Annotated in this window: 121 protein-coding genes, 6 tRNA genes, 4 pseudogenes and 2 riboswitches; of the genes and pseudogenes, 86 read left to right on the forward strand and 45 right to left on the reverse strand. The window is 44.8% G+C overall.

The window, feature by feature from the left end; translation table 11 throughout:
• Positions 1–213 precede the first annotated feature (213 nt).
• Together SB752_RS09695 and SB752_RS09700 are read right to left on the reverse strand one after the other, a co-directional pair.
• Positions 214–597 (reverse strand): hypothetical protein, encoded by a 384-nt coding sequence (locus SB752_RS09695; RefSeq protein WP_410715471.1) that lies wholly within the window; start codon positions 595–597, stop codon positions 214–216.
• A gap of 78 nt (positions 598–675) precedes the next feature.
• On the reverse strand, positions 676–1,083 hold the full coding sequence (locus SB752_RS09700; protein WP_410715472.1) for a hypothetical protein: 408 nt from the start codon (positions 1,081–1,083) through the stop codon (positions 676–678).
• Positions 1,084–1,925: 842 nt separating this feature from the next.
• Here SB752_RS09700 and ltrA point away from each other — a divergent pair.
• Positions 1,926–3,733 (forward strand): annotated as a pseudogene (ltrA, locus tag SB752_RS09705) (group II intron reverse transcriptase/maturase).
• Between the two features lie 237 nt (positions 3,734–3,970).
• On the opposite strand, the gene SB752_RS09710 reads toward ltrA, so the two are convergent.
• Positions 3,971–4,348: a hypothetical protein gene (locus tag SB752_RS09710; RefSeq protein WP_410715473.1), complete on the reverse strand. Its 378-nt coding sequence runs from the start codon at positions 4,346–4,348 to the stop codon at positions 3,971–3,973.
• A 475-nt stretch (positions 4,349–4,823) separates the two neighbouring features.
• Here SB752_RS09710 and SB752_RS09715 point away from each other — a divergent pair, with 475 nt between their 5' ends.
• Genes SB752_RS09715 through SB752_RS09725 form a run of 3 tightly spaced genes read left to right on the forward strand, consistent with a single transcriptional unit; the run spans position 4,824 to position 6,645 of the window.
• Positions 4,824–5,729 (forward strand): hypothetical protein, encoded by a 906-nt coding sequence (locus SB752_RS09715; protein ID WP_410715474.1) that lies wholly within the window; start codon positions 4,824–4,826, stop codon positions 5,727–5,729.
• 20 nt (positions 5,730–5,749) lie between these two features.
• Positions 5,750–6,466 (forward strand): Rha family transcriptional regulator, encoded by a 717-nt coding sequence (locus SB752_RS09720; RefSeq protein ID WP_410715475.1) that lies wholly within the window; start codon positions 5,750–5,752, stop codon positions 6,464–6,466.
• Positions 6,467–6,480: 14 nt separating this feature from the next.
• Entirely contained in the window at positions 6,481–6,645 is a 165-nt protein-coding gene (locus SB752_RS09725) for a hypothetical protein (RefSeq protein ID WP_410715476.1), read from the forward strand.
• A gap of 122 nt (positions 6,646–6,767) precedes the next feature.
• Here SB752_RS09725 and SB752_RS09730 read toward each other — a convergent pair whose 3' ends face one another.
• The 4 genes from SB752_RS09730 to SB752_RS09745 form a co-directional block, all read right to left on the reverse strand.
• The gene (locus SB752_RS09730; protein WP_410715477.1) at positions 6,768–6,986 is read right to left on the reverse strand and encodes a hypothetical protein; all 219 of its coding nucleotides are present in this window, start codon (positions 6,984–6,986) and stop codon (positions 6,768–6,770) included.
• Between the two features lie 369 nt (positions 6,987–7,355).
• Positions 7,356–7,745, reverse strand: coding sequence for a hypothetical protein (locus tag SB752_RS09735; RefSeq protein WP_410715478.1), 390 nt, complete (start codon positions 7,743–7,745; stop codon positions 7,356–7,358).
• Positions 7,746–8,591: 846 nt separating this feature from the next.
• Positions 8,592–8,915, reverse strand: coding sequence for a hypothetical protein (locus SB752_RS09740; protein WP_410715479.1), 324 nt, complete (start codon positions 8,913–8,915; stop codon positions 8,592–8,594).
• A gap of 83 nt (positions 8,916–8,998) precedes the next feature.
• The gene (locus SB752_RS09745) at positions 8,999–9,358 is read right to left on the reverse strand and encodes a hypothetical protein (protein WP_410715480.1); all 360 of its coding nucleotides are present in this window, start codon (positions 9,356–9,358) and stop codon (positions 8,999–9,001) included.
• Between the two features lie 138 nt (positions 9,359–9,496).
• Between SB752_RS09745 and SB752_RS09750 the strand changes: the two genes are divergently transcribed.
• The 4 genes from SB752_RS09750 (at position 9,497) to SB752_RS09765 (ending at position 12,171) form a co-directional block, all read left to right on the forward strand.
• Complete coding sequence (locus SB752_RS09750; protein ID WP_410715481.1) at positions 9,497–9,892, forward strand: DUF5071 domain-containing protein; 396 nt, start codon at positions 9,497–9,499, stop codon at positions 9,890–9,892.
• Between the two features lie 427 nt (positions 9,893–10,319).
• Positions 10,320–10,964, forward strand: a complete 645-nt coding sequence (locus SB752_RS09755; RefSeq protein WP_410715482.1) for a hypothetical protein — start codon at positions 10,320–10,322, stop codon at positions 10,962–10,964.
• A 157-nt stretch (positions 10,965–11,121) separates the two neighbouring features.
• A complete protein-coding gene (locus SB752_RS09760) occupies positions 11,122–11,256 on the forward strand; it encodes a hypothetical protein (RefSeq protein ID WP_410715483.1) in 135 nt (44 codons plus the stop codon).
• A gap of 270 nt (positions 11,257–11,526) precedes the next feature.
• On the forward strand, positions 11,527–12,171 hold the full coding sequence (locus SB752_RS09765; protein WP_410715787.1) for a glycoside hydrolase domain-containing protein: 645 nt from the start codon (positions 11,527–11,529) through the stop codon (positions 12,169–12,171).
• Positions 12,172–12,403: 232 nt separating this feature from the next.
• Here SB752_RS09765 and SB752_RS09770 read toward each other — a convergent pair whose 3' ends face one another.
• Entirely contained in the window at positions 12,404–13,000 is a 597-nt protein-coding gene (locus SB752_RS09770; protein WP_410715484.1) for a YiiX/YebB-like N1pC/P60 family cysteine hydrolase, read from the reverse strand.
• A 472-nt stretch (positions 13,001–13,472) separates the two neighbouring features.
• Between SB752_RS09770 and SB752_RS09775 the strand changes: the two genes are divergently transcribed.
• Positions 13,473–13,994 (forward strand): hypothetical protein, encoded by a 522-nt coding sequence (locus SB752_RS09775; RefSeq protein WP_410715485.1) that lies wholly within the window; start codon positions 13,473–13,475, stop codon positions 13,992–13,994.
• A gap of 289 nt (positions 13,995–14,283) precedes the next feature.
• Positions 14,284–14,526: a LexA family transcriptional regulator gene (locus SB752_RS09780; RefSeq protein ID WP_410715486.1), complete on the forward strand. Its 243-nt coding sequence runs from the start codon at positions 14,284–14,286 to the stop codon at positions 14,524–14,526.
• A 235-nt stretch (positions 14,527–14,761) separates the two neighbouring features.
• Here the strand turns inward: SB752_RS09780 and SB752_RS09785 are convergent, their stop codons facing one another.
• A complete protein-coding gene (locus SB752_RS09785) occupies positions 14,762–15,091 on the reverse strand; it encodes a hypothetical protein (protein ID WP_410715487.1) in 330 nt (109 codons plus the stop codon).
• Positions 15,092–15,562: 471 nt separating this feature from the next.
• Between SB752_RS09785 and SB752_RS09790 the strand changes: the two genes are divergently transcribed.
• Both SB752_RS09790 and SB752_RS09795 read left to right on the forward strand, forming a co-directional pair.
• On the forward strand, positions 15,563–16,006 hold the full coding sequence (locus SB752_RS09790; RefSeq protein ID WP_410715488.1) for a hypothetical protein: 444 nt from the start codon (positions 15,563–15,565) through the stop codon (positions 16,004–16,006).
• Between the two features lie 113 nt (positions 16,007–16,119).
• Positions 16,120–16,494, forward strand: a complete 375-nt coding sequence (locus tag SB752_RS09795) for a helix-turn-helix domain-containing protein (RefSeq protein ID WP_410715489.1) — start codon at positions 16,120–16,122, stop codon at positions 16,492–16,494.
• A gap of 354 nt (positions 16,495–16,848) precedes the next feature.
• Here SB752_RS09795 and SB752_RS09800 read toward each other — a convergent pair whose 3' ends face one another.
• From SB752_RS09800 to aepX, 4 genes are read right to left on the reverse strand one after another with little or no spacing between them, the layout of a single operon-like run.
• On the reverse strand, positions 16,849–17,631 hold the full coding sequence (locus SB752_RS09800; protein ID WP_410715490.1) for a YheC/YheD family protein: 783 nt from the start codon (positions 17,629–17,631) through the stop codon (positions 16,849–16,851).
• A 17-nt stretch (positions 17,632–17,648) separates the two neighbouring features.
• Positions 17,649–18,758, reverse strand: a complete 1,110-nt coding sequence (locus tag SB752_RS09805; RefSeq protein WP_410715491.1) for a 2-aminoethylphosphonate aminotransferase — start codon at positions 18,756–18,758, stop codon at positions 17,649–17,651.
• Complete coding sequence (aepY, locus tag SB752_RS09810; RefSeq protein WP_410715492.1) at positions 18,755–19,915, reverse strand: phosphonopyruvate decarboxylase; 1,161 nt, start codon at positions 19,913–19,915, stop codon at positions 18,755–18,757. The genes SB752_RS09805 and aepY overlap by 4 nt, the downstream gene beginning before the upstream one ends.
• Positions 19,909–20,811, reverse strand: coding sequence for a phosphoenolpyruvate mutase (gene aepX, locus SB752_RS09815; protein ID WP_410715493.1), 903 nt, complete (start codon positions 20,809–20,811; stop codon positions 19,909–19,911). The genes aepY and aepX overlap by 7 nt, the downstream gene beginning before the upstream one ends.
• Before the next feature lie 276 nt (positions 20,812–21,087).
• On the opposite strand from aepX, the gene SB752_RS09820 reads away from it, so the two are divergent.
• Together SB752_RS09820 and SB752_RS09825 are read left to right on the forward strand one after the other, a co-directional pair.
• A complete protein-coding gene (locus tag SB752_RS09820; protein ID WP_410715494.1) occupies positions 21,088–22,401 on the forward strand; it encodes an insecticidal delta-endotoxin Cry8Ea1 family protein in 1,314 nt (437 codons plus the stop codon).
• Between the two features lie 788 nt (positions 22,402–23,189).
• Positions 23,190–23,654, forward strand: coding sequence for a hypothetical protein (locus tag SB752_RS09825; RefSeq protein WP_410715495.1), 465 nt, complete (start codon positions 23,190–23,192; stop codon positions 23,652–23,654).
• Positions 23,655–23,739: 85 nt separating this feature from the next.
• On the opposite strand, the gene SB752_RS09830 is transcribed toward SB752_RS09825, so the two are convergent.
• The gene (locus SB752_RS09830; protein WP_410715496.1) at positions 23,740–24,039 is read right to left on the reverse strand and encodes a hypothetical protein; all 300 of its coding nucleotides are present in this window, start codon (positions 24,037–24,039) and stop codon (positions 23,740–23,742) included.
• Positions 24,040–24,555: 516 nt separating this feature from the next.
• Between SB752_RS09830 and SB752_RS09835 the strand changes: the two genes are divergently transcribed.
• From SB752_RS09835 to SB752_RS09850, 4 genes are all read left to right on the forward strand, one after another.
• Positions 24,556–24,735 carry a hypothetical protein gene (locus tag SB752_RS09835; RefSeq protein ID WP_410715497.1) on the forward strand — a complete coding sequence of 60 codons (180 nt, stop codon included), beginning with the start codon at positions 24,556–24,558 and terminating at the stop codon, positions 24,733–24,735.
• 47 nt (positions 24,736–24,782) lie between these two features.
• On the forward strand, positions 24,783–25,223 hold the full coding sequence (locus tag SB752_RS09840) for a nuclear transport factor 2 family protein (protein ID WP_410715498.1): 441 nt from the start codon (positions 24,783–24,785) through the stop codon (positions 25,221–25,223).
• 184 nt (positions 25,224–25,407) lie between these two features.
• Entirely contained in the window at positions 25,408–25,863 is a 456-nt protein-coding gene (locus SB752_RS09845) for a macro domain-containing protein (RefSeq protein ID WP_410715499.1), read from the forward strand.
• Positions 25,864–26,157: 294 nt separating this feature from the next.
• Positions 26,158–26,742 (forward strand): hypothetical protein, encoded by a 585-nt coding sequence (locus SB752_RS09850; RefSeq protein WP_410715500.1) that lies wholly within the window; start codon positions 26,158–26,160, stop codon positions 26,740–26,742.
• Between the two features lie 28 nt (positions 26,743–26,770).
• Here the strand turns inward: SB752_RS09850 and SB752_RS09855 are convergent, their stop codons facing one another.
• Complete coding sequence (locus SB752_RS09855; RefSeq protein ID WP_410715501.1) at positions 26,771–27,178, reverse strand: DUF6173 family protein; 408 nt, start codon at positions 27,176–27,178, stop codon at positions 26,771–26,773.
• Positions 27,179–27,495: 317 nt separating this feature from the next.
• On the opposite strand from SB752_RS09855, the gene SB752_RS09860 reads away from it, so the two are divergent.
• From SB752_RS09860 to SB752_RS09870, 3 genes are all read left to right on the forward strand, one after another.
• A complete protein-coding gene (locus SB752_RS09860; protein ID WP_486304117.1) occupies positions 27,496–27,942 on the forward strand; it encodes a DUF3885 domain-containing protein in 447 nt (148 codons plus the stop codon).
• Between the two features lie 117 nt (positions 27,943–28,059).
• Complete coding sequence (locus SB752_RS09865; RefSeq protein WP_410715502.1) at positions 28,060–28,278, forward strand: hypothetical protein; 219 nt, start codon at positions 28,060–28,062, stop codon at positions 28,276–28,278.
• 42 nt (positions 28,279–28,320) lie between these two features.
• A complete protein-coding gene (locus SB752_RS09870) occupies positions 28,321–28,743 on the forward strand; it encodes an HD domain-containing protein (RefSeq protein ID WP_410715503.1) in 423 nt (140 codons plus the stop codon).
• A 166-nt stretch (positions 28,744–28,909) separates the two neighbouring features.
• Here the strand turns inward: SB752_RS09870 and SB752_RS09875 are convergent, their stop codons facing one another.
• Both SB752_RS09875 and SB752_RS09880 read right to left on the reverse strand, forming a co-directional pair.
• The gene (locus SB752_RS09875) at positions 28,910–30,367 is read right to left on the reverse strand and encodes a flavin monoamine oxidase family protein (protein WP_410715504.1); all 1,458 of its coding nucleotides are present in this window, start codon (positions 30,365–30,367) and stop codon (positions 28,910–28,912) included.
• Between the two features lie 1,025 nt (positions 30,368–31,392).
• Positions 31,393–31,623: pseudogene (locus SB752_RS09880) on the reverse strand (recombinase family protein); the annotation flags it as partial.
• Between the two features lie 211 nt (positions 31,624–31,834).
• On the opposite strand from SB752_RS09880, the gene arsR reads away from it, so the two are divergent.
• From arsR to SB752_RS09920, 8 genes are all read left to right on the forward strand, one after another.
• Positions 31,835–32,149 (forward strand): arsenical resistance operon transcriptional regulator ArsR, encoded by a 315-nt coding sequence (gene arsR, locus SB752_RS09885; RefSeq protein ID WP_410715505.1) that lies wholly within the window; start codon positions 31,835–31,837, stop codon positions 32,147–32,149.
• Positions 32,150–32,208: 59 nt separating this feature from the next.
• On the forward strand, positions 32,209–32,649 hold the full coding sequence (locus SB752_RS09890) for an ArsI/CadI family heavy metal resistance metalloenzyme (RefSeq protein WP_410715506.1): 441 nt from the start codon (positions 32,209–32,211) through the stop codon (positions 32,647–32,649).
• A gap of 19 nt (positions 32,650–32,668) precedes the next feature.
• A complete protein-coding gene (gene arsB, locus SB752_RS09895; protein WP_410715507.1) occupies positions 32,669–33,712 on the forward strand; it encodes an ACR3 family arsenite efflux transporter in 1,044 nt (347 codons plus the stop codon).
• Positions 33,713–33,732: 20 nt separating this feature from the next.
• On the forward strand, positions 33,733–34,137 hold the full coding sequence (arsC, locus tag SB752_RS09900; RefSeq protein WP_410715508.1) for an arsenate reductase (thioredoxin): 405 nt from the start codon (positions 33,733–33,735) through the stop codon (positions 34,135–34,137).
• 208 nt (positions 34,138–34,345) lie between these two features.
• Positions 34,346–34,822: a GNAT family N-acetyltransferase gene (locus tag SB752_RS09905; RefSeq protein WP_410715509.1), complete on the forward strand. Its 477-nt coding sequence runs from the start codon at positions 34,346–34,348 to the stop codon at positions 34,820–34,822.
• A 13-nt stretch (positions 34,823–34,835) separates the two neighbouring features.
• The gene (locus SB752_RS09910) at positions 34,836–34,991 is read left to right on the forward strand and encodes a hypothetical protein (protein WP_410715510.1); all 156 of its coding nucleotides are present in this window, start codon (positions 34,836–34,838) and stop codon (positions 34,989–34,991) included.
• Positions 34,992–35,021: 30 nt separating this feature from the next.
• Positions 35,022–35,207: a hypothetical protein gene (locus tag SB752_RS09915; RefSeq protein ID WP_410715511.1), complete on the forward strand. Its 186-nt coding sequence runs from the start codon at positions 35,022–35,024 to the stop codon at positions 35,205–35,207.
• A gap of 259 nt (positions 35,208–35,466) precedes the next feature.
• Positions 35,467–36,336 (forward strand): nuclease-related domain-containing protein, encoded by an 870-nt coding sequence (locus SB752_RS09920; RefSeq protein WP_410715512.1) that lies wholly within the window; start codon positions 35,467–35,469, stop codon positions 36,334–36,336.
• Here SB752_RS09920 and SB752_RS09925 read toward each other — a convergent pair.
• Together SB752_RS09925 and SB752_RS09930 are read right to left on the reverse strand one after the other, a co-directional pair.
• On the reverse strand, positions 36,317–36,661 hold the full coding sequence (locus tag SB752_RS09925; protein ID WP_410715513.1) for a YkgJ family cysteine cluster protein: 345 nt from the start codon (positions 36,659–36,661) through the stop codon (positions 36,317–36,319). The genes SB752_RS09920 and SB752_RS09925 overlap by 20 nt on opposite strands.
• Before the next feature lie 242 nt (positions 36,662–36,903).
• On the reverse strand, positions 36,904–39,786 hold the full coding sequence (locus SB752_RS09930) for a phycobilisome rod-core linker polypeptide (protein WP_410715514.1): 2,883 nt from the start codon (positions 39,784–39,786) through the stop codon (positions 36,904–36,906).
• 257 nt (positions 39,787–40,043) lie between these two features.
• On the opposite strand from SB752_RS09930, the gene SB752_RS09935 reads away from it, so the two are divergent.
• The 5 genes from SB752_RS09935 to SB752_RS09955 all read left to right on the forward strand — a co-directional run bounded on the left by SB752_RS09935 (position 40,044) and on the right by SB752_RS09955 (position 45,010).
• Positions 40,044–40,226 carry a hypothetical protein gene (locus SB752_RS09935; protein ID WP_103110529.1) on the forward strand — a complete coding sequence of 61 codons (183 nt, stop codon included), beginning with the start codon at positions 40,044–40,046 and terminating at the stop codon, positions 40,224–40,226.
• Positions 40,227–40,349: 123 nt separating this feature from the next.
• On the forward strand, positions 40,350–40,802 hold the full coding sequence (locus SB752_RS09940) for a MarR family winged helix-turn-helix transcriptional regulator (RefSeq protein ID WP_410715515.1): 453 nt from the start codon (positions 40,350–40,352) through the stop codon (positions 40,800–40,802).
• An 87-nt stretch (positions 40,803–40,889) separates the two neighbouring features.
• Positions 40,890–42,308, forward strand: a complete 1,419-nt coding sequence (locus SB752_RS09945) for an alpha/beta hydrolase family protein (RefSeq protein WP_410715516.1) — start codon at positions 40,890–40,892, stop codon at positions 42,306–42,308.
• Between the two features lie 170 nt (positions 42,309–42,478).
• Complete coding sequence (gene spoIIP, locus SB752_RS09950) at positions 42,479–44,233, forward strand: stage II sporulation protein P (protein ID WP_410715517.1); 1,755 nt, start codon at positions 42,479–42,481, stop codon at positions 44,231–44,233.
• A 351-nt stretch (positions 44,234–44,584) separates the two neighbouring features.
• Positions 44,585–45,010: a DUF2935 domain-containing protein gene (locus tag SB752_RS09955; protein ID WP_410715518.1), complete on the forward strand. Its 426-nt coding sequence runs from the start codon at positions 44,585–44,587 to the stop codon at positions 45,008–45,010.
• Positions 45,011–45,125: 115 nt separating this feature from the next.
• On the opposite strand, the gene SB752_RS09960 is transcribed toward SB752_RS09955, so the two are convergent.
• The 6 genes from SB752_RS09960 to SB752_RS09985 all read right to left on the reverse strand — a co-directional run bounded on the left by SB752_RS09960 (position 45,126) and on the right by SB752_RS09985 (position 48,668).
• Entirely contained in the window at positions 45,126–45,713 is a 588-nt protein-coding gene (locus tag SB752_RS09960; protein WP_410715519.1) for a DUF421 domain-containing protein, read from the reverse strand.
• A 140-nt stretch (positions 45,714–45,853) separates the two neighbouring features.
• A complete protein-coding gene (locus SB752_RS09965) occupies positions 45,854–46,267 on the reverse strand; it encodes a hypothetical protein (RefSeq protein WP_410715520.1) in 414 nt (137 codons plus the stop codon).
• Positions 46,268–46,334: 67 nt separating this feature from the next.
• The gene (locus tag SB752_RS09970) at positions 46,335–47,009 is read right to left on the reverse strand and encodes an O-methyltransferase (protein ID WP_410715521.1); all 675 of its coding nucleotides are present in this window, start codon (positions 47,007–47,009) and stop codon (positions 46,335–46,337) included.
• Positions 47,010–47,096: 87 nt separating this feature from the next.
• Positions 47,097–47,624, reverse strand: a complete 528-nt coding sequence (locus tag SB752_RS09975; protein ID WP_410715522.1) for a tetratricopeptide repeat protein — start codon at positions 47,622–47,624, stop codon at positions 47,097–47,099.
• Between the two features lie 119 nt (positions 47,625–47,743).
• Positions 47,744–47,914, reverse strand: a complete 171-nt coding sequence (locus SB752_RS09980; RefSeq protein WP_103110522.1) for an asparagine synthase — start codon at positions 47,912–47,914, stop codon at positions 47,744–47,746.
• Between the two features lie 94 nt (positions 47,915–48,008).
• Positions 48,009–48,668, reverse strand: coding sequence for a CPBP family intramembrane glutamic endopeptidase (locus SB752_RS09985; RefSeq protein WP_410715523.1), 660 nt, complete (start codon positions 48,666–48,668; stop codon positions 48,009–48,011).
• Between the two features lie 371 nt (positions 48,669–49,039).
• On the opposite strand from SB752_RS09985, the gene SB752_RS09990 reads away from it, so the two are divergent.
• The gene (locus tag SB752_RS09990) at positions 49,040–49,531 is read left to right on the forward strand and encodes a M20/M25/M40 family metallo-hydrolase (RefSeq protein ID WP_410715524.1); all 492 of its coding nucleotides are present in this window, start codon (positions 49,040–49,042) and stop codon (positions 49,529–49,531) included.
• Positions 49,532–49,728: 197 nt separating this feature from the next.
• On the opposite strand, the gene SB752_RS09995 is transcribed toward SB752_RS09990, so the two are convergent.
• A complete protein-coding gene (locus SB752_RS09995) occupies positions 49,729–50,580 on the reverse strand; it encodes a nucleotidyltransferase domain-containing protein (RefSeq protein ID WP_410715525.1) in 852 nt (283 codons plus the stop codon).
• Positions 50,581–50,945: 365 nt separating this feature from the next.
• Here SB752_RS09995 and SB752_RS10000 point away from each other — a divergent pair, with 365 nt between their 5' ends.
• From SB752_RS10000 to SB752_RS10030, 7 genes are all read left to right on the forward strand, one after another.
• Positions 50,946–52,556, forward strand: a complete 1,611-nt coding sequence (locus SB752_RS10000) for an ABC transporter substrate-binding protein (protein WP_410715526.1) — start codon at positions 50,946–50,948, stop codon at positions 52,554–52,556.
• A gap of 120 nt (positions 52,557–52,676) precedes the next feature.
• The gene (locus tag SB752_RS10005) at positions 52,677–53,597 is read left to right on the forward strand and encodes an ABC transporter permease (protein ID WP_410715527.1); all 921 of its coding nucleotides are present in this window, start codon (positions 52,677–52,679) and stop codon (positions 53,595–53,597) included.
• A 15-nt stretch (positions 53,598–53,612) separates the two neighbouring features.
• Entirely contained in the window at positions 53,613–54,518 is a 906-nt protein-coding gene (locus SB752_RS10010) for an ABC transporter permease (RefSeq protein WP_410715528.1), read from the forward strand.
• Between the two features lie 11 nt (positions 54,519–54,529).
• Positions 54,530–55,525, forward strand: coding sequence for an ABC transporter ATP-binding protein (locus SB752_RS10015; protein WP_410715529.1), 996 nt, complete (start codon positions 54,530–54,532; stop codon positions 55,523–55,525).
• Positions 55,526–55,530: 5 nt separating this feature from the next.
• A complete protein-coding gene (locus SB752_RS10020) occupies positions 55,531–56,502 on the forward strand; it encodes an ABC transporter ATP-binding protein (protein ID WP_410715530.1) in 972 nt (323 codons plus the stop codon).
• 475 nt (positions 56,503–56,977) lie between these two features.
• Positions 56,978–59,035, forward strand: a complete 2,058-nt coding sequence (locus SB752_RS10025; RefSeq protein WP_410715531.1) for an endonuclease MutS2 — start codon at positions 56,978–56,980, stop codon at positions 59,033–59,035.
• Between the two features lie 22 nt (positions 59,036–59,057).
• A complete protein-coding gene (locus SB752_RS10030) occupies positions 59,058–59,201 on the forward strand; it encodes an alpha/beta fold hydrolase (RefSeq protein ID WP_410715532.1) in 144 nt (47 codons plus the stop codon).
• 69 nt (positions 59,202–59,270) lie between these two features.
• Here the strand turns inward: SB752_RS10030 and SB752_RS10035 are convergent, their stop codons facing one another.
• Both SB752_RS10035 and murB read right to left on the reverse strand, forming a co-directional pair.
• Positions 59,271–59,630: a HesB/IscA family protein gene (locus SB752_RS10035; protein ID WP_410715533.1), complete on the reverse strand. Its 360-nt coding sequence runs from the start codon at positions 59,628–59,630 to the stop codon at positions 59,271–59,273.
• A gap of 28 nt (positions 59,631–59,658) precedes the next feature.
• A complete protein-coding gene (gene murB / locus SB752_RS10040; RefSeq protein WP_410715534.1) occupies positions 59,659–60,558 on the reverse strand; it encodes a UDP-N-acetylmuramate dehydrogenase in 900 nt (299 codons plus the stop codon).
• A gap of 266 nt (positions 60,559–60,824) precedes the next feature.
• Between murB and SB752_RS10045 the strand changes: the two genes are divergently transcribed.
• The gene (locus SB752_RS10045; protein ID WP_410715535.1) at positions 60,825–61,466 is read left to right on the forward strand and encodes a helix-turn-helix transcriptional regulator; all 642 of its coding nucleotides are present in this window, start codon (positions 60,825–60,827) and stop codon (positions 61,464–61,466) included.
• Here the strand turns inward: SB752_RS10045 and SB752_RS10050 are convergent.
• Complete coding sequence (locus tag SB752_RS10050; RefSeq protein WP_410715536.1) at positions 61,463–61,906, reverse strand: hypothetical protein; 444 nt, start codon at positions 61,904–61,906, stop codon at positions 61,463–61,465. The two genes, SB752_RS10045 and SB752_RS10050, sit on opposite strands and share 4 nt — an antisense overlap.
• 255 nt (positions 61,907–62,161) lie before the next feature.
• Between SB752_RS10050 and SB752_RS10055 the strand changes: the two genes are divergently transcribed.
• The 5 genes from SB752_RS10055 (at position 62,162) to SB752_RS10075 (ending at position 67,479) form a co-directional block, all read left to right on the forward strand.
• A complete protein-coding gene (locus SB752_RS10055; RefSeq protein WP_410715537.1) occupies positions 62,162–63,631 on the forward strand; it encodes a protein adenylyltransferase SelO in 1,470 nt (489 codons plus the stop codon).
• 169 nt (positions 63,632–63,800) lie between these two features.
• On the forward strand, positions 63,801–64,592 hold the full coding sequence (locus tag SB752_RS10060) for a hypothetical protein (RefSeq protein WP_410715538.1): 792 nt from the start codon (positions 63,801–63,803) through the stop codon (positions 64,590–64,592).
• Positions 64,573–65,295, forward strand: a complete 723-nt coding sequence (locus tag SB752_RS10065) for a GntR family transcriptional regulator (RefSeq protein ID WP_410715539.1) — start codon at positions 64,573–64,575, stop codon at positions 65,293–65,295. Before SB752_RS10060 ends, SB752_RS10065 begins: the two co-directional genes overlap by 20 nt.
• Before the next feature lie 195 nt (positions 65,296–65,490).
• Positions 65,491–66,426 (forward strand): AEC family transporter, encoded by a 936-nt coding sequence (locus SB752_RS10070; RefSeq protein ID WP_410715540.1) that lies wholly within the window; start codon positions 65,491–65,493, stop codon positions 66,424–66,426.
• 333 nt (positions 66,427–66,759) lie between these two features.
• Positions 66,760–67,479 carry a YebC/PmpR family DNA-binding transcriptional regulator gene (locus tag SB752_RS10075; protein WP_410715541.1) on the forward strand — a complete coding sequence of 240 codons (720 nt, stop codon included), beginning with the start codon at positions 66,760–66,762 and terminating at the stop codon, positions 67,477–67,479.
• Between the two features lie 122 nt (positions 67,480–67,601).
• Here SB752_RS10075 and SB752_RS10080 read toward each other — a convergent pair whose 3' ends face one another.
• Positions 67,602–69,278: a sigma 54-interacting transcriptional regulator gene (locus SB752_RS10080; protein ID WP_410715542.1), complete on the reverse strand. Its 1,677-nt coding sequence runs from the start codon at positions 69,276–69,278 to the stop codon at positions 67,602–67,604.
• A gap of 333 nt (positions 69,279–69,611) precedes the next feature.
• Between SB752_RS10080 and fmdA the strand changes: the two genes are divergently transcribed.
• The 5 genes from fmdA to SB752_RS10105 all read left to right on the forward strand — a co-directional run bounded on the left by fmdA (position 69,612) and on the right by SB752_RS10105 (position 72,883).
• Positions 69,612–70,793: a formamidase gene (gene fmdA / locus SB752_RS10085; RefSeq protein ID WP_410715543.1), complete on the forward strand. Its 1,182-nt coding sequence runs from the start codon at positions 69,612–69,614 to the stop codon at positions 70,791–70,793.
• Positions 70,794–70,872: 79 nt separating this feature from the next.
• Entirely contained in the window at positions 70,873–71,184 is a 312-nt protein-coding gene (locus SB752_RS10090; RefSeq protein WP_410715544.1) for an FmdB family zinc ribbon protein, read from the forward strand.
• A 22-nt stretch (positions 71,185–71,206) separates the two neighbouring features.
• The gene (locus SB752_RS10095; protein WP_410715545.1) at positions 71,207–71,827 is read left to right on the forward strand and encodes an AmiS/UreI family transporter; all 621 of its coding nucleotides are present in this window, start codon (positions 71,207–71,209) and stop codon (positions 71,825–71,827) included.
• A 171-nt stretch (positions 71,828–71,998) separates the two neighbouring features.
• Positions 71,999–72,343, forward strand: coding sequence for an ArsR/SmtB family transcription factor (locus tag SB752_RS10100; RefSeq protein WP_410715546.1), 345 nt, complete (start codon positions 71,999–72,001; stop codon positions 72,341–72,343).
• Positions 72,344–72,367: 24 nt separating this feature from the next.
• Complete coding sequence (locus tag SB752_RS10105) at positions 72,368–72,883, forward strand: SRPBCC family protein (RefSeq protein WP_410715547.1); 516 nt, start codon at positions 72,368–72,370, stop codon at positions 72,881–72,883.
• A gap of 81 nt (positions 72,884–72,964) precedes the next feature.
• On the opposite strand, the gene SB752_RS10110 is transcribed toward SB752_RS10105, so the two are convergent.
• From SB752_RS10110 to SB752_RS10120, 3 genes are all read right to left on the reverse strand, one after another.
• Entirely contained in the window at positions 72,965–73,642 is a 678-nt protein-coding gene (locus SB752_RS10110; protein ID WP_410715548.1) for a hypothetical protein, read from the reverse strand.
• Between the two features lie 173 nt (positions 73,643–73,815).
• Positions 73,816–74,196, reverse strand: a complete 381-nt coding sequence (locus tag SB752_RS10115; protein ID WP_410715549.1) for a VOC family protein — start codon at positions 74,194–74,196, stop codon at positions 73,816–73,818.
• A 216-nt stretch (positions 74,197–74,412) separates the two neighbouring features.
• Positions 74,413–76,305, reverse strand: a complete 1,893-nt coding sequence (locus tag SB752_RS10120; protein ID WP_410715550.1) for a helix-turn-helix domain-containing protein — start codon at positions 76,303–76,305, stop codon at positions 74,413–74,415.
• 154 nt (positions 76,306–76,459) lie between these two features.
• Between SB752_RS10120 and SB752_RS10125 the strand changes: the two genes are divergently transcribed.
• Genes SB752_RS10125 through SB752_RS10150 form a run of 6 tightly spaced genes read left to right on the forward strand, consistent with a single transcriptional unit; the run spans position 76,460 to position 83,114 of the window.
• Positions 76,460–78,040, forward strand: coding sequence for an ABC transporter substrate-binding protein (locus SB752_RS10125; RefSeq protein WP_410715551.1), 1,581 nt, complete (start codon positions 76,460–76,462; stop codon positions 78,038–78,040).
• A 47-nt stretch (positions 78,041–78,087) separates the two neighbouring features.
• Positions 78,088–79,005 carry an ABC transporter permease gene (locus tag SB752_RS10130; RefSeq protein ID WP_410715552.1) on the forward strand — a complete coding sequence of 306 codons (918 nt, stop codon included), beginning with the start codon at positions 78,088–78,090 and terminating at the stop codon, positions 79,003–79,005.
• Between the two features lie 10 nt (positions 79,006–79,015).
• Complete coding sequence (locus SB752_RS10135; protein ID WP_410715553.1) at positions 79,016–79,927, forward strand: ABC transporter permease; 912 nt, start codon at positions 79,016–79,018, stop codon at positions 79,925–79,927.
• Between the two features lie 14 nt (positions 79,928–79,941).
• The gene (locus SB752_RS10140; protein ID WP_410715554.1) at positions 79,942–80,946 is read left to right on the forward strand and encodes an ABC transporter ATP-binding protein; all 1,005 of its coding nucleotides are present in this window, start codon (positions 79,942–79,944) and stop codon (positions 80,944–80,946) included.
• Complete coding sequence (locus SB752_RS10145; protein ID WP_410715555.1) at positions 80,936–81,904, forward strand: ABC transporter ATP-binding protein; 969 nt, start codon at positions 80,936–80,938, stop codon at positions 81,902–81,904. The genes SB752_RS10140 and SB752_RS10145 overlap by 11 nt, the downstream gene beginning before the upstream one ends.
• A gap of 28 nt (positions 81,905–81,932) precedes the next feature.
• Positions 81,933–83,114: a M24 family metallopeptidase gene (locus tag SB752_RS10150; RefSeq protein ID WP_410715556.1), complete on the forward strand. Its 1,182-nt coding sequence runs from the start codon at positions 81,933–81,935 to the stop codon at positions 83,112–83,114.
• Positions 83,115–83,254: 140 nt separating this feature from the next.
• Here SB752_RS10150 and SB752_RS10155 read toward each other — a convergent pair whose 3' ends face one another.
• Together SB752_RS10155 and SB752_RS10160 are read right to left on the reverse strand one after the other, a co-directional pair.
• On the reverse strand, positions 83,255–83,770 hold the full coding sequence (locus SB752_RS10155) for a GrpB family protein (protein WP_410715557.1): 516 nt from the start codon (positions 83,768–83,770) through the stop codon (positions 83,255–83,257).
• 78 nt (positions 83,771–83,848) lie between these two features.
• Positions 83,849–84,091, reverse strand: a complete 243-nt coding sequence (locus tag SB752_RS10160) for a hypothetical protein (RefSeq protein WP_410715558.1) — start codon at positions 84,089–84,091, stop codon at positions 83,849–83,851.
• 259 nt (positions 84,092–84,350) lie between these two features.
• Between SB752_RS10160 and SB752_RS10165 the strand changes: the two are divergent.
• The 4 genes and pseudogenes from SB752_RS10165 to SB752_RS10180 all read left to right on the forward strand — a co-directional run.
• Positions 84,351–84,560: pseudogene (locus SB752_RS10165) on the forward strand (SDR family NAD(P)-dependent oxidoreductase); the annotation flags it as partial.
• A 50-nt stretch (positions 84,561–84,610) separates the two neighbouring features.
• Positions 84,611–84,700: pseudogene (locus SB752_RS10170) on the forward strand (SDR family oxidoreductase); the annotation flags it as partial.
• A 164-nt stretch (positions 84,701–84,864) separates the two neighbouring features.
• Positions 84,865–85,596, forward strand: coding sequence for a MerR family transcriptional regulator (locus SB752_RS10175; RefSeq protein WP_410715559.1), 732 nt, complete (start codon positions 84,865–84,867; stop codon positions 85,594–85,596).
• A 105-nt stretch (positions 85,597–85,701) separates the two neighbouring features.
• On the forward strand, positions 85,702–86,634 hold the full coding sequence (locus tag SB752_RS10180) for a manganese-dependent inorganic pyrophosphatase (protein ID WP_410715560.1): 933 nt from the start codon (positions 85,702–85,704) through the stop codon (positions 86,632–86,634).
• 61 nt (positions 86,635–86,695) lie between these two features.
• Here SB752_RS10180 and SB752_RS10185 read toward each other — a convergent pair whose 3' ends face one another.
• Positions 86,696–86,869, reverse strand: coding sequence for a hypothetical protein (locus SB752_RS10185; RefSeq protein ID WP_164684823.1), 174 nt, complete (start codon positions 86,867–86,869; stop codon positions 86,696–86,698).
• Between the two features lie 320 nt (positions 86,870–87,189).
• On the opposite strand from SB752_RS10185, the gene SB752_RS10190 reads away from it, so the two are divergent.
• The 9 genes from SB752_RS10190 (at position 87,190) to SB752_RS10230 (ending at position 95,871) form a co-directional block, all read left to right on the forward strand.
• Positions 87,190–87,942, forward strand: a complete 753-nt coding sequence (locus tag SB752_RS10190) for an SAM-dependent methyltransferase (RefSeq protein WP_410715561.1) — start codon at positions 87,190–87,192, stop codon at positions 87,940–87,942.
• Positions 87,943–88,143: 201 nt separating this feature from the next.
• On the forward strand, positions 88,144–88,917 hold the full coding sequence (locus SB752_RS10195) for a MerR family transcriptional regulator (RefSeq protein WP_410715562.1): 774 nt from the start codon (positions 88,144–88,146) through the stop codon (positions 88,915–88,917).
• A gap of 142 nt (positions 88,918–89,059) precedes the next feature.
• Positions 89,060–89,947: an alpha/beta fold hydrolase gene (locus tag SB752_RS10200; protein WP_410715563.1), complete on the forward strand. Its 888-nt coding sequence runs from the start codon at positions 89,060–89,062 to the stop codon at positions 89,945–89,947.
• 246 nt (positions 89,948–90,193) lie between these two features.
• Positions 90,194–91,141, forward strand: a complete 948-nt coding sequence (locus tag SB752_RS10205) for an MBL fold metallo-hydrolase (RefSeq protein ID WP_410715564.1) — start codon at positions 90,194–90,196, stop codon at positions 91,139–91,141.
• A 113-nt stretch (positions 91,142–91,254) separates the two neighbouring features.
• A riboswitch (cobalamin riboswitch) is annotated at positions 91,255–91,404 on the forward strand.
• A 130-nt stretch (positions 91,405–91,534) separates the two neighbouring features.
• Entirely contained in the window at positions 91,535–92,530 is a 996-nt protein-coding gene (locus SB752_RS10210) for an ABC transporter substrate-binding protein (protein WP_410715565.1), read from the forward strand.
• A 1-nt stretch (position 92,531) separates the two neighbouring features.
• Complete coding sequence (locus tag SB752_RS10215; RefSeq protein WP_410715566.1) at positions 92,532–93,569, forward strand: FecCD family ABC transporter permease; 1,038 nt, start codon at positions 92,532–92,534, stop codon at positions 93,567–93,569.
• 3 nt (positions 93,570–93,572) lie between these two features.
• The gene (locus SB752_RS10220; RefSeq protein ID WP_410715567.1) at positions 93,573–94,355 is read left to right on the forward strand and encodes an ABC transporter ATP-binding protein; all 783 of its coding nucleotides are present in this window, start codon (positions 93,573–93,575) and stop codon (positions 94,353–94,355) included.
• Between the two features lie 13 nt (positions 94,356–94,368).
• Positions 94,369–94,935 (forward strand): bifunctional adenosylcobinamide kinase/adenosylcobinamide-phosphate guanylyltransferase, encoded by a 567-nt coding sequence (gene cobU / locus SB752_RS10225; RefSeq protein ID WP_410715568.1) that lies wholly within the window; start codon positions 94,369–94,371, stop codon positions 94,933–94,935.
• 279 nt (positions 94,936–95,214) lie between these two features.
• On the forward strand, positions 95,215–95,871 hold the full coding sequence (locus tag SB752_RS10230) for a YitT family protein (RefSeq protein WP_103107762.1): 657 nt from the start codon (positions 95,215–95,217) through the stop codon (positions 95,869–95,871).
• Positions 95,872–95,983: 112 nt separating this feature from the next.
• Here the strand turns inward: SB752_RS10230 and SB752_RS10235 are convergent, their stop codons facing one another.
• Positions 95,984–97,099 (reverse strand): N-acetylmuramoyl-L-alanine amidase family protein, encoded by a 1,116-nt coding sequence (locus SB752_RS10235; RefSeq protein WP_410715569.1) that lies wholly within the window; start codon positions 97,097–97,099, stop codon positions 95,984–95,986.
• 336 nt (positions 97,100–97,435) lie between these two features.
• On the opposite strand from SB752_RS10235, the gene SB752_RS10240 reads away from it, so the two are divergent.
• From SB752_RS10240 to SB752_RS10275, 8 genes are all read left to right on the forward strand, one after another.
• Entirely contained in the window at positions 97,436–97,918 is a 483-nt protein-coding gene (locus tag SB752_RS10240) for a hypothetical protein (protein WP_410715570.1), read from the forward strand.
• A gap of 26 nt (positions 97,919–97,944) precedes the next feature.
• Complete coding sequence (thiM, locus tag SB752_RS10245) at positions 97,945–98,754, forward strand: hydroxyethylthiazole kinase (protein ID WP_410715571.1); 810 nt, start codon at positions 97,945–97,947, stop codon at positions 98,752–98,754.
• Positions 98,755–99,684: 930 nt separating this feature from the next.
• Positions 99,685–99,777 (forward strand) — tRNA-Ser (locus tag SB752_RS10250).
• Positions 99,778–99,781: 4 nt separating this feature from the next.
• Positions 99,782–99,855: transfer RNA gene (locus tag SB752_RS10255), tRNA-Glu, on the forward strand.
• Positions 99,856–99,966: 111 nt separating this feature from the next.
• Positions 99,967–100,040, forward strand: a tRNA-Gly gene (locus SB752_RS10260).
• Positions 100,041–100,049: 9 nt separating this feature from the next.
• Positions 100,050–100,126 (forward strand) — tRNA-Met (locus SB752_RS10265).
• A gap of 19 nt (positions 100,127–100,145) precedes the next feature.
• Positions 100,146–100,221 (forward strand) — tRNA-His (locus SB752_RS10270).
• A gap of 28 nt (positions 100,222–100,249) precedes the next feature.
• Positions 100,250–100,334: transfer RNA gene (locus tag SB752_RS10275), tRNA-Leu, on the forward strand.
• A gap of 97 nt (positions 100,335–100,431) precedes the next feature.
• Here SB752_RS10275 and SB752_RS10280 read toward each other — a convergent pair.
• Both SB752_RS10280 and SB752_RS10285 read right to left on the reverse strand, forming a co-directional pair.
• Positions 100,432–100,914 carry a DinB family protein gene (locus SB752_RS10280; protein ID WP_410715790.1) on the reverse strand — a complete coding sequence of 161 codons (483 nt, stop codon included), beginning with the start codon at positions 100,912–100,914 and terminating at the stop codon, positions 100,432–100,434.
• Between the two features lie 168 nt (positions 100,915–101,082).
• On the reverse strand, positions 101,083–101,991 hold the full coding sequence (locus SB752_RS10285) for an EamA family transporter (protein ID WP_410715572.1): 909 nt from the start codon (positions 101,989–101,991) through the stop codon (positions 101,083–101,085).
• Positions 101,992–102,250: 259 nt separating this feature from the next.
• Between SB752_RS10285 and rarD the strand changes: the two genes are divergently transcribed.
• Positions 102,251–103,159 (forward strand): EamA family transporter RarD, encoded by a 909-nt coding sequence (gene rarD / locus SB752_RS10290; RefSeq protein ID WP_410715573.1) that lies wholly within the window; start codon positions 102,251–102,253, stop codon positions 103,157–103,159.
• 80 nt (positions 103,160–103,239) lie between these two features.
• On the opposite strand, the gene pdxK is transcribed toward rarD, so the two are convergent.
• Positions 103,240–104,058, reverse strand: coding sequence for a pyridoxine/pyridoxal/pyridoxamine kinase (gene pdxK, locus SB752_RS10295; RefSeq protein ID WP_410715574.1), 819 nt, complete (start codon positions 104,056–104,058; stop codon positions 103,240–103,242).
• 263 nt (positions 104,059–104,321) lie between these two features.
• Positions 104,322–104,492 carry a hypothetical protein gene (locus SB752_RS10300; RefSeq protein WP_410715575.1) on the reverse strand — a complete coding sequence of 57 codons (171 nt, stop codon included), beginning with the start codon at positions 104,490–104,492 and terminating at the stop codon, positions 104,322–104,324.
• 216 nt (positions 104,493–104,708) lie between these two features.
• Here SB752_RS10300 and SB752_RS10305 point away from each other — a divergent pair, with 216 nt between their 5' ends.
• From SB752_RS10305 to SB752_RS10315, 3 genes are read left to right on the forward strand one after another with little or no spacing between them, the layout of a single operon-like run.
• On the forward strand, positions 104,709–105,410 hold the full coding sequence (locus tag SB752_RS10305) for an ABC transporter ATP-binding protein (RefSeq protein WP_410715576.1): 702 nt from the start codon (positions 104,709–104,711) through the stop codon (positions 105,408–105,410).
• Positions 105,411–105,434: 24 nt separating this feature from the next.
• Positions 105,435–106,895, forward strand: coding sequence for an ABC transporter permease (locus SB752_RS10310; RefSeq protein ID WP_410715577.1), 1,461 nt, complete (start codon positions 105,435–105,437; stop codon positions 106,893–106,895).
• A gap of 22 nt (positions 106,896–106,917) precedes the next feature.
• Entirely contained in the window at positions 106,918–108,453 is a 1,536-nt protein-coding gene (locus SB752_RS10315) for an efflux RND transporter periplasmic adaptor subunit (RefSeq protein ID WP_410715578.1), read from the forward strand.
• A gap of 85 nt (positions 108,454–108,538) precedes the next feature.
• Here SB752_RS10315 and SB752_RS10320 read toward each other — a convergent pair whose 3' ends face one another.
• A complete protein-coding gene (locus SB752_RS10320; protein ID WP_410715579.1) occupies positions 108,539–109,213 on the reverse strand; it encodes a hypothetical protein in 675 nt (224 codons plus the stop codon).
• Between the two features lie 14 nt (positions 109,214–109,227).
• The gene (locus tag SB752_RS10325) at positions 109,228–109,998 is read right to left on the reverse strand and encodes a class I SAM-dependent methyltransferase (protein WP_410715580.1); all 771 of its coding nucleotides are present in this window, start codon (positions 109,996–109,998) and stop codon (positions 109,228–109,230) included.
• Between the two features lie 335 nt (positions 109,999–110,333).
• Between SB752_RS10325 and SB752_RS10330 the strand changes: the two genes are divergently transcribed.
• Together SB752_RS10330 and SB752_RS10335 are read left to right on the forward strand one after the other, a co-directional pair.
• Positions 110,334–110,522, forward strand: coding sequence for a hypothetical protein (locus SB752_RS10330; RefSeq protein ID WP_410715581.1), 189 nt, complete (start codon positions 110,334–110,336; stop codon positions 110,520–110,522).
• Positions 110,523–110,549: 27 nt separating this feature from the next.
• Positions 110,550–111,353, forward strand: a complete 804-nt coding sequence (locus tag SB752_RS10335; protein ID WP_410715582.1) for an EcsC family protein — start codon at positions 110,550–110,552, stop codon at positions 111,351–111,353.
• A gap of 11 nt (positions 111,354–111,364) precedes the next feature.
• Here SB752_RS10335 and SB752_RS10340 read toward each other — a convergent pair whose 3' ends face one another.
• Together SB752_RS10340 and SB752_RS10345 are read right to left on the reverse strand one after the other, a co-directional pair.
• The gene (locus SB752_RS10340) at positions 111,365–111,913 is read right to left on the reverse strand and encodes a GNAT family N-acetyltransferase (protein WP_410715583.1); all 549 of its coding nucleotides are present in this window, start codon (positions 111,911–111,913) and stop codon (positions 111,365–111,367) included.
• A gap of 96 nt (positions 111,914–112,009) precedes the next feature.
• Positions 112,010–112,453 (reverse strand): flavodoxin, encoded by a 444-nt coding sequence (locus SB752_RS10345; RefSeq protein ID WP_410715584.1) that lies wholly within the window; start codon positions 112,451–112,453, stop codon positions 112,010–112,012.
• A gap of 150 nt (positions 112,454–112,603) precedes the next feature.
• Positions 112,604–112,792: riboswitch (Lysine riboswitch) on the forward strand.
• Positions 112,793–112,874 lie beyond the last annotated feature (82 nt).

A 112,874-nucleotide genomic window follows, 5' to 3' on the forward strand; every position in this document is an offset into this window, starting at 1 on the left:
TAATAAAGAAAATTTAGCCTGGCAAGGCTATGCACAAAATGGTTGCCGAACTCTGCACTTTTTGCTTGCCAAATACAGTGACATACTACAACCTCCAAATAGTTGGATATAATTACCAAACTTTTTATGTAGATTGTAAACCAGAAGAAACGATCATTAAAGTGTTTTTGAAATGACTTAGTAACACAATGCTCAGTATGTGAAAGGGCTTTGCTAGGTTTTAGAAGGGTTAATAAGTTCGTCTCCAAAGCTACTTTCAGACATGATAAATCCGCCAAGATATCCAACAACCATAAATTCGAGTCTTTCTGTGAATAGATGGATCTTTTCGCTAGGGTAATTGTTGATCTGAAATTGGTCGTCTGGAGACAAGTGACACCACAATAGAGTCATAACTTTGCTATAAGTCATTACTATAGCTCTTGTTAAATCTCTATTTAATGGAGCATTTAAGTTCTCTTCGGTTAATGAAATGACACTGTTGTAAAAAATCCAGAAGTAATTTTCATCAAAAGTATTTAACTCACTCAATGAATAAACGAAAGAACCTTCACGACATTCGTAATTGGAGAAGATGATTTGCATATCGTTATTCATTAGCTTCCTCCATAAGACGATATTAGGGCTCAATTATAGCATGTGAAAAGCGGACTGCTTTACAAATTGTGTAATTAGTTAATCAACGGTTTCTTCATAACAGCTTACCCAAAACGGAATTTTCAGGTCAGCTATTTTTCTTAATAGCTCAGGTTCTAAAGCAAAATTACACTGATCTCTGTAGTAAACCGCAACATCTAGGTAAATGTCATCCGCGCCAGAACTTTTGATCGAGGCAATGTGCAGTGATAATTCGTTAACAATCCAATCAAGTTCAGCGTACACATCATTGCTTGTAGAGAGGGTTGGGGGAGGGTATAAAGAGGCACTACCGAAACTTGATGGTGTTCCTTTAAATGGTCCAGTTGTGGCCAATCCACCTACTTCTAATTTTCTTGATAAGAGTAAGCCAGTTTTTTCTTCAACAAGCAGGGGAGAAAATGTGGAGCCACTAAATTGAACTGCTGCTTCTAAACGTATAGTCAATTAATTCAACTCCATCTCGGATTAGGAAAGTTCTTTTTTACCATCTTACAACAAATGGAATTAAGTAGGCGGATTTAACAAAATGTGCGACACGTTCCTACACAGCGTAGTGGTGGTAAACGCCTTACGGTAAAAGTAGGCATTGATTCGTAAGAATCAAGAAGAACTATTACTCCGATTAGTCAAATGATAGGGTAACGCCTTGAAGGGCTATCACGATACCGAATGGCATGGATGTATGTAAGGACGGAAATGTCATAAGCTCGGCTTAAAGGTGGGAGAACCGACCGTAACTGGTCATGCTGACGAAAGACTTATAGAGGTATAAGTTGTCGGTCATACTGCTTGTGTCGAATAGATATGGTGAGAATGCTTACATATGCCCTAGTTAAGGTCACAAGCTGACGAACTATCGAATGTACGGGTCTAGATTAAAAACACATAGAAATGTGTGTCATGCTCACTGCATGGTTAGAGTGGATGAGTAAAATTATTGTGTATGAAAATCCATAATATGTTACAGGCATATTCTACCTAACAGGCCTATAGATAGCACCTAAGTCTATTCAATGATAGGAGTAACGGAACGTGGTAAACCACTAACGCAAAGAACTTACATTCAATGAAGCGGTGGCAAGGAAAAATCGTAAGATATAACTTGCCTTTACAGTGGTGAAAGTGATGGCGCAGTACCAATGAAGCGCGTAATGAGCGTGGAGGGATAGCCATTAGTCTAACAACAGTATGAGACAGCCATTTTCTTCAAATGATCTTATAAGGTTCTGGTGAGACTAAGAAAAGTTAACCCTCATATGTGCCGAGGTGACTGACTTATTAAGCCTTTGAAGAAGAAAAAGCTACGACATTCCGAATATTTTGATGCAATAGCAACATTTGACAGGTTGTATCAGCGGAGTGCAAATGGAAATAACTTCTACCATCTTGTTGAACTAATAAGCAATGAAAACAACATAAGACTAGCGTTTAGAAACATCAAACGTAATAAAGGAAGCGCGACAGCAGGTACAGATGGTCTAACCATCAATGATATTTCGAGCATGACAGTCGAAGAAGTGGTTGCAAAGATACAGGAGATGTTCGCTAAGTATAGTCCCAGGCCAGTCAGGCGAGTCTTCATTCCGAAACCAAATGGAGACAAAAGACCTCTCGGAATCCCGACAATTTGGGACAGAGTTTTCCAGCAATGTATCCTGCAAGTGTTAGACCCCATCATGGAGGCTAAATTTTACAATCACAGCTATGGCTTTAGAAGCAACAGAAGTACGCACCACGCACTATCAAGGATGATGTTTCTTATCAATAGAGTCGGGCTATATCAGTGTATTGACATAGACATCAAGGGATTCTTCGATAACGTGAATCATGGAAAACTTCTGAGGCAACTATGGTCATTGGGGATTAGAGACAAGAAATTATTAAAGATTGTTTCTCTGATCCTCAAAAGCGAAATACAAGGGGAAGGAGTCCCAACTAAAGGGACACCGCAAGGTGGAATACTATCACCTCTCCTATCCAATGTGGTGCTAAATGAACTTGATTGGTGGATTAGCAACCAATGGGAGACCTTCAACACCAAACGTAAATACAAAGGGAACAAGTATACTGCGTTAAAGAAAACGAACCTAAAAGAATGCTTTATCGTGAGATATGCTGATGACTTTAAAATCCTTTGTAGAACACGGTCTCAAGCAAAAAAATATATCATGCAATCAAGCAATTCCTTAGAGACAGACTTGACCTTAATATAAGCGAAGAGAAATCGAAAATTGTCAATCTCAAGAGGAAAAACAGTGAATTTCTTGGTTTCAGTATTAAAGCCAAAAGGAAGGGTTCCGCTCAGTTTGGGTATGTTGCACAATCCCATATGACAGACAAGGCAATCAAAAATGCCACGATGAAAATAAGAGATTGTATTGTGAAAATCCAAAAAAACCCATGTCGAGAGACCGTTCACAACTTTAATTCAACTGTCATAGGCATTCAAAATTACTACTGTCGTGCCACCAACATTACGAAAAATCTATCTGGGATTAGCTATAGTCTTCAGAAAGTCTTATACAATCGCTTGAATGAACACAGAACTCAAGCTATCGCAAGTGATATGTCCCCGGCAATGAAAGAGCGGTACAAAGGTTATCAGCCCAAATTATACAAAATACAGGACATGGTCTTCGTGCCAATACATGCCCAGAAACACAAGAAGTGCATGAACTTTACCCAAACAATCTGCAACTATACGGTAAAGGGAAGAGCCAAAATTCACGATAACCTTGCGGTCAACTCAGATTTGTTAGGACATATTATGAGAAGCTACATTCCATACAGAAGTATTGAGTATAACGATTATCGAATCAGTAGATTCGTAGCTCAGTACGGAAAATGTGCAATTAGCAAAGTTGAACTGAGTTATGATGATTGGCACTGTCACCATATTATCCCAGTAAAATATGGTGGTAGCGACCACTACAACAACCTGATGATACTACATAAAGAAATTCATAAACTCGTCCACCTAGTTGACCAAGCAAAGATTAAACAAGTCATTCACTCTTTTAAGCTGAGTAAGGAGCAAATTAAGAAAGTAAACGACTTACGAATCAAAGCGCATATGGAAATTGTAGCAGTCTGATAGCATTCACTTAGTTCAATAGCAAATGGAGTTATGTCTCATGTGAGTTAGATGGAAAGCCGTATGCGGGGAAACTCGCACGTACGGTTTGGAGCAGGGGAAAAGGTAGAGATAAACTCAAAACCTTACCTATTGCTATAGTTATTAAGACAAGACTCACACAAGCTCAAAAGAAAAAGCCACCCTGATTTCGAGTGGTCAGTAGTGGAGGTAAGATTCCTTGTGCTTTCTTCTTAGTTACTCCAAGCCTAAGATTTTAGCTGCTTCGAGTTTGGATCTTACAAAATCTTCTACAGTATCCTTATAGTCTTTTTTATCAAGAATTAAATATACTTCTTTTATTATTTCAAGGGACCTACTCATGCTGATAATTTCTGCCGCCAGGATTCTCTCTTCTTTACTAAGATCATTTAACATCGCGGTGTACTTGCCGTCATACGCCTTAAGATTCTTCTTGTCTTCTTCGGTGTATGTTTCTATTGCCATGATTCTTTCATTTAGCAAATTGTAGTATTTCAACGAATCATCATACAATTCTTTGCGGATGGAAGAGTCATTGCCACATCCAGTTAGTAGTAATGATAAGAGCACGAAAAATAATAAAAACTGCTTCATTAGGAAGTGGACCTCACATATGTTTTTGGGAATATTATACAACTTTTTTGTGAATTACAGCAAGCTAGCCTGTTATTTTGCTGGATTTAGTGCCTCTTGTTGTAGATGTGACCCAGCGCTTTACAAAACGGTAATTTAGATACGTGGGATTTCCTTGACAATCAAAAGAAACAAATAAGCTCCCAGTAATGCGGTAATGAGTGCAAAAACTAGATATTTATCTCGAGTATGGATGATTTGATGGAGTGTTTTAAAAAAGCTTAGGAAGAAAAATAAGACTATAAAACATGCAAAATACAGCATCGAATCAACCTTTCTACTAAAGGATTGCCTAAATTATACCAATACATTGAAGGTTATACAAATTTACACATCACACGTTGTGATAACTGGTTGTAAAATTCTCGGTTTTTAGGCGAAACAGTCGTAATGACCTTTGTAAAAATTAACGTAAATTATTCCTTGAGGTGAGATGATGAACAAGATTCAAATAAATGCTGCTCTTGTACGGCTTAACGAAAAAGCAATGAAGTACGCTAAAACACTGCAATCAGAATGGGTAAACGACGCGCTCTTGTACGTAGATTACGCACGTAAAATCCAAAACACCTTTCATAAGCTGGCTACCTTTCAAACTTTACAAAAACACGGCGAGGAAGGAGTTTGGGAGGTCGTAGAAGAGCGGGGAGCCGACGAGGATATCAGAGAAATAGTTTCCCGGTGGATTGCTGAGGTGAAGGACCGGGAGTCATATAATCCGCTGAACTTCTTTGTTGCTCTTCGCTTGTATGAGAGAAAGCGTGATGAGATCAAACAAAAATATAATCAAATCCATCACGAACTGGGTAAGCTCCAGAGACAGTATGGCAAATTGGCTGATGAGACGGAGAAAAAGAAAGGAGTCTTCGCAGAGAGGATCCTTGAGGATATTAGCTTTAGGAATCAAGCAATCATCACCCTCAAAGAGACAACTGAACTAGAAGAGATGTCCTTTCGAGAGCAAATTGAGTTGTGGTTTACGACAAACCGTATGAGAAAATCTGACTTCCTTTCTTTGATCACGCTTGAGAAACGATTGCACTATTGGGATGGTGTACCAAATCAAACAAACCAAAAGATATCAGAACTTCCCGATGAATTGGATTTTATAGCATTTAGGGATGCTGTCTTTATGGATAAGGTCGAGCATGACCAAGATTGTTACTTTTTTGATCAGTTCCTACATGATGTGATGAAATTCATCGATGAGAACCCGGGTGCTATGTTCGGGGCGTTCCAAAAATCCTTTGGGGCTATTTCCACATATACGGCCCACACAGATGAGTTTGGACGAATAGCAAATTTGGAGCCAAATAAACCGAACCTTACAGTTGTTCATTAATTACAGAAGGGAGCGAAGGTATGGATAAGCTCACAATCATCAATCAGAATGGACATTTGCTAGTAGACAGTAGAGAAGTTGGGGAAATGGTGGAAAAGAGACATGACCATTTATTGAGGGATATCGACGGGTATGTTGCTATCCTTTCAAAATCCACTGCCCCCAATTTTGGGGTGAGTGATTTCTTCATCGAAAGCACCTATCAGGATACCACCGGACGCAAATTGAAATGCTACCTCCTTACCCGTAAAGGTTGCGAAATGGTTGCAAATAAGCTGACAGGAGAAAAAGGCGTTCTCTTCACGGCAGCTTACGTGACAAAGTTTGAGGAAATAGAGCAAACCATTCAAAATCCGTTTTCTAATCTCAGCCCAGAAGTAAAGGCGATTTTCTTCCTAGACCAGAAACAACAGGAGATTGAAAGCCGGGTCGAACGATTGGAAGTCAGCAAGACAGTCGATTACGGCCAACAGCTGGAGCTGACGAACTTGGGAAGAAAGCAGGTCATCTTAATATTGGAAGGCAAAGACGGCCCAGCCTATCGGGACAGGAGCCTGCGCGGGAAAGTGTTCTCGTCATTGTGGTCTGATTTCAAGGGATATTTCAACGTCGAATCATGCAAGAACACTCGAGTCCTTGATATGGACAAAGCAAAAGAGTACATCAGCAGCTGGAGGCCACAAGGTAAGCTCTTGAGAGAAATTGAAGATGCCAACCGGCAAATGTCGTTTTCATGAAAGGGGAGGTTATCGTGAATTGTACATTTTGTGATGAGAAGATCGTGGCGGACAAGCCTGAATGGATCCTAGTTAGTAAGAAGCCATCCGTTGAACACTTCTGCTGCCTGGGGTGCTTAGCAGGGCATGTAGATGAGCTGGCAATGGAGGAAGAAGAGAAAACTGGTTTGGTCAGTTGAAATCGGTGTGCTTAGTAGAGAAGGTAAGAAGTAGAATCATTTGAGGTAACGGCTGCTCCTCGTTAATCGGCAGAAGCCCGGGGTGGCAACCTGTCTTATCAATCAATAACAGCATACTTGATTTATTGAGGATAACGGCGTCCGTAGCTGCCAAACAGTTCGCGGACGCTACCATAAACCCGGACATGCATGTCTGGGAAAGCAAAAGCAACATGGCCATCTTCTAGTTGTAGGCGTTCGCTGTTTTGCTCAATGACAAACGGAATCTCCATTGCTTGTAGGGCGTCCTTGAGGTAGCTGACCTCAGACCAGGGCACAGAGTAATAGAAGGACTTTTCCATGATACCAACTCCTTTGTGGACATTACGCCACACAGAGCTGAAATACGAATAGGTGGGTACACATGCTCAATTATGTAAAACACTTCACTTTTCTATGAGCTTATCGAAAAGGAGAGCCGAAGCAATCAACGATAACAAGTAGGTAATTTGTTCATCATTACCATCAAAAAGTTTACTTACTGCCGCGAAGATGGGAAAAGAGATAAGAACAATTAACAGGGTTTTTGCAATACCAGGTGACATACTACAACCTCCAAATAGTTGGATATAATTACCAAACTGTTTATGAAGATTGTAAACCAGAAGAAACGATCATTAAAGTGTTTTTGAAATGAGTTAGTAACACAATGCTCATTGTGATAACTGGTATTAATCTTCTTCTGATAACTGCAGAAGTGCTTTGTGAAAAATTTCAACTTTTGTATGGGCTGTACCGAGCCAATGTGAACCATACTTCCAAGGACGATATTGGCCCTTACTGAGGTGATAATGATTTATCCAACCGATAACGTCTTGTGGGTTATCAATTCCAAGATAGTACAAAGGCTCGATGGCCTTTATTATCAATTGCTCTTCCAGGTGGGGCCGAAAATGAAGAACAGTAGACACAACCATAAAATATCCTTCTGCAGCGCTCTCACAAGAATAACTCGGAGTCCAGGATAAAATTTTATTTATAATTTCTTGATCAGACATCTTGGACGTGTTTGTTTCGAGAGAATAAATAATATCCATAATTTCATTGTAATTAGTGGACAACCTTCCACCCCCAGTTCAGATATTCACATAATAACCAATAAAAAGAATTTAGCAACACCTGAGTGCGGAAGGGGCAATTTAACAAATTGTGTAATTAGTCAAATGTAAGGAAGTCATCAAAAGTATCACCTTCAAGAGTAAAGAAAAGTTTATACCAGCCAAGTTTCTTGCCTTTAAACACAATCGGGATATAGGAGACCACATAATCAAATCCGTGTGAGATCGCTGCATAAGTTGAGTTTTCATCCCATTGGTCAATGAACAGAGCCACTTCTTTAAGGGAAATGGTTAAATCTTCGGGCTTAAAGTCATTGCCAAATAACGAGTGAAACCCCTCTTCATCTGCAATTTGGAAATTTCGAAAATAATACCAAAAACCATTGATCGATCTTGCTTCAACATCATGTTCGAGGCACCATTGTTTTAAAAATCCACTGTTCTAGAAATCACAACCTTTAGTAGTTTACCTATAATTCACCATAATAGTTATTGAAAAAAGCCCTTTAATAAAAGGGCCGGTAAATTCGATGAGTATCCGTGTCGAAAACAATATCAACTTTAATGTCAGGTGAGTATGTGATGATTTCGAAGTCAAAGAGCTTACAGAAGACATGGGGGAAATCACTTGTTTGTTCGCTATGTTCTAACGTAAATGCGAACATATTCTTCAATTCAAACATTCCGTGTTTCTTCCCATGAAGGATAATCTCATCAGTAAAATGACCTGTCACTTCAATCAGCATCTAATCATGACCGAGTGCTAATCAGTCGATATAGCAACAAATGGATAATTCCATTTTACAACAAGTTGAAGTTTACACAACGGTAATTTTGCATAGCAAAAAGCTAATCTAAGACTTCCCAACTTAGAACGTCATCAATGCACTCTCCATTGAATGAAATCAGATAGTGATATACAGCTACCTCAGTGCCATTGTGATGGATACTGGCATAAGACTGAACGTATTCATCCTCAAAAAGATAGTTGATGGTAAGTGATATCTTTTTCACACTGACTTCTAATGAGGCAGGATCAATTCCATCAAAGGCTTTTAAAAATGAATCAGGGTTATCAGTTTTCCAATTGTTAATGTAATTCCAAAATCCATCAATTGTTTGTTCAATGACTCGGTGAGTTTTAATAAACTGCTTCAATTCTTCTGTGTTCATAAGCCCTCCAGGGCGGGATTTTATGATTGGTATTTTAGCAAAAGATTCAAATTTTGCAAAACACACGCTTTGTTAAATGGGGCTTATAAAAGCCCCACGGTTACCTGATCCAAAATATGTTCTATTGTTCGCTGAATTTCCTCAATATCTCTTGATTCAAACTGTACTAAGGGCTTCTCCCAAGAATCAGTTTGTTTATCAGGGGCGTCGAACATCTCAATAAGCAGTAAGCGGAAGTTCCCTTTAGGATTAAAAGATGGGTACCACCCAAGGTCTAAGATACGATTTCGAGACTCGTTTTTAAGTTGCAAAATATCTTCACCAAAGTCCCAACAAAATTCGAAGTCTTCGGTCAGAAATTGGTCTGGATTGACTTCTCTAAAACTGTTCAGGGTTACGTTCCAGCCTGTCGGAATTCTTAAAGGAACAAGTTTTGGTTCCATGTATACCACCTCCAGCAGACAAATTATACCATCTACTCCAAGGGCTTAACACACCATTACTTGTGAATACAAGCGAATTCATCTTAGGGGAGAAATGGATAAAATAAGCTTATCGAGGAACGAAAGGGGAAATTTGGTATGGACAATTTAAAATCCCTAATGCCGAGGAACAAACACGATTTGGAGAATGTGAAGAGACTAAAGGAGTTAGATCCGGCGGATTTAAAGCCAATCTTACCCGAGCTATTAACATGGATCCAGGATATTAACTGGCCAGTTGCTGTTGAGATTGCGAAGATCTTAGTTACATGTGGAAGAGAAATCGTCCCTGAATTAAAAAAAGTAATGGAATCTAGTGACGATGATTGGAAGTTCGCATGTATTGGATGGGTTATAAAGGAGTTACCAAGGGAAATTGCCAAGGAATTGGAGACAGAATTAAAACGGATTGCTTTTCAGCCAAATTCAACAGAAAGAAACAGTGAGTTAGACGATACAGCCAAAGAAATTTTAATAGCACACGAGATGATTTAACTAAAGAGAAATTGAGTAGTTTAACTGTATCGAGTCTTCTTCTTAATAAGGATACCCAAGCATGCAACGAACGCATAGAAGCATCCCCATAAAACCCAAGCGTCAATGTTAACGATAAATGTATCCCAGCTGGTTGTTGTGAAGAGTAAAGGCAAAAAGAATGAAATAACAGCACCAAGGTACTTTTTCTTGAAAAGGTACGAACAAACCAATCCAATAAGAAATGCGAGTATTGGAATGTAGAGCAACACAAGTGCGAAAGGATTGAGATTGTCATTGAATAAGTACAGCAAAGTCATCACCTCGATTATTTATACGGTCATTTTAGGTGCTGAAATGAATTCACGAAAGTACCAAGATTTAATGGTACCTCATTTATGCTAGCTAGTCTTAAATTCAAGAATGAGTAAAGAACGGGGGCAGGAAGATGAAAGATAAACTAATCGAGAAGGTATGCGAAACCTGCCCAGCTACACAGTGGGGCAAAAAGTCGTTTTGCAGCGTCCATAATCTCCATGTCGGTAAGATCGAGACCTGCCCGGAGTGGGACAAGTATCTAATTGAAAACCAAGGATTACTGGAGCGGGGAGGTCAACTCGCCTTTATCAATCTGGAGCCGGCGCTGGAGGTTGTTCAAAAGGTAGAAGAAGAAATAAAGGATTACCATTGGATGGTGAAAGAGATTGATCGGCTGAGAAACGAGATACACAAGGCGATCACATCAAATCCCGCCATTCAACAAAAACTAGTGGCGACTTATGGGGATGCTGCAGGGATGCCCAGTGGAAAAGGGTTTCGTCTTTCTACGATCACAATTCCAGAAGAACGGTATGAAAAGCAAATCCTACGAATGAAAAGCCTTGAACACAAAGTGCGTCAGATTAATGAAATCGCTATCGGTCTTGGCGATAGCAAGCAGAGGACCGTCTTGGAATGCATGATGGATGGAATGCGTATGAATAGTATTGCACGACATGTAGGCATATCCCGAACACGGTTAAATGAGATCAAGCGGGAGATTGTAATCCGAATGGCAAGGGAGCTGTACAGGGACGAATTGTTAAGCTCCTGACAGGTTGACATATTTGACACATCTGATGTTTTTAACGGTTTTTGCAAATCGATTGAGTTACATATTATACTAAGTGCACGCACGATGAATAAGCCGCTCGGGTAAATATCCGGGCGGCTTTTGTATTGGTCTGACTAATTTGAAAGGAGGAAGAACATTGAGCCAATCGTTCTACAAGTCACGGCGCTGGAAGCGGAAACGAGCGACGCTGCTTAGGAGGAGCTTGTTCATCTTGACGCAGCCATTCCAAGATGATGGGCTTCACGGAATCAATGACTGGTTTCGGTTATGAAAGTTGGTACATAGGGATTTCAGTTGATTTCAAGGCTTTTCGTATGACTTGACGGGAATATCCGGTTTCGCGAGAAATTTGCCGAATAGGCTTCCCTAGCAGAATGTGTTGTTTCCTGATAAACTCATAATTAGCCATCTGAAGCATGTCCTTTCCTCCTATACCTTGATGTCTCGACAACATTCAAGATACAGGAAAGAGGTGCTCAGGTGGTCAATTTTTTTATGAGCGATATACCACTAGGTGGTCAATAATTAGATTAGCATTCACATCTTCCAGCGCGGTACAAATGACGTAGCGGGGGGAGCAGATAACGGCCAACGTGACGGAGCTGCGGTTTTCCAGGAAGCCAAGCTGATCGGCCAGCCAGAAGGTACAGCTATTTACTTTGCTGTAGACTATGACGCACAGCCAAAAGACTACGGAGCTATTGAGGCTTATCTGAGAGCGGCAGCTAAGGAGGTCCCTGGCTATCTGGTTGGAGTATATGGGTCATTTGCGATAGTGGAAGAAATGGCAAAGAGAGGAGCCTGCCAACGTTTTTGGCAGACATATGCTTGGAGTAAGGGGCAGTTGTCGAAAGCAGCAAATTTGTATCAGTTCAATAACAGTCAGACTCTTGCCGGGCATGCCGTAGATTTTAACGAGTCGTATAGCAGTGGGGGATGGTGGGGCACCAATCCACAACAAGTGGACAAACCTGTTAATAACTGTAAAGCTGGGTTAAGGCTGGAAGAGTGGGAATGTAAATCAGGCTTAAAGGCGATTGACGGCCTTGCTGCTAAAGGGCTGCTAAACAAGCCTGAGAAATGGAAACAGTGGCTAAAAGACGACCCAAAAGGCGTTCTTGAAGAACTGCCATGGTTGGTATTTACACCACTAGACCGTGCTACAGATAAAATACCACATCAATAGAGAAGCCCTCAAAATCATTTTCTATTCCCTCCAGCTGCAACTTAACTTATGATAGAAAAGCGAGGAACCTCCAAGTTACTCGCTCAAGTCGATTGCTCATGCAGTCGGCTTTTTTTGTTTGTCAAAGGCATTTAATAACGCATCGAGCCGTTGTGATTTTAAGGAAAAAGAAAACGGGACTCTCTAATAGAGTCCCCGTCTCAGGTTACACATTATTACCTAAATGTCCCTATTACCAACTACCAATCTTAGCTACTACTCTAGTATCGTCTAAATCTAAAATATCATAGGGCATAAACATTTGAACACTGTTTGGCCTCCGGTCATTAAAATTGACATCCGCTCCATAGTAAAAAGCTTGCCAAACTATTTTGGAGCAGTATGTAGGCGAGGCACCATTCAATTTATTAGTTAGACCATATGTTGCATCTGAGTATTCTTCTGCAAACTGGGTTGCCCACTCGCCAGCTTGTCTAGCTGCTCTACTACTGCTATAACGGACAACCTTAATATTTGATTTATACCTTTTGAAAAATTTCGAAATGGATATATCCTCGGGATTCTCACCATATCCTCCTATATGCACAACGGTATAATTATCCGTTACGATGGCAGCATGTCCGGTCAATCCAGCTGAAGAGGTCTGATTAGTCACCAGCATATCGCCTATTTTTACTTTTACACTTGTACCAGGATACGTGACCCCTGGGTCTACTTCTAGTGTAGTAAAATCAGCAGCAAAACTTGCTGGGGTACATAAAGCAAAGATCATTAAGAAGAGAAAGAGTATTCTGGAAAAATTTTTGTAAATAATTTTCAACACTTCCATTTTTTAACAATATACTATTTTTACCATAAATATTCACAATTTTCAATATTTTTCCTGTATAATACAAATAAACCGCTCGAAATATGGGAGAGTGAACAAAATGATTTTATTTAAGAGATTTAGTTTTTGGCTTATTTTTCTTAGCTTTTTAATTTGCTGTTTCGATTATTTCGGAAACGATGCCAAGCATATTTTGTTATTTGTAACGAATCCACTCTTTGATTACATCAGTTATGTTGAACCATTCCGTAGTTGGATAATTAAAGTAAGTCCAGATGCTGATAGTGTGATCCTTCCTACTGGATATTTGCTACACATGGTTATTTTCTTCTTGTTTGGATTGTTAATTGATACAATACTTTTGTTAAGAAAAAGAGCCATAAATACATGAGGCCCCAACAGCAAGCCGGTAATTCCTTATCATAGGAATTACCGGCTTTTTTCACCTTCAAAATCTCTTAGCTTGGGTTCTATGTTTGGCTTGCGTGGTTTGCTGGCGGTTACCTTTGGATTCGTTTCCGGGGAGGGCTTTTCTATTTTCTGGCATGACTGTATGATAGACAGAAAAGGCGGTGATTTGATGTTCATCAATACATTACAATATTCCTCACTGAATTTTAATGGTGGTGACAGACCTTCACCATTTGTTCTTGAGGGTGGAGATCGTGGGACCATCTCTTTCGATGCAGGTGAACGCGGCTTTCCTTTTAGCCTAGATATAGGAGAAAGGAGCATGCCACTTCTTTCTGATTTTGGCGAGAGAGGGCAAGTCATTCGTGCCGTTGGAGGTCCTGGTTGGGATCAAATGAAGATGGAAGATGGTCCAGGATATGCCAGCATGACAGCTTGCTGTGGACCTAGAGAAGGCAACGGTGTCTCTAACTTACTCGCATCGCCAGATGGATGGGGAAGCCCCATATTTGGGCCACCAGAAGGCGACAGCACAACTCTTTTGGTAGGACCTCCTGAAAATGACAAGCCTGAACTCCACTGAAAAGGTGGAGTTTTTTTCTATTTGCCCGTTCGCATTTTATTTGTACATAATTAGGAACGAACGTTCTTATTTAGGGGCAGACAAATTGGTAAAGGAACTGCAACGCGCAATTGACCAACAACAGCAAATCGAGATTATCTATCTTGGCAGCGAAGGCAGACAACTCAGCGCAAAATGCGACCCTTAAAGATCAACGGTGAGAGCTTGAAAGCATACTGCCTCACAAGAAGAGCTCTGAGGGTCTTTGCTATTGGTAATATTCTTGCGGTGCAGCCGGTGGTGATTCGACATGCTGTCTGATATCCAGCGAAAGGTACTCCGTATGATAGGCAACTACTCAGCTGGGCGTCGCAGGACACCTACAGTAGACGAATTGTGTATCAAGACAGGACGGGATCGAGGCGGGATTATGACCGTTTTGGAGGTCTTAGCACGTGAGGAATACATTGAGTGGCAGCGATCCGACCCGGACACAATGACAATTCTGGAAGCGTGGGAGAGAAAGGAGCCAGGTAAATGGCAAGCAAAATAGAAAACCCATTATCAATACGCTTTGTGCTGACGGAGCAGCGAGCCTTGTACTTGCATCTGAAAGAATAAGACAGTTCCTTATTATGTCATACGTTGAGCGAGACGATTTGGAATCATTTCATTACATAATCTGTGATTCAGCCCATGAGGATGCAATCACAGTGTCCTGGTGGAAGCCGGGAGAAGCACACAGCATGTGGGGTAAAAAACAAGCACCTGTTAGGTGCCTGAAAAAACTAGGGAACTAAATTGTCGGTAATATCATCGATAATCAAGAAATTATCGACAGATTGTATTACACTTTGACCTTCTTTAGCTAGTTTGTAAGCAACTTCTTTTAAGGTCAATCCATTTGGAAGAATAATTTCAATGAAACCATTATACTTCATGTTGTCATCTAAGGATGCAGGATTGTTACTTACAGAGTGACCAGATGCACGGCGCAAAAGTTCTGTTACCTGACAACCAAGGTCATTTAAGAGAACATCGTGGATTTCGTTCACGAGTTGTTCTGGGGGATGAATTGTTATTCTACCATTGGATGAAGGAAATAATCTGATATTCATTACCAACACCTCCCTTCTTTTACCATTATTCGATAACGAAGAGAACTTTTCCTTTTTAACATAGTTGATTGCAGGATGTGTAGGGAACAGGGACCACATTTGAGTGGGGTTGCCATCGAGCTTCTCCATCCCTGCTTCGTCTGCCTCTGCCTCTGTTTCGAATACTCCAATCCCATCCCGTGCGTGTAGAGTCTTGTTGCCGGTAAAGTCTTTATAACAGATCCTTTACCGGTCATATACAGTACAATTTTGGAAACCTCATGAGTAAGAGCATAAAAGATCTAACGAACGGATTTTCCCGTTGGTTGCTGAACGAAAAATTCCGTTAAGTGAGATGATTCAATGAGCTGTCTACGGGCTACTTTTTATGAAGTATGAAATTAGGGGAAGCTCCTACTGGTTTATTTTGACAATTAGATTCTAGTATGCGAAGATACCCGAATAGATAGAATTAAGAAGGAGAGAAGCAAAATGGACAATACGGTTTCTATAAAACTTCAGAGTATTGAAGGGAAAAATCCTCCTATTTGGGCAACTGGGGAACAGAACCATCGTTTTTGGTATTATGAAAATGAGCATGGAGAGCAGTGGGTCGCCAAACTTGACAAAGATACGCTTAGAATATCAGGTTTAGACATTGGCTGGAAAGAGATTGAGCTCACACTAGAACAGACAGAAGCTGAGAAAGAGCGAATTACAGAAAGATTACTGCTGCTTTCAGTCTCAGCAATTCCCAACTTTGGCGAGACTTTTGCCCGTTCATATATGGAGGCTGCTTCAACTCGTCAATACTCTGTTCAAAAGCTGCCTCTTTCTGAATGGATTCTTAATAACGGAGAAATGCTTTGGGTTGCCTCAGTTTTAACTGCCGCTATTCCGGAAATGAAATGGAAGAGAAGTGAAATTAATTCATAAGTGGCGTAGCGGAGCGAGATAATGAATGGGGAAGCTAGAATTGAATTGCGATAAGCGCACAAATGGTGCTTTTTCTTTAGAGTGTTAATGTAAGACAAAAACAGGTGAGGAAAATGAGACACAACTTTTTATCAGATAAACAAATTTCTGAGATGGAAGATCGTTTAAAATCTAAGCATAAGTTAATGATGATGGATGTAGATACACTGATTAAAGAGGTACATGCATATCGGGAATTATTAAAGGATGTCGAGAAGGAAAAGCATCAATCAGCTGAGAAGATACGTTTTGATCCTCCGGCCGTGGATGAAGAAATGTTAAAAGATTATCATGATGTTTTGACTCCAAAGGATATTCAATCGATATTAGGTATCGCTCATGTATCGACATATGAGTTATTGAACTCGGGTGAATTTCACGTTGTAAGGATCGGTCGCTCGTATAGGATATCAAAAACGGTTTTTCTCCGCTGGTTAAAGGGACAATGACGGTTAGAAAAGTGGTGCCGAAACTGGTGCCGAAACGTAAAAAAAGGCACAATGTGGGGCAAAAGATAACAAGCTTGCAAACTACTTAAATGCTGTAATATCAAGGTTTTTTCAGTTTTAACAAAGTACAACAAAAACAGTCTGGCGTCTTGACAGGGTGGGGGTCGCTGGTTCGAACCCAGTCCGGATCACCATAACAGCATGTGAAAAGCCCTTGATAATCAAGGGCTTTTTTGATACATACAGATGGATTTTTTAATTGTAACAGCATCTTGTTTTCGAAAGTGGTGGGATTCTGGTGGGAAAAACCTACTGGTGGGAGCCTAAAGGCCCATTTTCCGGTTGTATGCGTTTTTAAGCAGATGGGATTGCACCGATTGAATGAGACAGAAATTGAAATGTATCTTTATTATCCTGGTTAAATCTTTTGATTCTGCGAATCATTGTTCGATCGCCAAGCTTGTAGAAATGGGACATGGCCGGAAACCGGTTGGCTTCTATGATCCAGATATGCCCGGTGTTACTAATACCAGTATCCAAACCGTACGTCCTGTGCTTGGGGTACATTTTACGTAAGCAGGATGCCGTTCGTACGGCGATATTATTGAGCTTTACCAGTACCCCTTTTTTTCGACGGTTTGGAATCGTCGATCGCCGGATGGCGTTCGAAGCGTGGAGAGGGGTGCCATTGCTCCTCGTCAAATTCGTCACGATATATCCTTTACCTGCCAATTTCGCGACTTTTCCTGTGACTGTCCATTTGTTCGATCCTATTTTCCTTTGAACGATGACCCTGACATCAAACGGTCGTCGACTCACGGTTGCAAGCGGTACCCTGCGCTGGACAATGTATCTTCCGCGACCTACAATGCGCAAAGTCGATCGGTAGGCAGAAGTGATTCCTCGTACGATACTCTTTCTTCTTTCGTAATGAATAATATAACGGTCCTTACCTGAAGAATAAATCCGGATTACATTTCGCCCCCGACTCCCGTAATTAGGTTTTACGATGATATCTCCATATTTTTTCAGTAGCCTCCAGAATTGATTGATTCCAAAGGCAGCCGTCTCGGGCAAATGATGAGCTAAGTTTGGTGATCTCTTCATCAATCTGTATTTTCCCAATTTATTGCTCATCTATATTCATTCCCCACTTATTGAATGTATTTAATTCTTTTCAAGTATTCCGCTAACAATTTTAAAAAGTTCTCAATGTCCATATAGGTGATATCCCCGATATTGGCAACTCTGAAGCTATGATGATTCGCCAGTTTTCCCGGATAAATGGTATAACCGTTGCTGTACAAAAAGTCGTGCATTTCCATAAAATCATAGCCGCTGCAGATTGGATCCTTAATCGCGGTGATTAATTTTGCATGGGAATGTTCCGGTACAAGATATTCCAAACCCATCTCGTTACAGCCACTCACTAGTGTTTCCCAAGATCGGACATAGCGAGCATACCTGTTTTCTACGGTTTCGACTTCTAATTCACGGATGGCCTGTTGTAAGGCATAAAAGGTTTGAACGGGTGGTGTAAAGCGAGTTTGACGGTGAAGCGAATAGTAATCGTATTGGGAAAATAGGTGTAAATAATAATTTTTTGGCTTTATTTCTCGGGAAGCTTTCAGTTTTTCTGTACAAGCAATGACAAAGGAAATCCCCGGCATACCCTGAAGATTTTTATTGGAACTAGCGGCCAGATAAGAGATGTTCATGTCTTTCATGTGGATCGGTATGGCTGCATATGAGCTCATCGCGTCCACAATGAAATCCATACTATACTTCTTGCATAATCCTCCGATGGAGGCGATATCATTCAGCAGCCCTGTTGTTGTCTCATGATGAACAACAGCAAGATGGGAGCAGGCGAATGCAGACTGTTGAATCCATGTGTCCAGTTGTTGCAAATCGATCGGCTCAGTGAGTGAACTCTGAAATTCGATATATCGCAGGTTATAGGCATCGGCAATCTCGCACATGCGTTTTCCATAGGCACCATTATTGATAATCAAGATACCTTGATCGATAACTGAACTTAGAATGGATTCTACTGCAGCCGTCCCCGAACTCCCAAATAAAACGGTAACATACTGAGCAGGATCGGCAATGAATTGAGTCAGTTTTGTCGATACAAATTCAATTACATCTCCGAATTCTTGTTCGCGCGGACAAATATCGGGGACTACTTGTGCGTGTTTGACACTTGCCGTCGTAGTGGCAGGGCCCGGATTGAGTAAGATGTTTCGTTTTATGTTTTTCAATCTGAATCACACTCGAATGGGCCATAATTTTTTTGAAGATAGTGGCGAAGCCTTTCCTTCACTTCATACGGCTTGATGATGGGACGCCCGATTTGTTCCGATGACTTTCTGGATATGGGCAAATACAAAAAAGTTAGCTTTTTCTCGGTCTTCCACGCCAGTATCTGTTCTTTCAGTTCTTGCAGGGTGTGGACATGGATTGATCGTGCGTAGCCGCAAGAAGCTGCAATGTTGATGAAGTCCATGTTATCGGACACGGTTTTTTGTCCCCCTGTAGAATCATGGGCGTGGTTATCCAGCAAAATGTGAAGCATATTCGCAGGATGGTAATAGCCATTGGTTGCCAAGCTGCCCATGCGCATTAACGCCGAACCGTCCCCATCAATGACAACGATGTTCTTGTGGGGCTGTGACATCGCCAAGCCAAGACCAAGTGAACCGACACATCCCATGGAGCCCACCATATACAGATTGCATTCGGCATCCTCGATCTCATACAATTCCCTTCCTGTTATACCTGTCGTGGCCAATTGAATGGTATGTTCATCCCGCATCGCATGAATCACTGTCAACGCCTCATATCGGCTTGGATTCTCATCAGGATGGAGTTTTTGTCTTTTTTCAACATTTCGACTCGTTGTTCCTGACTGGTTTCGCAAGATTTCGTTATCGAGCGTTCCTTTTCTTACAACAAAAAAAAAGGAGCATTGATTGTGTATGGCTTCATTTGCACGATGAAGCTGTTCCCGGGCTTCACGGATATTGTCTGAGAGATATTCCCATTTAATTTTCATCAGCTCCAACATGTGCGTTGTAATCGTTCCCATCAGTTCATGCTGCGGCTCATCGGAAATGCGAGGCTCTCCTCGCAGGCTTACGAAACCAAGAATCGGAATGCGAAACGGATGATTCAGTGAGACAAGAGGGGAAACGGCATTGGAAAGACCGGAGTTTTGCATGAGTACCACAGATTTTTTTCCGCCCAAATAGGCTCCCGAAGCGATGGCTACTGCATCCCCTTCATTAGTTGCAGCGACATACTCGAGCTCATTGATCGCATAATTGATCAAACTTTTCAAAAAGGAACAGGGCACGCCGCTATAAAACGTAAAACCAAGGTTTTTTAGTTCCTCGCCCAATGCTTTTGTACTTAACATGGAGACTCCCCTGATTGAGCAACAGAGATCGGCAAGTAGTTTTTTTCAGCGTTCAGCAGTTCTTCGGCTCTTTGCAAGCGAAACACTTCATCCAGGGAAGCAATGTTTGGTTCAACATCAATCAGGCTTTGTTCCTTGAAAATCTGGCGTGTTACCTTTTCCATTGCAACGATGGATGCCCGCATGTTGTGGTTTGCCCAAATAATCAGGTTCACACCGAGTTTTTGAAAAAATGGCGTAGGAGTTGTATAATACTTGGTCGGTACAATGACTACAGGATGTCTGCTGGCCCATTCCTTCATGAACATTTCAATTTCCGTAGCATCCTTTCGATTACTGTGAATCAATATGGCGTCTGCTCCCGCCAAGCGATAGGCCTCCGAACGATTCAATGCTTCCTCCAGTCCCCATCCTGCAATGAGAGCTTCAACCCTGGCAATCACACTGAAATGATCGTCCCGTTGTATATCCTTCATCGCTTTGATTTTTCCGCAAAACTCGTCTGCATCTGCCAACGGTTGGGTCGTACTATTGATGAATGAGTTTGTTTTCGGGAATAATTTATCTTCAATGCATACACCGGCTATTCCTCGCTGCTCCAGTTTCATGACTAATCTTCTAGCGTTGTTGAAATTTCCGTATCCAGTATCGCCATCAACCAAAATCGGAATGGATGTCGCATCACTCATAAATTCCAACTGTTCAAGCACCTGAGTCCAGGAAAGTTCATTGTTGTCCCTTACTCCCATGGAGGCGGATATGGAAAGTCCACTTGCCCAAATTCCTTTGAAGCCAGCTTCCTCCACGATCGCTGCCGACAGTCCACTGTGAGCCTCCATCAGAAATTGTGTCTCTGGGGAGTTGAGTAGTTGGTGAAGCTGCTCGGTTTTTTTCATTAGCTCACCTCTCTGAATTTTGACAGGATAGTTAGTTATATGAAGCGATTGAGAAGTCGGACATGGGGGGATGCGTAATTATATTGGAATAGTAAATCTGACGGATTCACTGGGTGGGTGTCGCTGGTTCGAACCAAGTCCGGATCACCGTAACAGCATGTGTAAAGCCCTTGGTCATACCTGAAGAGGGAAACCCGGGATTTTTTGTATAATCGTTATCTTGCCCGGTCAAATAAAGGAGGAATAATTTAACATAAGGAGAACTACTATACATCCATGAAAGAGAGGGGAACAATTATTTTGATTCATGCTGATACTTGGAATAATAGAATTAAAAACATAACAGAGGGAGCCGCAAAAAAGATTCCGTATGTTGGAGCTATTGTTTCATTTGCTATTGGTCAGTTATGGCCAACGGATAAAGCGGATATTTTTAGTCTAATTAAGGATCAGGTAAAGGGTTTAGTAGATCAAGCGATATTAGACAAAGAAATGGAGGAACGGAAGCACGAGATTGAAGGTTTAGAAGATACGATGAAGCAATATGTGGATGCTGGTAATCATGAAAAGGGCGGCTTTATGACCTCCATGCTTACACAGCTAAATATCATGCATCATAAACTCACGGAGTCAACTAACTCCATTCATTTAATTCCCCTCACCATCACGATCGCCAATATACACCTAACACTTCTTAGAGAACGACTCAGTCACGGCAAAGAAATATATACCGAGGACAATACAACAGTATGGCAAAAGGATTTGACTAAGAGATATCAAGACTACCATAAGTTTTTCCTCGAGATTTACCCAAAATGGAAGGCATGGAGAGAAAGTAAAATCGAGATAAAATGGTATACAGACAAGAACCCTACTACAGTCCCTCCATTTTTTTATTGGGCAGCGCATGGGTATGCCAAAGATTCATTTGTAGAAAAAAAGATCCATTACCGCGATGATTTTAATAGTAACGAAGCCACTTTTCAAGGAGTTTGCCAAGCAATCAAAGAAAGCTGGATGAATGATGCGATTGCGAAAATTGCAGCAAGTATCGCAACAACTTTTACACTCCACCGTTACTTACCTGGACGTGAGGATGAACCAGCCATTGTAGATCCAAATCTTGAAACCATTTGGATGGGGCCATATAGTTTATCCATCCTTGGAAATGACAGTAAAGTTTCATATGCGATAAATGTAACAGACCAACCAGGTGAACTTAAGCAAGTGTACATACGTGAGTACAACTCAATTGACGGTATGCAACTCATTTATACAGATCATTCCGGAAATTTTGTTGGTAATCCAAAGGGTGGAGAGCCTCATTACTTACATGCAACACAGGATAAGTATGTTACAGGCATGAAGATGAGATTCTCTTCAGGAATTATATGTAGACTGGAAGTTTTATTTTCAGATGGCTCATCATCTGGAATGCTTGGAAATCGTAGAAATTGGAGCGGAACCGACGTGGATGCAGTTGTAGAGTCTAATTACAAGCTTGTCTGCGGAGCTTATAAGACGGGATCTGGACCATCTGGAACAACAGGAATTTCTGTCATAAAGTTAGGATTCAAATATAGTAACTAACGTCTTAATGATCGGAAGCTACAAGAAACCCCATATCAAATACAAAAACAGGACTACGTAAACCGTAAAGTCCTGTTTTTGTGCGATTAAAGCACAGTCTCCTTCTGAACTCCTCTCATTATCAGAGGAATCATCGACCCTTGTTACATTGAAAGTGAGTGGCAGGGCAAAGAATCAGTACTTGGTGTTGATTTTTGGGGTCAAGGCCAAGAAAAGATATTCAGTCTACTAAAAGATGATGGGATTCAAATAGAACGTATAGGCGGAAAGTGTACGATCTATTTTGAAGTTGTTGAACATGATTAAGATGGTGGTCAGGATGAGAAAGGATTACTTTTGACTAAGGATTTCCTTCAGTCTGTATTAGTGTCCGATCGAGAAACAGAAGTTGCTAATGGAATAAGGCTATTTTTAACGAAGCTATATAACAACTCCATAGAATATAAGCACAATGCTCCGATTTGGAAAGGTCTGCGGAAGATAATGCTGGTTGCGTTGCGCAGGGATACCTTGTGATTACACCTTCAGGGAGCCAACCAGGGGTTCCCTTTTCCTTTCCTGTGGTATGCAGGTAAAAGGCTATTTTCCAAAAAATGACGAAAATGCCACTCCCTCTTTCAGACAACTTTCTTTGCAAAACTCATATGTTATGGCAGGAGGTGGTCCGATTGGCTTATAGGTGCCTTTGTCGGGGAAGTAGATGCACGATTTTTTGCAGGTGTGGATGTCGGAGAAAAAGCAAGTCAGCAATAGCGAGAGCAAAAAACTTGTAATCACAGGAGGCCGGGATGCTCTTTCTGAACATGGTATTTCTCATTTTGTTAACAGCAAGCAGCATGCTTTATACCTTTAAAAATCGGTCTGAGCTGGCTTGCATGGATGGCATGATATTCGCAATGGTGCTTGGTGCCATGTCTAGTATCTCTCTCGGATTGAATATACAAGTGTATCTCGTAAACGACTTGGGGCTCGCCACAATCCTCGCTGTTTTAATAGGGATGGCCGTTGGGTTTGTTACAGGAAAATGGGTTTCTCTCACAGCATCCATTGAGGGAGTGATGGCAGGAATCATGGGCGGAATGATGTCACCCATGCTCGGGGCTATGTTAGCTCATCCTATGACCCTCATCTGGTTTCTAGACTTTGCTTATATTCTCGTTCTGATCCTGCTTGTTCATTTGGCAAAAGAGGCGAGGCAGGCATTTCTAGAAGAACAACTAGAAGCGGGGAAAAATAAAAGTGCTCCACACTGAAGCCTCCCATACTTCCCTATTATCTTTGCCCAGTTTTTCTCATGCAAAAGGGAGAGCACTCACTCTCCCTATAGGTCGTCCAGTCCTATTTCCTTTTAAAAAGACTCGTTCCTTGCAGTACACGATACGTTTTAAAGATTTCTTTGGCGATTTGTACATTTCCCACGACTGCACCCAAGTCTATGTCTGCTATGCTAGGAAGCTGAAACAATGAGGGTCTCCGCGGTCTTTTTTTTCTCTGAGTCTTCATCCATTCCTGATGATACTGCTCCAATGCTGCTGGCTCTCTTTTCAGCTGTCGTCTGGAGACGTTATTTTGCTTGAGCCATTGCATAAATTCTGGCGTGAAACGTTCCTGACTGGTGATTGGCTGTTGTTTTCTCAAAGACGTTCCTCCTTTCCCTTCATGATCCTAACGAGCAGAAGGAACTTGGGTTCTCCTTAACACAGACGCTAAAAGTATGATATGTCAATCGACCTACGTTTGCTTGTACGGTTGCCTACCAATGAAATGCAGGATGATGATCTATCCTGGGGGCTTGCCAGAAATAGAATCGGACACGTTAACTAGCTGTCGATATAAAAAATGGATGCTCCCCCAGCCTTAAAGACGCCTGTACGGTGTAGGCTCAGCGGGAATAAATGTCTTGGAAATCGTGTCTCCAAATCCAAATGTTTTCTTGATCTATGCTTCAGGTTTGACTGCGACCTTTGGTGATACCGTAACGCTTGACTTAAATCAATTTCAAGATAGTGATAGAGACGTCCTTTCTGGTAAGCTTGTGATCACGTTCGACGGTATGAATTGGGTTTCTAGTTTTGCCTGTGGAGAATGAGACGATATCCCCCCGTTAACCAGCCTGCATGCCCATGGTATAATTTGGTAAATAGGGGGTGCCTTATGAAACGATCTTTATACATACTCATTGTTCTGGCGATCCTAACGGGATGCAGAGAGTTCAAGGATACGAACGGAAATCTGGACTCTATACCGGACAGTGTCAAGAAAAGTATAGAGGAAGGGAACGTACCTCCAAAGTCTGAAACATCCGCACCGGGTGAAAATGCGGTCCGTGATTAACTGCGCCATTTATTGTAACTAGTTAATTTCAGCGAATGGGGGTTACCATGAAACGGTTTACGTTATCATTATTCGTTATGGTCTTAATCGCGGCATCAGTCGGATGTTCGCCGAAGGATGATCCAAAAGAGGCGCTGAATAGGTACTATACGAATGTAATGAACGCGAATTATGAAGATGCTTACGCTATTCTTTCGGAGGCAGATCGGAAGGTAAATAGTAAAGAGGACTTCGTGTTATTCATGAAGCTGAACGCTGAGCTCTACAAATTGAATGGTATCGAAATCAAGAATGATGAGATGGATAGCGATTCGCTTGTTTTTACCGTTGCAGAGAAGCTCCATAACAATAGGGAGGACAGGGACGAAAGCGTGACTTACAAGCGAGCGGTCGTTACAGAGAACGATGAGTGGAAGATTTTTGTCAACAAGAACTATGGCGAAGAGATCCCGGCCTTACAAAATAGTATGAATGTCCAACCTCGCTAATAACTGATTGAAATGAAAGAAGGCTGCAGGAGCCAAGTACTCTAAAAAAGTATTTGACTTCTACTGCCTTTCGTCAATCAAATCTGCTACAGTTATGTTTTTAGATATTGAATAAAAACGGTAGTCTCAACATGCCAAAGAGATCTAACAATTAACGAGCAGAAATTGAAAAGGAGGCCACGAAATGGCTGTAATCATAGTAAATGGTGATCTACTCAAAGCATCAGAAGACATTATCGGACATCAGGTAAATTGCAAAGGCGTTATGGGAAGTGGAGTAGCTAAGCTAATAAAGGAGAAGTATCCCGAAGCTTTCGAGTTTTACAAAGACAAATGCAACACTACAGCAGATAAACAAGAGTTGCTAGGCATGTGTCAGTTGGTTGAATGTACGAATGGAAAAACGGTTGCTAACCTATTTGGACAGCTTAAATATGGTCGTGGAAAAGAGCAATATACTGACTACTCGGCATTAGAAAGTGCACTGCTTGAACTAAAAAATAGGGCTATGAACATTAACTCAAGCATTGCTTTACCTTTTAATATTGGCTGTGGTTTAGCAAATGGCTCTTGGGATGTGGTCAGCAAAATGATTGAAGAGATCTATAGCGACTATGATGTTACTTTGTATAAGCTATAAAAAGCGGTGATATATATCAGATATCTGCTGGTACGTAGGAAAATGCACGGATAAAGGTCACGAGCGGTCATATTGGTTGGGCTGATGTGACTTAGCAATGGAGAAGAAGCACGTTAAAAGATTAAAAGATAAATTTGGAGTGAACCTTTCTAACAAGAAGGTCATTTGCCTAGGCATCCCTGATGTTTATCAGTATATGGATGAAGAACTGATTGAAGTGCTTAAAATCTAGAGGGTCTGAGTACATTGATGCTCCAGACTAAATATTTTTTATGCGAAAGAGGTGAGTTTTTTATGGTGAAATTTTCGTACATCCTAAATGGCGTTGGCTGGGCTGATTCTTTTCTGCAAATAGATGATAAGACGTGTTACTTTTCTCCTAGTTATTTAACTGAACCTCTCATTGATTTGGTAGAGGGGGTGTTGAGTCTCATATATGAAATAGTCCCAGGAGATGAAGTAAAACAAGAGGTCAGTTTTGATTGGAATTTCGAGCCGATTGGTTCAAATTGGTTGATTAGAAGAGTAGATAGGAATACATTACGGATAATAATCACTACCTATCAAGATATTGATAATAAAAGCATAGGAACTCCTATTATCGAGCTTGACGCAAATTGTGATTTTCACTTATTTTTAGCTGAATTAATTCATGCACTAGAATTACTTTTGATGAAATGCGGAATTGTAGGGTACAAAAGCACTTGGTATCATTATGACTTTCCCATTAGTACTTATCTGAAATTGAAGTATTTCTATATACATGGTAAAGAGTTTCCAGAAGAAAATATCACTGAGGATGGATACATAGAATATAGGAAAAGCAATTTAAGTCAAGAAATAGCTATGTTAAAAGATATTACACGTTTACTTAATTAGCTGTGTTGATTGAAAGAAAAAAGAGACGCTATCTCGCGTCTCCCTCTTGTTCTGCCGCCGCTTTAAACCCAATCCGCTTAGGAGGATTCGCTGGATCAGCTTTTTTTACAGCCATCAACAGAAAGCTGATTTGACTTACATGCTGAATCAACTCCATGGACGCCCCTCCTTCTGCCGATCCGAAGAATCGAATGAGGCTTGGATTATAATAGCCTATACCCTCTACACGCAAAGTAACGTTTTGTCCAAACGAAACGAGACGAATCCCGACTTCATGGTGTTCATCCAGACCATTCTCGAACTCAGCAATCATTTCAATCAATTGCTTGTGAAACCCGCTTGCGAGGTTGAGGTCAGCTTGTACTTCAAACACCGGCAGTTCCTTCGTATGAAGGATATTCGGGGAACTAGGTAGGTTGATTTCGTTAAGTGCCATAGCAATCCCCCCTTTCTCACAATTATAAGCTATCGGAATCCTTTGAAAAAGAGAATGAATAGAATGCAGAACCATTAAAACTGTAAAAAGTAATCAAGGAGACGATACTGGCCGATTTCCGCTGCCGACAAGGAAGTTAATGGAACAACAGAACCACTTTAGTTTAGGGGCAACGCAAAAAGGGATATAAGAAATGTAAATCGAAAATGGTACTTATTATCATGGGTATGAAATATTTGATTTGAGAGAGGAACAAGCGTATGGATGGAATGAACAGACTGAACAATTATATGGAGGCAAGCTTTCCAGAATGAAAGCTGGCGCCAGCACTTTTTTATCACTCTCCGATAGGGTTGCGGTTCGAAATTGGCGTGCCTTACCGGGGAATTGAACAGCCTAGTTACTTTCAAACGGTAAAGATGCGTTCCGTTTTTCTATTCGAAGAGATATTTGATGCGGCTGACGAGCTTTCAGGGATAAGCTCTCAAAGCTGCGTGTGGTGCAAACGAGATGAAATTGATTACAAAGTCATTTTGACAGCATTCGGATACCAAGACTTCCCCAATTTTAATCAGCCCTTTACTAGGGAAGACGTTTATTTTATCAATCCGCGATCCCATATCATTTATCATCTTTATGATGACAGAGGACTTGATGTAGTTTCAAACCATGTTTTTTCTATAAGTGGCCTGTACAGAAAGTATAATAGCTGGATTCTAGACTATGACAGACAACGAATTGACAACATGTTTAAAAGTGTTTGATAAAAAAGGCAGTATCAGATTGAAGGGAAGCATGTAAAAATGGCGATATGTGTTGAATTTGAGCGAGTGTCACTATGCGGTTCACTCGCTCTATATCGGTATGGAAATTGTGGACAGATGGATGGATTATTCGAATTAGACTACAACGATATCGAACTGCTGCTACAAGGTTCTTTTGAGGGTAGCAGTATTCGTATGGATCAGATTGTTCGTGTGAAGAAACGAGCCAGTGACGAAAGAGAGCATCAATTTTTAGCTCTGAAAGCTTTTACAAAGATATGGAGGCATTACAAGGAAACTGGTGAATTCCTAGCTCAGGGAGGATATTACGCCTGATCAGTATCAATCCTTCGAAATCTGTTCGAGAGGTGTGAACAAATGAATAGACTGGAGAAAGCCATTCTAATTGCGACACAGGCACACGCAGGGCAAGTAGACAAAGGCGGCAATCCTTATATCCTTCATCCGCTGAGGATCATGCTGCGGATGAATACAGAGGAGACGATGATCGCAGCTGTTTTGCACGATGTTCTCGAAGATACCAATGTTACGGCTGAAGACCTTTTACAAGCAGGGTTGTCTCGTGAGGTTGTAGCGGGTGTAGTTGCTTTAACCCGGCGAGAGGGTGAAACCTATATGGACTTTATCAAAAGAACAAAACAGGACCCGATAGCAAAATTGGTAAAATTGGCTGATCTAGAGGATAATTGCGATTTAACACGCCTCCCCAATCCAACGAAAGAGGACTTCGATAGGGTGGAGCGTTATAAACGGGCGATTAGTGAACTTCATTCATCCTAAAAAAAAGGAAGCTGGTAGCGAGGCAGATCCTTTTAGGAGTGACGCCAAGGCAATATCATGGATCTCTTTTGTCCGTGTTTAATCGAGGAGTTTACATTCGTCCACCATATTTTACCTGTTTGAGGTTTCATTACAATAGCTCACGAAAAATCCCTTAGGGTTGTATCTAAGGGATGCTGTTTATCTCACTCACTGCACGTACCGCTGACTGAATCGCCCCTTGAATCCACCCGTGATAATCAGAAGCATGCTCACCAGAGAAGTGGACTCTGCCCTCAGGTGTCTCAATATATGATCCGATTCCGGTTTCCTGTAAGGGTTTAAACATAGTGAAGGCGCCCGCCGCAAACGGATCGACGGCCCAGTTATGCACAACTCCCGTCACAAACGACTGATATACCACGTCCCCATGGATACTAGCCATGATTTTGAGAGCCGTTGTGATCTGTTCATCTTTGGACATGCTGATCCAGGGAAGGGCATCATCTTCCCACGTATAACTAACCAGGACAACTCCACCTGGGGCTCCAACATAATGACTAGGATAATAAGAGAGTCGAATGGGCAGGTCCGTAGTAGAGTTACCTCCATACAGGCCGTTATCTTCCCAGAAGCGGTAAGAAAATTGGATGCCGATTTTTGTGGAGGAAACGTAATGGAGCTGGCGAATAGCCGCCCATTTTTGATAGGAGAACAAGTGGTAGGGCTCCACTTTAACAAACTGTAAGAGAGTAAAAGGTAAGGTGACAATCGCAAAATCTGCCGTCACTTGGAAAGGCTCTGAAGTTAAAGTCTGCAAGCCAGAGACAGTCACATGCTCTCCATGCTGGCTGATTGTGGTCATTTTATGGTTAAAGTGAATATTCTCGCGTAGTTGAGGCAAAAAGGCAGAGGGCAATTTATCAAAACCACCAGAGATTTCAAAAAAGCGAGTCGAAGGAGAAAAGAGGATGAAGTCGCGCAAAATTTCCAGAAACGCAAGCTCGGGAAAGCCTTCGAAACCTGACATAACATTAATCATATTGACAGCTGCAGTGGACAAGGATGGACCCACAGGATTGTAACGCAAGAAAAGCTCCATGGAATACTTATCAAACTCTTCGGTAATGATGGGCCAATGTCTTTCGGGATCCAGGTTAATATAATCGAGGATCGGCTTGATTGCGAGCTGGGCCAATGCATCAGCTGTTTTACCTCGTTCATTCTGCGCTACCAAAAAGCCAAGAATATCAGGATTTTGTTCGTACATCCAACGACGTGTTTTTATTCCATTCACCTGGATCAGATCATTCGGTGTCTGGTTAATAAAATGATTGAGAGACAGGCGAAATTTCGAAATGTATTCCAAGGTTAGCTGGTGGGTGCTAGGAATTCGCATCGCTCCAGCCTCGAAGTATTGCCCATCATAAAATGGAGAACGCATAGTATAGACACGCCCGCCGACGCGATTGGAAGCTTCCAGTATTGTCACTTGATGTCCTGCTTCTTTCAGGAGTGAGCCTGCTACGAGTCCCGTCATACCAGCACCGACGATGACGATGCGTTTGGGAGAAGACGATATGGGTAACCCATTTCTGATTATGGAAATCATTGAAGCCTCAGAGAGCTTTGTTCTGTTTTGCATTTTGTTCACCTTGAGTGTTGGATTGATTATAAGATATTCATGGATGTGCCCAGAGGTGATATTTCTTGAGGAACTATCCTCGCCCCGTAATTGAGGTTAACTCAGCATTAACTTTAGATAGCAGACCAGAGGGAGAATTTTACTTATGATTAAGCTGCCCATTGTAAAAAAATCTTCTTATTCGTTGATGGAACGCCGTGTGCGATGAAAGTCGCCTGCCCGGTGTAGGCTCGAACGAAAACCCGACCATTTAAAAAAGGGATAAGTCGAGAATAGCGATACAACGCCTGCAATTGCAACAGTTGGACCTGAGAGCACCATTTCCAAGATCGTGATTCATTTTAATAAGGCTCTATCAAGTGAGTCATTCGACTACACGGATGTAACGCTGGTAATTAACAGCTTTAGGGCGATGGATGGCCAGTGGCCAGCCGCATGGAATGGAGACCAACATGCTCTTTCTATGGACTGGGACCGTTCTGATGTGAACAACCCGATTTTAACGGTCTATACGGATGTGACAGGCGAATTTACAGATATTCACATCTTTTTTACTAGCAATATAATAGACATCCATGGAAATCCAATCACGGAAACGACTCCTTAAAAATGCAGTCCATCAACAGCCCTCGGGATAAAACCCGGGGGTATTTTTACCCTATAACGTTCAGTGGACTGGTTGCGACTCCTAAAATCCGATTTGTCTGTCAAACCATGTACTCCATAATCAAGAAGATAGTGTAGTGAGTCAGCAGGATACAAGAGTAGCTCGTACATTCATCGGTATTGGATGAATTCAGTCGAAGATAAGCACGTATACTGGGGGTTTTGGGTTGCGCAGGACAACGGAGCCACAAAAGCCAGATGAGAGCGTAACAGGTATCCGTTCCCATCTCTGTAGGTGGAGTTTAATGAGTGGGGGTAAACCTGAGGATGCGAAGAAAGCAGGCAGACGGCAATCATCCGGCAAAAATGAGTTCGACCGATTTTCCACGGACGAGATGAAAGAATTCGTTTAGCTCCGCCATATCATTAGAGATACGATCTGAGCTAGCGCAAATAACCTTGGAGATCATACCGGATTGAATGTCCTTCACAAGTTGCGATAAACCTAGTCTTTCAGCATCAGTGCCAGACGTGCTGAATTCCATGTACATCTTATGCTCCGATTTTCCGACAAAGGGTAAGCACTTTTCGATTTGCTGCTGTATCTGGCTAAATTCATTCGATTCCGTTCTGACAAAAACAGCTACCATGAAATTCACCTCTAAAGATGGAGACTATCCAATCAATTTAACATAAACCGCTTTTTCTTAAAACCATATTTCATGCGAGAAGAAAATAAATCTGGCGAGAGAGCCCTTGAAAGTCAATAAATCAAAAAAATTGATTTAAAGATTGCACCACCTCGATAACTGTGCATATAATAAGAACATCAAAAAAAGTTGATGAATGAGGTTGCAATCAATGATCGATATCAAACAACAATTGGGGCAATATGAGAAGAAATTCAAAGCCCTCGCAGATCAAAAGCGATTAGAAATTATGTATGAGCTTTGCCAGAGAGGTAAAACATGCGTATGTGACCTCACAGAAATCTTTGATATGCCACAATCCAAGCTGTCCTACCATCTCAAGATTTTGCTGGACGCCAACCTGATTATCAAAGAAACAAAAGGTACATGGAGCTATTACGATTTGAATGATGACGAAGTGAACCATCTATTATCAGAAGAGCTTTGCTGTATCTTCAGAAAAACAGGGAAAGGGAGCTGCTGCTAATTTTTTTAAACCTTATATCAATTTTTTTTGATGAACAGAAAATAAAGGAGGACGAAGTAATGAAATATGCTCATGTGGGGATTAACGTAACCAATCTGGAAAAATCCGTTGAATTCTATGAGAAGGTATTCGGTGCACAGCCTGTAAAGGTAAAGGCAGATTATGCGAAGTTTCTGCTGGAAAATCCGGGACTTAACTTTACATTAAATGTCCGGGATGTCGTTCATGGAAATCAAGTGAACCACTTTGGATTCCAGGTTGCGAGTGCAGATGAAATCACAGCCCATAAGCAAAGACTGGAAAACGAAGGCTTCTTCGCACGTGATGAGATGGATACAACATGCTGCTATGCCGTTCAGGATAAATTTTGGGTCACGGACCCAGACGGAAATGAATGGGAGTTTTTTTACACAAAGGCTGACAGTGAGATCCGTAAAACAGAGTCCACATCCTGCTGTGTAGAGTCAAATACGGGAGCAAACAACGCTTCTTGCTGCTAGTCCAAAAAGGAGAACCTTCATGAAACAATTATCATTTTTAGATCGTTTCTTGACCCTGTGGATTTTCCTTGCGATGGCGATTGGAATTGCTATCGGTACGTTTGCCCCGGATTTGGCAAGTGGGTTGAACAGCATGCAAATAGGCACAACCTCTATCCCCCTTGCCATCGGCTTAATTCTGATGATGTATCCTCCTTTAGCAAAAGTACGCTACGAGGAGATGGGACGTGTTTTTAAGGACAAGAAGGTTTTGCTGCTGTCCCTGATTCAGAATTGGGTGATTGGCCCGGTATTGATGTTTGTATTGGCGATCATTTTCTTGCCAGATAAACCGGAATATATGGTTGGATTGATTATGATTGGCTTGGCACGATGCATTGCCATGGTGATTGTCTGGAACGACCTGGCAAAAGGGGACGCAGAATATGCGGCGGGTCTTGTTGCTTTCAATTCCGTATTTCAGATGCTGTTCTTTTCCGTCTATGCTTATGTATTTGTAACCATTATTCCAGAATGGCTCGGCATCCAGGGCGCAGTCATAAACATTACGATGGCAGAAGTGGCCAAATCGGTGTTTATCTACCTGGGGATTCCTTTTCTAGCAGGAATGCTGACTCGTCTGTTTCTCGTAAAAGCAAAAGGTAGACAGTGGTATGAGAAGGTGTTTATTCCAAAAATAAGCCCCGTTACACTGATTGCTTTACTCTTTACCATCATGGTGATGTTCTCCATAAAAGGAGAGAGCATCGCTCGTGTACCGTTAGATGTCGTCCGCATTGCGATTCCACTCCTTATTTACTTCGTATTGATGTTCTTTATTTCTTTCTTTATGGGGAAGAAAATCGGTGCCGCCTATCCGGTTACGACGACTCTTGCTTTTACAGCAGGAAGTAATAACTTTGAGCTAGCGATCGCTGTAGCCGTTGGTGTGTTTGGAATTCACTCGGGTGCCGCTTTTGCTGCTGTTATTGGCCCACTCGTTGAAGTTCCGGTAATGATTGCCTTGGTGCATGTAGCATTATGGTTCAAACGCAAGCATTTTGCTAACACTTCTCCCAATTAATCCGAAAAGGTGAGGCTTTCATGGAAAACAAAAAAACAATCTACTTCTTGTGCACAGGAAATTCTTGCCGTAGCCAAATGGCTGAAGCGTGGGGAAAGAAATACTTAGGTGACAAGTGGGATGTATTTTCAGCCGGGATTGAAGCTCATGGCGTCAACCCAAATGCCGTTCGCGCGATGCAGGAGGTGGGGATAGACATCTCTTCGCAAACATCAGACGTGATCGACCCAGCAATAGTAAACAAGGCCGATCTGGTCGTGACACTATGCAGCCATGCAGATACTGTTTGCCCGAACACGCCTCCGCACGTAAAACGCGTTCACTGGGGATTTGACGATCCTGCGGGCAAAGAGTGGTCCGAATTTCAACGAGTTCGTGATGAAGTTGGTGCACGTATTAAAGCCTTTATGGAAGCAGAAGATTAAGGATACGTGAACTCCATGTCCTAAACGAATTGAAAAATGGGAGTGTCCAAATGACAGTATTTGTAGGTAAATACTGAAAACGGACCCTCCTTTTTTATTTCGGATGAAGTCTTCGTTTACTCCGAGGTTAACATTTTGCCAAGGAATGAAGCAGGAAATCGGTATTCAAAACCGAAGTGAGCGTAAAGGCTTTGTGGAGGGGTATGAAGTGAACTTTCATTTGATGACAATGGCGGAAGCGAAAGAAATCGTAAACTGGAAATATCCACTGGAGTATTCGTTTTATAATTTTGATGATAGCCCTGAAACATTTCAGGAACTGATGGACGGTACCTATTATGCCGCTTGCGACGAGGATCATCAGTTGATGGGCTTTTTTTGTTTTGGACAAAATGCTCAAGTTCCTCAAGGGCGAAAGCAAAATCTGTATACTGGGGACAACGTGCTTGATATCGGTCTGGGCCTGAAGCCTGAATGGACCGGTAAAGGTAGAGGACTGTCATTTTTACAAGCTGGAATTGCATTTGCCCGGCAGCGATTTAAACCAGAATATTTGCGACTAAGTGTGGCAGCCTTTAATGCCCGAGCAACCAAGGTTTATGCAAGAATGGGATTTACTGAAACGTCCTCTTTTGTAAACAATGGGACTGCGTTTAACGTAATGGTTATGGAAGTGGAGAAATAGACGGGGGATACGCATGGGGAATTGCATTGATTTATACGAAGGGATGGAGAAGGACGGCATTAGTATGTCAAACGGGACTACCTCCGTTGTCATCTCCATTCTCGTTTTAGCTGGCACCAGACTGGCTATATCAGAAAGACACAAGGGACTGATCGTCTGGCTAGCCTAGCAGGATCAGTCTGTTAGAGGCATAGGTACAGTGGGCTTTTATTTGAATGAGATCCCATGGTCCATAAAAGGTTTTGAAGAGGAAAAGCAATTTCTTTCATCAGTGATCAAGGGAGCGATGTCCGGATTAGGTTGGCAAACGCTCGATTACCAACCAAATGAATCGACGATCAACCCACTATTAGAAAAACTGGATGACATGCTGAAAGCAGTTTGATATCACGTATGTTGATGAGCAAAATGATGCCGAGTGGAGAGACATCTTTCGAGAAAGCTTCCCTGCTGGTTACCCGATTTGCACGCGCCACCATGCTTTTATGAGTGAGTGGGGGTGTGTAGTCTGTCATGATTCATAAGCTGGTTTTCATTAGTGAAAACCAAATTTATGACTGAGAACTCGTGTTTTATTTGCAGTTGTTTGGAAAATAATTGAAAAGGGAAGAAGGGTAACAAGATGAATGGAGGAGAGTCCTGTCATGTTATCCAAGCTAGTAAACCTTTTTAAAAGGAATAATCAGCCGCCAGCAAAGAAAGAGGAAAAAGGAAAGAAGGAAACGAAAAAAGCAAGCGACCAAAAATCCCTTCGAAAAGGAGAGCTTGGCGAGTATAAGGTCAACATCCAGTTAGACCAGATGCCAAAAGCGTACAAGCATCTGACTGATTTACTACTCGCCAACCCGAAAGCGAAATCAGGGTATTCGCAAATTGATCATGTTCTTCTTACACCGTATGCAGTCTTTATTATTGAGACGAAAAACTATTCGGGCGAAATAAAAGGTGGAAAGGAAGATAAGCAGTGGACGGTGAATAAACGTTTTAAAATGATGAATCCCTTCTATCAAAATTATGGACATGTAGAATCGGTTCGTAGCATGATCCAGATAGAAAAGGAGCACATCGTTTCTCTCGTTTCGTTTACTAGACGTTGTACGTTCAGTGTTGATCCAGAGCTTAGGAAGATTGGCTCAAATGATTTAATCGTTTATGATATCGAGCTTACTGAGTTTATTCAACGCAAAATAAATCGAATTCAAGCGCTGCAAAAAGAAGAAAAGTTTACATCTGAACAAATTGAGTCTATGTATTACACATTAGCGCAAGAAAACATCACAGATGCAAAGATAAGAGCAGCACATGTGGAAGGAATAAAAAGTAACGATACGAAAGCGTTAACAAGCCAAAACAGCATTATCACAGGCAACCATTGTAAGATTTGCGGCAAGCAAGTAACGGAAAAAATCGCAGCATATTGCCTATCCAATCGCGAAAAATTTAACGGAAACGTATATTGCTTCGGACATCAGAAGCATTGTAAGGCTGCTCACTCTAAAAATCCTTCCACGTGATATCAATGCTCAAATACCCAATCTGCTTCTGTTTCAGCGTCGCAGGCTCTTTCGTAGCCAATTCCGGTTTGCGGAAACAGACCAAGTCTTTGTGGTAGCCAAACATGCGGCAAATGTCAGGGCGGGCAGCATGGATTCCACATTGATCACGATCCAGATCATAGAACATACAGGTACCGTAGAGGCGAGGCTGTTTTTGCAGCTCATCACGAAGCTTCCTCGGCATGGACTTAACCTTCTTCTGAATGTTCTTGTATTCTTTCTCCGTTATGGGAACAGGACCACAGCATAAGCCTCTGCAGCCTTGACACGGCAGTGCTTGCATCTTATGTACAACCCCTCTAAACAATCGTTTAAAAAGTTACTTACAGAACATTATGAAAGGTTGCACGTAGTTTGTAAATAAAAAATATTCTATCATAACATAAATAAAAATATTTGTCAAGGAACACTTACTGCAGGTAAAGATTAAATTTTTGTGGTGAATCATACAAAAAAGCCAGTTAACACAGGAATTAGTGTTGAACTGGCTTTCATCATTTTAGGGATCGACAAGATAAGCCGAAATCATTCTTCGATACTGAAAGCAGGAATGACAGTTGTCCATCCAGTCGTCCAATGCTTATACATAACATCCTCTGACTTGTTGTGGTCGTCGTTGATTTTATCAATAAAGACTTTCCCATCCTTATTTCGGTAACCAAACAAATAAACGTGCCCATCTCGATAGAAGGGAGATATGCTCGACCATCCGCTCGTCCAATCTCCTGAGCCATGTGACTGGGTTCCAGAAAGGTCATCGTTTACTCTGTCTATGAAATAATGTCCATCACCGCTTCTATAGCCGAAAATATAGACCTTTCCATCTGTTCCGTAGAACGGCTTTACAATGGAATACCCCTTTGACCAACGCTTCCCTGAGCTGTAAGACTTGAGCCCAAACCCTGTTTCGTCCCACTTGATTTGGTCGATAAAATATTTTCCGTCTGAACTGCGATAACCGAACAGGTAAACTTCATCGCCTATATAGAATGGACTCACGCTAGACCAGCCTGTAGTCCATCTACCCTTGAGTTTTGTGTTCGTACCTTGTAGACCATTGTTCAATTCGTCGATGAAAAAATCACCGTCACGCCCACGATATCCAAACAAAAATTGTTTATCTTTCATTTGGAACGGTTGAAGAATCGACCAATTCTTCGTCCAGGTCTGTTTCCATACCGATTTCGTACCGTCAAAGTCAAAAGTATATTGGTCGATAAAAAATTCTCCGCTATGCGCCTTATAACCGGCCAAATAATTGGCTCCTTGGAAAGTAAAGGGTTGTACAATCGTCCAGTTTTTCGTCCAATGATGACGCCAGATTGGAGAGGTTCCCGTTACCAGATTGGCGTTGATATGGTCGAGTGCTACGGTCCCTTCGTGCTCTTTGTACTGGAACAAGTAAACGCCTTGTTCAATCCGATTTCGTCCAGGCGAAGGAACCTCCCAGTCACCAAAACGTTCCTGGTACTCTTTGGAAGCCACGATTTCTTTGACGGTGTTTTTCCAGCTTTTTTCGTCTCTGAAGTTTGGCCATTTCGCATATTCGTAGTCACGTGGTTTTCTGCTGAGGAGGTGGCTGATCATGTTAAAAATGGCGGTTCGCTCGTCTACATTGATAAACGATTTCCAAAACTCCTCAGAGGTAGCCTTCTGGATGATGACATCCCTTACAGTCGAGCCGCTTAGGAATTGCCCGCGAATGTCTTCAATTTCATGGGCAGAAGCTTCTCGCTGCAAAATCTGTTTGAAGATACGCTGAATGAGGCCATTCATATCGACTAGCCAGCCTGTGCTCTGTAGGGCATAGCGAACGCCGCTGGCATATTTCTGTGCTCCTTTGACGTGAGGATGGCCGAGAGAAGCGATCTTGGTTTTCGCTCTGCCGTGACCTACACTTTTTCCCCACTTGATGGCATCCGCGAATCTCTCTGCTTGAACCGGGTCTTCCGGTTGTAGAAAGGGTGCTAAACCCCATAGAGAAGTGTCATATGCTAACACAGCGTTCTTTTCTTCATAACCGCACTTCGCCACTTGTACACGATCTGAAAACTCGTTTGCTATCTCTTGTAAGCCGGCATTCATTTTTCGCGCGAATGTTTGACAATTGGCGATCATTTGCTGCTTGATGGTCCGAAGTGAAGCGAGTTGATCCGAAGAGGCGGTGAGAGTATCTTCCGTATCTTCCTCAGCAATCTCTTCAAGCTCCTCCAGCTTTTCTAATAATCCCAATTGGTTTAACTCGTTATAGAGCATGGCAATATGATGGTCCTCGATTTGTTCCAACGTAAAATTCTTGAGGATTTCCTCGTTCATGACGATATCCGGCTGAGCGCTTGCTGCGATCATGGAAGCGGAAAGATCAGCTTCCGACGTAAAATGATCCCGAAATAAACCAAGAATTTTGAGGATGATCGGATTCGAATACCTGGAAATGATTTGATAGTAGTCCGTGATCAGGATTTTTGCATTTGGGTACTGCTTTAGAGCAGTCAATATCATGTCTCTCGCCCGTGTAACGGCTTTTTCTGTCTGGTCAATAATCCATCCTTCAGAGGAGAAGGGCGTACAAATGGTCACGGGTCCCAAGTCATTGATGCCGCCATCGATCAGGATCAGATCGACTTTTTCAGGCGAGACATGGTGCCAGCGAGGCAGCTTGATCGAAGCGCTTTTGACTTGTTCGTGGACGGAGGGATATGAATAATTGACTTCACCTGGAGGAGTAGGCTTCCATAGATTTCTTTCATCATCTGCACGCACGACATATTGATTTTCTCTGAATGTATCATCGTCGCTGATCGGCTCAATCGTTGCACCGGAATGAGCGAAAACAAACAGATTCGTAGGACACTGGGTAACGCTTTCTAGCCATTGCCGGGTTAAGTATGTAAACTTGTCCTTGTTATATAAGCCTTGACCCCAGATGATGGAATCGCCAAAAGCTACTATGTTCAAAGGCTCCCCGCGATGTTCAATAACTTCGAGTGAAAATTGCTCACGGGCAGTTGCTATGTTGGTTTGTGCTCCCAATTTGTTTTTTTGATGGATGTCGACGGTAAGATAGTGACCAGTACGAGTTTTTAACGTGATAATGTCGTTATTCGTGATGATCCCAGCGTTTCCATTTGCTCGTTCAATAATAAAGGTTTCCTCTCCAGACCCCCATAGGCTGAGCTGGACTCCGTTTCCTCCTCCTTGTAGCGGGTGAAGATAAAGACTGTTTGCGGTGCGAATGACGATTTTTGAACCGTGGACAATAGTAGGTCCATCAACACCGACAAGCGTATACACTTCCATTTGGTCAAATCCGGTACCAGATGCATACAGCTCCGTATTGGTACGATCATACTGCAAGCTGCCTTTCAAATATTTACCGGATTGAACTGACTTTAGCCAAACCTTCAAGCCATGCACTCCCCTTTTCCAAAAATTTGAAGTCAAACCACGGTTCATTGTACAGGATGGAAGATGCGAAGACAGCTAACTTTCGTTAACCTAATTTTTCGGCGGTAAATGTGAAAAGAATGAAAAGATGACAAGAGAATGGAAAAATGTATTCAGCACAAGGGAGTTCCTTCCGATACTAATCAAGAGGCAAGCGATGGGGGAGTGGCGTTCTAAAAGCCACTGCACGCAATTAAATGGAAGTAGGAGAGGATCGTATGCTAGAGGTAAAAAAGCTCGTTTTCCATTTTTCAGAAGGTGATACGGTTACCGTTAGAACGTCTGAGCCAGAAGAAATTATTCAAATGATCGCGAATCAAAACGACGGTTGGCTTCAATATGATGACATTGTCATTAATGTAAAAAATGTTTCCTATATTCGAATTCAAGCGGATCAGTAGACGAAGCTTGAGGAAAATGCCACTCACAAAAGGGTGGCTTTTTTGCTTGGAAAACAGAATTGACAAGCTGGCAGGAAGCTTCTATATTATAATTAAGTTAACTTAACTATTAATGGTGATGAAATGAACAGAGAAGAGCTTACTGCCTTTGTCCGCGAGATAAACGGTCTTGATTATGCGTGTAATACCATGTTGACGGAAGAATATCACGCCTTGCTGGATGAGAATATCACCAATAGCCAAATCATTTTGCTGGGGCATATTCATCAGCGGGGACGTCTTCTCACGGGTGAGCTTTCGAAGATCATGAACATTACGCCGAGTGCTGTCAGCCAAAACCTCAATAAGCTGGAGAAAGCCGGCTACATCAAGCGTTCCATTAACCCGGACAATCGAAGAGAGATTTTTGTTGAGCTGGATAATGCAGGAATCAAGTATATGGAGAACAGCGAGAAAATTGAACTCTCGATTATTGATCGTTTTTATTCCAAGCTGGATGTTGAAGATCTAATAAACCTGAAGGGAATCTTTTCAAGGTTCAAGGCAATCATTGAAAAAGAGAAAACGCAGAAGTAGTTTCTCTTTTTTTGATTAATAGTTAAGTTTGATTAAATATTATCATTACTTAATAATGAAGAGTGGTCAACGAGGGGGATTACATACGTGAGACTGTTTGAAGTACTACTGCTTATCGCAAGCATGTCGCTATTGTGGCAAGTGATCTGGCTTCGGAAAAGGCCTGGTGTCATCAGCCTGCGAGGTGCACCACTGCTTCTGCTCATCATCTGTCTTTGTCATCTCATCATCGAGGGCGGGCGCTGGCAAATGGCTCCCGTGTATGTCAGTGTATTGCTTGTTTTGTGGAAGTACGTGGTTTGGAGCCTGCAGCGTACGCCAAGCGAAAGGACTGGAATGCGTACACCGATTTTGCTTAGTATCGTCGCGCTTCCAGTTACTTTGATAGCAGCTGTGTTGCCTGTTTTGCTTCCCGTATTCTCGTTTGAAAAGCCGACGGGTCCGTATCAGGTTGGGACCGTAAGCTACACATGGACGGATACTAGCCGAACAGCTGTTGACGGAAAGCCGAGGAGGGTGAAGACACAAGTCTGGTATCCGGCAGCAACGGACAATTCGTCGATAGAAGAAAGGTACATTTCAGATTTACCCGAATTTTCGGCGGTGCTGCATAAGCGTTATGGACTGCCCTTGCAATGGCTCCGGTATATAGATTTAATAAAGACAAATGCCTATAGTAATGCGTCATTTGCACCTGATCTGGAGAAGGCGCCTTTGCTTTTCTTCTCTCATGGAAATATGCTCGGAGCACGATTTACGAATTCCTTTCAAACGATCGAGCTGGCAAGCCATGGTTATGTCGTTGTAGCCGTGGAGCATCCGGGAACTGCTCTGCTTACGACGTATGCGGACGGTACATACGAGGTGTTTACAGACACATCCTCCCACCTACCTATGGAATATCAGGTGCAAAATGAAGCCACCATCCCGATTATCAATGAACAGACAAAAGATATTGTATTTGTTCTCGAACAAATGAAGCGCATGGGTGAGGAAAATGCAAATAGCCCCTTGATCGGTAAGATCGACTTTGCAAGGCTCGGAGTGATTGGGCATTCACAGGGGGGAGCTGCTGCTGTAGACGTTTTATACAAAAATCGGGCATTCCAAGCTGCAATCAATATGGACGGATATATGTATGGAGAAGCTCATTCAGAAGCACTGGATCGACCAGTCATGGTACTACAAGGTGGCTTTGAAGTAGAGGAACTGGCATCGCCGCCCGAAATGGAACAGATCGAACAACAAAGAAGAGAGCACGTGCTGGCGAACAAAGGAAGCATCCTCCATCTGGAGCAGGCAGGTCATCTGAGCTTTACAGATATCCCACTCTATTCACCACTCATCGAGATGCTTAGTCCAAATATAGTGGAGCAGCACAAAATCATCAATGAAGCAACGCTGTGCTTCATGAATCGACATCTGAAAAAAGACCAATCTGCTTCCTGCAAGTATCTCCCACAGAAATATGCAGGGGTTCGCTTGCAAACTGTAGGCATGCAGTGAGGTGGAAATGATGAAAATCCCATGTTTTCAGGCGTGGGATTTTTTGATTGTGTGCATTTTGTCAAGAAAAAATGTCGCAGATTGAAGGAATATGTAACTCAATCGAGAACCTTTTACTGACAGGATGTTATTTCCAGTCATATCGAGTCGAACAGAGAGGAACGAGGCTGTTGTTTTCACGAAAAAAAACCATCATTGCTGCTGTTTGTTCCCTGGTCTTGTTGATGCCGCTGTCGTCTGCTCACGCTGCTACGCATGTCGAGGTAACTGTTGATCAACTGAATATACGCAGTGCTCCGGATACCACCACGCAAATCGTCGGAACCATCACAAAAGCTACAAGACTGCCAATCGTTAAGCAACAAAACAACGGCTGGACACAAGTGAAGCTGCCGAATGGAAAGACGGGTTGGCTGAACAACAAGTATGTCAAGATGATAGATGTGCCAAGAATCATCTATGTAAAGAGCACCGCCGACATGTTGAATGTTCGGGCTGAACCGAATGCCACTGCGCAAATATTGCAGATTATCGATCAAAAAGGTGTTTTCCTGCAAGTGAAGAAACAAGGGGATTGGGCACAAATCAAGCTGTCCAATAACACAAACGGGTGGGTAAATGCCCGATTCTTAGCGGAAACGTCTGCACCAGCACCGAGCCCGCCACCTACCCCGAATCCGGTACCGACCCCAACCCCAGCTCCTACACCGGTACCAGTGCCAGTACCAGAACCACCTCCGTATATACCTCCAACGGATACAGGGAATGGGCAAACGGCAAATACTCTTGTTCTGCAAGAATGGCACGAAGTCTATGTCGAGCCTAATATTTTGGGTCAGGTCGTAGGGCAGCTGAATGCAGGGACAGCGGTCACTCATTATGGTTATGCAGACGGCTGGTACACGATTAATTTCAATGGTACCTACGCATACATTTTCAAGCCGATCGGTCAGGAAAATCCAGCTCCGGGACAAGTTGGAGACTTTCCGGGCAGCTACGATCCCCCGGTCGGACAAGCAGAAGATCTCATTCGAGTAAGGAATGCGGATACGAATTTGCGTAATGGTCCAGGGACCACGTATGCGGTTGTTGCCACAGTTCAACCCGGACAAGTGTTTCCAGTCGTTCAGGAACAAGGAGATTGGTATTTAATCCGATTGGCTGACAATTCTACCGCTTATATTGCTGGCTGGATCGTTGATCGAGTGTCTTCCAGTACAGGTCAGGCAGGTAGTGGGGGAACGACATCTGGAGTCGGCTACAACCAAGGAATGGTTGGCAATGAGACCGTTTATATTTACCACACCCATAACCGTGAGTCGTGGCGTAATATTGCGAAGAACCAGCAGGGAAGCTCAGTAGATGATCCAGAGATCAACATCACCTTGGTTGGAAAACGACTTGGCGAGCTGTTGCAGGCTAGAGGTATTCCATCGATGGCCAATCAGGACGATTTTGCCAAGAAGCTGGCTGAACAAAAGAAAAGCTACTCGATGTCCTATACAGAATCGTACAAAGCGGTCGCTGCAGCTGCCTCAACAAGCCCTAACCTGAAGTACATTTTCGATATTCATCGAGACAGTGATGAGCCGCGCAGCAAGGTAGCAATTACCCTGAATGGCAAGACGTACTCACGGATGCTGTTTGTGATCGGAACGGCGAATCCAAACCATCCAGAAAATAAACGGCTGGCCGAAAACCTGCATGCCCGACTGGAAGCTTCCTATCCGGGCTTGTCCCGAGGAATTATTTTGAAAGGGACGAATGAAGGAAATGGCGTGTACAATCAGTCTATTTCCGGTGGAGCCCTGCTTCTCGAGTTTGGGGGAACGAACAACACCCTGGAAGAGTGCTACAATACAGCAGAAGCATTTGCCGATGTGTTAGTCAATTACATGCTGGAATCACAAATTGCCTTTAAGTAATAGCACGATTCTTCTCGCAGTCTTTGCGGGAGGGATCGTTTTTTCTAGGTGAGGAGCCGTAATCTCTAGCTTCTCCTAACTATAGGTAAATGTACCTATATATACTTGTAGTCATGAACATGAATATCATCTACTATAATAGTATTCACGTATTTTCTTTACGTACTACCCCTTACGTAACCCCATTCGCCTTTGAGCGAGTGGGGATTTTTTTTTAGTTAAAATTACAGAATTGCAGGGCAAAATCAAATTTCCTGGGGCCTCTCAGTTGCTCGAGGGAATTTGTTAACCTCCTGGGCGTATGCGCATAGGCTACAGTGGAAATCGAATTTCGTGGAAAGGGGAATAGGTATGCGATTTTATTATGGAGAACAAATGCCACTACGGATTTTGGATGAGGGCGAGTTTTGGAAGCTTCAGGAGGCGGAGCATACGGAGGTGATACGGGCGCTTGTACCCAATCTGGAGCCCCAGTTTGTTCAGGCACTGCAAGCCTGGGAACAGGCTTTGTCACAAACTCAAGCCAAGTTTGTTCAATATATCGAAACTGCTGTCCGAGGTGGACAGTATCTTCGGCCAGAGTTTTACAAGGACGTGCTGGATCTTGTGCAGTTTGCTTTACAAGAAAGCGAACAGTTTATTTTGTTGCTAAATCAGTTGGGTACCGAGAGCGAAGCATTGAAACATAATCCAACGGCCATCACGGTTTTGAACCACATTCGCCGCGAATCGGAGTATTTTATCGGGATTGCCAAAGCGCTGCTGTACGAGCAATAGACAACAGATTGGTCAGGTATTCCGGTAGCTGGGGCCAAAACGGGAAACTGGCCATCGAGAATAGCATCAGGACCATCGATGCCGGTTCAGATTATTTGGATGTAACATTATTAGCCTACTGGAGATTGGTTGGATGTGGATTTTGATGTCCATGTTGAAGCTCTGTAAAAATGTTATTTGGTAAAATGGGCTCAGTATTTGGTATTCGATTCTCAAGAATATCGATTAACCTTTGTATATCTTCTTTCGTAGCAGGTTGCTTTTCCAATTTGAGTTGGTACCCTAAGTTTCCACTTACTTCAATTGTCGCCCATTCAACGTCTGAAATGGTTGATATGCCAGCTTGTCGTAGTCGCATTTCAAGCTTATCAGCTGTTAGCCTGAGTTTGCGCATATTACCTTCAAGCAATTGCCCATCTTCAATTACAATAACTGCCTTACCAGTAATAAAAGTTTCGAATCCGTTAGATTTAATCTCAAGGTATTCCATCAATATCATGACGATGACCAAAACGGCTGCTAATAGAAAAGTAGGCCAGTAACCATTACCGGTTATCGGTTGAATGATCAAAGTACCAAGACCGATCATTACAATAACTTGGGCCATAGTCATTTGAGAAATTGATTTTCTACCTGCGATTCGTAGCAAAAGAGTACCGAGTACAATTACTCCTACGCTCTGCCATATAAGAACCCAACTCATGTTATTACCTCCATGGTTACAAACTCATGTTAGGTTATCCAATTTGTGGGCGAAAAATATGCGAAACACTCAATTAAAGTAAGGCTATCTTTGTCAGAAAAAACGGAGCCATCATCAAACAGCTGGGTTCGTTTACGTAGCTACATGCTTTTTGCTTTGTGAAAACTGGTGAGAACCGTATACCCTAGTGCAATTCCACTAACGATGGGAAATTCCTTATACCGAAGTAAGACAGATACATAGTCCCCGAGTGGCGTGTAGTAATGTAATAATACAGTTGCCCCAAAGAGAGCCGGCAATCCGATGGCAAGGCCTTTTACCCAGTCATACGTCCATTTTCCAGCATTTTTTCGCTCACGAAAGAGGTGAGGGATGGCGAAAAGTATACCAAGCAATATTGGGTATAGGGAAAGGTACACAAAGTATGAAAGGCGATCAAATGACATCTTAGCCTCCTCAAGCATTACACGGTCAAACTCAACCAAAACCTGTAATACCAGACCGATCAGCATGACAAAGCCAAAGTATTTACCAAAACGAACAAGTCCTTGCATACTCTCGCCTCCCATTGTAAAGCAAAACCCATCTCCTAAAGTAGCGGGACGGGTCTGCACAAAGTGATTATTTCTCGTCAGTAACGACAGCAATAGCGAAGCCGTCGTACCCTTTACTTCCAACTGTCTGAAGTGCTGTGGCACTTACGCGAGGCTCAGCCGCGACGAGCTCGGTAAAGCGACGAACTCCCTCTACGCTAGGGTCAGTGCTGGTTTCATCCACAACATTGCCGTTTCGCACTACATTGTCAGTGATGATCAGACTGCCTTTTCGGGAGTGATTGAGCGCCCATTGGAAATATTCCGAGTTGCTCTGCTTGTCTGCATCAATGAAAAACAAATCGAAAGGTCCATGTCCTTCTGCGTCCAATTGAGCAAGAGAGTCCAACGCGTGGCCAAGGCGAATTTCAACAACGTGATCGAGTCCGGCCCGTTCGATATTTTTTCTCGCTACTTCTGCGTGCTTGGGATTGGACTCCAGAGTGATTAATCGGCCACCCTGGGGAAGCGCTCGAGCGAGCCAGATGGTGCTATAGCCGCCTAGTGTGCCGATTTCCAAAATCGTGCGGGCTCCTTGGATCGTAGCAAGCAGATTCAGCAGCTTTCCTTGGTTAGGAGCAACGTCTATGGATGGGAGGCCAGCATCGGCATTATCCTGCAAAGCAGCATCCAGAATCGGGTCATTCGGTAAAAGCAATTCGGAAAAGTAACGATCGACAGCTGTCCAAGTTTCTCTAGACATGTAATCAACTCCTTTGCATTTGACAAGAATAGTATAACAGTTTATGGAAAAAACAATAGCAGGAATGTTCCCAACAAAAAAACGAGTCTACCAAGTCTGATACAAACGGTCCCGATAATAGCGGATCGCACGGCGATAAAGCTGTATGTGCTCGGAAGACGATGTCTCAAGCAGGCTATCCAGCAGGAGCTGCACAGAACCCTCGTAGTCTTTGGCGTTATATTTGGCGAGGGACAGAAATACGCGCAAGGAATGATCTTCGGGATAGAGGGAGATTCCTTTGGTTAACAAGGATATCGATTTTTCAACCTGTCCAAGACAACGATATGTACTGCCAAGTCCTAAATAAGCTCCGCGAAGGTCCTCTACGTCCAGCGTACCCAGGGTGATAGCGGTCTCGTAGTAAGGAACGGCCTCAGCCTCCAGTCCTAATCGATCGTGAGCAGCTGCGCATTCATACATCACTTTTGCATCGGTAGGATATTCTCGTGCAAGCTGAATCAACTCTTGTCTTGCTGCTTCCAGGATGGAGGTAAAGCTGTCCTCGTCGGTTTGACGGATGGAACGTGCCGCTTCTATTTGGCTTAGGATATGTTGCAGCTTCTCAGTAGGCATCCAGTCTATCTCCTTTCGAAGGCATCATGTCTTTTACTTCCTCAGTTTAACAGGAAAAGAAATGCTTCCATAGTTTTGAAATGAGAAACCGGGTGAGCCATATGCCCACCCGGTTTTACCTACCTGTGCTCAATCAGGTCGATCGCGCCAAGAACGACGTGTGCGAGTCCAAAGCCTACGATTGTGTTCGTCAGTGTCGGGCTCACCTTTTCCGTGTTTTTCAAGGCGTAACCAGTTGCTGTAACAATAGTCCCTAGTACCGCCGGGATTAATCCCTCACGAACCTCCATATTGTCACAACCTTTCTAGACATAGTAGGTATTGTCATAGCTTCCTACCAAATTGACATTTTTATACATCCAAAAAACTCCTATCCGATTCGTCTTACGAAAACCAATTCACATAAAGAAATCCAGTGAATGCGAAGAAATTTGTCAAAACGTGAGAGGTAGTCGTAGGGAGTATCGTCTTATAGCGATAGGCGTACCAGCCCCATAGTAATCCCATGAACAATGCCCCACCTACAAAGCTGAGAATTCCGCCCTCCATTCCTGAGTCTTTTGCCAAAGCTGGGGCGAGATGCCACAGTCCAAAACAAATCGTAGGGTAAAGAAAGCCAAACAATCGGCTGTGTGGAAAATAGGCTGGAAAGACACCGCGCCATAGGCGTTCCTCCAGCGGCGCATTTATGAGCGCAAACAACAACGCAAGGAGGGCAACCTTCCACCCTGCTGCTGGTATGTATGGCAAAAATGCTGCAAATAAAGTGGCAATTGCGGGCAGTGCAATAAGAGTCATGCTGATTCTATGCGCCCTTTTAGGAGAAGCAGCCTTTGGTAATGACCATAACCCTGCATGTGCTTTCTTGTAGAAAAGGAAAGAGACAGGGATGCACCATACCAACCAGTACATGACATAGCCTAGCAAATAACCGATTGTGTCTCCTAAATAATGGACGAGCAGCTGAAAGAAGACGATTTGCAAAAGGATGAGAACAGGAGGTATGGCGATGAGCATTTTTTGTTCTTTTGACCAGGAATTCATAAAGTGATCCCTCACATATGGAAAATTTATCTAATTCCAGAAACGATAAAATTAATAATGCCCACGAGTATGAGAAAGCCAAGGAAAACGACGAGCCCGTAGCCTACATACAAGATGAACTTATCCGGACCGTGATTATTCATGACTAATGCTCCTTTTTGAAAATAGAAATGGAATTCCAAAAATAGTTAATTGCTTAGACTATACCATAAAAAAAGGGGATGTATACGAAGAAAGGAAATGTAGTCAAAGGGTAAATTGACTAAATAGATTGACAATTATTTATGCAGTAGATAAGCTGGATCTAAAACGCGTTCATAAAAGAAATGCATTCACAACAAAAGCTCAAAAGAGGGTGCCAGGATCACAAAATGGGAACAGCTTGTCAAAGAGCAGCTGCCAGAAGCCACGATGATTGCGGAGAAAATCCGGTGGTTTACGCGGTTTTTGAGCCGGGACCTAAAGGGAATCCAAACAAAACGATCTTGTTTTATAATCACTACGATGTGCAGTCACCTGAACCGATCGAGGAATGGAGCTATCCACCTTTTGGAGCAGAGATTCATGATGGAAAAATGTATGCGCGCGGTGTTTCTGACAACAAAGGCGACCTCATTGTTCGCTTGCAGGCGATTTCCATCTTGCAAAAAAATGGAGGCTTGCCGTGTCGTGTCAAATTCCTGATTGAGGGAGAAGAAGAGATCGGCTCACCGACCTTGGAAAAAGTGCTGCAAAAGTATGCAGGGTTATTTGAGGCAGACGCTTCTGTATGGGAATGGAGTCAAAAAAACAAAGAAGAGAAGATCGAGATCATCATGGGCGTAAAAGGCATGTGTTACATGAAGTTGGATTGCGAAGATTAAACATTGCTTATATGAATGCATTGAAAATCCTAGAAAAATTGTATTCATTAATCAATCTCTACATGATTGAGATAGATGATAATATGATTAGAAAGCTCTACAGCTATCAAAATAAATAATTTTACGAAAAAAGTACATAGCTAATAAGCTGTGTACTTTTTCCTTTGTAAAGCCGTTATCTCAGCGGGTTGCACCGTTTAATTAAACAGACCTTTACGTTTCACTAGATGATCTGTTTCATGAATCAGATCATGTAACATTCGTAAAGCCTTCTCTAAATCGTCTTGGTCTTCTGTGACTAAAGTCAATATGTTATTTACTCTGTAGGAATAATTGCTTGGCACCAGGCTAAATGAATCGGCGATGGCTGCAGCTCCTTTTTCGTTCATCCAGTAAGCTTCGTTAAGTGCAAACAAAACCTGATTCAAGCATGAAACTGACCTAAAACAACATCCAGCGATATAAGATACATCTTTTTTATAGATACCTTTTCTGCCAATCTCTAGAGAGAAATTTGCCTCCCATATAAATTTTTGAATGATCGCTTTTTGCAAAACATGTGAGTATGGATTTGTTCTGGTCTTCATTTCTCCAACAATACCTGACGGATCCCATAACACCTTGCACAATGCTATTTCAGCTAAATATATCGCATTGAGAAATCCATGAGGATGCCCTGGTTGATAGTCGATTGTGATATCTCCCGAGAGGCATTGTTCAATTACTTTTGATACTTTGTTCTGATCACGATATAAAAAATCAACCGGTTTTTGATTCACTTTTAGCCAAGCGCCACCATTAATCCACGGTCCCCAGCCATTGATTTCTGTTAGTAAGTTGTTTCTATTATCGTCATCCAAGATGGAGGTTACCCGACGTAGCTGTGCAATGTCTAGCCCATTGTTGGCATTATAATAAATACCGATATCAATATCAGAGTTGGGATTTTCAGTTCCCCTAGCTCTTGAACCACCTAAGACAAGAGCACTCACACCGTCAATTTGTTTTAAACGATCAATAATTGTTGAAATGATAAATTGCACATCCATACCTCTCACTCCATTCAATTATGACTAAACTTACTTTTTCCTTAGAAATTGCAAGAGGTGTCACTCCGCTTCGTATTCAAAAAAGAATAAAACAGAATTTTTATAAAACTTGTATAAATTCATCGTTTTAAAGCGTTAAATTTATCTGAATATTTATACAAAATGTGCAATGACTCATGAGAAAAATACGAGTACTATTTTATCATATAGCCAAAAAACGTATGGAGGTGATTTTACCAACTACATAGACGCTCAGCTATCATTTTATCCTTTGGCAGCCGAGTCACTCTTCCATTTAGCAGTGTTTGCTTACACGATTGTCGCCTGAAGAGAGAATCATATTCCAAAATGTGAGGAGCTAGCCGATGAAAAAAGGTATGAAGTCACTGGTCTCATTGTCTATCATTTTACTGATGCTGGCGGTAAGCGTATTGAGTGGCTGTGCAAAAAGCGGCAGCCAGGGCAGAATGCTGACGATCTCGGAATCAACCGATCCAGGAACCGCAGATGTACAATTGACGACCTCTGAGTATACCCTTCCCTTGAATCTGTACGATCGTCTTGTTGAAGCGAAAACCGTTTCTCCAGGAAAATCAGAATTGTTTCCGGGTCTTGCCGAGAGCTGGGATGTATCTCCGGATGGCCTCGTGTACACCTTTCACCTTCGTAAAAATGTGAAATTCCACAACGGAGAAATTTTCAAAGCCGATGATGTATTGTTTACGTTTGATCGGATGCTGAACCCCGCAACGAAGGCACTGAACACCGACTTTCTGGACATGATCGCCGGTGCGAAAGATCGAATGGACGGGAAAGCAGACAGTGTCAGCGGTATCAAAGTCATCGATGACAATACGATTGAAATTACCCTCGCAGAAGCATTTGCCCCGTTTTTAGCGAATCTCGCAACGCCACCAGGATCGATTTACAACAGAAAAGCGACTACAGAAGCTGGAGACCAATTTGGCATCGAGCCGTCTAAAACAATTGGCACAGGTCCTTTTTCGCTGAAGTCTTGGACGTTGAATGACACAATTGTTCTGGCTTCGAACCCCGATTATTATCAAGGCGCCCCCAAGTTTGATGGTATTGAAATGAAAATCGTACCGGATGCGGAAACCAAAAGAATCATGTTTGAAACTGGTAAGCTGGACATTTTCGATTTGAGCGCTTCCGCTTCACAAATCCCCCAATTCAGAGACAATGACAAATGGAAAAATAACATCGTGAAAGGACCGATCGTAGGAACCTACTACTATTCATTGAATGCAAACATAAAGCCGTTCGACGATGTAAGAGTACGAAAAGCGGTGCAATTGGCAGTAGATCGTCAAACGATTTTAGACAAGCTGTATCACGGAGAAGGCACGCTCGTGGAGGGCATATCTCCTCCAGGGCTGTTAGGGTATAATCCTGATCTGCCAAAAATCGAGTACAATCCGGAAAAAGCAAAAGCATTGTTGGCGGAAGCAGGCTACCCGGATGGATTTGATATGGAAATTGCCCAAATCTCGGACAGGCCAACCGTATTGCAAATGAACGAGACGATTCAATCCATGCTAGGTAAGGTAGGCATTCGTGTGAAGATCAAGCAAATGGACGAGTCCGCCTATTTTGCTACGCGAAAAGTAGGAGAGCTCCCTGCTTATCATGCAGATTGGTCAGCTGACTACAATGATCCCGACAACTTTTTCTATACGTTTTTCTCTCAAAAAAATACAGTGGCCAGATCCTACAACTATAAAAATCTGGATGTAAACGAAAAACTGCTCAAGGCAAGAACAATGGTCAATCAAGACGAGAGAATCAAGATCTATCAGGACCTGGAAAAAATGATTGTACAAGAAGACGCTGCCTGGGTACCATTGTTTGCCCTCAACAAATTATTCGTCGTCCAGCCGAGAGTGAAAAATTTCCACGTATCGTGGAACGGGTGGACCTCAATGAACTACTATGGAATCGAAATTACAGAGTGATTATTATCGGAATAGTAAATTAGCTTCATGCTGAAAATGATAAATGCTCATTGTAAAAATAACTACTGCCAACAAGTAGTTATTTTTACATCGCAGCAAGCCTGGAAGGGGAGGGGTTTGATGGGAGCCCATATTGCCAAAAGGATTCTAATTTCCATACCTGTAATGCTAGGCATTGCACTTATTACGTTTATTTTGCTGAATGTGATCCCCGGTGATCCCATTGCGCTGATGATGAAAGAACATATTAGTCCCGATGTTGTCGAACGAGTCCGCGCGCAAATGCATTTGGATGATCCTGCCTATGTCCGATTTTTTCGCTTTCTGTGGGGCGCGGTCCAAGGTGACTTCGGAGTTTCTTACAAATTAAACCGATCCGTTTCGACGCTATTGATGGATGCTTTCCCGAACACATTGATGCTTGCCTTATCAGCAGCGCTGGTTTCATGGATCATCGGGATTCCAGCCGGAATATTATCCGCTGTGAAGAAGCGCTCGTTTCTCGACAACTCGATCATGGGCTTTTCTCTTCTCGGTGTTTCCATCCCTGTATTTTGGGCTGGACTGCTGTTCCAGTATATCTTTTCTCTGCAGCTCGGTATTTTGCCGGTATCAGGCTTCAGTGGTCCCGAATATATGATCATGCCCGCTATTGTGCTCGGCTGGAGTGCCGCAGGAACGATCGCGCGGCTGACACGATCAAGCCTTTTAGAAGTAATGCGCAATGACTACATCCGAACGGCTAGGGCCAAAGGCAATCTGGAAATCAAGGTAATCATCAATCACGCGTTAAAAAACTCCATGCTTCCCGTTGTTACGGTGATGGCTTTGCAGGTGGCCGGATTATTGTCGGGAGCGGTTATCACGGAGAGTATTTTTGGCATCCCCGGTATTGGCAGAATCGCGGTTAATGCGATTCAAAACAGGGACATGCCGCTTTTACAAGGCGCGGTCATGTTTACGACGGCTCTTGTAATCATCGGGAATCTGGTAGCCGATATTCTTTATTCAATATTAGACCCCCGGATTAAATATGACTAAAGGAGGTGCCCGTAGATGAATGTAGTGAGGAATGTCATTACGAAGCGAGAGTTGATCGAAGCGAGTGATGAGCTGGTCAAAGAGACCTTTTGGCAGGATGTATTCAAATCTCTCAAAAAAGACAGGATGGCTATGGCAGGCGGAATCGTTATTCTTCTGTTTATCGTGATGGCGATTTTTGCCCCTTTGATTGCGCCGTACAATCCCTATGAAGTAAATCTCGATTTGCAATTTCAAAAGCCAAGCAGCGAGTATTGGCTCGGAACGGATATGTTTGGCCGTGATGTCCTGTCCAGAATCATTTATGGCTCTCAAATCTCGTTGTTAATCGGGATCATCCCCAGCTTGATCACGATGACGATCGGTATCGTGCTTGGGATCGTAGCAGGATATTTTGGCAAAAAGACAGATTTCACGATCATGACAATATCGGATATGGTACTCTCGTTTCCTTCGCTGCTTCTCGCCATGGTCGTGATGTATACGCTCGGGGCAAGTCTTTTGAATATTTTTATAGCGCTCAGTATCGTAGGCTGGGCGGGAACGGCGCGGGTAGTGAGATCACAGACGCTGTCTTTAAAGAACAAAGAGTTCGTAGAATCAGCTAAGGCGATCGGTGTCAAACCGTACGTCATTATGATCCGTCACATCTTACCTAATTGTATTCCCCAGCTTCTCGTCTTGTTTACACTCGAAATACCGGGAGCCATCTTGTCTGAAGCCAGCCTCAGCTTTCTCGGAGTAGGTGCGCAGCCGCCAGCTTCGAGCTGGGGACTCATGGTATCCAATGGAAAAGAGTTTTTATTCAATGCCCCTTGGGTGGCGATCTCCCCAGGTATCGCGATTTTGGTCGTCGTCTTGGCGTTTAATTTTCTGGGAGACGGTCTGCGGGATGCACTTGATCCGTACTTGAAATCATAGGGGGAATCTGGATGGGAGATAAAAATACCGTTCTTGAAATGAACAACCTCAAAACGTATTTTTACACGGACAAAGGTGTCATTCCTGCTGTGGATGATGTCAGCATAAAGGTTCAAAAGGGGCAGATCATCGGCATTGTCGGAGAATCGGGCTGCGGAAAGAGCATGACCTCATTATCGATTATGCAGTTGATTAGTCCCCCAGGGAAAATAGCGGGAGGAGAGATTCTTTTTCAGAATCGGAATCTGGTGGGGTTGTCAAAAGCGGAGATGCGCTCTATTCGGGGCAATGAAATCTCGATGATCTTTCAGGAGCCGATGACCTCGTTGAACCCAGTGTACACGGTTGGCAGGCAGGTCGCCGAAACACTGCTTTTACACAACCCGGGTATCAGTAAGCAGGAAGCCAAGCAGCAAGTAATCGAGATGTTCAAGCTGGTCGGTATTCCTGAGGCAGAAAAAAGGTATAGTGTATTTCCCCATCAGCTATCTGGCGGTCTGAGGCAGAGGGTGATGATTGCGATGGCCTTGATTTGTAAATCAAAGCTGTTGATTGCAGATGAGCCAACAACCGCTTTGGACGTAACAATTGAAGCCCAAATTTTAAAGGTGATGAAACAGCTTCAGGAGGAAGTAGATACATCCATCATTTTAATTACACACAATTTGGGGATTGTCGCTGAAATGTGTGATTATGTCTACGTTATGTACGCGGGCAAAGTGATGGAGCAAGCAGATGTTTACGAGCTGTTCGACAACCCGAGGCATCCCTACACAGAGGGCTTGTTAAAATCGATACCAAGGTCAAACGTGGAGCAGAACAAAGCAAAAGGATTGTACAGTATCGAGGGAATGGTCCCGAATATGCTTCATTTACCACAAGGCTGCCGCTTTCATCCGCGCTGTGAATATGCAGATGCTAGCTGCCGTGTTTTGGAGCCTGAGCTTGTAGAAACGGGAAATGGACACAAGGTGCGTTGTCTGAAGTACAAAAACGAGAGGGGGTGACGTTTGTGGCTCGTGAACTGATGAAGGTTCGCAATTTGAAAAAGTACTTTCCAGTGGAAAAAGGCTTGTTCAAAAAGAAGGCGGGTGTCGTACACGCGGTAGATCATGTCAGCTTTGCTATTTATGAGGGAGAAACTCTTGCTGTGGTTGGAGAGTCTGGCTGCGGGAAAAGTACGCTGGGAAGAACGCTCCTCCGCATTGTGGAAGCAACAGAAGGGGAGGTCTTCTTTGAAGGAAAAGATATATTCAAGCTAACGAATCATGAAATGCGCGAGTTAAGAAAAAAGATGCAAATCATTTTTCAAGACCCGTTTGCGTCACTTAACCCGCGCATGAAAGTAGCCGACATCATCGCAGAGCCGCTGGTTACCCATGAATCAATGGAGCGAGCAGCCAGAGACGAGAGAGTAGCTGAGCTGATGGAGCTTGTCGGATTGCGAAAAGCGTATGGCACGAGGTATCCTCATATGTTCAGCGGGGGACAAAGACAAAGAATAGGCATCGCCAGGGCGCTTGCTCTCAACCCGAAATTTGTGGTGTGCGATGAGCCAGTATCCGCACTGGATGTTTCCATTCAATCCCAAATCATCAATTTGCTCAGCAGGCTACAAGAACAAAAAAATTTGACCTACTTGTTCATTTCTCATGACTTACATGTAGTTCGCTATTTATCTGATCGGACCTGTGTCATGTTTTTAGGCAAAATCATGGAGATCGGAACAACAAATGAAGTGTATAACAGGCCGTTGCATCCCTACACGAAGTTTCTGATTGCCGCATCGCCAGTCCCTGATCCGCACGCCAGGCAAAAAGAAAAGCTGATTTTGGAGGGGGACATTCCGAGTCCGCTCAATCCACCTTCAGGCTGCAGGTTCCATACGAGATGCCCATATGTTCAGTCTATTTGTAAAAACCAGGAGCCTGTGCTCCAAGAAGTAGAGGGAAGAGACGTTGCGTGTCACTTTCCGCTCGTTTAGAAAGACGCTTGACGGTTCCGTAAGCGGTAAGCTATAGTGTGAGTAACCTTATCTAAGGAGAGATGTTGATGTCGGCGGTAGTTCTTAACTAAAGCAATTCCATATGGAGGCTTCGCGTAAATCATTTTCGAAATTTTGCTGGTCTGGCAAAGTTTATTTGTGATGGTTTGTGAGCGGCCTTGGGATTAGTTAAGGACAACGGATATCATACAATGCCTTAGGTATATACCTAATATCATTGCACCCACATCCGTGCTGAGCTAACGCACGGATTTTTATTTGTACAGATAGGTATGGCCAACATTCCTATCCAGTATAAGTGCTACCGCGGCTCTGCCATCAGTTATGGCGTAGCCAGGTTTGCGAATGGTGCTTATTTAGGTAGCCATAAAAAGGGCGGAGAATGACATTTGTTCATTCTTCGTCCTTTTTTGTTGTACAGATTTTCTACTATATGAAAATGGAGAGATCAAACATGAACGAAAAAGCATTGCAGCGTCTGGAGTACGACAAAATCAAAGAAACACTGATGGAGCACGCCATCTCGTACGTAGGGAAAAAACATGTAGAGCAAATGATGCCCCTGACCTCAAGCAAGGTCCTGCGAAAAAAGCTCGATGAAGTGGCAGAAGCCAAAGATTTAATCCAGTATGGAGCCAGTGTGCCGATCCCCTCACTCGAAGGAATCGAACAGATTGTATCACTGTTGGGAACAGGCTATGTGTTCAGCGAAAAAGACTTTTTGCACATGACACAATTCATGTCGAGTGTCACCCAATTAATCAAGTACATGGCGTCCAAAGCGGATATCGCACCGCGGGTCAGCACCTATGCTGCCTCGATGCATCCCATGACCAAGCTAAAGTCGGAAATTGAGCAGTGCATTCGCCACGGGCGAGTCGTCGATGCGGCAAGTAAAGATTTGCTCAAGACGAGAAAGCGCATCGCTGTTTTTGAAGAACGTTTGAAGGGCAAGCTGGACTCATTGATGAGCAAGTACCGTACGATTTTGCAGGAAAATATGCTCAGTACCCGTAATGGGCGCTACGTACTCCCGATCAAGAAGGAATACCGCAAGCAAGTCAACGGCATGGTTTTGGACGAATCAGCCAGCGGTCAAACCGTCTATATGGAACCGACCGAGGTCAGTACCCTGCAATTTGAGCTGACTGCGCTCAGGTCGGAGGAAGAGCGTGAGGTGACCAAGGTCCTCATGCAATTATCAGCACTGGCAGAGGAATTCACCCACGAGTTTCAGATCAACGTAGAAACAGTGGGTGCCTACGATTTTCTGTTTGCCAAAGCGAAATATGCGCTCGCTATAGGAGCAAAGAATGTCCAACTCAATGAGGATGGCATCGTACTGTTGCGTGAGGCGAGACATCCACTGCTCGGCAAAAAAATGGTGCCACTGAACTTCCAAATCGGGCGAAAATACAAGTCATTAGTCATTACCGGTCCCAACACAGGAGGCAAAACACTCACACTAAAAACGGTTGGTCTGTTAACCATCATGGTTCAATCAGGATTGCTCGTTCCCGTTCAGGAAGGAAGCATGTTCTCCATTTTTAGCAATATCGCTGTGGATATCGGGGACGGACAAAGCATCGAGCATGCGCTCAGCACCTTCTCCGCGCATATTCACAATGTGATTGAGATCCTGAAGATCACGAATGATTCCACGCTCGTACTGATCGATGAGATGGCTTCGGGTACAGACCCAGGCGAAGGTGTCGGTTTGTCGATCGCGATTTTGGAGGAACTGCAAAAAAGAGGCGCGACTGTCATTGCAACCACGCACTTTAATGAAATCAAAAATTTTGCCTCAGTCACTCCGGGCTTTCAAAATGCTCGTATGGAATTTGATGCTGATACGTTGCAGCCGTTGTATCGTTTGAAAATCGGGGAAGCGGGTCAGAGCTACGCATTTTTGATCGCACTAAAATTAGGAATTCCGACTGAAATGATTGAGCGCTCTCGTGAAATTACGGCAAAAGGTTTTGCCTCCGGTGCTCAGCCGGCGATGATTTTCGTTGAAAAGGAAGAGAGTGAAGGGATTGACGAGTATCCACAGCGCGATCAGGAGCATGGCGATCAGATGCAGGATGACGCGGACGTAATCGATGGCGTAGATGAAGCGGCTGCTCACAACTCAAGCCAGCCTGATGTGTCCGTGCAAAACGTGGATGACTCAGAGACAGAGCAAGCCGAACCGACAGAAGCAGCAGCTCCTGTACTTCAAAAGCCTTTTGAAATCGGCGATTGCGTGTTCATTTCCTATTTAGGGAGAACGGGTATTGTATTTGCCGCTGAGGATTCAAAAGGAAATGTCGGGGTCATGATTCAAAATCAGAAATACAAAATTAACAAGAAGCGAATGGCTCTGCACATTGAGAAGAAGGAGCTCTATCCAAGCGATTATGATATGGACATTGTGTTTGAGACAAAAGAAAATCGTAAAAAACGAAAAATGATGAATCGCAAATACGTGGAAGGGCTCTCGATTGAAACGAAGCGGGAGGGCTGGCAATAGCGAAGTGGAGGCATCCGTGCTCATGGCAGAAAAAATTCCGAACAGTGAGCTTGTGGTATTTGAAGAAAGCTGCCACTATTTGTTCATTGATGAGCATGAAAAATTTATTGCGGAAATTTCCTCGTTTATTCAACGCAGGTCGGAGGACTTCCTAAGAAAAGACTGAGTAATACATGAGAGTATCATCTAAATCAGCTGCAATCCGCCGATTTAGATGATACTTTTTTTCATTCTATCAATCACATTTTTCTTTTTTTCCGCGGTCGAGTGCTGTACGGAAGCTGCTGCCACATCCACAAGTCACTCTGGCATTCGGGTTTTGAATGGTAAAACCACCCATCATTCCTGTTTCGACAAAGTCAATTTCGACTCCTTCTAGGTACGGATAGCTTTCTGCATCGACCACTAGCTGTACTCCATTTGTCTCAATAATTGTATCGTCTGTCTTTTTGGTATCATCGAAGCCTAGTCCGTAGGTGAGGCCGGAGCACCCGCCATACTTGACGCCAAATCGCACAAACCGTTGCTCTGAATTTTCTTCCTGAGCAAGCATCTCTTTCATTCTGGTTATGGCTGATTCTGTTATTTGGATCATCTGAAAAGACCTCCTACCGTATCCATTTTTATTTTTCTCCTACCACGATGATTTCTGGGACCAGCTGAACTTGAAACTGTGCGTGTACCTTTTCCTGAATATGTTGAATCAGAGCCAGCACATCGGCAGCGCGAGCATGACCCGTGTTCATAATAAAGTTAGCGTGCTTGCTCGATACTTCGGCCTCGCCATAGCGCATGCCCTTTAAGCCAGCTTCTTCGATCAGTTTGGCTGCATATGCATTGGGAGGATTTCGGAATACACTGCCTGCACAATCTAACGGAAGGGGCTGCGTCCTCATGCGTGTTTCTTTATTTTGATTGAATCGTTTTTTGATACTGGTACTATCCTGGAAAGCCAGCTGAAAGCTCGCTTCGGTGACGATCACACGTTTTTTTTGCAGAGCGGAATGCCTGTATGCAAACTGCAGCTCATCCGCATACATTCTGCGTACTTCCCCTGATTCCAGGATCACTTCAGCTGATTGGCAAATCTGCGAGATATCGGCACCGTTTGCTCCGGCGTTCATGTACGCAGCCCCGCCAACTGTTCCCGGTATTCCTCCGGCAAACTCGAAGCCACTCAAGCCGTGTTTGCTTGTGAGGACAGCCAGCTTGATCAAGGAATAGGCAGCACCAGCATGGACGATGCTTCCGTCGAGTCGAATGAAATCCAAAGCCCGATTCAATTTGATGACAGCGCCTCTAAAGCCTTTGTCTGTGACCAGAAGATTCGAGCCCTTACCGAGAACCAGCCAAGGCACATGCTGAGAAGTGAGGGTTTGAATTGCTTCGATCAAACCAGCTTTTGTTTTTGGGATAAGCAAATAATCCGCAGGGCCACCTATTTTCCAAGTTGTGTGACGGGCTAATGCTTCGTTGCAAATAACTTCCGTTTCAGGATCGCGAAAGGACAGCTCATGCTGCATAATCTCACCCACCTTTTAGGAAAATGATTCCTCGACAATTCACCAACAGTATAATACAATAAATGAAACATATTCAACAAAAAAGTTTAGTATTAAATTTGAGCCTTCTGAAACCTTTAACGTAGGCGATGTAAAGCTTGATGTATGCGATTATCCAGTCAGAATATAAATAGCAGTTTGGTCTCGGGTACAAATCGGATGTCAGGCTCATTACGAGGGGGAGGGAAGACTGCCGCAGGAAGCCTGTTACTTGTGGCGGTCGATGAATGAGTATGAATAAGCGATTATCGACACGTGACTATATTCTTTTATTGCTGAAAACGAACGGTCAAATGAGTACAAAAGAACTGCAGCACAAGCTCGGTTTAACGAAAGTGGCTGTAAGCAGACAGATGGTTCATTTGGAAAAGGACGGCTTGGTTCAATACAGTCTCGGACGTCATCAGCCCGGCAGACCGATGCATTATTATTCCTTGACGCTACTTGGGCAAGAGCAGTTTCCTAGTGATTACGGGCAATTAGCCGTAGAACTGCTTGACCATATGGCGATAGAAGAGGGAGAAGACAGACTCGAAGATTTTTTTAAAAGACAACAAGAAAGATTTATGGAGAGATATGAAGCCAGGATGCAAGGCAAGGATCTTTCTGACAGAGTAGCAGAGCTCGCAGAAATTCAGGATGCAAATGGCTTCATGACCAAATGGGAGCAGCATAACGAAGATACATTTACGATGACGCAGCATAATTGTCCGTATTTTAAAATTGCGAATCGCTATGAAACGATTTGTGAAAGAGAGCTTAGCTCCTATCAAATGCTGCTTTTAGCACAGGTGGAGCGGCCAGATTGTGTAGCCAAAGGAGCGAGGCAATGTGTGTACCTGATTCGAGCGTCTGCCTCCAATAGCTAGTTTGTAGTTTCTATCCCTGGTAAAAGCCCGGGAATATGTTCGTGGCCGATACTTATGATTAAGGCATCGAGATCATCAGACTGGGGAGCAATGGCGTGATAGGCAGTATGGTCAGTCACCAAATAAGTGCCATATCTTACCGTTTGTGACCCACTGACTATATCCATGAAGTATAAGAAGCCGACAGGTGCGGGAGCTGACGATATTTGCAATCGAGTATCTTTTAGGACAGAAACAATTTTGGAGATAGTGGGAGAATCCTCGATCGTCAATAGATTGCCATCATTATAGCGGACCTCTATTTTGGTAATCTCGTTAAAATCGGTATGAAGAAAGTCCGGCAGGGCAATTTCATCTTTTAGTGCAGGCTTTCTCAGCCCTATAGCCATCAGAATGATTATAAGCACGCCAACTGCTGTAAAAAGAAGCCATTTTTTCAAAGCGCAATCCTCCTATACTTCGTACTTGTATATGAGACGTGAGGAAGCTCCTCGCGTTTCCAGACGGTAGAAAACGATATGGAAATCTTCTTTCAATCATGACCAGTGAGCGAACCTGGCAAAGTGTTTTGATAATAAGAATGGCAGGACGCAGGGTAGCAAAAGGCTTATAATAAATTGGAAGAAGTAAACACTAAAAAGGCTCCTTGAGGTGGAAAGAAGGGTGCCTAAAAATATCGTTTATAAGGAGTTGCCATGACCGATAATCAAGCGAGAGTAGAGCCAGGATGGAACTTTGACAATAGCTATGCGAGTCTGCCTACTACTTTTTTTACCAAAATCACACCTAATCCAGTTGGCTCGCCACAGGTCATCATGCTAAATGAACCGCTGGCAGCAGCCTTGGGCTTGAATGTCCAGGGACTAGAGCAAGCAGCGGACGTGCTAGCTGGAAACGAAACTCCAGAAGGAGCTTTTCCGCTTGCACAAGCATATGCCGGTCATCAATTTGGTCATTTTACGATGCTCGGAGACGGGCGGGCTCTGCTGTTAGGCGAACAAATCACCCCGAAAGGTGAACGATTTGATATTCAGCTGAAAGGATCAGGGCGCACCCCCTATTCACGTCGAGGGGACGGGAAAGCCGCACTTGGACCGATGCTGCGAGAGTATATCATCAGTGAAGCGATGTTCGGCCTTGGAATCCCTACTACAAGAAGCTTGGCAGTTGTGACTACGGGTGAGCCGATCTATCGTGAAACGGTTCAGCCGGGAGCAGTTTTGACCCGTGTGGCAGCTAGTCATATCCGTGTAGGTACCTTTCAATACGCTGCGGCATGGTGCTCGGAGCAGGAGCTGCGAGCTTTGGCTGACTACACGCTGGAAAGACATTTTCCAGAAGGGCTGGCAGAGGAAAACCGCTATCTTTTCTTACTGCAACAGGTAATCAAGCGTCAGGCTGCACTGATTGCCAAATGGCAGCTCGTCGGGTTTATTCACGGGGTAATGAACACGGACAACATGGCCCTGAGTGGAGAAACCATCGATTATGGACCCTGTGCCTTCATGGATGCCTACGACCCGGAGACAGTTTTCAGCTCCATTGATACGCAAGGCCGCTATGCATACGGCAATCAACCGCATATTGCTGTCTGGAACCTTGCGCGTTTTGCCGAAACCTTGTTGCCGCTATTGGATAAAAACGAAGAGCAGGCTCTCAAATTGGCAGAGGACGCGATATCCAAATTCGCAGAGCAGTATCGCAGTAACTGGGTGAACGGGATGAGAGCGAAGCTGGGTATTTTCAATGAAGAGCAAGAGGACGAAGCCTTGATAGAGAGCTTGCTCAGTATGATGGAAAAAGTGCATGCAGATTTTACGAATACATTCCGCGCCTTGACCATGGAAAAGCCTGAGGATACGCCCCTATTTGGCACCGAGGAATTTACTTTGTGGCATGAGCAGTGGCAGGCGAGACTCGGCAGACAAGAGGAGTCAAAGGCTGCCTCTCTCGAGCTCATGCGCAGCAGCAATCCGGCGGTCATTCCGCGCAACTACCGGGTAGAAGAGGCGCTGGAGGCGGCGGTACAAAAAGGCGACTACAGTGTGATGAAGCGGTTGCTGGCTGTACTGGCAAACCCGTACGCCTACTCCCCTGAACAAGAGGAATATGCCCCACTGCCGCCATGCTCGAATCGCCCTTACCAGACGTATTGTGGTACTTGATTCAGAGCAGAGTGAGATTTCATTGTTATGATGCTGTATGTAGATGAAAATCTAATGGTAAGGCTTTGGAGGAGGGCTGCTCAGAGACAGCCCTTTTTTGCATCAAGCGGAGTGGTTTGCATTCCCTGTTCGAGTGAATTCGTATAAGATACAAACATGGGGGAGTATGATGAGAAACGATGATTTGATCCGAAAGGTAGAGGAATTGGTCCAGATGCATGCCGATGGTCTCTTGGGTGGTGAGGTCATGCCCGAGGATGCGTTGATCGGAACGATACCCAAGCATGAATGGCCAAATGTATTGACGCTAGGAATGTCTTTGAACTATCAAAGAAACTCATATACACTCTGGAAAGTGATTGCAGAATGCTATCTCGATGAGCCTTCTCGCTGGGTTTTTGATCCACAAACGGTAGCAGGTAACAGCTTGGAGGATCTGCGCCATGTGTTACTTCAGCACCGGGTAGCCCTCCAGCCCAATCGTCATCCGGAAATATGGTATAGGGTCGCAAGAGGAATCGCAGAATCCTCCGAGAAAAGGGATGTTTTAGGGCTGATCGAATCAGCAGGCTATGATATCGCACAACTGCAAAGAGTTATGCAGATGCAACGCAAAACGGAATTTCCCTATTTATCGGGACCGAAGCTCTTTCATTATTGGCTGTATGTCATGGAGTCGTATGTGGGGATTAGCTGGAAGTCTCGCGAGCTGATTACGATTGCACCTGATACGCATATTTTGCAAGCAACGGTAAAGCTGGGCCTATGTACGCCCGAGGTTTTACGTGGAACGGCTCAAGATCGGCAAGCTGTAGCCAGTGCTTGGGAAAGAGCACTTCATGGCAGCAGCTTCGCACCGATTGATGTACATACTCCATTATGGCTCTGGAGTCGTGCTGGTTTTCCCCTGCCTGCTTCAAACAAAAATGAGGTGAACAGCAATGCCATTGGATCCAAATAATCCAGTTCCGCTTCATATCCAATTGAAAGAAGAGATCGAAAGACAAATTGTTGAAAAGCGCTATCAAGAAAAGATTCCAAGTGAAAGAGAACTGATGGAGACCTATTCTGTCAGTCGAAGCACGGTACGTGAGGCGGTTAATCACTTGGTCCGCGAAGGAGTGCTGATCAAGCAGCATGGGCGGGGGACGTTTATTTCTTTAAAGCCGATTCAGGACTGGTTAGGCAACCTATGTAGCACCTCAGAAACGATCCGAAATATGGGGATGGAGCCTGGTGCCAAGCTGCTTGAACACAAGCTGGTTACTCCGCCTGATCTGATTTCTCGGGCAACGGGATTTAAGCAGGCTTATTTTATGAGAAGACTCCGTTATGCCAATCACATACCCATCGGCATTGAGAGTCATTACTATCCGGTGGAGATCGGGGAGCGGCTAGTCCAGTTTGATTTACATAATGCTACTTTATACGATTTGATGGAAAAAGAATTACATATCAGATTGGGTGAGTCGGAACAAACGATTACCAGCGGCATCATCACGAGCAAGGATGCAGCCCTGCTTCAAGTCAAGGAAAACGCGAATGTGCTGAAAGTCGTACGGATTCTATCGGATTCTACTGGTGACATCATTGAATATGAAGAGGCATGCTATCGGGCAGATATGTACTCTTTTCGAATTAAATCCTCGCGAAAGTATAAGTAAACAAAGAAAGGAGATGGAAATCGGCTAGCGTCCGCCATCTCCTTGAAGCCATTGAGTGACCTAAGTTTTGTCGATCGAGAAAAGTTTTTTCAACATTCACAAATACATTGACAGGCGAAAAGTGGATCAAGTAAGATTCGATTGAGATAACTGGTACGGACGTCATGATGTGTAGCGGGATTGGAGAGGAAAGAAATGTCACTCGTATTTCAATCGATTTTGATTATTTCCTGTATGATTATTATTGGGGCCATTTTAACCAAAACATTTTCTTTCAATGAGTACACACGGAAAATGTTTATCAGCCTCATTGTGAATGTGGCGATGCCGTGCATCATTCTTTCGAGTATCTTTCATGTCGAAATGAATGCAGGAACCTTTCGTCTGATTGCCATTGTATTTGGATTATCGATCGTAATTAATTTGGTTGGTATTGGTGTGGGCTGGGGCTTTGCCCAGCTTTTTCACGGGACTTCCACGAAAAAAAGAGAGCTTGCCTTGCTTTCTGGTCTGGGGAATACTGGCTTTATCGGAATTCCATTATGCGCGACAATCATTGGACCCGAAGGCGGGCTGTTCGCGGCCATTTTTGATGCGGGGGTCGATTTTACGATATGGACGGTTGGCGTCATCATTTTGCAAAAGGAAAAAAGGATTACGCTCGGCACATTAAAATCAATGGTGAACATCCCGACAGCTGCGATTGTCGCCGGACTCTTTATTGCCTTCTACCAGGTGAAGACGCCTGAAATCGTCATTCGCTTGACTGATCAGTTAGCTGACCTGGCAGCACCACTCGCAATGTTTTACATAGGGGCACTTATCATGACACTGAAGCGTGACAAGGTTCGTGAGACTGGTCAAGAGTCGTGGATACCGATTGTAGTGAAGCTCATTTTTATGCCTTTACTAGTCGCGAGCTTGCTACCGTATTTTTCGTTGAAAATGGAAATTGCACAGACTATACTGATTCAATCGATGATGCCGACATTAACCCTGGCCTCTATCTTGTTCGCCAAATATTCGGCGGATGAAGAAATGGGGACTCTGACCACGGTGCTATCTACCATCATCTCGGTCATTACGATTCCGCTTATGTTTTTTCTGGTACATTTCTTTGGAGCTTTTTAATAGAGGGATACTGGCAAAAAAGCTGTAGAATCAGGGAGCTACTCTCTTAATGTGTAGGAGGGTCACGGCTGCGGAAAATAGAGTAAGCAATACATGCACCATCGACACTTTGCGGGTTTTTCTGACGCGCCTCTAGAGTAGGTACCCCTGAAAATGATATAATAAAAGAAGGCACACTAGGAGTATGCTCACAAAGCTTGCGAGATGCCCTAGTTTTTTTCTGATTTTCCGCAAACATTGTGATTCAATTGATGTATAATTTTCTCTTGTAAAAGGACAAGCGAGACTTGGTTTCGATTTTATTAATCGTGTAAGGAAAGAGAGTGGGACTGTATGGGTCGTAAGTGGAATAACATCAAGGAGAAAAAAGCGTCCAAGGATGCGAGCACGAGCCGCGTCTACGCGAAATTCGGAAAAGAGATTTACGTAGCTGCCAAGCAGGGTGAACCTGATCCAGAATCCAATCGTGCCTTGAAAGTTGTACTGGAGCGTGCGAAAACGTACAACGTACCAAGAGCGATTATTGATCGCGCCATTGAGAAAGCAAAAGGCGGCGGAGAGGAAAACTACGATGAGCTTCGCTATGAAGGCTTTGGACCAAATGGCTCCATGATTATCGTAGATGCGCTGACCAATAATGTAAATCGTACAGCTTCTGAAGTACGTGCTGCCTTTAATAAAAATGGAGGAAATATGGGGGTAAGTGGTTCGGTTGCCTACATGTTCGATGCTACAGCTGTAATTGGTTTCGAGGGTAAAACAGCAGACGAAGTGCTCGAAATTTTGATGGAAGCCGATGTAGACGTGCGTGACATCGTAGAAGAGGATGAAACCATTATCGTTTACGCGGAGCCTGACCAGTTCCACGCTGTACAGGAAGCTGTCAAAAATGCCGGAATCAAAGATTTCTCCGTAGCGGAGTTAACTATGCTGGCGCAAAATGAAGTACAGCTGCCAGAAGATGTACAAGCTCAATTAGAAAAGCTGATCGATGCGCTGGAAGACCTGGATGATGTGCAGCAGGTTTACCACAACGCTGATTTAAGTGAATAATTCACGAGAGCAGACCTTTGTTTCCAAGCAAAGGTCTGTTTTTTACTTGTCAACCAGATAGCATCTTGAAGGGGAGTCCTCCATATGGAAGACTCCTTTTTTTCATTGTCCGCAGCATGGGCTTAGCTGAATTGACCAATCCCAAGCTCCCTCATTTTTCGATAGAGCGTGCTTCTGGCGCATCCCAGCTTTTTGGCAGCTGCACTGAGAGAGTGAGCTTCACTAAGTGCTTGCTGGATCGTTTGCCTTTCTACGTCTCGCAGAAGTGAATGCTCCTGTGCTAGGGGAGCTGCTATCGTCTCACCTTTTTCGGATTTTAGAGCGTGCCTTTCGATTGGGAGATGGTGTGCCGCAATCACCGGTTCATGAAAAGCTAGCAAAAAGGCTCGTTCCATCATATTGCGCAGCTCACGAACGTTACCGGGCCACGAGTGTTTTGAGAGAGCAAGCACCGCATCATGACGAATATCAGTTGGTCCAGCACCGTACTGCTCATGGAGCTGCTTTAGAAAAACGTGAGCCAGTGGAGCGATGTCTTCCTTTCGATCACGCAGAGGGGGAATACAAATTTGTAAAACGTTCAGTCGATAATATAGATCAGCACGGAACCGCCCCGCCCTTACTTCTTCCTCAAGCGGGCGATTGGTCGCCGCAATGATTCGCACATCCAGCTGTCTCTCTTCATGTGATCCCAGCCTCATCACTTTACGCTCTTCCAGCACACGGAGCAGCAACACTTGCTGGTCTATCGGCATTTCGCCGATTTCGTCCAGAAAAAGTGTTCCCGTACTGGCGGCTTCAAACTTCCCGATATGTCCTCCCTTTTTTGCTCCTGTAAATGCCCCGTCTGTATATCCAAATAATTCACTGGCGATCAAATCGCGCGGCAAGCACGCTATATTAACTGCTATAAACGGTCCAGCCTTGCGCGAGCTGCTTTCGTGTATGGCGCGAGCGAGCACTTCTTTTCCTGATCCGGTTTCTCCCAGCAATAGTGTATTGGACCCAGACAAAGCGACGATCGATGCCGTATTCAGCTGAGCCTTGTACCGCGGGCTGTTGGTTGCGATTGCAGGGAATGGATTGCTCGACTTGGTGTAAAAGGATGTTCGCGGACGAATGAGTAGCAGTCGGTATGCTGCACTCTCGCCTACATCTAGCGTCTCAATTGTCCAAAAGCGGATGAGCTCCTCCTCCCATTCATCCTTCAGGATAGACCCTGGCCGAAGCGAAAATTGGTCGCGCGAAGGTCGATTCGCATAGAGCACGATTCGTGTGTGAGTTATGGCAATGATGTATTCCTGGCTCTGTTCGCCCCATGCGAATAGGAGAGCTCTCCAATCAGGCACGGATTCTGGGAGGGAATGATCGATTGGGACGAGTTCTGCTGGTAAGCGGGAAGTGATGTAGGTCATAACATCGGCTAGCTTTCCTGTGTCACGACAGTCGGTGTGATGGATAACGATAGGGGACGTGCCTTTTTTTTCTTGGAAGGAAAGATTGAATAAATGACAGCCGTACTGCTTAAGAATCGGCAAGATGATTTGCAAGCAGGAGGTAGTGATGATACCCAAAAATAGCTTGATGCCTTGCTGAGCTAACGCAATGACTTGGGCAGCGCAAACAAACGGATCAGGTTGGATATCGCGAATGACAAAGGAAAAGGGAAGGGCAGCAGAATGATGAGAGAGGTCTGGATGAATCAAGGCTTGAGAGATTGTGCTGTGCTGTGATCTCCTGATGTCGGATGGAGTCCCAGTTAACGAGAGTAGCACGCCGACTTCAATAATTTGTATCACATCCCTTCTTAGCATGTAATCGTTGTCCGATCTTGCGACAAGTGACCGATTTTGAAACAAAAAGCGAGACTACTACCAGGAAATGGTGTAGGGCAAGGGATGTGGTGGGAAAACGGGGAGCTAGCCAAAGGGGTGACTGATGTATTTTGCAACAACCTTCTTACTTCCATTATACGGCCATCACACGCTCGAAATTAGTAGGAAATTTCATTTTATGCGAAATCATGCGCTGCTTCCCAAAGAGCTGAGGAAAACGAAGCAGTTGGCATGTTTTTTGCTGGTTATTTTCCGTGTAAGGTTCAAGAATCTACGGAAGACAAAGGAGGAAGTAGCATGCCAGAAGTGTTGTTTCGCGTTGACTTGAACAAGCCGATGGAGGAGCAGGAAACCCCGGGTCATAACCGATGGCATCCGGATATTCCAGCTACAGTATCGGTCAACCCGGGAGCTGTGTTCCGGATGGAATGTAAAGACTGGACAGATGGCCAAATTTCAAACAACGACGATCCCTCCGACATCCGTGATGTAAATCTAAACCGCGTACACGTTCTGAGCGGTCCTGTGTGGGTCAACGGCGCAGAGCCTGGTGATCTTTTAGTGGTCGATATTTTGGATATCGGCGCATTGCAGGGCTCAGAATGGGGCTTCAACGGCATTTTTGCCAGAGAAAATGGCGGTTGCTTCCTTGTAGATCATTATCCGGAAGCCGCGAAGTCGATCTGGGACTTCCATGGAATTTATACGACCTCCCGTCATTTGCCAGGCGTCAAGTTTGCCGGTATTATCCATCCGGGCTTGATTGGAACAGCACCCTCCCATCAATTGCTGGACAGATGGAACAGGCGAGAGCGAGATCTTGTTTCGACCAATCCAGAACGCGTCCCTCCGCTTGCGAATCTGCCTACTTCTCATAGTGCGGTACTCGGTAAGCTGCAAGGCGCAGAGTTTGAGCGAATCGCCAAAGAGGCTGCACGTACAGTACCACCGCGTGAAAATGGCGGAAACTGCGATATTAAAAACCTTTCCAAGGGAACACGGATTTACTTCCCTGTCCATGTGGAGGGAGCAAAGCTGTCGATGGGTGACCTGCACTTCTCGCAAGGGGATGGCGAGGTAACTTTCTGCGGCGGAATCGAAATGGCAGGCTGGATGGATTTGCATGTGGATGTGATCAAAGGCGGAATGGCGAAATACAACATCATCAACAATCCCGTGTTCAAGCCAGGTCCAGTAGAGCCGCACTATTCTGAATACCTCGTGTTTGAAGGCATCTCTGTCCACGAAACGACAGGACAGCAATACTATATGGATACGAATGTTGCTTATCGCAATGCGTGCCTGAATGCCATCGAGTATTTGAAAACAGCGATGGGCTTTACGGGAGAACAGGCTTATATGCTGCTTGGTACTGCACCTGTCGAAGGAAGAATTGCAGGGGTTGTAGATATCCCGAACGCATGCTGCACACTTTCGATCCCGACCAGTATCTTTGACCGAAACATTTTACCGAAATAAAGGTCAGGTGGGACGAAAATAAACCTGTCCATAGCGTCCGAATGGCAGTTACCAGTAACTCAGTAAAGGAGCAGATACGATGCCGAGATACGATTTTTTGTGCGAAGAGTGTGGTCCGTTCATTCAGTGGTTGAAAATTAGCGAAATAACAGATAGCGTAGACTGCCCGAATTGCCAGCAACAGTCGAAGCGGATGTATTCTGCTCCGGGTCTGATTTTTACACCACAAGCTTTGCGTCAACGGATTGAACGAGGTGTAGAACCGAAAATTGTAAAGAGAGAATCGCACTCCCATGAAGGAGGGAACTGCTCACATCACGGTCATTCACATGGGAAGCACACTCATACCCATCAACACGCCCAAAAGCGCCCATGGATGGTGGGGCACTAAGGCGTCAAAGGAAGGGATGCCGGTGTCAAATGTAGGGTTGTTGTACGTCGGAGGTGTTTTGTTTCTCAACAGCATCATGCTGCTTGGCAAGGTGGAAGGAAAAAGTGCAGGCATTTTTAATCTGTTTGTTGGTGTTCTGCAAGTCATTACTCCGCTTTACCTGATCATGACAGCTGATGGGGACACTGCTGCTATTTTAGGTGCATCCGGAATCTTCTTGTTTGGCTTCACCTATTTGTACGTAGGCATCACTAATCTGTGCAATCTTGATACGACAGGCGTCGGCTGGTATTCACTGTGGGTCGCCATTCTTGCCATCGGGTTTTCGCTCGTCAACTTCATCACTTTTGGAGATGTGAAGTTCGGCATTATTTGGTTGATGTGGGCATTTCTTTGGACCTTGTTCTTTATTCTTTTAGGATTGAAGCGAGACATTGGCAGATATACGGGCTTCGTTACTTTAATTCAGTCTTGGGTCACGGCAGCTATTCCTGCCTTTCTTTCCATGACGGGTCTGTGGAACGATATTCCGTCAGGCCTCGTCTGGGTCATTACGCTTTTATGTGTTGCGGCCTTTGTTTATTTGTACTTTGCGGCGAAGCCCGCTTCCCGAAAAGAACCGACAAATACGGTTCCTGCTTAATTGATGAAGGATAAAATGGCATCGGATTAAACCGGTGCCGTTTTTATTTTTTAAAATATGCCTTTACAGGAATATTCCTTTTGGTGTATATTTAAAGCAACAAGAAGATGACCAAACTGATGAAGGAGATGATATGATACCGGAAGACCATATCTGAACGAGGTGAGTGACATGTCAGGGATGAATCCGGGCATGGACATGACGACTCTGAACGCTTTGGCGGAACCGAATCGATTGAATATCGTTGAACTCTTGCGCGATGGCCCCCTGACCGTAGGGGAAATTGCTGAACGGCTGGAACTTCGTCAGCCGCAGGCTTCAAAGCACTTGAAGGTGCTTAGCGATAGCGGGATTTTGGAAGTTACGGCCGAAGCCAACCGGCGGATTTACAAGCTCCGACCAGAGCCGTTCAAAGCATTGGATGCTTGGGCGAAATCCTTCCAGCGCGTCATGGAGGACAGGTTCGACAATTTGGAAGAATACTTGCGTGAGCTGCAAAACAAGGAAAAACCATAAGATCATTCAAGAGGAGGAGTTAGAATGTCTAAAAATGCAATGGTTTCAAGGGTAGAAAACGATCGGGTACTGGTGCTGGAACGTGTTTTTGACGCACCGCGCGAGCTCGTGTTCCAGATGTTCAAAGAGGCTGAGCATCTCAAGCGCTGGTGGGGACCGAGAGGCTGGGAGATTCCGGTATGCAACGTTGATTTCCGTCCAGGTGGGGTTTGGCACTACTGCATGAAGTGCGTAGATCAGAACCAAGGCGACTTTTACGGCATGGAATCGTGGGGCAAAGGTGTTTATAAGGAAATTGTCGAGCCAGAAATGATCAGCTATACCGATTACTTCTCGGATGCAGAGGGCAATACAAACCCGGAGCTGCCATCTACCGACGTTACGCTGGAATTCATCGAGCAAGACGGCAAGACGAAGCTGGTCAATCGCGGTGAATACGTATCCGCAGAGGCTCTCAAGACCGTGATGGACATGGGGATGCTGCAGGGTATTACCGAGACATGGAATCGTTTGGAAGAGCGTCTGAACGAGGTCAAGTAAGGAAAGAAGAGAAGCGCCGCCTGGCTATGAGTGCTGGGCGGCATTTTTATTTGTAAAAAGGCTGACCTTTTATTGAGGAGATCACGGGCTGACTTTGTGGAACTGCCCATTTCCTAACGAAAATACCTGTCCTTTTTCATTTAAGAGAAAGAGCTGCTGGTTATTCGAAGTAAGATCGCGAATATTTTGGAGCTCAGGTAACGTTCTCCACGGATTTACAAAGACATCGGGGTAAGTCTTTGTGTCATTTACCACACTCTCACCCATTACTTGTTCTTGGATAATATACGTATATAGTCCTTTCTTTTCTTCATTTTCGGCTCGTGCATATCCGAAAGGACCATGAAATGTCACTTGCTTGTAGGCGGACGGGAGATTTTTGGCTTTCTCAATTAGAAAGCTTTCCAAGCGAAAGCCTGGAGCTACTTCTGTTACCTTACGATGTCTGTCCTTCCAATAAAAATAGCGATCAGATAGCTGCGTGACCTCGTCACATATCAGTTGTTTCTCGGATTCCTGATTAGGGGTATAAGCCCATAGTTGATTGTTTTTCACATAATAGATCCCATTGAAAAATTCATCATTTTTGGGATAAGGGGGCACGAGCTCAAAAACAGCTCCTAGCTGGGCAACGTCTTGATCGATCGTTTTTCGCTTCAGGTTTCTAGGGACCTCTGCAAACACGGCCGAACAACCTAGAGCAGCGATGCAAGCGAATGTTACTAATCCTCCCTTAAAAGCTAACGAAATTTTTCTCATATGTCCCTCCCATTGAATCGTAGGTTTTCCCGATTTTTGTAAAAAATTACTTTATTATTCGGATGTTCTGAACTACTGATGATATGACTTTATTCCGCACAAAAAAAGCGGCCGACGATTGTTGTCAGCCGCATTATTACAATGATCCATCGTTTCGTCAAACGATCCGCAAGCTACTTCTTCTCCAGCACAGCAAAGTAATTTTCTTCGTTATCTGCGAAGTTAAATACGCGGCCAGAGGGCATTGTTACAATGTCTCCCACTTTCACATTTTTATTGGACAGCTCGGTACGCAGCTCATCGATATTCTCAGAAAAAAACAGGAGAGAAGGGGTACCAAGATTTAAACCAGGGGACATTTTGGCCACGAATTCCTTATTGTGCAGGATGAGGCTTGTTTCTGCGTCCTTGGTTGGCGCAATCTCAATCCATCTCATTCCTTGACCGTTGTTTTCTTCAGAAATGACGATAAATCCTAATTTCTCCGTCCAAAAATCTACCGCTGCATCCTGGTTATTTACATACAACATAATTTGACCGACTTTGCTGATCATAGATTGTTCTCCTCTCTATTATAAAAAATACCAAAAACCCGATGCTCCTATTCCTTTCCATTGCTAAGGCTTCTGATACGCAGCGACCACTCTCGCGTGTACAGGCAATTCATGAACCGATTAACCTTCCTCTATTACATACTGAAACACAGTTTCTGACAATATTTTTAGAGGAGCTAGCGATGTAGATTAACTGATCCTTATTACAGACATTCTCTAGGAATACGATTGGCTCTCTGCCCTTCGCAGAGCGAGTCTCTGCTCGATTTGCGTCTCCAATAGCTGATAGACATGGATGGCCATGCATACATCCATGAAATGCTTATGATCAGTGAGTGAAAAGCCTAATATGTCCTCGGTTCGTTTGATCCGATAAATCAAGGTGTTGAGATGGATATTGAGGCTTTGGGCGGTTTCCTTCATTTTCAGGCTGTTGTCCAGATAAGCAGTGAGGGTTAGCAGAAACTCTCTTTTTCTGGCCTTCTCATAAGAGAGCAGCGGCCCTAAAACGTCGAGCACATAGGCGATGAGGTCATCTGCTGAGTTTTGCAGGAGCAGCCGGTTGCCCCCGAGCTCCGTATAGCTGATATATCGTAATTCTGTATGGTAGGTTTTTAAAAATTGCAAACATTTTGCCGCTTCCTCTGATGATTTATACACCTCGTGCAATCCTCGCTTCACGCTTCCAATTCCGATTGTTGCTTTCAAGCCCCATTTTTGTTTCTGAATGTACTCTCCGAAGAGCTGACACTGGTCTTTTAGGTGACGCTGTGTTTCCAACTCAGAGAATGACTGTGCATAAGAGAGCAGGATGACTAGATGATCGTTTTTATTCACGATCAGTCCATGCGGATAACGCTGCAAAAAAAGCTCTGTCGCGACTTGCGTGAGGTTTCTGCGAACAGCCAGGATACGCTTGTACAGGTCGAATGAATCATGCTGGGCGCTTTCCAGATTGATGGTCAGAACCTGATAGGACCGGTGCGCGTCAAGCTGCAAATGCTTCGCTTGATCGATCAGCTGGTGACTAATTTTTCCTGTAAAAAGCTCCTCGATAAAGTGTCCCTTCAAATTTTGCTGAGTTTCAAATATCGCCTGTTCTTTTACCAGCTCAAAGGATATCACGGTGCTTGCATGCTCCAGAGCTGCCATGTCGATCTCATCGAACGGGTCCGACGTAAGCAAAGCCAAATAGCCGAGTAAATTGGCTCTCGCCCCAATTGGAAGCAGACTAAAGCCATTTGCGGTCCCGCTAACTTCTGGCAGCGGCCGGGGAGTGCATCCTAACGGCAAGGAATGGATCAGATTGCGAATCTGCGTGAGCTTTTCTTCCTCGGCTGCCATGAGAGGCTTGGTAGATGAGGCGATCAGCTCACACATTTGATCGAGCAGAAGAATAGGTGTCCCCATTAATTGCTGGATGTATGGCAAAATCGCGTTTACCCCTTCCCCATGCAGAACGAGATCCGCCAGGTGCCGATGAATTTCCAACGACCGATTTAGGGACTGATTTTGTCTGGTCATTTGCACGTTCATTTCTTCGAGTAACGAGATCGAGATTTCCCGTGCCCGGTAAAGACTGGCTTTTTCCAAGGCAACTGCTGCTTGATGGGAGATGGCTTCGAGTAGCTGCAAATCATCTGGTTGAAACGATTTGTCAGGATGAAAGCAGTCGAGCGTAATTACCCCAATGCATACACCGTTCGTCATGATGGGGGCGCAGGCGGCGGAGTAGGGAAAGACCGGATCGGCTGCCTGCAATTTAGCCTGATTGATCGCGGACATGGTGCGGGTTGCCTCGTAGACGCTCTGCTGGTCGGGAAATAATGTGCATTTTTTGTTCAAATAGGTAATGCCCGTCATCGATTCACCTGGCCCCAGTCGAACCACAGAGAGAATATCATTGCTTTTCAGAAAGATGCTTTTGGCGATGAGGTAGTCGTCTTCTGGGTCATACAAAAACAAATAACCTTCGTCAGCTGCTTCAATGACAGAAAGCGTCTCTTTCATAATCGTATTGAAGACAATATCCAGATCCAGAGTGGAATTAATGGCGTTTGACACTTGAATCAGCATTTGCAATTGTCTGTGACTCAGCTCTCGTTTCATGGGTCCCGGCCACTCCTTTTTCGTTAAATCATACAAGTTTACCCTTCAAAATTCATAGAAACATACGTAGATAGAAAAACTCTCTTTGATAAAATGAAAATTAATTCAGAATTTTTTGTTATATATAACGTAATGAGAGAAGAGGGGGATTACATTGTTACGGAAAAATCAAATGCTTCTAGTCTTGCTTCTCCTTTTTGCCGTTTTCCTCACAGCTTGTACGCCTGAAACGGCAGGCACGGCCCCAACTACCGCACAGCCAGCTGGTCAGCCTGCAACCAGTACACAATCCCCTGCTGCCCCTTCTCAAGAACTGATCATTGGATTCGAAGCGGATGCTGCTACCATGTTAGCAAACACGGATGTCAATTACGTTACAGATATCCAGATTCGCAATATTTATGATCCGTTGATCGACCGAGATGAAAAAGGAGCCTTGATTCCGAGCCTGGCAACGGAGTGGAAAAACCTTGATCCTCTCACATGGGAGATCAAGCTTCGCGAAGGTGTGAAATTCACAAATGGAGAGCCGTTCAATGCAGAGGCAGTGAAGTTCAACATCGACTATATTTTGGATGAAAAGAACAATTCCTTTTACCGCTCTCGCTGGAAGGATATTAAAGAGGTAAAAGTGATCGATGAGTATTCCGTTCATATCATCACGTCTCAACCGTTTCCTTCTCTTTTGCTGCGAATTACGGATGATCTGTTGATTATGGCACCGAAGCATATACAGGAAGTGGGCTTGGAAAAAGCGGCCATGAACCCGATAGGAACAGGAGCTTACAGGTTTGATAAGTGGACTCGCGACGATTCGCTCAAGCTGGTGGCAAATGAGGACTACTGGCAAGGTCCTCCTACAATCAAGCAGCTGACCTTTAAAATCATTCCAGAATTCAGTGCGCGACTGTCAGCTTTTCTGAGTGGAGAAATTCATCTGTTCAAAAATGTCCCTGTCGATTCAGTAGAGCGTGTGAAAAGTAGTGAAAACGGTACAATCGCGATGGTCGGTTCTTCCCGCATTAACTACCTGGCTCTCAATACGTTTTACGATGGTCCTTTGAAGGACAAGCGAGTGCGCCAGGCACTGAATTACGCAATTGATGTGGACGAGCTGTTGAATTCTGTGCTCAACGGAAACGGAACGAAAATGACAGGACCGCTGTCAAAAGTGAACGTAGATTACATCGAAACCAAAGATTACGGTTATGATCCCGATAAAGCGATTGCTTTGCTAAAAGAAGCAGGTATTGATCCAAAAAGCCTGAAGCTCCAGCTTGATACGCCGAATGGACGCTATCCAATGGACACCCATGTGGCGCAAGCGATCGCTTCGCAGCTGCAAAAAATCGGGATTCAGGTCAACGTGCAGGCAAATGAATGGGGAAATCATCTCGCCAAGATTCGTCAGCATGAAATGAAGGATATGTTTATCCTCGGCTGGGGCCCTGCCTTTGACGCGCAAGGAACAATCGAAAATCTGTTTACAGAAAAAGCACCGTATAGCGGCTTTTACGACAAAGACGTAGAAGCGATGATCCAAAAAGCACTGCCAGTCTTCGATCCTGCCGAGCGCAAACAAGCATTCGATGATTTGCAGCATCGGTTGGTCGATGAAGCAGCTTGGGTACCACTCTGGCAGCAAGGCGATCTGTATGCTGTCTCGAAAAATCTGCTGTTCACACCGCGACCAGATGAAAAATTCCTGGTGTTCGAAATGAAGTGGAATCAGTAGCCATGCTTTTGCACAGAAAGTGAGATTGACGCAGGCAGGAGGGTTCTATGCTAGATTATCTCATCAAACGAACGGGTCAAGTGATAGTCGTGCTATTTCTGGCGCTGACGACGGTTTTCTTCATTATCCGTTTGTCCGGTGATCCTACCGCACTTTTTCTGCCGCCAGATGCTCCACGGGAACAGCTCGAAGAATTCCGCAAAACGCTCGGGTTTGATCGCCCGTTATACGTTCAATATACGGAATTCATCATGAACGCCGTACAAGGTGACTTTGGCAATTCCCTGCGAACCCGCGAGGATGCTCTGCAGATGGTGCTGGATCGAATACCGGCTACCTTTCAGCTTGCTTTTACATCTCTTGGACTTTCTCTTCTGATCGCATTACCCATCGGCATTCTTTCGGCATACAAGCGAAACACGCTGCTTGATCAGACAGGAGTTGCTTTTACGGTACTGGGCCAGGCATTGCCAAGCTTTTGGCTCGGGCTCATCCTGATCTATCTATTTGCTGTTCAGTTAAAATGGCTACCAACAGGAGGGGGAGGGTCACTGATTCATTTGATTCTCCCTGCGATGACCCTGGCTGCGTACAGTGTGGCACGCTTCGCTCGCTTTACCCGTTCGACCATGCTGGACGTTTTGCGGAAGGATTATATTCGCACAGCAAAAGCATCGGGTGTACCCACTTACAAAATCCTCTCCGTGTACGCGTTGAAAAATACGTTGATCCCCATTATCACGCTCGTTGCACTGGATTTGGGCGTCTTGCTCGGAGGGGCGGTTATTGTGGAGGCAGTCTTTTCCTGGCCAGGAATGGGCCGACTCTTGATGCAATCGCTGTTAAACAGGGATTTTCCGGTCGTCATGGCGGGCGTGTTCTTGATCGCTTTCATCTATTCCGTGATGAATTTCGTAGTCGATGTGCTCTATGCCTACGTCAATCCACAAATTCGATTCAAGTAGGGGGTGCCGCATGAACCAAACGACCATTACCTCAACCGGAGTGAACCCTCATCCCGTGAACATGCTTCGTAAAAGGGAGCCGAAATGGCGAAGCTTTTTGCGGCGGCTGCTCCAAAGCCCGACAGGCACCATCGGTTTTCTCATCATACTGGGTGTCCTGTTCCTCGGTTTATGCGGTCCATGGGTAGCGCCTTACGATCCCAATCAGGCAGAGCTTGGCAAAAAGCTGTTGCCCCCCTTGTCTGAGGGGCATTGGCTGGGAACCGACCAGCTGGGACGAGACATTTTTTCCAGGCTGATCCACGGTACGAGCGTCTCACTTATTATCGGAAGCTGCACCGTTCTATTTGCTGGGCTGATCGGGACAACGCTTGGTCTCATCGCTGGGTATTTTCGCGGCTGGGCAGATATCATCATCATGCGAATCGTCGATGTGAAGCTGAGCTTTCCTTTTGTTTTGCTGGTATTGGTGATAAACGCCGTGATGGGGGCTGGGCTGCAAAATATTATCATCTCGCTTGTATTTGCCGGCTGGATCATCTACGCAAGGGTGGTTCGCAGCGAGGTATTGGCTTTGCGAGAAAAGGAGTTCATCCTCTCCTGTATCGCAACCGGCGTGCCCCGATGGGAAATCATACTTCGGCATATTGTACCAAACCTGTTCACACCGATTATTGTCCTGTCATCCTTGCAAATCGCCACTTATATTATTGCGGAAGCCTCGATCAGCTTTTTAGGATTTGGTGTTCAACCTCCACAACCAGCCTGGGGCAACATGCTCAGTGAAGGCAAGGATTATATTTTCAGCGCCTGGTGGCTGATTACCTTTCCTGGCATCGCGATTGTCATCACGGCATTAGGTGTCAATCTGTTTGGGGATTGGCTGCGTGACGTTCTCGATCCGGAGCTGAAGGGAAATTGAAAGAGGTGACGAGGATGGGCAAAGAGTCCCCTATTTTAGAGGTAAAGCAATTACAAACCCATATCAAGACCGCGAGTGGAGTGGTCAAAGCCGTAAATGGAGTAGACCTGACTGTTTATGCGGGTGAAACCCTAGGGATTGTAGGCGAGTCAGGCTGTGGTAAAAGCGTCACCTCGTTATCCGTGATGGGGCTGTTGCCAAAGCCAATGGCTTATGTAGAGAGTGGGCACATTCTCTTTGATGGACGTGACATTACCGAGCTGCCCGAAAAGAAGATGCGTAAGCTGCGGGGCTACGAAATCTCGATGATTTTTCAGGAGCCCATGACGTCTCTCAATCCCGTTTTTACCATCGGACAGCAGCTAAGCGAGCCACTGAGACAGCATACAAGCTTAAACAAAAAGCAAATCCGTAACAAAATCATCGAGATGCTGCGGTCGGTAGGAATCCCGCGAGCCGAGCAGATTATAGACGAGTATCCGCATCAATTGTCTGGAGGGATGCGGCAGAGAGCGATGATCTCACTCGCCATGCTTTGTGAACCAAAGCTTTTGATCGCGGATGAACCGACGACGGCGCTCGATGTAACGATACAAGCGCAAATCCTGCAGCTGATGAGACAGATCAAGCAAGAAAAGAGGATGTCGATCCTGCTGATTACCCACGACCTCGGAGTGGTTGCCGAAATGTGTGATCGCGTCGTAGTCATGTACGCAGGTCAGGTGGTGGAAAATGCGGATGTGCGGACGATTTTCAATTCACCGAAGCATCCGTATACAAGAGGCCTGCTTGCATCCATGCCAAACTCCAATGAGCGCAAAGGAGAGCTGAAATCAATCCCGGGAAGTGTCCCTCGTCCAGACGAGCTGCCACAAGGCTGCACATTCGCACCTCGTTGCCCAGAGGCAGTGGAGAAGTGCTGGCAGGAGAGACCGCCGCTCCTTTCCTTGCCTCATCAGTCTTGCCGCTGCTGGCTATATGCGCACGAGCATCAGGAGGTTGCTGCCCATGCTACCTGAGCCTTTGTTAGAAATCAAGCAACTGAAAAAATACTATGATATCAAAACAGGCTGGTTTCAGCCAAAGCAGCAAGTAAAAGCTGTAGATGATGTTTCCTTTACGGTGTACAAAGGGGAGACGTTCGGACTCGTGGGAGAGAGTGGCTGCGGGAAGTCAACGACGGGTCGAGCGATTCTCAGGCTGCAGGAGACGACTTCAGGTGAAATCTGGTTTCAAGGCGAAAATATCGCAGACCTGTCCTATGAAAAAATGAGGAAGCTGCGCCGCAAAATGCAGATGGTCTTCCAAGACCCATACGCTTCTCTGAATCCGAAAAAGACGATCCTGCAAATTTTAACCGAGCCGCTGCGCGTCCATGGCTTGTATTCGCAGGAAGAACGAGTCAAAAAGGCGATTGAAATTTTGGAAATCGTCGGACTCTCCGAATATCACCTGCATTCGTATCCGCATGAATTTTCCGGAGGACAGCGCCAAAGGATCGGAATTGCCAAGGCCGTGATTCTCCAGCCGGAGCTAATTATTGCGGACGAGCCGGTTTCTGCACTGGATGTTTCGATTCAGTCACAGGTCATTAATCTGCTGCTGAAATTACAACGGGACTTCCAGCTTACTTATGTATTTATTTCGCACGATCTGGGTGTCGTTCGACATATCACGGATCGGGTTGGCGTGATGTACCTCGGCAAGCTGGTGGAGCTGGCGAAGACGGAGGACATATTTACCGCCCCTAAGCACCCGTACACCAAGGCGCTTTTGTCTGCCGTTCCGATTACGCATCCAGACGAGGAAAAGGACCGCGTGATTCTGACTGGGGATGTACCAAGCCCGTTAAATCCACCGCAGGGTTGTACGTTTCACCCGCGTTGCCCGGATTGCATGATGATCTGTAAAACAGAAAAGCCACCAATAGTTGATTTAGGCAATCATGTTGTCGCTTGCCACATTTATTCCACATAAAATCAAACGATGAAAAGAGGAGATTTGTATGTTACTAGCCATTCCAAAAGCAGAAATTCTTGAGCGCCAGCAAAAGCTTTTTGCGAGACTGCAACAAAACCAGCTAGATTGTGCGATTTTGTTTAGTGTCACCGATATTTTTTACCTGACAGGCTTTCACTTTCATCCGACAGAAAGACCGATTGGCTTTTTCATTGATCCCAAGCAGCAAACGCATTTGTTCGTTCCGGCGCTTGAGCATGAGCACGCAGAGGAATTTGCGTACGTAGACAAGGTCCATTCCTATCCTGAATATCCTGGACTCCGTCACCCGATGGAATATTTTAAGGACGCCTTGGTTGAAGCAGGGTTCGCAGGAAAACGGGTAGGCTTTGATGCAGACGGCTACGGCTCCTCCATGGGCTATCGTGGACCTAAAGTGAGCCAGTTTTTAGAGGCACAGCAGCTCCAATCCATTTATGGCTGGGGAGAAGAAATGCGTGTCATCAAATCCGAAGCGGAAATTGAGCTGATCAAGGAATCATGCCGTTGGGGAAATCTGGCGCATCGCTTGCTGCAAAAGTACTCCAAGCCGGGTCTTAGCGAAATCGAAATCACAACGAGAGCGAGCTCTGAAGCGACGATGGCGATGATCGAGACGCTTGGAGCCGATTACAAGCCACATGGAAACACGGCGTACGCCATTTTCCGTGGACAAGTAGGGGCTATGTCTGCTTTCCCGCATGCGGTGACACAAAACCTCGTCTTGAAAAGAGGAGATACACTCGTTACAGGAGCAGCTGGCGAAGTATGGGGCTATCATAGTGAGCTGGAGCGGACGATGTTTGTGCAGGAGGTAAGCAAGGAACAAGAAAAATATTTCAATTACATGGTTCAAGCACAAGACATCGCCTTCCAAAACATCAAGCCAGGGATTCCGATGTCAAAAGTGGAGGAAGCAGTCCAAGCCTTCTTTAAAGAAAACGAAATTCAGCATTTGACCTCCCATCATACCGGACATGCGATCGGATTACTTGGACATGAGGCCCCATTCTTTGATCTTGGAGATCACACGATCATTCAACCAGGTATGGTTTTAACAGTTGAGCCAGGTATATACGTCCGCGGACTGGGTGGCTTCCGTCATTCGGATACTGTGGCTGTCACAGAGGATGGAATCGAGATGTTGACGTACTATCCGCGGGATTTGAATTCGATGATTTGCATATAGGGAAAAAGTCATTGTACCGTGAAATTAATTGGGTGGTACTGCGTGGTCAGAGAAATGATCACGCGGTGCCTTTTTTTGTTGGCGGAGTGTTCAATAGCCGGATGTAGCGGAGATTGAAGTAGCACGCCTGAACGATGGCCTTATCGCGTTGTAAACCATTCCCAAGCATCTTTCTCCGCTGCGAGTACCCACGCTTCCTTCCCATTTACATAAGCGGCGGGATCATAAGGGTAGCGTAGCGCTAGCCCTTCCTTTAATGCCCCATACGCTTTTGCGACTTCGGGATGTGCCCGCAAATAGTCGCGAAAGGCAAGATGACGAGCAATCGCAGGATGCCCCGTTTGATAAACGTGCACGTGGTGTGTACGGTTGTCTCCGCCCTTGGGAAAATAGCGTCTGCCCTCTAAACCAAATTCGCCTCTGGGTACGTACCCAAGTTGCCTCATTGCTTCATTGTAGGTATCGATTCGTACAATATCCTTGACAACGGGGAGCATGTCAATGATGGGCTTTGCCTTCAGCCCTGGAATAGCTGTACTTCCAATATGATGAATGTCGATAAGCTCTTCTCCAAAAAGCTCGCGCAAGATCTTCGCTTCTTGGAAAAATTGGTGCACCCAAGTCTCATCATAAAGGGTCACTGTCATTTTTCGCATATACTCGCCTCCAATCAAGATCTCATGAATCAAAAGGCACTCTACATCATGGAGTAGAGTGCCGCAGGTTATTTACGATTATCTGATTCGGTGCATGTGACCAGTGCTGATTGCACGGATTGCGTAGTCATTGTAATACGTGCTGGGTTTTTCACTTCCAAGGTTAACACTGACATGACGACCGTTTGCAGTGTCACAATCAGATAGATTCAAAAAAATACACTCTTCCAACTGGATGATTCCAACGAAAATCGTTTCTCCTTCTGTACGGTCCAATATAGAAAGATAGATAGAAACGATAGGTTTTACACGAGGGTTCACGCTCTCTTTCTCATATTACCGAGTCTGGTATATCCCGGATGTTTTTATTATACGGAAGGAGACTGGCAGCCTGCAAAGTTTAAGGACGCTCATATAAGGCGAGCAATAGGCACAATTCGTACTTTTTGGCAGAAGAAGGCATTCGCGCTCTTGTTTTAAAGCTGTGGCTCGCTCACAGACATGTTTTTACGTGAGCAAAGGGATTTCACATTCAAAAACTCATTCCTACTCGTAAGGCGCACATGTAGCCGTTGTCGATATGATTGCAGAAAATGCACAGAGCACTGCACAAGGTCTACGCGAGCTGGGAGTAGAAGCAATAGGGATTGCCTGCGACGTCTCAGACCAGGAGCAAGTAAAAAATACGATTGATACCGTCATTGCAAAATGGGGCACGATCGACATTCTCGTCAATAATGCGCAGGCGTCTAGAGTAAAGACATTCGAAGATATGACTGCTGATGATGTGCACTTGGCGTATTCGACAGGTACATTGTCCACCTTCTTTTTCATGAAAGGCGTACTGCTGTATTCTTGGCATCTCAGGACTCCGATTATATCACCGGTCAAACAATCATGGTCGATGGCGGGGGAGTCATGGTCCGCTAAGGCAAGTTGACGTGAAAAGGTTATTTTGACCATAATAATAGGAACATCCCAAATAGCTGTTGGCGCTTGCCGGCAGCTTTTTTTCTCGTAACTTGAAAAAGCATAAAGAATCTAACATAGAGTCGTCATCTATTGAAAAGGTGTTGATTGGTCTGGGGGAAAAAATGTACGGAACCGGTGAGATTGCCAAGCTTCTGCAAATAACGAAGCGAACGCTGCGCTTTTATGATCAGATCGGTCTACTGACGCCGTCTTCCTTGTCTGAGGGCGGTCATCGTATTTATACGGAGGAGGAAATCGAAAAGCTGTACAAGATTCGTCTGTTAAAAGCGCTCGGATTAAACCTGAAGCAGGTCAAGCTCATTTTTGAAGAGTCCACACTGGAGTGGGAAGACTTGTTGCAGCAGCAGCTGGAGGAAATTGAAAATCAGATGAAAACGTACAAGCTTATGCAGGAAATCATCCTGGTTGTGCAACGCTCCATCAAGCTGGAAGGAAAGATGGACTGGGATAACTTATTCCGATATTTGCACCTTTTGTATGAAACAAAGCCCGACGCCAGGCAGATTGGCTTAATCAATTTGTTCACAGAAGAGGAGCTCGATTTCCTCGAAAAGCATCTTCCACGCATTCAGGACGATGATCCGCGGACACAGGAACTCATAGAGTTGTTTGCGGAAATAAAAGCGGATGAAAATAGAGATCCGTGCTCGGAAAAGGCTAAGGAATGGGCAAAGCGCTTTTTACAGGCAAGTGACCGTATTTTTGCAGGCAGAGAAGAGCTGCGGGAGAAGCTGTGGCGCATTCAAAAGGAAGCGCCTGAATTGATCATGCAGTATCCGGTCGATAACCAAATCCTTGATTTTATCGAAGAGGCGATCAAGCAACTGCAGTAAATCTTTATTTCCATTCATCGACTTTGAACCTATAATGTTACTTGGGAATATCCTCTATCCTATGGTATAATTTTGTCGCCAAAACAAGTCTAAGGAGTATGGATCATGGAAAAAAAACTCATTTTCGGTCATAAAAATCCAGACACGGATTCCATTTGTTCTGCCCTCGTATACGCGGATTTGAAAACAAAGCTGGGTGCTGATGTTGAGCCTGTTCGCCTGGGTGTGATCAGCAGCGAAACCCAATTTGTACTGGATTACTTCCAAGTGAAGGAACCACGCTTGGTGGAAACGGTAGCGAACGAAGTCAATGAAGTGATTCTCGTTGACCACAATGAGCGCCAACAAAGCGTCAGTGACATCGAGCAGGTTCAGGTAGTCGAAGTGATCGACCACCACCGTATTGCCAATTTTGAAACCAGCAACCCGCTCTATTTCCGTGCAGAGCCAGTTGGTTGCACGACAACCATTCTGAAAAAGCTGTACAAGGAAAATGGTGTGGAGATTCCAAAAGAAATCGCTGGACTGATGCTGTCTGCGATTATTTCCGATACATTGCTGTTGAAATCGCCAACCTGCACAGAGCAAGACGTAGCTGCAGCTCATGAGCTGGCACAGATTGCTGGAGTGAACCTCGAAGCGTACGGCTTGGAAATGCTCAAGGCTGGTGCAGATCTGAGCGATAAAACGATTGCAGACCTGCTTTCCCTGGATGCAAAAGAATTCCAAATGGGTAGTGCAAAAGTAGAAATCGCTCAAGTAAATGCAGTAGACGTAAATGATGTACTGGCTCGCCAAGCTGAATTGGAAGCAGCGATGAATAGCATCATCAGTGAAAAAGGACTCGATCTGTTCGTATTTGTCGTTACGGATATTTTGAACAACGATTCCGTAGCAATTGCTTTGGGTAGTGCAACAAGGGCAGTAGAAAAAGCATACAACGTTACACTTGTGGACAACAAAGCCGTTCTCAAAGGCGTGGTATCCCGCAAAAAACAAATCGTACCGGTATTGACCGATACATTTCAAGCACTGTAATGAATTGTCGATACATGAAGAAAAGGCTGTCCTGGAGGGCAGCCTTTTTTGCTTGCAAATATTAAAACGGACCATGGTTCTGGTGATGATAATTATGCTGAATGTATTGCTGCGCGTAAGCATCGTCTGAGTAATTTTTAATCGCATGCTTGTCTCTGGCACGCTGACTGAGCATGCCGCTAAAGAAATAGCCGGCAGCAACTACCGCTACGACAAAACCGATAATATAAAGCATCGGATCTCCTCCTTTTCCTTTCAGCGAAAGGCTAGGTTATGAAGTAAGCGCACGGTATCGCATCCTACGCTCACCTGCAGTCCATGTTGTTATCATTTGAGGTTAACATAATTGTATCATAAAAAAGGGAAAGATTGTTAATTATTGTTCCGTAAAAATGATGACTAGCTTTTCGGCTACAGGCTGGGACGTTCTATTTTATGTTACCGTAATCGTAGAACCAATAACTGTTAGATAAGTATTGCTTGAATAGTGAAAATGTTTTATAACGTTATTAAAAAGGGACTGGTTAAAACTCGATTCAAGCAAAGGAGAAAACAATGGACAGAAACAAATTCTCGGCGATAGCCCACAGGGACCATGCATTTTGCAATCCAATCAGTGAAAGCAAGATCAACACGATTATTAATCTAACAAAGATGACCCCCGATGATAAAGCGATTGACATTGGAGCTGGAACAAGTGAATTGCTCATTCGTTACATTGAGAAATATAACATTTTAGCCACTGCTATAGAGCTATATGATGGTTCGATCGAAACGGCTCGTAATCGTGCAAACGGGAGAATTTCGTTAGACCGCATCCAATTTGTCAATGAAGATGCAAAACAAGTGATGGACAATTATTCCACTCCAGAGTTTCGATTGGGTATATGCGTTGGGTCTACACATGCAGTTGGTGATTTAGCAGCTACGTTGCAAGCATTAAGAAAATGCGTTCATCCCGGTGGATATATTCTCGTTGGTGAAGGGTATTGGAAGAAAACTCCTCCCGTTGAGTATTTACAGGCGCTCGGGGCACAACTTGAAGATTTGAAGACACATCATGGAAATGTAAAGCTGGGTGAACAGTTGGGACTGACACCTCTTTACTCCGTTGTAGCAAGTGAAGATGATTGGGATGCATACGAGGGTCTTTATGCGAGCTCAATTGAAAATTACTGCTATGAAAACCCTAATGATCCCGACGTGGAAGCTATGCTAACAAGAATTAGGAGTTGGAGAAATACTTATCTAGAATGGGGTAGGGATACATTAGGTTTCGGTTTATATCTTTTTAGGAATGGATACTAAACCTTACCAATAGGGAATCGAAAGTAGAATATTTGATCAAACGGAGGCTACCTGTGGACGACGAGGTAGCCTCTTCTCAACTAATGGAGAACGATAGTTCAATGAGGAAGTCTTTAACGTTTGGGTCCTTTTTTTCATCAGATTGTGTTTGACATTGACGGTACGTAAATGTGTACGATGAATTTGTCAGGAGGGATCAAAGTGGAATATACCGTACAAAAGCTAGGGCTCCTGGCGGGTGTCAGCACCCGGACACTCCGATATTACGATGAAATTGACATTCTCAAGCCGGCGAGAATCAATTCATCCGGATATCGCATCTACGGACAGCAAGAGGTGGACCGCCTGCAGCAAATCCTTTTTTACCGAGAGCTAGGTGTGAGCTTGGAGGAAATCAAGGAAATCATCACCTCACCGAATTATGACGCTGGCCACGCACTGCGGGAGCATCGCGCGAAACTCCTGGAAAAACGTGCTCAGTTAGATGCACTTATTGCCAATGTCGAAATGACTTTAGCTGAAAGAGAGGGAAAAAGTAAAATGAGTGACAAGCAAAAATTTGAAGGCTTCAAGCAAACGCTTATAGACAACAATGAAGAAAAGTACGGCGAAGAAATTCGGGCCAAATATGGAAGCGATCAAATTGACAAAGCTAACGCGAAAATAAAAGGGATGACCGAAGAGCAATATGCTGAAGTAGAGCAGCTTGGTGATGATCTGCTTAAAACACTCGCCCAAGCATTCACCACAGGAGATCCTGGCAGTGAGCTCGCGCAGAAGGCAGCAGATATGCACCGAAAATGGCTGAGCTTTTATTGGGATCACTACAGCAGCGAAGCGCATGCTGGGATTGCGCAGATGTACGTTGACGATCCGAGATTCACAGCGTACTATGACAAAGAACAGCCTGGTCTTGCAGAGTTTCTAAGAGATGCAGTTGTGATTTATACAGGCAATCAATCGTCTCATCAATAATAGCTAATCGCGAAAGCTGCCTTCACATGGGCAGCTTTTTTCCATGCAAAATGATATTCATTCAAAATAATCAGTAAATAAAATGTTAAAATGAAGGGAGGGGAAGTATACTCGAAATAACAATATGATGGGGGCTTTTCCTATGAATCGGAAAATTGTAATGAGTAAAGGGAGAAAAGTAGAGTGCTTTATAGGGGGATCGGGGATACCCAAGGTGGTGATTCTTCCAGGTATGTCGTCATCGGCACACGAATGGGAATTAGTTGTAAATGAATGGAAGGAAGCTGCAGGATTTGTCATCGTTCATAGATCTGGATGTGGACAAAGTGAAATTGGCGAAGAAAAGAGAACAACTGCCCAATTTATCGATGAATTAGATGAGCTTTTGCAAAATATCGGAATGGTGGAGCCTTTTGTTTTAGTCGGTCACTCCTATGGAGGTTTGTGCGCTCAGCATTATGCAAAAGCATACCCGGAAAAAACAGAGGCAGTTATTCTTGTAGATTCCACATCAGATTCTTTGGAAAGGCTAAACCAAATTCCAGTTTCATCTATAGAAGACACTGATGAGTATTGGATTCGTAAATGTAGACAATTTGCCACGATGAATGCCAAGCAACTGGGTGCAATATTAGATCCTATTTTGAGTTCGGCTCACAAAAGGCTATCCGATTGGGCACAAAGTGAAATCAAGACATTTTTGTGCAGTCCATTTTTGTACAAAGCAATGGCTTCGGAAATCGAACATTGGGAGGGCTGTGCTCGACGAATTAAGGCAATGGATAGTTTTCCTCAAGTGCCGCTTACCGTTATTGGTCGCGATCCTATTCAGTCAGTACTATCATCCATTCAAGACGGTGTTCCCGCAGAAGAAGCAAACATGATCGAAACCATTTGGCAGGAATTGATTCAAGAACAGGTGGCATTGTCCAATCTAGGTACCTTCATTTTAGCGAGGCATGCTACACATTCTATTCACTTAGATCGTCCAGACGTCATTGTAGAGGCGTTAATGCCATTCCTGTCATAAGAAGGAGTTGACGAGCGTTGGAACCGCTAAAAGAAAGCGTCCAAAGGTACAGTTAACACTGACAAAGCTGGGATACCGAAATCAGGCCGTGGAGCTGCCGGAAAGCACGTGAACAGCTCAATCAGGCAGCAGAAGCAATCGGAACTGGCACAAATGACGAGAGGTAAAATGATACAGTAAAGTAAAGAAAAGGCAGGCAGTGTTCAAAAACGATAACGAACAAAACAAGAGAAGGAGAACGATTGTATGCAGACAACAGAACCACTTCATCTGGGGCAGCGAATTCACCTGATTGACGGCTTTGATTTGGGCTTGCCTGGGCGGACAGGCACTTATGTGATTGCAGAAGAGGAGCTCACTTTGATCGAAACCGGTCCAAGTCCATCTGTCCCGTATATTCGTGAAGGTCTGGCCAAGCTGGGATATTCTCTGGACCAGGTAAAATACATAATCGTCACACATATCCACTTGGATCATGCAGGTGGTGCGGGCTTGTTTTTGCAAGAGTGCCCAAATGCCAAAATCGTCGTCCATCCAAAAGGCGCGCGACATTTGGTTGATCCTAGTAGACTTATGGAGGGTGCCCGAGTGGTATACCGTGAGCAGTTCGAGTCCTTATTCGATCCGATCGTCCCTGTTCCAGAGAATCGCTTAATCGTAAAGGCAGATGGAGAGACGCTGTCGATTGGACCTGGATGTACACTGGAATTTTTGGACTCACCTGGTCACGCCAACCATCATTTCAGCATCTACGACCCAGTGAGTAACGGGATGTTTACAGGAGATACGGCAGGAGTACATTACCCGCAGCTCAAAGAAAATGGTCTGCATCTCGTTCTGCCTTCGACTTCTCCCAACCAGTTTGACCCTGACAAGATGCTACACTCAATTGCACGTTATCGCGAGCGTGGCTTGGATCGGATTTACTTTGGTCATTTTGGTATGACTGACCAGGTAGAGGATGTGTACCAGCAAGTAACAAAATGGCTACCTGTGTTTGTCGCGGAAGGGGAGGCCGTCTTGGCGGCAGGACTTGGCTACGAAGAGCTCGCTTCAAGACTTTTGAATCGGGTAGCGGATGATTTGCAAACTGCTGGTATTTCTGCCCACCACGAAGTCTTTGGCATTTTAAAGCTGGATTTGGAAGTTTGCTCGATGGGGATTATCGACTATTTACAAAAAAGACAAAAATAGTGAAACAAATGGAAAAACCAAGGACCTGTCAGGGCTTTGGTTTTCTTTTTCATTCTTTTTTTTCTGGATGAGTGCTATCATGGTGGGTGAGTCATAACCTTATTTACAATAAAATAGTCCTCATGCAAACAGGTGCCTTGTTTCTTCGTAAAAGAAACGGGGTGAAAAGGGAAGTCGGTGAAAATCCGGCGCGGTCCCGCCACTGTGAAGCGGCATTCATATGTGCCGTAAGCCAGGAGACCTGCCTGTTTGTTTATTGCGCCAGTACCTTCGCGGAAAGGGTCGGCTAGCTCAGGTGGTACCTATGACGTAGTTCATCCTGAATGCCAGCCCCTTGCTCCGTAGAGGACGCAAAGGGGCTTTTTAAGTTAGGGAAGAAAGGAAGAGTTTACAATGAAACGATCGCTGCCATTATTCATCCCTGTTTTGATAGCTTTGAGCTTGGTTGGGTGCTCGGGAGCGGGCAACAGCCAGCCAGCACCAAATGCCCAGACTCCAGCGAAGAAGGAAGCATCTCAAACGAATCCTGCCACTAGCCCTGTGAAGGAGACAACATACCCGCTAACGTTGAAAGATGCGACAGGTAAAGAAGTAACATTCCAAAAGGCTCCTGAACGAATTGTTTCTACTTCTCCGGCTGAAACCGAGATTTTATTCGCGTTGGGCTTAGATGATCGGATTGTCGGAGTCTCTGAATATGATGATTATCCAGAAGCAGCTCTTGCAAAACCAAAGGTAGGTGGGGTCGTAACGCCAAATGAGGAAGCCATCCTGTCACATAACCCGGATCTCGTTATCGGCGGCATATCGATGGAAAAGGCTGTTGCTGACAAGCTGAAATCATTGGGCATGCCTGTCTACGTAACGCACCCGAAAAAGCTGGATGATATCATGAACAATATTATTGCCATGGGTGTTATCACGAACCGGCAGGAGCAGGCAGAAAAACTGGTTGCACAAATGAAGCAGGATATTGCGGAAGTGACAGATGCCGTAAAGAACGTAAAACCGGAAGAAAAGAAAAAAGTTTACCTGGAGTTCTCCCCTGGCTGGACCGTGGGAAAGGGAGAGTTCATGGATGAGCTGATTACCCTGTCTGGAGCGATCAATGTCGCATCGGATACAGAGGGCTGGAATGCCATTAGCGAGGAAAAGATTTTGAAGGATGACCCAGATGTGATCTTGTATGCAAACGGAATCGTTGATACGGCGACGTCCAAAAAGCTAGAGGACATCATCCTTTCGCGCAAAGGCTGGGAAAAAATGAAAGCCATTCGCGATAAGCAAGTGCTTGGCATGGATCAAAATATGCTCTCTCGTCCTGGCCCACGTATTACACAGGGCTTGAAGGAAGTAGCAAAGGCGATCTATCCTGACCTGGTGAAATAAAATGAAAAGGCGTCTATTGTTATGGGGAGGAGTGGCTTGCCTCACTTTGCTGGCATCTATGGTGGTCAGCATTTCGCTCGGCTCAGCCCAGCTTCCCCTTTCAGAGGTATGGTTGATTTTGATGCATCAGCTTCCCGGGCTGGGTGACCTGATACCGGTCAGTTGGCAAGAATCCTCGGAGCAAATTGTGATGAAGATTAGGTTTCCACGTGTCATATTGGCTGTCTTGGTAGGGGCGTGTCTGTCTCTTGCGGGAGCTGGCTTTCAAGGGGTGCTGCGCAATCCGCTCGCTGATCCGTATACGATGGGCGTTGCTTCAGGATCAGCAGTCGGTGCAGCCTTTCTCATCCTTTTTGGTCTGCACATCTCCTTTTTGGGGCAGTGGAGTATTCCGGTTGTGGCCTTTCTGACGGGATTTGTCAGCTTGTGGATTGTACTTCGACTGGCGAATACACAAGGAAAGCTCCAAACAGAGACATTGCTGCTCTCTGGAGTGGTCGTACAGGCATTCCTTGGCTCGCTTGTGTCGTTTATGGTGTCTCTATCGGATAAAGCTGTAAACGAGATCGTCTTTTGGCTCATGGGAAGCTTGTCATTTCGGGGTTGGGACTTTACATATGTGTTAATGCCTTATTTGATTGTCGGCCTGATGGTTCTCGTTTCTTACGCACGCGCACTGAATTTGTTTTCTCTAGGAGAGCGGCAAGCAGCTCACTTGGGCGTCAGTGTGGAACGAACGAAGCTGGTTGTCCTGATCGTCTCTACGCTTTTGACGGCAGGTGCTGTTTCTATTGCGGGAATTGTTGGCTTTGTCGGTCTAGTCGTGCCACATCTCGTTCGGCTGATGGTAGGTCCGGATTATCGACTGCTGTTACCGATGGCGACGATTTGCGGTGGGATCTATGTCCTCTGGGCAGATACAGTGGCGAGAATGCTACTGAGTCCAACAGAAATTCCATTGGGGGTCGTTACTGCTTTTCTGGGGGCACCATTTTTCGCCTATTTGTTAAAGCAGAACAAACGGCTGGGCAGGAGGTAGGCAATGATTCAAGTCACTGGCTTAGAAAAGTCATATCATCAGACGGCGGTTCTGGCGGACATCCACTTTTCCGTCAATAAGGGAGAATTTTTCGGGATCATCGGTCCAAATGGAAGCGGCAAATCAACCCTATTAAAAATGATTTCCGGCGTAATCTCCTGCGATGCTGGCGAAATTATCATTAACGAAAAGCCGCTTCGCAAGTACACTCGCAAGGAGCTTGCCCGGATTTTGGCGGTGCTGGAGCAAGAAGGACTTCCACCAGTAGGCTTTCGTGTCCGGGAGGTGCTGGAGATGGGACGCTTCCCTTTCCAGAACTGGCTTGGCGAAGAGGCGGAGGATGCGTCTTCTCTCATTGATGACATTATCGAGATGCTTGGCTTGCAGCAGTTGGAGGACCGAGGGCTGGATGAACTGAGCGGTGGGGAAAAACAGCGAGTCGCGCTTGGAAAAGCCCTGGTTCAAAAGCCAAAGCTGCTGCTGCTTGATGAACCGACTACTTACTTGGATATCGGCTATCAAATTCAGTTGATGGATATCGTGAAAAGCTGGCAAAAGACAACCGGGCTTACGGTGGTCGCCGTCCTTCATGATTTGAATCTAGCATCGCTGTACTGTGATCGTATCTTGATGCTTCACAAAGGAAAACAGGTACAGGTTGGCGGGCCAAGAGAAATCATGCAAAGCAGCCTGATCGAAGACGTCTATGGCACGAGACCGATCGTGATGGAGCATCCTGTACATCAATTGCCGCAGATCTTTTTGAAATCAGAATCGTGGAGGTAGGGGAGGGATCGGGTTGGTCGTACTGATCACAGGAGGCGCTAGAAGTGGCAAAAGCACCTTTGCCGAAAAATATGCTGCCCATATCGCGTCAGCGGGGATTTATATCGCGACTTCCCCTGTATTTGATGAAGAGCTAAAGGAAAGGGTAAACCAGCATCAGCTTAGGCGGCAGCAAGCGGCTTTTGACTGGAAAACGATAGAGGAGCCGTATGAGCTCGCTGACGTCCTGCAAGCCCTCAAGAATAGGCCGGATGTAGCGACAAAAGAGACGGTGATACTCGTTGATTGTCTCATCTTGTGGCTGTCCAACTGGTTGTTGAAGCTTGAAAACGACAACCCGATGGAGAGGATCATGGAAAAGCTGACAGAAATGCTGACAGTATTACGCGAATATCCAGGGACTGTCTTGTTGGTCACAAATGAAGTAGGCGATGGGATTGTGCCGGAGTATCCGCTGGGGAGACTTTTCCGTGACCTCGCTGGACTGATGAATCAGCGCGTTGCTGCAATCAGCGACCAGGTTTTTATGGTCACTGCCGGTATTCCAGTTGAGCTGAAGAGCAGGGCATTTCGTTTTTAGTACGGGGAAAAGGCGAGGAACGTTCGTCTTTTCCCCGTATTTGTGTTATCATATAAGAAAAGCAATGGAAGGGATCAGGATACCATGCGTCCCCATAGGGCGATCTGGAAACAGTATGACCTCTCCTATATCTAGCTTCGTAGTAGTTGAACGTCACTAAAGACGTACCAATCTACTACGAAAGCGGGGCATTTTGTATGAGTAGCGACTTAAACTTACGAAGTTCCTCTGTAGTTGGTTGGGCGTCTATGCCAAAACCGACAAAACTGCGAGGAATCCATGATGAGGAGAGCGCTGCAAGTATCAAGGCGTTACAGTTTGATTTTGTTTGGTGCATGTTTGCTTGCTTTTGCCTATTATCACATTAACTATCAGAACCACCTGTCTGAGGGTGGATTCGTCGGACTGGGCTTACTGGCCAAATACGCCTTTGACCTTTCTCCGGCGATGATGATGCTCATGCTCGACATTCCGCTGTTTATTGTGGCATGTCTGGTAAGAGGGCGTCAATTTATTTGGGATACGATTCTGGCTTCACTTGCTTTTACAGCGTTTTATGAATGCTTTGAGCAGTATTCCCCCATTGTAATGGATCTCCATAACATGATGCCAGTCGCTTCCTTGTTGTCCGGTGTTTTGACTGGGCTGGGAACAGGGCTAGTGCTCAGATATGGAGCGGCAACGGGTGGAGACGATATTTTGTCTTTGCTCCTCAGCAAGTACACAGGGCTGTCTATTGGTACGATTTTTCTTTTGCTAGACGTTATGGTGCTTTGTCTATCGTTCTGGTACGTACCGATGAAAGAGATGATGTATACCATTTTGGCTGTTGTCATTTCCAGCCGCGTCATTACATGGACGGTAGAAGCAGGGACTCGTGAGACCGCTGAAGAAGAAGGACACGGGCATGGCAACGTCTCGATGACGCACCGTTAATACGAATGAATTTGAAGTGTAATCGTTGTAAAACATGCATATAGAGTGAGGAAGGAAAAGGGCCTTGTCGCTAGGAAGTCGACAGGACCCTTTTTTGTGTTGATTTTTTGCGTCAGTTGGAAAAATAGTCAGCCAGCCCATCCACAATAGCTTGTGCTGCACGTTCCTGATAGCTTGCCGTACGAATGATGGCCTCGTCTTTTGCATTGGTCAAAAAGCCTAGCTCAACCAGCACAGAAGGCTGAGCATTTTCGCGCAGTACATGATAGTCTCCATACGATATGCCATTGCTTGGGAGGCTTTGATTGCTGCGTAGACGTGCTTCGATAGAACGGGCTAATGGATAATCTTTCGCTTGCGAATAAAAAAACGTCAATGTTCCACTAGTAGGCTTGATCGACGAATTGTAATGGATGCTGACAAATGCATCAGCATCTTTGGCTTCACTGACGGCAACTCGCTGCGAAAGTGAAGGCTTTTCGCTGTCACTCGTTCTGGTCATGATAACCTGTGCACCCCGTTGACGCAGCTTGCTTGCTACTTTGTTCGAAGTGTCTCGATTGAGCTTCTTTTCTTCCGTTTTCCACTTAAGTCCAATAGCTCCAACATCACTTCCGCCGTGTCCCGGATCGATGACGATCACTTTTCCCTTCAGGCCAGACGAGCTCGTCGCCTTTGTTGTAGCTTTTGAAGTCTCTTTGCCAGTAGATTGACCAACATAATTGGCTGAAACCCAGCCTGTTTTTCCTGCAGAGGTTTTGACCTGCAACCAATCCACCTTGCGACCCGTAATCTCAAGTGTGGTTCCTTGTGGCAAGACCTGTACGATGTCCTGATCCAAACCTGGTCCTTTGCGCATCCGCAGAGCATCTGCTGTGACGGTGCCGCGATTGCTACTGGTTCCAGATGAAGCCGCAGGCTTTGCAGCTGGGACGACTCCCTTTGAGGTCTTTTGCAGATAATAGCCTGCTACCCAGCCGGTTGTTTGCTTATAGCTGATCTGTACCCAGCCGTATGCTTCCTTGGAGATCGTGACAGTTGCACCGTAAGACAAGGACCCGACGACAGCTGCCTTAAAGCTTGGCTCACTGCGCACGTTTAAAGAAGTAGCGAGTACCTTCGCGCTAGTCTGTTCAGCAGCGTTCACTGTCCACGCCCAATCGGGTGGCAGAGCCAGGAGCAGACATAGGCTGATAATAAGGGATATTTTTGTCATTTTTTTATTCATGAAAATACCTCTACGTAAGATGACTGTTTTGTCTACGTGGACAATGATAAGGAAGATTGCTTCATTCTAATAGGGTATTTTTTCCTGATTTTATGTAGGAATTTCGTTTGGGAGCGCATTTTTTCCGGTACATCCACGAGTTTACATAATTATTTTTAAAAAATAGGTTCGAATGTAACATAAATTGCACGCCTCCCTTTTCCGATACCAGAAATAGACACAAAAAAGGGAGATAGGGGATTTTACATGTCTACATATTATTACTTCAGTTGCACAAAATGCCGAACCCGAGGGGGAGTTTTCGGTAAACAAGCTTGGGGATGGGGGGACTTTGACATGATTGAGTCCTTCAAATACCTCGCACATCATATTCGGACATGTGGGGAAGACTCCATTCGCGTCATTTCTGAGGATGTAGAAGATTATGTTGATCAACTTCATGGAGAATACAATCACTTTTTAGAAGAGACAAAGCACATATTTCCCCATTCCAGGGACTGGCAGTTTTTGGACAAATGGAAAATGCTAAAGGTAGATGAAATGAAGGAAAAGTGGGTAGAAGAAAATCGGATTGCCCATCCTGATGACCGTGTGAAGATTTCCGCAGTTCTGGAAGAAATTCAAGTTCTAAAAGAAGGTGCAGGCCATTATTTGTTCCATAGCAAGGTCTCCTGTGAGAACAATAAGACTTGGAATGTCTTAGCTTCTATGCGAGAATTGCCTCTTTTGCAGCGTTCCTATATCATCATAGGAGTAAAACAAGAACATCCAGAGCTCGGGGAGGTCTTGATGGTAAATAAAATGCTTCCCAGCACCTGATGATGTGACAGAAAGGGGCAGGATTCATGGAGCTTAACCGAATTGGACAATCACTGGATCTCGTACGCCAGAATAATCCGCTCGTACATAACATTACAAATGTGGTCGTGACCAATTTTACGGCCAATGGGTTACTGGCGTTGGGAGCATCGCCAGTAATGGCCTATGCCAAGGAAGAAGTTGCAGACATGGCCAAAATAGCAGGTGCTCTCGTACTGAACATGGGAACCTTGAATGAACAAGAGGTAGAGGCGATGCTGATCGCCGGAAAATCTGCCAATGAGCACGGAGTTCCCGTTTTGTTTGATCCTGTCGGAGCAGGAGCCACACCATATCGTACCGAAACAGCGAGGAAAATAGTCAAACAGCTAGACATTTCCATAATTAGAGGAAATGCAGCAGAAATTGCGAATACGATCGGGGAAGAGTGGCAAATAAAGGGCGTAGACGCAGGTGTTGGCGACAAAGATGTCATCTCTCTGGCAATTGCAGCCGCCAAGCAGCTCGAAACCATTGTTGCGATTACGGGTAAGGTAGATGTGATTTCAGACGGAGTGAGAACGTACCTAATCCACAATGGACATTCGATTTTAACAAAAGTGACTGGAACCGGTTGCTTGCTCACTTCTGTGATGGGGGCATTCGCAGCGATTGAAGATGATAAGTTGGAAGCGGGTGTCCAGGCTTTGATCTCCTACGGCGTTGCGGCTGAGCTAGCTGCCCAAAAAGTAGGGAATAAGGGGCCTGGCAGCTTTCAAATCGAGTTTTTAAACACCCTGTCGACGATGACAGCTGATGATGTTCGTCGTATGGGAAAAGTGGAAGAACAAAAATAAAAAAACCTCTATCGATGCCTCCACAAGGAGGAGCGACCGCGTTTTAGCAGAAGGTTTTTATGCGTTCCAGAAAGTTTAAGCAAGATTGCTTTTATACGGTGAAGCACTTAAACTTTCTTACACGTAAAAAACCCCCTAAAAAGGGGGAGAAAATGATCCTGCTTATGCGGCGACTAGGAGAGATATGTTAGCGTATAGCTGTAGTTGCGTAAAGTGTATGATATCAGCTTCTTCTGGTGCTCGGAAATAGAGTGAAATATGAATTCGACTTGATCATTTTCAAACGGACGTAAAGCAGAAATGCAGATGCCATGACAAGTTATTTCTTTCTGTAGCGCCGATGCATGGCTGGCTTTGGTACGTAAGTGCAATTCCATGGTGACCCTCCTTGGACACTCCATAGAGTACCAAAAAATACTATGGAATTACAGGTAAGTTTTGTCAGATTTATGACTGATTTCCTGAAAGGGCTTAATCCTTGTCAGGAAGGCATTGCGCGCGGGAGAAATAGGCTGAGATTAATGCAGCCATTCTGCCCTTTTCTGTAGAGTAATCAATCTTTTTGGAGAGGCATTTTAGCAACTCGCGGTCACAGCTGCAAGAAAAATATCCGCGTTTCTCGTAGCAAATATCGTGTCTTTTACAGCATAAATCAATATCGTCAATCGGTGCTCCAGGTCCGGAACAGCCAGGGCCGCACCAATTGCCGTATAAGCAGGGGAGCCGTCCGCCGTGATTTTTTCTTCTGGCCACTTGCCACCACCACCATACCGAGAGTATTACTTCAGCGTATTGTGATTGGGAAACGGTTGCTTTAGGCAAGTGGCTGTTTTTTTCACGAATGCTGTGAGAAATTTCCCTTGAAAACGTTTTTTAGATATGATAGATTAATTCTTGCCGAAGTGATCAACTAGCGACACTTACTAGAATGGATGGATGTCCGAGCGGCCGAAGGAGCACGATTGGAAATCGTGTAGGCGGGGTCGACCCGTCTCGTGGGTTCAAATCCCACTCCATCCGCCATCTTGGCCCGTTGGTGAAGCGGTTTAACACAGCAGCCTTTCACGCTGTCATACAGGGGTTCGAATCCCCTACGGGTCACCTATAGTATCTTGTAAAGTTTGTTGATCACCTCTATCGTTCTTTATGTTGAGGCCGTGGAGGTTCAAGTCCTCTCGACCGCACCAAAGCAAAGCATCAGACGCGTTGTATGCGGGTGTAGTTCAATGGTAGAACTCCAGCCTTCCAAGCTGGTCGCGTGGGTTCGATTCCCATCACCCGCTCCATAGATTTTTGGCGGTGTAGCTCAGCTGGTTAGAGCGTTCGGTTCATACCCGAAAGGTCGGGGGTTCGATTCCCTCCGCCGCTACCATGAAAGCTTGGATAATATGGCGGTCGTGGCGAAGGGGTTAACGCACCGGATTGTGGCTCCGGCACTCGTGGGTTCAAGTCCCATCGATCGCCCCATTTTCTATTTGAATTGAATCAGTCATTTGCGGTCGTGGTGGAATTGGCAGACACACCATCTTGAGGGGGTGGCGGGGCGACCCGTGCGAGTTCGAGTCTCGCCGACCGCACCAACCTACATAACGAATTTGTGATAAGAATAAAGCTCAGAGCAAAGCCCGTTGAGGCGATGCTGCTGAGCTTTTTTGGTAGAACCTGATACTTTGTTAATCAGCTTTGGACATTTTGGTTGTCACGCAGGGAGCGACGAATCGCAGTAATTGCTGCCAGATGCAGCCCTTCATGAAAAATCGTTCTGACTAGCACCTGAGAAATTGTGTGCATGCCTGATTCTGTGGCAGCGAATTCCTCTTCCAGACGCTCGCCGTAAAGGGCACGGATCTGTTCAGGCTGAGCTGTCAGCAGCTGACGAAGGGTATGGAGAGAGGGCGGGGATGCTTGCCAGTCAGCTGGCTTTGTGCCATAACCAAACCATTCATGAAACGAGGGAGGAAGAGAGATTTCTTCCTTTGTTATGTGCGAAATCCACAAATATTGATCCAGATAGATATGTCCCAAATTCCAGAGGATGTTATTGTTGAATCCTTTTGGTACGATTTTGACTTCCTCCTCAGTCAATCCCTCAACAGCATGCAAGGTTTCACTGCGATAATCCTGAAGCTGCTGGAACAGCACTACATGGCGCTTTTCCATCATGTACGGTCTCCTTCCTCTCATCTTTTTCTGAAATCAGTTTCCAAGTAGTTCCACGAAGGGAACGTAGGTTCCTGCCTGCTACAACAGCTTATTTGGGCAGAAACATAAAAAAGACGAGTCGGAACGATTTACGCCCGACACGCCTTTTAACTTACGTCTTTAATGTTACATGCTTCGTTTTTGCAACGGTTGGGAAGGAGCAAACAAGTGACGCCACTTGATTTGCGGGACCCCAATAGCTGCGAGAATCATCAAAACGCCGCCCCACTGCGTGAGTGTCACATTCTCGTGGAGGACAAAGCTGGAAAGCAATACAACAGTAGGCAATTCAATTGCGCTCAAAATAGTAGCCAGTCCGTTTCCGATGCGCGGGACGCCAACTGCTAAGCAGAAAATCGGGATAACTGACCCGAACACAGCAACGCAAAGAGCGAGAGGCAAAAGCCCGGAGGTCAGCTGGCCATTTATGAGAAAGGTTGGCGGGTAAACGATGGAGAGCATCACGCCAGCCATGCTAATCGTAATCGCGCTTCGCAAGTAAGGATTCATCTGCGGCAGGATGCGACCGCTAAAGAAAATGACAAAAGCAAAGGTAGCACCAGACAAGAGTCCATAAATCAGTCCAGAGAGACTAGCGTTTTGCAATCCGGTTTCGCCGAGCCCGCTAGCCAGTACGGTACCGATTCCCAGCATGATCAGCGACACCCATTTTTCAAGCGTAGGCCACTTGCGGTCGACGATAGACTCAAGCAGTACACCAATCCACGTAAACTGGAAAAGCAATACGATAGCGAGCGATGCTGAGACACGGCTAACTGACTGATGATAAAAAAAGCTCGTTGATGCCATCATGAGGCTGACGGGAGCAAGTACAAGCAAATACTTGAAGCGAAACCGTTCCCGTGAAAAGATGGAAGCCATGACAATCATGATCAAGCCACCAAAAATTAACTGACTCCCGCTAAGCTCATAAGGTGTGTACCCGATTTGAAATCCGTGTTTTAAAAAAAGGGAGAGGACTCCGTAGCTGCATGCTCCGATTATTACTAAAAATACAGAACGCCAGTATGTCATAGGTGAAAATTCCTTTCTTATGACTAAACTCGGAAGAATAATCACTATTGTACTATAGCTCCAAAATTGGTACAATAAAATTTTGTCTATCGCTTTATCCTGATAATGTGGTAATTAGATAGCTGACTGCTCTGCTGCTTCGGTAGTGGATGAAAGTGTGATAAAGCTGTATTCTGGCTGTAAATACATAGCCGATTGAGGATTATTCCGTTACACTACTATCTAGAGGAAAAGCGAAATCGTTTGGAGGCAAAGAAATATGAAACAGGGAGTCTTTTACGCGATTGCTGCGTATTTTATGTGGGGCCTGCTCCCGCTGTATTGGAAGGTGTTCCAGGCGATGGGGGCTTGGGAGATCCTCGCGCATCGGATCGTTTGGTCAGTCATGTTCGTTGCTATTATTATTGTTGTTACCAAGCGCACCCGTAAGCTACGGGAATCCGTTTCAGGAGCCAAAATGGTTGGGGCATTGATCGTTTGCTCGCTCTTGATTAGTGCAAACTGGCTTCTATACATTTGGGCGGTCAATAATGATCAGGTCATGCAAACGAGCCTCGGCTACTACATGAACCCGTTGATTACAGTCTTAATGGGTGTCATTTTCTTAAAAGAAAAGATGTATGTAGGCCAGTGGATTTCGCTCGCATTGGCAAGCTGTGGTGTTTTGTACATTACCATTCAGTACGGAGAGTTTCCTTGGGTTGCACTTTCGCTTGCACTGACGTTTGCGTTTTACGGTCTGGCCAAAAAACTAGTAAAGCTGGAAGCGTTTATTGGTCTGGCATGGGAGACGCTCTTTGTGGCGCCAATTGCCCTCGCCTATCTGCTCATGATTCAAATCAACGGTACACAGACTGTTTCAGCGCTCGCATGGTGGCAAGTGCTACTGTTGACACTAGCTGGAGTAGGGACAGCATTGCCACTTTATTGGTTTGCACAGGCTGCTGCCCGTCTGCCACTTTCGATGATTGGCTTTATTCAGTATTTATCCCCGACGATTTCACTCTTGTCGGCCATTTTTCTGTTTCATGAGCCATTTACAACGACGCATATGATCAGTTTCTCACTCATCTGGGGTGCATTGATCATATTTACAGTCAGCTCCATACGGAAAAGGCCTGCTTCGGTTCCTTTGAAATCAGGGGCCCCAATTAAAAAAGAAGCATGAAAAAACTCCTGACCGACCAATCACAAGACTGGGTTAGTCAGGAGTTTTTGTTGTATTTATTCCTTGCAAAAGTGAAAAGCTTATGCTTGCTTGCTCAAACGGTACGCACCGTGGTTGGTTGGTCCTACGTATTTATTCAGCGCGAAGGAATGACGAATCGCTTCAGTAATGAAGTCTTTTGCTACGCCGACTGCCTCGCGTACGGAATTTCCTTTTGCCAGCTCTGCACAGATTGCAGCAGAGAAGGTGCAGCCTGCTCCGTGAGTGAAGGTCGTTTCAAAACGCTCCGATTCCAACACCTCAAAAGATTGTCCATCATACAGAACATCGACAGCATGATTTCCAACCTGTAGCTTGCTTCCGCCTTTTACTACGACATAGGCTGTGCCAAAGTCATGGATACGTTTTGCTGCTTCCTTCATATCATCTACGCTTTTCAGAGCGCCCATTTGGCTCAAGATACCTGCTTCAAACAGATTTGGTGTTGCGACTGTAGCGCGCGGCAGCAAAACCTCACGCAGGCTGATCGCGATTTCCGGATGGAGGGCTTCGTCAGCACCTTTGCAGATCATGACTGGGTCAACAACAACGTTTTTCAATTGATATTGTTCAATCTTGCGGGTAGCCAGCTCGACCAGCTCTGTGGTGCCGAGCATGCCAGTTTTCACTGCGTCAACACCGATACCCGAAAGAACGGTTTCGATCTGTTTTTCGAGGATAGCTACGTCGATAGGAAAAACCTCGTGGAACCACTCATTGTGTGGATCCTGTGCCACGATGACTGTGAGCGCGGTCATCCCAAAAACGCCTAGCTCCTGAAATGTTTTAAGGTCGGCCTGTTGGCCAGCTCCGCCGCTTGTGTCAGAGCCTGCGATGGTCAGTGCTTTACGAATGGTCATTTCGATTATCTCCCTTTGTGCCGCAGTCATGACGCTGCGGGACTATACTGTCATGCGCTGTACTGTCTCCTTCTATATTAAGAGGAAAAAATCGGTGGTGTCAATAATATCCCCTGAAATAAAAAGCTGTACTAGCAAAATTCAGCACTTCCAAACAGGGGCATATAATGGAAGGTTATTTTCGAAAGGTGATAGCGCACAAAAAAAAACCGCCTTCCCCAAAGGAGAAAGCGGTTTCAAAAATATCTTTATTTTTCACTCTCTTAACGCAAAGTGGCGTGATGAAAGGAGAAGGAAATGGTCGTGGACATTGACTTGGAGCGTTTTGTTGCCAGTTGCTTGGCTTGTTTTGCAGCTTCGAACATGCTTGGCGCTTTGATGATTTCAACCCATCGGCGTGTTGCGGTTTCGAATAAAAAGCGGTAGATGGTCATTTTTTATCTGCCCTCTCATTTGTTCTTGACACCTCTATCATAGCAGGCTTCTGGGAGGGAATGGTTACAGGATTGTTACATAATTTTGAAGAACATGTTGCATCTGTGTGAACGTTAAAATGTTTCCTAATTTGCGTTACGTTTTTGAACATCCTGCGTCTTTAGTATGAGGTGTTTTAATCTTTTCCATTTTATGTGAACGAATGAGGTGTAAACATGGCTAACGCGGTAGGAGAATTGACTGTCACAGGTGTCAATCACAGCTACGGAACGGGCAAGATCAAAGTACCTGTACTGTTTGACATAAACCTGCACGTGAATCAGGGTGAGTTTGTGGCTCTGTGCGGATCTTCAGGATCAGGGAAGTCAACGCTTCTCAACCTGCTCGCCGGCTTGACCAAACCGGAGGAAGGCAGTGTCATGGTCAGTGGAGCAGAGATTTCCAGCTATAGCGAAAACGAATTGTGCTTGTTTCGCCGGAAGAGCATGGGCTTTATTTTCCAGTCGTACAATTTGCTGCCCAATTTGACAGCGCTGGAAAATGTAGAGCTTCCTTTGATTTTTGCAGGAGAAGGCGTGAAAAAGCGCCGGGCAAAAGCGACTGAGATTTTGGAGCGAGTCGGGCTGGAAGGACGTATCGACCACAGGCCGAATGAGCTGAGTGGCGGTCAGCAGCAGCGGGTGAGTATCGCACGGGCGTTGGTTAATCAGCCTGGAATTATTTTGGCGGATGAACCAACAGGGAATCTGGACAGTAAGACAGAGCAAGAGATCATGAACCTGATGAAACAAATGAACAAAGAAAATGGGACTACGTTCATCATCGTTACCCATGAGCAGGAAGTAGCAGAACAGTCTGACCGTGTCATTTATTTACAGGACGGTCGGGTAGTACAAAAAAGGACGAGACCAGCGTAGGCGAGGGTATGAGGTGAACACATTGTGAAGATAATTGATTCTTTTCGCATCGTCTGGCGAAACCTGTGGCGGATGAAGCTCCGTACGGCACTAACCTCGGTTGGTGTCATGATCGGAACTGCCGCCATTGTCGCCATGATAGCGCTAAGCTTAGGGTTGAAGGAAAGTGCAGTAAAGAGCTTGGAAAATTTCGGTAATTTGACCGAGATGGATGTAGAGCCGATGTATTACATCTACGAAGAGGATCGGATGATTCCCGAGGATGAGCGGAAAAAGCTGAATATGGAAGCCGTTCGGGAGCTAAAGCAAATACCAGGAATTGCGGCAGTCATGCCGATGAAGCGGCTTTATGAACAGGCCAAGCTCAAGGTAGGACGGCGCGAGGGCTATGTTGAGCTCATAGGGGTAGATGTGAATGAATCAGCAGAGTACCGGAAGAACGATGTGGAAAAAGGGGCCTATTTGTCAGGGTCGCCCCAAGAAATTGTAGTAGCCTATGATGTTCCGCGTGAAATGCGCGATGTAGAAAAAGAAAAACGAGATGCACGCCGACGAAATGCGGACTCCAACCGTTCAGGTGGGGGGGCGTCCTTTATGCCACCAGATATGGGGGGCGGAGAGCAAACAGCCGCATTTAATCTGGTAGATAAAGCAGCCACGATCGTACTCACTCGGGAATACCGCATCGATGACGAGCCGAAGTACGAGAAAAAGGAAGTGCGTGTACGCGTTGTCGGTCAGCTGCAACAGTCGGAAAATCGGCGATACTCGTCAGCTGTCTATGCGCCGCTTAGCGTCGTGAAAGAGTTGAATGACTGGGTAAACAGGAGTCGGGGAGATGAGGGTTCGGGCGGGAATACTCGCCGCACGCGAGAAGAGGCGAAAAAGGATAAATTTGAATTCGACCAGATGACGGTCAAGGTAGAATCGCGTGAAATGGTTGAGAGTGTCGTCAAAGCATTGAAGGAAAAGGGCTATGAGGTATGGTCGCCAGCGCGAGAGCTTGAGACGATCAACAAGTTTTTCTTTGTGATCCAAATGGTTCTAGGCGGAATTGCAGCTATTTCTCTCTTGGTAGCGACGATTGGTATCGTAAATACGATGATCATGTCCATTTTGGAGCGGACCAAAGAGATCGGGATCATGAAAGTAATCGGAGCTACGGTACTCAACATACGCTGGTTGTTCCTGATGGAATCTGGTTTTATCGGTCTAATCGGTGGCTTGGCTGGCTTGGGTATGGCCTGGGGAGCGGTAGAGCTCGTAAACTACTTCGGAGCTTCTGGAGGACTCCTGGATGGACTGAACATGGGGTATGGCCGCGGAGGCGGCGAAGAGGCGGAACCTAGCAAATTGGCAGTTATTCCTGCCTGGCTGGCACTGTTTGCAATCGGATTTTCCTTCATCATCGGACTGTTGGCAGGTATTTTCCCTGCGATCCGTGCATCTCGTCTGAGTGCTTTGCAAGCGATTCGATCTGAATAAAGAAATGTGAGGAAGAAAAGACATGGAGAAGAAAAAGTCAAAGAAAAAATGGATCATCATAGCGGCAATTGCGGTCGTCCTTGGTGGTGGGGGATACTACGGCTACACTTATTTTACGGGCAAAGATGCGGCAACGGAAGAAATGCCAATGGAAAAACCATCCTTTCCTACAGCTGCCGTCGAGATGGGAGAAGTGAAAAAAGTCATTTTCTCCTCTGGTACCGTAGAAGCCAAAGCGCGTGAGGAAGTAAAACCAGAAATTAGCGGCAAAGTACAGCGCCTGCTCGTAAAGGAAGGACAATCGATTAAAAAGGGTGACGTATTATTTACGGTAGATAGTGCAGACGCCCAATTGGAAATGCAAAAGCAAGAGTTGTCAATTATACGCGCCCAGAAAGAATTGGCTGAACTGAAGAATAAAAAAGATACCATTCTCTCGGACAAAGCGGGGAAAGTAAAGGAAATCCTCGTCAAGGATGGAGATACGGTTACGCCAGATACTGTGGTGGCCAAGCTTACGAATACGGATTATCTGAAAATCTCTGGGAAGTTTAGTGCCTATGAAGCAGAGCAATTCCGGATTGGGCAAAACGTGAAGGTCTTCATCACTGCGTCCCTCTATTATGTAGACGGTGTCGTTACAGCAATTGACCTGGTTGGTAAAAAGGAATCAGGTCTAGGTGGCGTGCACAATGTTGATGTACTTGTTAAAAAGCCGGGAGCCATTTATGTAGGGGATATGGGAGAAGTTCAATATACCGATGCAAAAGGCACTTTGTTTGCAAGCCAAATGCCAACTCCGTTCGAGCTTCCTGATGAGATGGAAGTCTTAGCAGGTACCCATGGTAAAGTAGCAAAAGTGAATTTTGAAAAGGACGATGAAGTCAAGGCAAGACAGCTTCTGTTCAAAATGGATATGACGTCATCTGATTTGGAGCTGCAGGAAAAAGAGCTGGCTCTAAAAGAGTCACTATTGACGATGGAGCAAAAGAAGCGGGAGATCGCGAAAAAGCAAGTAGAAGCCCCAATCAGTGGTGTGATTACAAAGGTTAATATTAAAGAGGGAGAGTCACCAAGCTCAGGCGAACCAGCTGTGGTTATTATGGATACAACGTCGGTTTATTTTGTAGCGGCAGTTGACGAAATTGACATTCCGGCCATCAAGCTGGGGCAGAGCGTTGATGTTTTTGTAACAGCTTTTGGAAACAAGCCTTTCAAAGGTAAAGTTAGTGAGCTTCCAAAAGAAGGAACAAAGGAAGACAAGACTGTTCGCTTTGCTGTAAAAATAGAGCTCGGCGATACAAAAGATATGAAGCACGGAATGACTGGTGATTGTGATATATATGTAGAGCAAAAAGAGAATGTAAAGCGATTGCCGATCAATGCGGTAGAGTTTTTGGAAGAAGGCAAGGGATCAGTGATGGTCAAAGATCCAAGTACCGAAGAGCCTACGCCGAAAGAAGTGAAAGTAGGTGTAGAAGGGACAGATTTTGTTGAAATTATTGATGGTCTAAATGAAGGCGATGAAGTGTTAATGATGAACGGCGAAGGGATGTAACTCTTTCTTCTTCTCCTGATCGCAAAAAAAGTAGCCCCGCTTGTAACGTATTGTGGACGTTCAAGCGGGGCTATCTGTTATTCGTCTAAGCAAAACTTTTTAAATTGAGCTTCTGGATCATTTGTGAAACCAAACTAAGTAAAGGATGAGATATAGCAATTCCGGTTTCCTGAGTAAATTGATGGGCGACCGGTGCCATCGACAGCTGAGCGACAGAAATGAATGCATGGTGCTTATCTGCGGAAAGCTTTTGCAGCTCATTTTTCACAGCCTCACGGTAGGCGTCCTGCTTGTTTTCCATTAAAAGGGCAAAAGCCCCTTGCATGACGTTAACCTCAATACGCGGATGTAATCCTCTTGATTGGGCGTAGTCATGTAATCGCGTCATCGTAGGCTCCACGGTCGCTGGGTTGGAGAAGAGAAGGATTTGTGGATCTGAACAATGGGTTACTTCATGAAAAAATGGCTTGTCAATCGTAAAGATCGGTGTGGAGCTGGCAGCCTCCACTTGTTCGGTTAAGCAAGCCGCATATTGCGTGCACGTAATCACCATCGCATCCGGGTCACTTGTTTTCATCCAGTTCAATTGCTCGACCAGCTTTGCTTGTGATTGTTCTTTCGTGAGGGCGTTCTTGCCTTCTGAATTGAGAAGCAGTCCGGGATCAACATAGTGCACCATGTCCATTTCAACAGAAGCAAAAGCGTCTGCGAGCAAGGAAATATTGGAGAAGTGACCATGTAGACAAGCAATTCGTTTCATGAGTGGCGTTCCTCCTATTCGCTTGTTTTTCTGGCAATCACGCGGATACGCTTGTAATCGACAATCCATATGCCATCCTGGAACAGAACGGGACGTAACAGCTCTGCTACTTGCAAGCAGACGTCATTGATTTCACCAGCGGACAAATCCGTGAAAAACGGACTACAAAAAGAGTCCAACCAATGACGCAATCCGTGATAGCCATCAGGCATCGTAGTGGGACGATCAAAATGAGAGGCTAATACGACGCGAAATCCTTGTTTTTCTAACAGAGCAGCGTACTCGCCAATACTCGGAAAATACCAAGGCATCCGCTCATCAGCCGAGATACCTTTTTGTGCAAGGGCGACGCGCAAAGCATTCACAACAAGCGCGCAGTTACCTTTGCCGCCGAATTCTGCCACGAACCTTCCTTTTGGAGCCAGCGCATTCCAGACGGACTCAATAACCTTTTCAGGCATCTTCATCCAGTGTAGAGCAGCATTGGAAAAGATGGCGTCGAATTGTTTTTCGGTACGATACGTATGCGCATCCGCAATCTGAAAAGGTAGATGAAGATATTTTTGCTGGGCACTACGTATCATATCGGCAGAAAAATCGACACCCATTACCGTTGCACCAGATTTTGCCAGCTCGGCAGTCAAATCTCCTGTACCGCAGCCTAGGTCCAAAATGCGTTCGTTCGAAAGAGGCTGTAGCCAATCAATTAATCCTCTGCCATAATGAGAAACGAAGTTCATTTTATCGTCATAGAGATCTGCATTCCACTGTTTTGCTGGATTCATATCGTATCCCTCCCTATTTCTGTTTTACCAGTTTATTGCCTATAATTGCAATCTATTTGAAATTATAAATACATAGGTTTTTCCTATAATGCCTAGGGATTCATATCCTGTCTTGCTACTAAAGGAGAACTTTTTAAAGCGGGTGAGTACACGATTCGTGTAACCAACACTCTTGGTTACACCAGTTGCCAGGTCCTCTCTACGAACTTATCCTACAACAAGCGGACAGCCTTTATGGAAAATGACGAGATTCTTACCCTAACGATTGACGTACAATAGGGAGAAGCAGTATCCCCCGTTCTTTTGCGGGGGATTTTTTGTCGGGAGGTGACAGGATGTCTGAAGAGCAGCAAGCCGTTTTAGCGAAGTTTGGTTTTATTATCGAAGGGGGAAGCGTGAAACATTCGAAACTCGAAATCGTAAGAGAAATAGAGGAATTCACCTCCTTTTCAAAAGAAGAGGAGCTACAGGAATACGTAAAGCAAATCCTTCGCAGCCAATGTCAGTTGAAACGGAAAAATTAGAAAGAAGCTTGGAAAGGGGCCGAGTGGATGGAGTCAAGAGAATCTTTGCTACAAGCCTTGAAAGAAGTAGAGGTATGGGAAAAGAAACAGAAGGATTTGTGGTTTTGGGAAAAGCTCGGGAGACTACCTTTTGTTCTATTGGATAGAATGACGCCAAAATTCATTCGTGAAAAGCTCGGGACAGCTGTCGATGAGATGGCCGCTTTTTTGGAAACAGGGGGCACCTATCTCGTCTCTGATGAAGCCGTTTACAGTAAGTTTCGTGCCCGCCAAAGTGATGCGAGAGGTGTGACATTGAACAAACACACGATCACCTCTTTGCCACTTACAGAGATGAACGCAGTAGCAGTGCAAATGAGTGAGTCCAGGGCGACCTTTGCGACCGTACAGGGGGCAACGACAGGAATCGGTGGTATTTTTACATTGGCATTGGATATTCCCCTATTGCTTGGCACATCACTCAAGATTCTGCAGGAAATGGCTCTGTGCTATGGCTATCGTCCCGAAGAGAAACGAGAGCGGCTTTTTGTCGTCAAATGTCTTCAATTCGCTTCTTCCGATATCGTCGGTAAAAAGGCGATACTTGATGAGCTTTCACGTTTCGACGATCCAGCTACTGAAAAAGACGTCATCGCTCAGCTCCAGGGGTGGAGAGAAGTCGTCGTGACCTATACAGAAAACTTTGGGTGGAAAAAGCTGTTTCAGATGGTGCCGATCGCAGGCATTTTGTTCGGGGCGTACATCAATCGTTCCACTGTACAGGATGTCGCCGAGGCTGGCATGATGCTGTACCAAAAACGGCGAATCCTGGAGCGGTTGCGTCAAGCATGAGAATAAGAGCACTATTCGTGCCAATCCTCCGCAGTGATGGCATACATGTTGTGGTCTTCCCACTTTCCATAGATTTGCAAATAGCGCAGGGATAATCCTTCATAACGAAAACGGTTCTTTTCGAGTACGCGAATAGAGCCAAGATTGCGTGGCATGACCGCAGCTTGCACGCGATGCAAATTGGCAGTGGTAAAGGCGAATTGCAAAGCGAGTCCAACAGCGGAGGTAGTATAGCCGCGTCCATTGCAGCTTTGATCCATAAAATAGCCCAATGTTGCGTTTTGCCAAGCACCGCGGACGACATTGGACAAGGCGACACGACCGATCATTTCCTCTTTTTCGGAAAGAAAAACGCCAAAAGCAAATCCGGACCCATTTTCGAAGTCCTGTATGGCCTGGGCTACTTGCTGCTGCTGACCTTCCAATGTCAGGTGAGAAGGGAGACGGATCGGTTCGAATGGCGCCAGAAAATCTTGGTTACGCAGCCGAAGCTCCAATAGCTCGGCTGCGTCCTGTTCACGAAGAGGGCGTAAATAGATAGCATCGGTATGTAATTGCATCGAGCGATCCTCCTATAGAAAAAATGGTGGATCGATAGTGTACCACGTTTTCTCTTCGCAGGAAATGCAATACGAATAAAAGAGTGAAAATATTCGTTACAATCCGAGAGCTTCCACAAAAGAAACGCCATAAGCTTTGCATTTCTCAACTTCCTTGGCATTGGGGGTGAGCTCGATTTTCAGCCCCTCCAATGGCGTTTCTGCTCCACGCTCGCGAGCTTTTTCTAATAGAATATCCACAGCGGCACCTACATGCTCATAGTTTGAGTCGCATGAACCAAAAGCGATGACCTTTTTGCCACTTAAATCAATGTTGTTCATTTCTTCATAGAAGTCCAGGCATTCGTCTGGCAGCTCTCCATCTCCCCATGTATACGCGCCAAGGGCAATGCCGTCGTACGACTCCAGCTCTTGTGCACTGGCATCCATCACTTCCTTTATCACCATCGTAGCACCTGTAGAACGAATTCCTTCTGCGATGGCCTCAGCCATTTCCTGTGTGTTTCCAGACATGCTTGCGTAAACAATCAAAAAGCTCATAAAAGGAAAACCTCCAAGTTAGTAATGAAAATCATTATCATAAACAAAATAATGAAAATGATAATCGTTGTCAATGACTAATTCATTTTTGATAAAGCTGTTGCCACAACGCATTGATTTTGGTAGAGTTAAATGAAATTATTATATGGAAGTCTAAATAGAGGTGCGCCGAGGATGAGTACATCTTTTCGTGATCTGCCAGGGGGCAGGAAAAGGAGGAAAGGCTAAAGCGCCGAAGCTGCTGCTATTCCCCTGAATAGCGATGGTTGGGGTGGATCGTGAAAAATGATCGTCCTGTCATGAAAGGTGGTAAGCCTTTTGTGGAGCGCTATTTACGATTTGCTTGCGGAGTATCCAAAGCAATGAGGTAGCGTATGCACTCATTGCTTTTTTTAGTGAATCAGAAGGTGTAAACTTCAGG

It is taken from the genome of Brevibacillus sp. SIMBA_040 (genome assembly GCF_046535075.1).
GTDB lineage: Bacteria > Bacillota > Bacilli > Brevibacillales > Brevibacillaceae > Brevibacillus.

Excerpts from the sequence above, each read along its gene's own strand:
- SB752_RS09910 (WP_410715510.1), top strand. The coding sequence starts at position 34,836 with ATGGGGAATTGCATTGATTTATACGAAGGGATGGAGAAGGACGGCATT.
- SB752_RS09835 (WP_410715497.1), top strand. The coding sequence starts at position 24,556 with ATGAAACGATCTTTATACATACTCATTGTTCTGGCGATCCTAACGGGA.
- SB752_RS10190 (WP_410715561.1), top strand. The coding sequence starts at position 87,190 with ATGGACAGAAACAAATTCTCGGCGATAGCCCACAGGGACCATGCATTT.
- SB752_RS10025 (WP_410715531.1), top strand. The coding sequence starts at position 56,978 with ATGAACGAAAAAGCATTGCAGCGTCTGGAGTACGACAAAATCAAAGAA.
- SB752_RS10135 (WP_410715553.1), top strand. The coding sequence starts at position 79,016 with ATGAACCAAACGACCATTACCTCAACCGGAGTGAACCCTCATCCCGTG.
- SB752_RS10240 (WP_410715570.1), top strand. The coding sequence starts at position 97,436 with ATGATTGAGTCCTTCAAATACCTCGCACATCATATTCGGACATGTGGG.
- SB752_RS09755 (WP_410715482.1), top strand. The coding sequence starts at position 10,320 with ATGAAAGATAAACTAATCGAGAAGGTATGCGAAACCTGCCCAGCTACA.
- SB752_RS09980 (WP_103110522.1), bottom strand. The coding sequence starts at position 47,914 with ATGGAGGTTCGTGAGGGATTAATCCCGGCGGTACTAGGGACTATTGTT.
- SB752_RS09775 (WP_410715485.1), top strand. The coding sequence starts at position 13,473 with ATGTTTGGCTTGCGTGGTTTGCTGGCGGTTACCTTTGGATTCGTTTCC.
- SB752_RS10230 (WP_103107762.1), top strand. The coding sequence starts at position 95,215 with ATGATGAGGAGAGCGCTGCAAGTATCAAGGCGTTACAGTTTGATTTTG.
- SB752_RS10145 (WP_410715555.1), top strand. The coding sequence starts at position 80,936 with ATGCTACCTGAGCCTTTGTTAGAAATCAAGCAACTGAAAAAATACTAT.
- SB752_RS09785 (WP_410715487.1), bottom strand. The coding sequence starts at position 15,091 with ATGAATATCAGATTATTTCCTTCATCCAATGGTAGAATAACAATTCAT.
- SB752_RS09995 (WP_410715525.1), bottom strand. The coding sequence starts at position 50,580 with ATGGATGTGCAATTTATCATTTCAACAATTATTGATCGTTTAAAACAA.
- SB752_RS09740 (WP_410715479.1), bottom strand. The coding sequence starts at position 8,915 with ATGAACACAGAAGAATTGAAGCAGTTTATTAAAACTCACCGAGTCATT.
- SB752_RS10330 (WP_410715581.1), top strand. The coding sequence starts at position 110,334 with ATGTCTGAAGAGCAGCAAGCCGTTTTAGCGAAGTTTGGTTTTATTATC.
- SB752_RS10155 (WP_410715557.1), bottom strand. The coding sequence starts at position 83,770 with ATGCGAAAAATGACAGTGACCCTTTATGATGAGACTTGGGTGCACCAA.
- SB752_RS09925 (WP_410715513.1), bottom strand. The coding sequence starts at position 36,661 with ATGCAAGCACTGCCGTGTCAAGGCTGCAGAGGCTTATGCTGTGGTCCT.
- murB (WP_410715534.1), bottom strand. The coding sequence starts at position 60,558 with ATGCAGCATGAGCTGTCCTTTCGCGATCCTGAAACGGAAGTTATTTGC.
- SB752_RS10130 (WP_410715552.1), top strand. The coding sequence starts at position 78,088 with ATGCTAGATTATCTCATCAAACGAACGGGTCAAGTGATAGTCGTGCTA.
- SB752_RS10100 (WP_410715546.1), top strand. The coding sequence starts at position 71,999 with ATGTCAGGGATGAATCCGGGCATGGACATGACGACTCTGAACGCTTTG.
- SB752_RS10320 (WP_410715579.1), bottom strand. The coding sequence starts at position 109,213 with ATGAAACGAATTGCTTGTCTACATGGTCACTTCTCCAATATTTCCTTG.
- SB752_RS10210 (WP_410715565.1), top strand. The coding sequence starts at position 91,535 with ATGAAACGATCGCTGCCATTATTCATCCCTGTTTTGATAGCTTTGAGC.
- SB752_RS10235 (WP_410715569.1), bottom strand. The coding sequence starts at position 97,099 with ATGAATAAAAAAATGACAAAAATATCCCTTATTATCAGCCTATGTCTG.
- thiM (WP_410715571.1), top strand. The coding sequence starts at position 97,945 with ATGGAGCTTAACCGAATTGGACAATCACTGGATCTCGTACGCCAGAAT.
- SB752_RS09955 (WP_410715518.1), top strand. The coding sequence starts at position 44,585 with ATGCGATTTTATTATGGAGAACAAATGCCACTACGGATTTTGGATGAG.
- SB752_RS09780 (WP_410715486.1), top strand. The coding sequence starts at position 14,284 with ATGCTGTCTGATATCCAGCGAAAGGTACTCCGTATGATAGGCAACTAC.
- arsR (WP_410715505.1), top strand. The coding sequence starts at position 31,835 with ATGATCGATATCAAACAACAATTGGGGCAATATGAGAAGAAATTCAAA.
- SB752_RS10205 (WP_410715564.1), top strand. The coding sequence starts at position 90,194 with ATGCAGACAACAGAACCACTTCATCTGGGGCAGCGAATTCACCTGATT.
- SB752_RS09720 (WP_410715475.1), top strand. The coding sequence starts at position 5,750 with ATGGATAAGCTCACAATCATCAATCAGAATGGACATTTGCTAGTAGAC.
- SB752_RS09820 (WP_410715494.1), top strand. The coding sequence starts at position 21,088 with ATGAAAGAGAGGGGAACAATTATTTTGATTCATGCTGATACTTGGAAT.
- SB752_RS09865 (WP_410715502.1), top strand. The coding sequence starts at position 28,060 with ATGGATGGATTATTCGAATTAGACTACAACGATATCGAACTGCTGCTA.
- SB752_RS09825 (WP_410715495.1), top strand. The coding sequence starts at position 23,190 with ATGCTCTTTCTGAACATGGTATTTCTCATTTTGTTAACAGCAAGCAGC.
- SB752_RS10280 (WP_410715790.1), bottom strand. The coding sequence starts at position 100,914 with ATGGAAAAGCGCCATGTAGTGCTGTTCCAGCAGCTTCAGGATTATCGC.
- SB752_RS10015 (WP_410715529.1), top strand. The coding sequence starts at position 54,530 with ATGGGAGATAAAAATACCGTTCTTGAAATGAACAACCTCAAAACGTAT.
- SB752_RS10105 (WP_410715547.1), top strand. The coding sequence starts at position 72,368 with ATGTCTAAAAATGCAATGGTTTCAAGGGTAGAAAACGATCGGGTACTG.
- SB752_RS10000 (WP_410715526.1), top strand. The coding sequence starts at position 50,946 with ATGAAAAAAGGTATGAAGTCACTGGTCTCATTGTCTATCATTTTACTG.
- aepY (WP_410715492.1), bottom strand. The coding sequence starts at position 19,915 with ATGTTAAGTACAAAAGCATTGGGCGAGGAACTAAAAAACCTTGGTTTT.
- SB752_RS09715 (WP_410715474.1), top strand. The coding sequence starts at position 4,824 with ATGAACAAGATTCAAATAAATGCTGCTCTTGTACGGCTTAACGAAAAA.
- SB752_RS10060 (WP_410715538.1), top strand. The coding sequence starts at position 63,801 with ATGAGAAACGATGATTTGATCCGAAAGGTAGAGGAATTGGTCCAGATG.
- SB752_RS09730 (WP_410715477.1), bottom strand. The coding sequence starts at position 6,986 with ATGGAAAAGTCCTTCTATTACTCTGTGCCCTGGTCTGAGGTCAGCTAC.
- SB752_RS10315 (WP_410715578.1), top strand. The coding sequence starts at position 106,918 with ATGGAGAAGAAAAAGTCAAAGAAAAAATGGATCATCATAGCGGCAATT.
- SB752_RS09850 (WP_410715500.1), top strand. The coding sequence starts at position 26,158 with ATGGTGAAATTTTCGTACATCCTAAATGGCGTTGGCTGGGCTGATTCT.
- SB752_RS10120 (WP_410715550.1), bottom strand. The coding sequence starts at position 76,305 with ATGAAACGAGAGCTGAGTCACAGACAATTGCAAATGCTGATTCAAGTG.
- SB752_RS09940 (WP_410715515.1), top strand. The coding sequence starts at position 40,350 with ATGAACAGAGAAGAGCTTACTGCCTTTGTCCGCGAGATAAACGGTCTT.
- SB752_RS09745 (WP_410715480.1), bottom strand. The coding sequence starts at position 9,358 with ATGGAACCAAAACTTGTTCCTTTAAGAATTCCGACAGGCTGGAACGTA.
- SB752_RS09890 (WP_410715506.1), top strand. The coding sequence starts at position 32,209 with ATGAAATATGCTCATGTGGGGATTAACGTAACCAATCTGGAAAAATCC.
- SB752_RS10065 (WP_410715539.1), top strand. The coding sequence starts at position 64,573 with ATGCCATTGGATCCAAATAATCCAGTTCCGCTTCATATCCAATTGAAA.
- SB752_RS09770 (WP_410715484.1), bottom strand. The coding sequence starts at position 13,000 with ATGGAAGTGTTGAAAATTATTTACAAAAATTTTTCCAGAATACTCTTT.
- SB752_RS09875 (WP_410715504.1), bottom strand. The coding sequence starts at position 30,367 with ATGCAAAACAGAACAAAGCTCTCTGAGGCTTCAATGATTTCCATAATC.
- SB752_RS10175 (WP_410715559.1), top strand. The coding sequence starts at position 84,865 with ATGTACGGAACCGGTGAGATTGCCAAGCTTCTGCAAATAACGAAGCGA.
- aepX (WP_410715493.1), bottom strand. The coding sequence starts at position 20,811 with ATGAAAAAAACCGAGCAGCTTCACCAACTACTCAACTCCCCAGAGACA.
- SB752_RS09750 (WP_410715481.1), top strand. The coding sequence starts at position 9,497 with ATGGACAATTTAAAATCCCTAATGCCGAGGAACAAACACGATTTGGAG.
- SB752_RS09790 (WP_410715488.1), top strand. The coding sequence starts at position 15,563 with ATGGACAATACGGTTTCTATAAAACTTCAGAGTATTGAAGGGAAAAAT.
- SB752_RS10180 (WP_410715560.1), top strand. The coding sequence starts at position 85,702 with ATGGAAAAAAAACTCATTTTCGGTCATAAAAATCCAGACACGGATTCC.
- SB752_RS10185 (WP_164684823.1), bottom strand. The coding sequence starts at position 86,869 with ATGCTTTATATTATCGGTTTTGTCGTAGCGGTAGTTGCTGCCGGCTAT.
- arsC (WP_410715508.1), top strand. The coding sequence starts at position 33,733 with ATGGAAAACAAAAAAACAATCTACTTCTTGTGCACAGGAAATTCTTGC.
- SB752_RS10005 (WP_410715527.1), top strand. The coding sequence starts at position 52,677 with ATGGGAGCCCATATTGCCAAAAGGATTCTAATTTCCATACCTGTAATG.
- SB752_RS10300 (WP_410715575.1), bottom strand. The coding sequence starts at position 104,492 with ATGACCATCTACCGCTTTTTATTCGAAACCGCAACACGCCGATGGGTT.
- SB752_RS09965 (WP_410715520.1), bottom strand. The coding sequence starts at position 46,267 with ATGCAAGGACTTGTTCGTTTTGGTAAATACTTTGGCTTTGTCATGCTG.
- arsB (WP_410715507.1), top strand. The coding sequence starts at position 32,669 with ATGAAACAATTATCATTTTTAGATCGTTTCTTGACCCTGTGGATTTTC.
- SB752_RS10340 (WP_410715583.1), bottom strand. The coding sequence starts at position 111,913 with ATGCAATTACATACCGATGCTATCTATTTACGCCCTCTTCGTGAACAG.
- SB752_RS09920 (WP_410715512.1), top strand. The coding sequence starts at position 35,467 with ATGTTATCCAAGCTAGTAAACCTTTTTAAAAGGAATAATCAGCCGCCA.
- SB752_RS09800 (WP_410715490.1), bottom strand. The coding sequence starts at position 17,631 with ATGAGCAATAAATTGGGAAAATACAGATTGATGAAGAGATCACCAAAC.
- SB752_RS09695 (WP_410715471.1), bottom strand. The coding sequence starts at position 597 with ATGAATAACGATATGCAAATCATCTTCTCCAATTACGAATGTCGTGAA.
- SB752_RS10090 (WP_410715544.1), top strand. The coding sequence starts at position 70,873 with ATGCCGAGATACGATTTTTTGTGCGAAGAGTGTGGTCCGTTCATTCAG.
- pdxK (WP_410715574.1), bottom strand. The coding sequence starts at position 104,058 with ATGACCATTCGTAAAGCACTGACCATCGCAGGCTCTGACACAAGCGGC.
- SB752_RS09975 (WP_410715522.1), bottom strand. The coding sequence starts at position 47,624 with ATGCCTACTGAGAAGCTGCAACATATCCTAAGCCAAATAGAAGCGGCA.
- SB752_RS09990 (WP_410715524.1), top strand. The coding sequence starts at position 49,040 with ATGGGAACAGCTTGTCAAAGAGCAGCTGCCAGAAGCCACGATGATTGC.
- SB752_RS10345 (WP_410715584.1), bottom strand. The coding sequence starts at position 112,453 with ATGAGCTTTTTGATTGTTTACGCAAGCATGTCTGGAAACACACAGGAA.
- SB752_RS09855 (WP_410715501.1), bottom strand. The coding sequence starts at position 27,178 with ATGGCACTTAACGAAATCAACCTACCTAGTTCCCCGAATATCCTTCAT.
- SB752_RS10325 (WP_410715580.1), bottom strand. The coding sequence starts at position 109,998 with ATGAATCCAGCAAAACAGTGGAATGCAGATCTCTATGACGATAAAATG.
- fmdA (WP_410715543.1), top strand. The coding sequence starts at position 69,612 with ATGCCAGAAGTGTTGTTTCGCGTTGACTTGAACAAGCCGATGGAGGAG.
- SB752_RS10055 (WP_410715537.1), top strand. The coding sequence starts at position 62,162 with ATGACCGATAATCAAGCGAGAGTAGAGCCAGGATGGAACTTTGACAAT.
- SB752_RS10115 (WP_410715549.1), bottom strand. The coding sequence starts at position 74,196 with ATGATCAGCAAAGTCGGTCAAATTATGTTGTATGTAAATAACCAGGAT.
- SB752_RS10110 (WP_410715548.1), bottom strand. The coding sequence starts at position 73,642 with ATGAGAAAAATTTCGTTAGCTTTTAAGGGAGGATTAGTAACATTCGCT.
- SB752_RS09970 (WP_410715521.1), bottom strand. The coding sequence starts at position 47,009 with ATGTCTAGAGAAACTTGGACAGCTGTCGATCGTTACTTTTCCGAATTG.
- SB752_RS10215 (WP_410715566.1), top strand. The coding sequence starts at position 92,532 with ATGAAAAGGCGTCTATTGTTATGGGGAGGAGTGGCTTGCCTCACTTTG.
- SB752_RS10305 (WP_410715576.1), top strand. The coding sequence starts at position 104,709 with ATGGCTAACGCGGTAGGAGAATTGACTGTCACAGGTGTCAATCACAGC.
- SB752_RS09710 (WP_410715473.1), bottom strand. The coding sequence starts at position 4,348 with ATGAAGCAGTTTTTATTATTTTTCGTGCTCTTATCATTACTACTAACT.
- SB752_RS09985 (WP_410715523.1), bottom strand. The coding sequence starts at position 48,668 with ATGAATTCCTGGTCAAAAGAACAAAAAATGCTCATCGCCATACCTCCT.
- SB752_RS10220 (WP_410715567.1), top strand. The coding sequence starts at position 93,573 with ATGATTCAAGTCACTGGCTTAGAAAAGTCATATCATCAGACGGCGGTT.
- SB752_RS10045 (WP_410715535.1), top strand. The coding sequence starts at position 60,825 with ATGAGTATGAATAAGCGATTATCGACACGTGACTATATTCTTTTATTG.
- SB752_RS10285 (WP_410715572.1), bottom strand. The coding sequence starts at position 101,991 with ATGACATACTGGCGTTCTGTATTTTTAGTAATAATCGGAGCATGCAGC.
- SB752_RS10075 (WP_410715541.1), top strand. The coding sequence starts at position 66,760 with ATGGGTCGTAAGTGGAATAACATCAAGGAGAAAAAAGCGTCCAAGGAT.
- SB752_RS10140 (WP_410715554.1), top strand. The coding sequence starts at position 79,942 with ATGGGCAAAGAGTCCCCTATTTTAGAGGTAAAGCAATTACAAACCCAT.
- rarD (WP_410715573.1), top strand. The coding sequence starts at position 102,251 with ATGAAACAGGGAGTCTTTTACGCGATTGCTGCGTATTTTATGTGGGGC.
- SB752_RS09795 (WP_410715489.1), top strand. The coding sequence starts at position 16,120 with ATGAGACACAACTTTTTATCAGATAAACAAATTTCTGAGATGGAAGAT.
- SB752_RS10335 (WP_410715582.1), top strand. The coding sequence starts at position 110,550 with ATGGAGTCAAGAGAATCTTTGCTACAAGCCTTGAAAGAAGTAGAGGTA.
- SB752_RS09935 (WP_103110529.1), top strand. The coding sequence starts at position 40,044 with ATGCTAGAGGTAAAAAAGCTCGTTTTCCATTTTTCAGAAGGTGATACG.
- SB752_RS09870 (WP_410715503.1), top strand. The coding sequence starts at position 28,321 with ATGAATAGACTGGAGAAAGCCATTCTAATTGCGACACAGGCACACGCA.
- SB752_RS09960 (WP_410715519.1), bottom strand. The coding sequence starts at position 45,713 with ATGAGTTGGGTTCTTATATGGCAGAGCGTAGGAGTAATTGTACTCGGT.
- SB752_RS10150 (WP_410715556.1), top strand. The coding sequence starts at position 81,933 with ATGTTACTAGCCATTCCAAAAGCAGAAATTCTTGAGCGCCAGCAAAAG.
- SB752_RS09845 (WP_410715499.1), top strand. The coding sequence starts at position 25,408 with ATGGCTGTAATCATAGTAAATGGTGATCTACTCAAAGCATCAGAAGAC.
- SB752_RS10070 (WP_410715540.1), top strand. The coding sequence starts at position 65,491 with ATGTCACTCGTATTTCAATCGATTTTGATTATTTCCTGTATGATTATT.
- SB752_RS10035 (WP_410715533.1), bottom strand. The coding sequence starts at position 59,630 with ATGATCCAAATAACAGAATCAGCCATAACCAGAATGAAAGAGATGCTT.
- SB752_RS10010 (WP_410715528.1), top strand. The coding sequence starts at position 53,613 with ATGAATGTAGTGAGGAATGTCATTACGAAGCGAGAGTTGATCGAAGCG.
- SB752_RS10030 (WP_410715532.1), top strand. The coding sequence starts at position 59,058 with ATGGCAGAAAAAATTCCGAACAGTGAGCTTGTGGTATTTGAAGAAAGC.
- SB752_RS10200 (WP_410715563.1), top strand. The coding sequence starts at position 89,060 with ATGAATCGGAAAATTGTAATGAGTAAAGGGAGAAAAGTAGAGTGCTTT.
- SB752_RS09840 (WP_410715498.1), top strand. The coding sequence starts at position 24,783 with ATGAAACGGTTTACGTTATCATTATTCGTTATGGTCTTAATCGCGGCA.